Source organism: Caballeronia sp. LZ062 (assembly GCF_031450785.1).
GTDB lineage: Bacteria > Pseudomonadota > Gammaproteobacteria > Burkholderiales > Burkholderiaceae > Caballeronia.
The window spans coordinates 284822-400164 of the sequence record NZ_JARTWB010000002.1; the positions used below are offsets into that span (position 1 = coordinate 284822).

The 115343-nt window shown below is 63.6% G+C and carries 102 protein-coding genes (2 of these 102 running past the window's edge); 50 read left to right on the forward strand and 52 right to left on the reverse strand.

Features of this window, described 5'->3' with window-relative positions:
• Both murJ and P9239_RS07400 read left to right on the forward strand, forming a co-directional pair.
• Positions 1-1193, forward strand: the 3' portion of a protein-coding gene (gene murJ, locus P9239_RS07395) for a murein biosynthesis integral membrane protein MurJ (protein WP_309749860.1). It extends 358 nt beyond the left edge of the window; 1193 of the gene's 1551 nt are visible here — the last part of the coding sequence; its start codon lies off the left edge, out of view; it ends in the stop codon at positions 1191-1193.
• The gene (locus P9239_RS07400; RefSeq protein WP_309749861.1) at positions 1193-2038 is read left to right on the forward strand and encodes a SirB1 family protein; all 846 of its coding nucleotides are present in this window, start codon (positions 1193-1195) and stop codon (positions 2036-2038) included. The genes murJ and P9239_RS07400 overlap by 1 nt, the downstream gene beginning before the upstream one ends.
• Positions 2039-2058: 20 nt before the next feature.
• Here P9239_RS07400 and P9239_RS07405 read toward each other — a convergent pair whose 3' ends face one another.
• The 5 genes from P9239_RS07405 to lpxK form a co-directional block, all read right to left on the reverse strand.
• Positions 2059-2817, reverse strand: a complete 759-nt coding sequence (locus tag P9239_RS07405; RefSeq protein ID WP_309749862.1) for a 3-hydroxyacyl-CoA dehydrogenase — start codon at positions 2815-2817, stop codon at positions 2059-2061.
• A 121-nt stretch (positions 2818-2938) separates the two neighbouring features.
• Positions 2939-3604, reverse strand: a complete 666-nt coding sequence (adk, locus tag P9239_RS07410) for an adenylate kinase (RefSeq protein WP_309749863.1) — start codon at positions 3602-3604, stop codon at positions 2939-2941.
• Positions 3605-3885: 281 nt separating this feature from the next.
• The gene (gene kdsB / locus P9239_RS07415; RefSeq protein ID WP_309749864.1) at positions 3886-4677 is read right to left on the reverse strand and encodes a 3-deoxy-manno-octulosonate cytidylyltransferase; all 792 of its coding nucleotides are present in this window, start codon (positions 4675-4677) and stop codon (positions 3886-3888) included.
• Positions 4678-4687: 10 nt separating this feature from the next.
• Entirely contained in the window at positions 4688-4894 is a 207-nt protein-coding gene (locus P9239_RS07420; RefSeq protein ID WP_309749865.1) for a Trm112 family protein, read from the reverse strand.
• Positions 4875-5891, reverse strand: a complete 1017-nt coding sequence (gene lpxK / locus P9239_RS07425; RefSeq protein ID WP_309749866.1) for a tetraacyldisaccharide 4'-kinase — start codon at positions 5889-5891, stop codon at positions 4875-4877. The genes P9239_RS07420 and lpxK overlap by 20 nt, the downstream gene beginning before the upstream one ends.
• Before the next feature lie 490 nt (positions 5892-6381).
• On the opposite strand from lpxK, the gene xseA reads away from it, so the two are divergent.
• The 3 genes from xseA (at position 6382) to P9239_RS07440 (ending at position 9580) form a co-directional block, all read left to right on the forward strand.
• Positions 6382-7749 (forward strand): exodeoxyribonuclease VII large subunit, encoded by a 1368-nt coding sequence (xseA, locus tag P9239_RS07430; RefSeq protein ID WP_309749867.1) that lies wholly within the window; start codon positions 6382-6384, stop codon positions 7747-7749.
• A 218-nt stretch (positions 7750-7967) separates the two neighbouring features.
• Complete coding sequence (locus P9239_RS07435) at positions 7968-8549, forward strand: superoxide dismutase (protein ID WP_175944843.1); 582 nt, start codon at positions 7968-7970, stop codon at positions 8547-8549.
• Between the two features lie 263 nt (positions 8550-8812).
• Positions 8813-9580: a hypothetical protein gene (locus P9239_RS07440; protein ID WP_309749868.1), complete on the forward strand. Its 768-nt coding sequence runs from the start codon at positions 8813-8815 to the stop codon at positions 9578-9580.
• 283 nt (positions 9581-9863) lie between these two features.
• On the opposite strand, the gene P9239_RS07445 is transcribed toward P9239_RS07440, so the two are convergent.
• From P9239_RS07445 to P9239_RS07475, 7 genes are all read right to left on the reverse strand, one after another.
• A complete protein-coding gene (locus P9239_RS07445) occupies positions 9864-11177 on the reverse strand; it encodes a glycosyltransferase family 87 protein (RefSeq protein WP_309749869.1) in 1314 nt (437 codons plus the stop codon).
• A gap of 55 nt (positions 11178-11232) precedes the next feature.
• Positions 11233-11595, reverse strand: a complete 363-nt coding sequence (locus tag P9239_RS07450) for a ligand-binding protein SH3 (RefSeq protein WP_309749870.1) — start codon at positions 11593-11595, stop codon at positions 11233-11235.
• Between the two features lie 22 nt (positions 11596-11617).
• Positions 11618-13039: a UbiA family prenyltransferase gene (locus P9239_RS07455; protein WP_309749871.1), complete on the reverse strand. Its 1422-nt coding sequence runs from the start codon at positions 13037-13039 to the stop codon at positions 11618-11620.
• Between the two features lie 281 nt (positions 13040-13320).
• Complete coding sequence (locus P9239_RS07460) at positions 13321-14595, reverse strand: EAL domain-containing protein (protein ID WP_309749872.1); 1275 nt, start codon at positions 14593-14595, stop codon at positions 13321-13323.
• Between the two features lie 224 nt (positions 14596-14819).
• Positions 14820-16253, reverse strand: coding sequence for a multidrug transporter subunit MdtD (mdtD, locus tag P9239_RS07465; RefSeq protein ID WP_309749873.1), 1434 nt, complete (start codon positions 16251-16253; stop codon positions 14820-14822).
• A 14-nt stretch (positions 16254-16267) separates the two neighbouring features.
• Positions 16268-17014, reverse strand: a complete 747-nt coding sequence (locus P9239_RS07470; RefSeq protein WP_309749874.1) for a GntR family transcriptional regulator — start codon at positions 17012-17014, stop codon at positions 16268-16270.
• A gap of 112 nt (positions 17015-17126) precedes the next feature.
• Complete coding sequence (locus P9239_RS07475) at positions 17127-18347, reverse strand: MFS transporter (RefSeq protein ID WP_309749876.1); 1221 nt, start codon at positions 18345-18347, stop codon at positions 17127-17129.
• A 337-nt stretch (positions 18348-18684) separates the two neighbouring features.
• Between P9239_RS07475 and xdhA the strand changes: the two genes are divergently transcribed.
• The 3 genes from xdhA to xdhC are packed head-to-tail and all read left to right on the forward strand — an operon-like array spanning position 18685 to position 23081.
• Positions 18685-20199, forward strand: a complete 1515-nt coding sequence (gene xdhA / locus P9239_RS07480; protein ID WP_309749877.1) for a xanthine dehydrogenase small subunit — start codon at positions 18685-18687, stop codon at positions 20197-20199.
• A 12-nt stretch (positions 20200-20211) separates the two neighbouring features.
• The gene (xdhB, locus tag P9239_RS07485) at positions 20212-22575 is read left to right on the forward strand and encodes a xanthine dehydrogenase molybdopterin binding subunit (RefSeq protein WP_309749878.1); all 2364 of its coding nucleotides are present in this window, start codon (positions 20212-20214) and stop codon (positions 22573-22575) included.
• Positions 22575-23081: a xanthine dehydrogenase accessory protein XdhC gene (gene xdhC / locus P9239_RS07490; protein WP_309753929.1), complete on the forward strand. Its 507-nt coding sequence runs from the start codon at positions 22575-22577 to the stop codon at positions 23079-23081. The genes xdhB and xdhC overlap by 1 nt, the downstream gene beginning before the upstream one ends.
• A 7-nt stretch (positions 23082-23088) precedes the next feature.
• On the opposite strand, the gene P9239_RS07495 is transcribed toward xdhC, so the two are convergent.
• The 4 genes from P9239_RS07495 to P9239_RS07510 form a co-directional block, all read right to left on the reverse strand.
• Entirely contained in the window at positions 23089-24006 is a 918-nt protein-coding gene (locus P9239_RS07495; RefSeq protein ID WP_309749879.1) for an AraC family transcriptional regulator, read from the reverse strand.
• Positions 24007-24018: 12 nt separating this feature from the next.
• Positions 24019-24987 carry a LysR family transcriptional regulator gene (locus P9239_RS07500; protein WP_309749880.1) on the reverse strand — a complete coding sequence of 323 codons (969 nt, stop codon included), beginning with the start codon at positions 24985-24987 and terminating at the stop codon, positions 24019-24021.
• 177 nt (positions 24988-25164) lie between these two features.
• The gene (locus P9239_RS07505) at positions 25165-25845 is read right to left on the reverse strand and encodes a 2-hydroxychromene-2-carboxylate isomerase (RefSeq protein ID WP_309749881.1); all 681 of its coding nucleotides are present in this window, start codon (positions 25843-25845) and stop codon (positions 25165-25167) included.
• A 182-nt stretch (positions 25846-26027) separates the two neighbouring features.
• Positions 26028-27464 (reverse strand): TAXI family TRAP transporter solute-binding subunit, encoded by a 1437-nt coding sequence (locus P9239_RS07510; protein ID WP_309749882.1) that lies wholly within the window; start codon positions 27462-27464, stop codon positions 26028-26030.
• Between the two features lie 530 nt (positions 27465-27994).
• Here P9239_RS07510 and P9239_RS07515 point away from each other — a divergent pair.
• Positions 27995-28369: a BON domain-containing protein gene (locus tag P9239_RS07515; RefSeq protein WP_309749883.1), complete on the forward strand. Its 375-nt coding sequence runs from the start codon at positions 27995-27997 to the stop codon at positions 28367-28369.
• Positions 28370-28794: 425 nt separating this feature from the next.
• Here P9239_RS07515 and P9239_RS07520 read toward each other — a convergent pair whose 3' ends face one another.
• Entirely contained in the window at positions 28795-29565 is a 771-nt protein-coding gene (locus P9239_RS07520) for a DUF2242 domain-containing protein (RefSeq protein ID WP_309749884.1), read from the reverse strand.
• Positions 29566-29777: 212 nt separating this feature from the next.
• The gene (locus P9239_RS07525; RefSeq protein ID WP_309749885.1) at positions 29778-30095 is read right to left on the reverse strand and encodes a DUF4148 domain-containing protein; all 318 of its coding nucleotides are present in this window, start codon (positions 30093-30095) and stop codon (positions 29778-29780) included.
• Positions 30096-30571: 476 nt separating this feature from the next.
• Here P9239_RS07525 and P9239_RS07530 point away from each other — a divergent pair, with 476 nt between their 5' ends.
• Entirely contained in the window at positions 30572-32206 is a 1635-nt protein-coding gene (locus tag P9239_RS07530; protein WP_309749886.1) for a hypothetical protein, read from the forward strand.
• A 146-nt stretch (positions 32207-32352) separates the two neighbouring features.
• Here P9239_RS07530 and P9239_RS07535 read toward each other — a convergent pair whose 3' ends face one another.
• The 3 genes from P9239_RS07535 to P9239_RS07545 all read right to left on the reverse strand — a co-directional run bounded on the left by P9239_RS07535 (position 32353) and on the right by P9239_RS07545 (position 34707).
• Positions 32353-33405, reverse strand: a complete 1053-nt coding sequence (locus P9239_RS07535; RefSeq protein WP_309749887.1) for a PHB depolymerase family esterase — start codon at positions 33403-33405, stop codon at positions 32353-32355.
• Between the two features lie 40 nt (positions 33406-33445).
• Positions 33446-33868, reverse strand: coding sequence for a CopG family transcriptional regulator (locus P9239_RS07540; protein WP_309749888.1), 423 nt, complete (start codon positions 33866-33868; stop codon positions 33446-33448).
• A gap of 131 nt (positions 33869-33999) precedes the next feature.
• Positions 34000-34707 carry an SDR family oxidoreductase gene (locus tag P9239_RS07545; RefSeq protein WP_309749889.1) on the reverse strand — a complete coding sequence of 236 codons (708 nt, stop codon included), beginning with the start codon at positions 34705-34707 and terminating at the stop codon, positions 34000-34002.
• A 107-nt stretch (positions 34708-34814) separates the two neighbouring features.
• On the opposite strand from P9239_RS07545, the gene P9239_RS07550 reads away from it, so the two are divergent.
• Positions 34815-35711: a LysR family transcriptional regulator gene (locus P9239_RS07550; protein ID WP_309749890.1), complete on the forward strand. Its 897-nt coding sequence runs from the start codon at positions 34815-34817 to the stop codon at positions 35709-35711.
• Between the two features lie 96 nt (positions 35712-35807).
• Here the strand turns inward: P9239_RS07550 and P9239_RS07555 are convergent, their stop codons facing one another.
• From P9239_RS07555 to P9239_RS07605, 11 genes are all read right to left on the reverse strand, one after another.
• Positions 35808-36656: an IclR family transcriptional regulator gene (locus P9239_RS07555; RefSeq protein ID WP_309749891.1), complete on the reverse strand. Its 849-nt coding sequence runs from the start codon at positions 36654-36656 to the stop codon at positions 35808-35810.
• 56 nt (positions 36657-36712) lie between these two features.
• Positions 36713-38266 carry an AMP-binding protein gene (locus P9239_RS07560; protein ID WP_309749892.1) on the reverse strand — a complete coding sequence of 518 codons (1554 nt, stop codon included), beginning with the start codon at positions 38264-38266 and terminating at the stop codon, positions 36713-36715.
• 45 nt (positions 38267-38311) lie between these two features.
• Positions 38312-40093 (reverse strand): ABC transporter permease subunit, encoded by a 1782-nt coding sequence (locus P9239_RS07565; RefSeq protein WP_309749893.1) that lies wholly within the window; start codon positions 40091-40093, stop codon positions 38312-38314.
• Positions 40094-40102: 9 nt separating this feature from the next.
• Positions 40103-41164, reverse strand: coding sequence for an ABC transporter ATP-binding protein (locus P9239_RS07570; protein ID WP_309749894.1), 1062 nt, complete (start codon positions 41162-41164; stop codon positions 40103-40105).
• A gap of 10 nt (positions 41165-41174) precedes the next feature.
• A complete protein-coding gene (locus tag P9239_RS07575) occupies positions 41175-42236 on the reverse strand; it encodes an ABC transporter substrate-binding protein (RefSeq protein ID WP_309749895.1) in 1062 nt (353 codons plus the stop codon).
• Positions 42237-42288: 52 nt separating this feature from the next.
• Positions 42289-43050 carry an enoyl-CoA hydratase/isomerase family protein gene (locus tag P9239_RS07580; protein WP_309749896.1) on the reverse strand — a complete coding sequence of 254 codons (762 nt, stop codon included), beginning with the start codon at positions 43048-43050 and terminating at the stop codon, positions 42289-42291.
• A gap of 205 nt (positions 43051-43255) precedes the next feature.
• A complete protein-coding gene (locus tag P9239_RS07585) occupies positions 43256-43540 on the reverse strand; it encodes a DUF3253 domain-containing protein (protein WP_309749897.1) in 285 nt (94 codons plus the stop codon).
• A 275-nt stretch (positions 43541-43815) separates the two neighbouring features.
• Complete coding sequence (locus tag P9239_RS07590; protein WP_309749898.1) at positions 43816-44658, reverse strand: class I SAM-dependent methyltransferase; 843 nt, start codon at positions 44656-44658, stop codon at positions 43816-43818.
• 404 nt (positions 44659-45062) lie between these two features.
• Positions 45063-46334 carry an ATP-binding protein gene (locus P9239_RS07595; protein ID WP_309749899.1) on the reverse strand — a complete coding sequence of 424 codons (1272 nt, stop codon included), beginning with the start codon at positions 46332-46334 and terminating at the stop codon, positions 45063-45065.
• 7 nt (positions 46335-46341) lie between these two features.
• A complete protein-coding gene (locus P9239_RS07600) occupies positions 46342-47082 on the reverse strand; it encodes a response regulator (protein WP_309749900.1) in 741 nt (246 codons plus the stop codon).
• Between the two features lie 95 nt (positions 47083-47177).
• Complete coding sequence (locus tag P9239_RS07605) at positions 47178-47684, reverse strand: hypothetical protein (RefSeq protein WP_309749901.1); 507 nt, start codon at positions 47682-47684, stop codon at positions 47178-47180.
• On the opposite strand from P9239_RS07605, the gene P9239_RS07610 reads away from it, so the two are divergent.
• The 3 genes from P9239_RS07610 (at position 47683) to P9239_RS07620 (ending at position 50963) form a co-directional block, all read left to right on the forward strand.
• Positions 47683-47916 carry a hypothetical protein gene (locus P9239_RS07610; protein ID WP_309749902.1) on the forward strand — a complete coding sequence of 78 codons (234 nt, stop codon included), beginning with the start codon at positions 47683-47685 and terminating at the stop codon, positions 47914-47916. The genes P9239_RS07605 and P9239_RS07610 overlap by 2 nt on opposite strands.
• A 609-nt stretch (positions 47917-48525) precedes the next feature.
• Positions 48526-50679 (forward strand): secretin N-terminal domain-containing protein, encoded by a 2154-nt coding sequence (locus tag P9239_RS07615; RefSeq protein WP_309749903.1) that lies wholly within the window; start codon positions 48526-48528, stop codon positions 50677-50679.
• Positions 50676-50963 (forward strand): hypothetical protein, encoded by a 288-nt coding sequence (locus P9239_RS07620; protein ID WP_309749904.1) that lies wholly within the window; start codon positions 50676-50678, stop codon positions 50961-50963. Before P9239_RS07615 ends, P9239_RS07620 begins: the two co-directional genes overlap by 4 nt.
• Here the strand turns inward: P9239_RS07620 and P9239_RS07625 are convergent.
• A complete protein-coding gene (locus P9239_RS07625; RefSeq protein WP_309749905.1) occupies positions 50954-52456 on the reverse strand; it encodes an MmgE/PrpD family protein in 1503 nt (500 codons plus the stop codon). The two genes, P9239_RS07620 and P9239_RS07625, sit on opposite strands and share 10 nt — an antisense overlap.
• 525 nt (positions 52457-52981) lie before the next feature.
• Here P9239_RS07625 and P9239_RS07630 point away from each other — a divergent pair.
• The 9 genes from P9239_RS07630 to P9239_RS07670 all read left to right on the forward strand — a co-directional run bounded on the left by P9239_RS07630 (position 52982) and on the right by P9239_RS07670 (position 61863).
• A complete protein-coding gene (locus P9239_RS07630; protein WP_309749906.1) occupies positions 52982-54232 on the forward strand; it encodes an FAD-dependent monooxygenase in 1251 nt (416 codons plus the stop codon).
• A gap of 10 nt (positions 54233-54242) precedes the next feature.
• A complete protein-coding gene (locus tag P9239_RS07635; protein WP_309749907.1) occupies positions 54243-55124 on the forward strand; it encodes a fumarylacetoacetate hydrolase family protein in 882 nt (293 codons plus the stop codon).
• A gap of 33 nt (positions 55125-55157) precedes the next feature.
• Positions 55158-55955, forward strand: coding sequence for an alpha/beta fold hydrolase (locus P9239_RS07640; protein ID WP_309749908.1), 798 nt, complete (start codon positions 55158-55160; stop codon positions 55953-55955).
• Positions 55956-55965: 10 nt separating this feature from the next.
• On the forward strand, positions 55966-56655 hold the full coding sequence (locus P9239_RS07645; RefSeq protein WP_309749909.1) for a class II aldolase/adducin family protein: 690 nt from the start codon (positions 55966-55968) through the stop codon (positions 56653-56655).
• Positions 56656-56718: 63 nt separating this feature from the next.
• A complete protein-coding gene (locus P9239_RS07650) occupies positions 56719-57552 on the forward strand; it encodes a substrate-binding domain-containing protein (protein ID WP_309749910.1) in 834 nt (277 codons plus the stop codon).
• A gap of 18 nt (positions 57553-57570) precedes the next feature.
• Positions 57571-58455, forward strand: coding sequence for a VOC family protein (locus P9239_RS07655; RefSeq protein WP_309749911.1), 885 nt, complete (start codon positions 57571-57573; stop codon positions 58453-58455).
• The gene (locus tag P9239_RS07660) at positions 58452-59261 is read left to right on the forward strand and encodes a class II aldolase/adducin family protein (protein ID WP_309749912.1); all 810 of its coding nucleotides are present in this window, start codon (positions 58452-58454) and stop codon (positions 59259-59261) included. The genes P9239_RS07655 and P9239_RS07660 overlap by 4 nt, the downstream gene beginning before the upstream one ends.
• 14 nt (positions 59262-59275) lie before the next feature.
• Positions 59276-60466, forward strand: a complete 1191-nt coding sequence (prpF, locus tag P9239_RS07665; RefSeq protein ID WP_309749913.1) for a 2-methylaconitate cis-trans isomerase PrpF — start codon at positions 59276-59278, stop codon at positions 60464-60466.
• Between the two features lie 182 nt (positions 60467-60648).
• Positions 60649-61863 (forward strand): porin, encoded by a 1215-nt coding sequence (locus P9239_RS07670; protein WP_309749914.1) that lies wholly within the window; start codon positions 60649-60651, stop codon positions 61861-61863.
• A 37-nt stretch (positions 61864-61900) separates the two neighbouring features.
• Here the strand turns inward: P9239_RS07670 and P9239_RS07675 are convergent, their stop codons facing one another.
• On the reverse strand, positions 61901-62755 hold the full coding sequence (locus P9239_RS07675) for a LysR substrate-binding domain-containing protein (RefSeq protein WP_309749915.1): 855 nt from the start codon (positions 62753-62755) through the stop codon (positions 61901-61903).
• A 164-nt stretch (positions 62756-62919) separates the two neighbouring features.
• Here P9239_RS07675 and P9239_RS07680 point away from each other — a divergent pair, with 164 nt between their 5' ends.
• The 8 genes from P9239_RS07680 (at position 62920) to groL (ending at position 72703) form a co-directional block, all read left to right on the forward strand.
• Positions 62920-64137, forward strand: coding sequence for an FAD-dependent monooxygenase (locus P9239_RS07680; protein ID WP_309749916.1), 1218 nt, complete (start codon positions 62920-62922; stop codon positions 64135-64137).
• Positions 64138-64159: 22 nt separating this feature from the next.
• Positions 64160-65029, forward strand: a complete 870-nt coding sequence (locus P9239_RS07685; protein WP_309749917.1) for an isocitrate lyase/PEP mutase family protein — start codon at positions 64160-64162, stop codon at positions 65027-65029.
• Positions 65030-65228: 199 nt separating this feature from the next.
• Positions 65229-66569 carry an MFS transporter gene (locus tag P9239_RS07690; RefSeq protein WP_309749918.1) on the forward strand — a complete coding sequence of 447 codons (1341 nt, stop codon included), beginning with the start codon at positions 65229-65231 and terminating at the stop codon, positions 66567-66569.
• Between the two features lie 5 nt (positions 66570-66574).
• Positions 66575-67360 carry a substrate-binding domain-containing protein gene (locus tag P9239_RS07695; protein ID WP_309753930.1) on the forward strand — a complete coding sequence of 262 codons (786 nt, stop codon included), beginning with the start codon at positions 66575-66577 and terminating at the stop codon, positions 67358-67360.
• A gap of 87 nt (positions 67361-67447) precedes the next feature.
• On the forward strand, positions 67448-67750 hold the full coding sequence (locus P9239_RS07700; protein ID WP_404980064.1) for a hypothetical protein: 303 nt from the start codon (positions 67448-67450) through the stop codon (positions 67748-67750).
• Positions 67751-68572: 822 nt separating this feature from the next.
• Positions 68573-69496 (forward strand): hypothetical protein, encoded by a 924-nt coding sequence (locus P9239_RS07705; RefSeq protein WP_309749919.1) that lies wholly within the window; start codon positions 68573-68575, stop codon positions 69494-69496.
• Positions 69497-70691: 1195 nt separating this feature from the next.
• Positions 70692-70985, forward strand: coding sequence for a co-chaperone GroES (groES, locus tag P9239_RS07710; protein ID WP_159836846.1), 294 nt, complete (start codon positions 70692-70694; stop codon positions 70983-70985).
• Between the two features lie 77 nt (positions 70986-71062).
• Positions 71063-72703 carry a chaperonin GroEL gene (gene groL / locus P9239_RS07715; RefSeq protein ID WP_244847121.1) on the forward strand — a complete coding sequence of 547 codons (1641 nt, stop codon included), beginning with the start codon at positions 71063-71065 and terminating at the stop codon, positions 72701-72703.
• 104 nt (positions 72704-72807) lie between these two features.
• Here groL and P9239_RS07720 read toward each other — a convergent pair whose 3' ends face one another.
• The 3 genes from P9239_RS07720 to P9239_RS07730 all read right to left on the reverse strand — a co-directional run bounded on the left by P9239_RS07720 (position 72808) and on the right by P9239_RS07730 (position 75009).
• Positions 72808-73236, reverse strand: coding sequence for a hypothetical protein (locus P9239_RS07720; protein ID WP_404980063.1), 429 nt, complete (start codon positions 73234-73236; stop codon positions 72808-72810).
• Between the two features lie 43 nt (positions 73237-73279).
• A complete protein-coding gene (locus tag P9239_RS07725; protein ID WP_309749920.1) occupies positions 73280-74062 on the reverse strand; it encodes a DUF72 domain-containing protein in 783 nt (260 codons plus the stop codon).
• A 71-nt stretch (positions 74063-74133) separates the two neighbouring features.
• Positions 74134-75009 (reverse strand): hydroxymethylpyrimidine/phosphomethylpyrimidine kinase, encoded by an 876-nt coding sequence (locus tag P9239_RS07730; RefSeq protein ID WP_309753933.1) that lies wholly within the window; start codon positions 75007-75009, stop codon positions 74134-74136.
• A gap of 271 nt (positions 75010-75280) precedes the next feature.
• On the opposite strand from P9239_RS07730, the gene P9239_RS07735 reads away from it, so the two are divergent.
• Positions 75281-75451 carry a rubredoxin gene (locus P9239_RS07735; protein ID WP_025527884.1) on the forward strand — a complete coding sequence of 57 codons (171 nt, stop codon included), beginning with the start codon at positions 75281-75283 and terminating at the stop codon, positions 75449-75451.
• A 277-nt stretch (positions 75452-75728) separates the two neighbouring features.
• Positions 75729-77123: a hypothetical protein gene (locus P9239_RS07740; RefSeq protein ID WP_309749921.1), complete on the forward strand. Its 1395-nt coding sequence runs from the start codon at positions 75729-75731 to the stop codon at positions 77121-77123.
• On the opposite strand, the gene P9239_RS07745 is transcribed toward P9239_RS07740, so the two are convergent.
• A complete protein-coding gene (locus tag P9239_RS07745) occupies positions 77113-78615 on the reverse strand; it encodes a deoxyribodipyrimidine photo-lyase (protein ID WP_309749922.1) in 1503 nt (500 codons plus the stop codon). The two genes, P9239_RS07740 and P9239_RS07745, sit on opposite strands and share 11 nt — an antisense overlap.
• 30 nt (positions 78616-78645) lie before the next feature.
• Here P9239_RS07745 and P9239_RS07750 point away from each other — a divergent pair, with 30 nt between their 5' ends.
• From P9239_RS07750 to P9239_RS07775, 6 genes are read left to right on the forward strand one after another with little or no spacing between them, the layout of a single operon-like run.
• Positions 78646-79224, forward strand: coding sequence for a YqgE/AlgH family protein (locus tag P9239_RS07750; RefSeq protein ID WP_309749923.1), 579 nt, complete (start codon positions 78646-78648; stop codon positions 79222-79224).
• Entirely contained in the window at positions 79221-79667 is a 447-nt protein-coding gene (gene ruvX, locus P9239_RS07755) for a Holliday junction resolvase RuvX (RefSeq protein ID WP_309749924.1), read from the forward strand. Before P9239_RS07750 ends, ruvX begins: the two co-directional genes overlap by 4 nt.
• On the forward strand, positions 79654-80169 hold the full coding sequence (pyrR, locus tag P9239_RS07760) for a bifunctional pyr operon transcriptional regulator/uracil phosphoribosyltransferase PyrR (protein ID WP_309749925.1): 516 nt from the start codon (positions 79654-79656) through the stop codon (positions 80167-80169). Before ruvX ends, pyrR begins: the two co-directional genes overlap by 14 nt.
• 58 nt (positions 80170-80227) lie before the next feature.
• Entirely contained in the window at positions 80228-81265 is a 1038-nt protein-coding gene (locus P9239_RS07765; protein ID WP_309749926.1) for an aspartate carbamoyltransferase catalytic subunit, read from the forward strand.
• A gap of 10 nt (positions 81266-81275) precedes the next feature.
• Positions 81276-82553 carry a dihydroorotase gene (locus P9239_RS07770; RefSeq protein ID WP_309749927.1) on the forward strand — a complete coding sequence of 426 codons (1278 nt, stop codon included), beginning with the start codon at positions 81276-81278 and terminating at the stop codon, positions 82551-82553.
• Between the two features lie 3 nt (positions 82554-82556).
• Entirely contained in the window at positions 82557-83360 is an 804-nt protein-coding gene (locus P9239_RS07775) for a lysophospholipid acyltransferase family protein (RefSeq protein ID WP_309749928.1), read from the forward strand.
• On the opposite strand, the gene P9239_RS07780 is transcribed toward P9239_RS07775, so the two are convergent.
• Positions 83329-84183, reverse strand: coding sequence for a symmetrical bis(5'-nucleosyl)-tetraphosphatase (locus P9239_RS07780; protein ID WP_309749929.1), 855 nt, complete (start codon positions 84181-84183; stop codon positions 83329-83331). The genes P9239_RS07775 and P9239_RS07780 overlap by 32 nt on opposite strands.
• Before the next feature lie 320 nt (positions 84184-84503).
• Between P9239_RS07780 and rfbB the strand changes: the two genes are divergently transcribed.
• From rfbB to P9239_RS07805, 5 genes are read left to right on the forward strand one after another with little or no spacing between them, the layout of a single operon-like run.
• Positions 84504-85565: a dTDP-glucose 4,6-dehydratase gene (gene rfbB / locus P9239_RS07785; RefSeq protein WP_309753934.1), complete on the forward strand. Its 1062-nt coding sequence runs from the start codon at positions 84504-84506 to the stop codon at positions 85563-85565.
• 10 nt (positions 85566-85575) lie between these two features.
• Positions 85576-86469 carry a glucose-1-phosphate thymidylyltransferase RfbA gene (gene rfbA, locus P9239_RS07790; RefSeq protein ID WP_309749930.1) on the forward strand — a complete coding sequence of 298 codons (894 nt, stop codon included), beginning with the start codon at positions 85576-85578 and terminating at the stop codon, positions 86467-86469.
• The gene (gene rfbC, locus P9239_RS07795) at positions 86454-87005 is read left to right on the forward strand and encodes a dTDP-4-dehydrorhamnose 3,5-epimerase (RefSeq protein WP_309749931.1); all 552 of its coding nucleotides are present in this window, start codon (positions 86454-86456) and stop codon (positions 87003-87005) included. Before rfbA ends, rfbC begins: the two co-directional genes overlap by 16 nt.
• A 28-nt stretch (positions 87006-87033) precedes the next feature.
• On the forward strand, positions 87034-87933 hold the full coding sequence (gene rfbD, locus P9239_RS07800) for a dTDP-4-dehydrorhamnose reductase (RefSeq protein WP_309749932.1): 900 nt from the start codon (positions 87034-87036) through the stop codon (positions 87931-87933).
• Positions 87924-88889 carry a glycosyltransferase family 2 protein gene (locus tag P9239_RS07805; RefSeq protein WP_309753935.1) on the forward strand — a complete coding sequence of 322 codons (966 nt, stop codon included), beginning with the start codon at positions 87924-87926 and terminating at the stop codon, positions 88887-88889. Before rfbD ends, P9239_RS07805 begins: the two co-directional genes overlap by 10 nt.
• Here the strand turns inward: P9239_RS07805 and P9239_RS07810 are convergent, their stop codons facing one another.
• Positions 88890-91073: a glycosyltransferase gene (locus P9239_RS07810; RefSeq protein WP_309749933.1), complete on the reverse strand. Its 2184-nt coding sequence runs from the start codon at positions 91071-91073 to the stop codon at positions 88890-88892.
• A gap of 331 nt (positions 91074-91404) precedes the next feature.
• Here P9239_RS07810 and P9239_RS07815 point away from each other — a divergent pair, with 331 nt between their 5' ends.
• Genes P9239_RS07815 through P9239_RS07835 form a run of 5 tightly spaced genes read left to right on the forward strand, consistent with a single transcriptional unit; the run spans position 91405 to position 99462 of the window.
• On the forward strand, positions 91405-92223 hold the full coding sequence (locus P9239_RS07815; protein ID WP_309749934.1) for an ABC transporter permease: 819 nt from the start codon (positions 91405-91407) through the stop codon (positions 92221-92223).
• A gap of 3 nt (positions 92224-92226) precedes the next feature.
• Positions 92227-92940, forward strand: coding sequence for an ABC transporter ATP-binding protein (locus P9239_RS07820; protein WP_309749935.1), 714 nt, complete (start codon positions 92227-92229; stop codon positions 92938-92940).
• A gap of 36 nt (positions 92941-92976) precedes the next feature.
• On the forward strand, positions 92977-95142 hold the full coding sequence (locus P9239_RS07825; RefSeq protein ID WP_309749936.1) for a glycosyltransferase: 2166 nt from the start codon (positions 92977-92979) through the stop codon (positions 95140-95142).
• Between the two features lie 47 nt (positions 95143-95189).
• Positions 95190-97241, forward strand: a complete 2052-nt coding sequence (locus tag P9239_RS07830) for a class I SAM-dependent methyltransferase (protein ID WP_309749937.1) — start codon at positions 95190-95192, stop codon at positions 97239-97241.
• Between the two features lie 10 nt (positions 97242-97251).
• Entirely contained in the window at positions 97252-99462 is a 2211-nt protein-coding gene (locus P9239_RS07835) for a glycosyltransferase (protein ID WP_309749938.1), read from the forward strand.
• Between the two features lie 84 nt (positions 99463-99546).
• On the opposite strand, the gene P9239_RS07840 is transcribed toward P9239_RS07835, so the two are convergent.
• The 10 genes from P9239_RS07840 to P9239_RS07885 all read right to left on the reverse strand — a co-directional run bounded on the left by P9239_RS07840 (position 99547) and on the right by P9239_RS07885 (position 112335).
• Positions 99547-101529: a glycosyltransferase gene (locus tag P9239_RS07840; RefSeq protein WP_309749939.1), complete on the reverse strand. Its 1983-nt coding sequence runs from the start codon at positions 101527-101529 to the stop codon at positions 99547-99549.
• A 1-nt stretch (position 101530) separates the two neighbouring features.
• Complete coding sequence (locus P9239_RS07845; RefSeq protein ID WP_309749940.1) at positions 101531-102799, reverse strand: methyltransferase domain-containing protein; 1269 nt, start codon at positions 102797-102799, stop codon at positions 101531-101533.
• Positions 102800-102838: 39 nt separating this feature from the next.
• The gene (locus P9239_RS07850) at positions 102839-103213 is read right to left on the reverse strand and encodes a GtrA family protein (protein WP_309749941.1); all 375 of its coding nucleotides are present in this window, start codon (positions 103211-103213) and stop codon (positions 102839-102841) included.
• A 1-nt stretch (position 103214) separates the two neighbouring features.
• Positions 103215-106187 carry a hypothetical protein gene (locus tag P9239_RS07855; protein ID WP_309749942.1) on the reverse strand — a complete coding sequence of 991 codons (2973 nt, stop codon included), beginning with the start codon at positions 106185-106187 and terminating at the stop codon, positions 103215-103217.
• A gap of 41 nt (positions 106188-106228) precedes the next feature.
• Positions 106229-106966, reverse strand: coding sequence for a glycosyltransferase family 2 protein (locus tag P9239_RS07860; protein ID WP_309749943.1), 738 nt, complete (start codon positions 106964-106966; stop codon positions 106229-106231).
• A 2-nt stretch (positions 106967-106968) separates the two neighbouring features.
• Entirely contained in the window at positions 106969-107367 is a 399-nt protein-coding gene (locus tag P9239_RS07865; protein WP_309749944.1) for a capsular biosynthesis protein, read from the reverse strand.
• A 10-nt stretch (positions 107368-107377) separates the two neighbouring features.
• On the reverse strand, positions 107378-108853 hold the full coding sequence (locus P9239_RS07870; RefSeq protein ID WP_309749945.1) for a capsular biosynthesis protein: 1476 nt from the start codon (positions 108851-108853) through the stop codon (positions 107378-107380).
• Positions 108850-109764 (reverse strand): lysylphosphatidylglycerol synthase domain-containing protein, encoded by a 915-nt coding sequence (locus P9239_RS07875; protein WP_309749946.1) that lies wholly within the window; start codon positions 109762-109764, stop codon positions 108850-108852. The genes P9239_RS07870 and P9239_RS07875 overlap by 4 nt, the downstream gene beginning before the upstream one ends.
• An 11-nt stretch (positions 109765-109775) precedes the next feature.
• Entirely contained in the window at positions 109776-110594 is an 819-nt protein-coding gene (locus P9239_RS07880) for a glycosyltransferase family 2 protein (RefSeq protein WP_309749947.1), read from the reverse strand.
• A 301-nt stretch (positions 110595-110895) separates the two neighbouring features.
• Positions 110896-112335: a hypothetical protein gene (locus P9239_RS07885; RefSeq protein ID WP_309749948.1), complete on the reverse strand. Its 1440-nt coding sequence runs from the start codon at positions 112333-112335 to the stop codon at positions 110896-110898.
• A 373-nt stretch (positions 112336-112708) separates the two neighbouring features.
• Between P9239_RS07885 and P9239_RS07890 the strand changes: the two genes are divergently transcribed.
• Positions 112709-113872 carry an acyltransferase gene (locus tag P9239_RS07890; RefSeq protein WP_309749949.1) on the forward strand — a complete coding sequence of 388 codons (1164 nt, stop codon included), beginning with the start codon at positions 112709-112711 and terminating at the stop codon, positions 113870-113872.
• On the opposite strand, the gene P9239_RS07895 is transcribed toward P9239_RS07890, so the two are convergent.
• Positions 113866-114798 (reverse strand): glycosyltransferase, encoded by a 933-nt coding sequence (locus P9239_RS07895; protein WP_309749950.1) that lies wholly within the window; start codon positions 114796-114798, stop codon positions 113866-113868. The two genes, P9239_RS07890 and P9239_RS07895, sit on opposite strands and share 7 nt — an antisense overlap.
• 67 nt (positions 114799-114865) lie before the next feature.
• Positions 114866-115343: the 3' end of a WavE lipopolysaccharide synthesis family protein gene (locus tag P9239_RS07900; RefSeq protein ID WP_309749951.1), read on the reverse strand. The gene runs 551 nt beyond the window's last position; 478 of the gene's 1029 nt are visible here — the last part of the coding sequence; the start codon falls outside the window, past its right edge — the gene reads right to left on this strand; the stop codon is at positions 114866-114868.

The window sequence follows — 115343 nt, forward strand, 5'->3', positions numbered from 1 at the left end:
ACGGCGCGGCGTACGGCCTCGCCGTGCAGATGACGCGGATCATGTTCCCGTACATCATCTTCATTTCGATGACCACGCTCGCCTCGGGCGTGCTCAACACGTACAAGCAGTTCTCGCTGCCCGCGTTCGCCCCGGTGCTGCTGAATGTGGCGTTCATTTTCGCGGCGGTGTTCGTCGCGCCGCACATGAAAGTGCCGGTGTACGCGCTCGCCTACGCGGTGATCGCGGGCGGCCTGCTGCAATTTCTCGTGCAACTGCCCGGCCTCAAGAAGATCGACATGATGCCGGCCATCGGCCTGAACTTCCGGCGCGCGCTGGCGCATCCCGGTGTCAAGCGCGTGCTCGCGAAGATGGTGCCCGCCACTTTCGCGGTGTCGGTCGGGCAGCTGAGCCTCATCATCAATACGAATATCGCGTCGAATATCGGGCAGGGCGCGGTGTCGTGGATCAATTACGCCGACCGGCTCATGGAATTCCCGACCGCACTGCTCGGCGCGGCGCTCGGCACGATCCTGCTGCCGAGCCTGTCGAAAGCGCACGTCGACGCGAACGCCGACGAGTACTCGGCGCTCCTCGACTGGGGCTTGCGCATCACGTTCCTGCTGGCCGCGCCCAGCGCGGTCGCGCTCTTCTTCTTCGCGGAGCCGCTCACCGCGACGCTCTTTCACTACGGCAAGTTCGACGGCCATTCGGTCGTGATGGTCGGCCGCGCGTTGTCGGCATACGGCATCGGGCTCGTCGGGCTGATTCTCATCAAGATTCTCGCGCCCGGTTTTTATGCGAAGCAGGACATCAAGACGCCGGTGAAGATCGCCGTCGGCGTGCTGATCATGACGCAGGTGAGCAATTACATCTTCGTGCCGATTTTCTCGCACGCGGGCCTGACGCTTTCCATCGGACTGGGCGCGCTCGCGAATGCGCTGCTGCTTTTCATCGGATTGCGCCGTCGCGGGATTTATCAGCCGTCGCCGGGCTGGACGCGCTTTTTCGTGCAGCTTGTCGGCGCGTGCCTCGTGCTCGCCGGCGCGATGCACTGGGTGTCCGCCAATTTCGACTGGATTGCCATGCGCGCGACACCCTTCGCACGAATCATGCTGCTCGGAGCTAGCCTGGTTGTGTTCGCGGGACTGTATTTCGGTATGCTTTCCGCAATGGGCTTCAAATACGCTTACTTCAAGAGACGAGCGCATTGATGACGACAACGCGAATCCTCGACTACTTCTCTTCGCTGATGGCCGACGACGAGAGCCTTCCGCTCACGGAGGCCGCGCTGTCGCTGGCGCAGGACGCCTATCCGGACGTCGACATGCAGTCGGTGCTCGCGGAACTGGACGAGCTTGTCGTGCGCGCCCGCCGCCGTATGCCCGAGGACGCCGATGTCAAACAGCGGGTCGAGGCGCTCAATCGCTATTTCTTCCGCGAACTGGGGTTTTCCAGCAACCTCAACGACTATTACGACCCGGACAACAGTTATCTGAACGCGGTGCTGCGCCGTCGGCGCGGCATTCCGATTTCGCTTGCCGTCATTTATCTGGAAATGGCCGAGCAGCTCGGCTTGCCGGTGCAGGGCGTGTCGTTTCCGGGGCATTTCCTGTTGCGCGTCGCGACGCCCGGCAGCGATCTCATGCTCGATCCTACGACCGGCCAGTCGCTCTCCGAAGCGCAGATGGTCGAAATGCTGGAGCCGTATGTGCAGCGCGTCGGCGAGTCGATTGGCAGTGCGTTGCGCGTGCTGTTGCAGCCCGCGACGCGCCGCGAGATCGTCGCGCGAATGCTGCGCAATCTCAAGAGCATCTATCTTCAGACGGAGCGTTGGCAGCGTTTGCTTGCCGTGCAGCAGCGGTTGGTGATCGCGTTGCCGGACAGTATCGAGGAAGTGCGAGACCGCGGTTTCGCCTACGCGCGGCTCGACTATTTGCGCCCCGCGCTCGAAGACCTCGAACGCTATCTGGAAGACCGCCCGGACGCGGACGACGCCACCGTCGTCGAGTCCGAGCTGCACGATCTGCGGCTGCGCACGCAGGAGAACGGCGACTGAGCGTAATCTGAGCCGCGCGCTTACTTCGGCTGCATGCGGATCGCGCCGTCGAGGCGGATCACTTCGCCGTTGAGCATCGGGTTGTCGAAAATCTGTTTCACGAGCATCGCGAATTCATCCGGCTTGCCGAAGCGCGATGGAAACGGAACCATCGCGCCGAGCGCCGTCTGCACGTCGGGCGGCATGCCGAGCAGCATCGGCGTTTCGAAGATGCCCGGCGCAATTGTCATCACGCGAATGCCGCTGCGCGCGAGATCGCGTGCGATCGGCAGCGTCATGCCCGCGACGCCGCTTTTCGACGCCGCATACGCCGCCTGTCCGATCTGCCCGTCGTAAGCCGCCACCGACGCCGTGTTCACGATCACGCCGCGTTCGCCCGCGCCGTTCGGCTCGTTCTTCGACATCACGTTGGCCGCGAGCCGGATCATGTTGAACGTGCCGATCAGATTCACCGCGACGACCTTGCTGAAGAGATCGAGCGGGTGAGGGCCGTCGCGTCCGACCGTCTTCGATGCCGGCGCGATGCCCGCGCAGTTCACCAGGCCGCGCAACGTGCCGAGCGCCGTCGCGGCATCGACGGCGCGTTGTCCGTCCTCTTCACGACTCACGTCGCAATTCACGAACACGCCGGACAGTTCGCGCGCAAGCGCTTCGCCCGCGGCTTCGTTCATGTCGGCGATCACGGGCTTGCCGCCATTGCCCGCGACGGTTCGCGCGGTGGCCGCGCCGAGACCGGACGCGCCGCCGGTGATCAACACGACGTTGTCTTTCATCTCCATGTGTCTTCTCCTTGTAGTGTGGCCCTGGCGGGCGACGCGTCGATTGTAGCCAACGCCATGCTGCGCGCACGCGAAAAAAAAACCCGCTCGTTCGGAGCGGGTTTCTTAGGTGATCGGCTGCTTACTTCAGCGCATCGAACACGCGGTCGCGGATCTCATCGACCGTGCCGAGGCCTGAAATGCGGCGGTATTCCGGCGCCTTCAGCCCGTCTTCCGTCGCCCCGGAGTTCGCCCAGTCGTTGTAATAGGCGATGAGCGGCTTCGTCTGCGCTTCGTACACCTCGAGGCGCTTGCGCACGGTCTCTTCCTTGTCGTCCTCGCGCTGGATCAGCGGCTCGCCCGTCAGGTCGTCGAGCATGTCCTTCTTCGGCGGATTGAACGCGATGTGATACGTGCGGCCCGACGGCGCATGCACGCGACGCCCGCTCATGCGGGTGATGATCTCATTGAACGGCACGTCAATTTCCAGCACATAGTCGATCACGACGCCCGCGCTCTTCATGGCTTCGGCTTGCGGAATGGTGCGCGGAAAGCCGTCGAACAGATAGCCGTTGGTGCAGTCGCTCTCCAGCAGCCGCTCCTTGACGAGATTGATGATGAGCAGGTCCGGCACGAGTTCGCCTGCATCCATATAGCGTTTCGCTTCGACGCCGAGCGGCGAGCCGGCCTTCACGGCGGCGCGCAGCATGTCGCCGGTGGAGATCTGCGGAATGCCGAACTTCTCCTTGATGAAGTTTGCCTGGGTGCCCTTGCCCGCGCCGGGTGCGCCCAACAGGATCAAACGCATGGTGATATCTCCGAATCGTCTAAAAACCGCTCGCGAGGTTCTGACATCCGGCGGCGACGCTCGGGCGGCGTCGACGACAGGCGGCGCGGCCGATTCGACAGGCAGCGCGGCACCCGCGGACAGCGGCGCAACGTTGAGCGTGGCGCTGACCGGAAGGCTCGCGCAATCGCTTGATTATGCCACGCCTCATTACGATCGCGGCCCTAATAGCGATTATGGAAACCGCTAAGACGCCCGTGGCGCGGGCGTCCGGCGGGGTTTACACCGGTTGCGCGACGCTTTCAGTTCGCGCGTGCGAAGAGCGCCTGGACACGCGCGAGATCGGCGGGCGTATCGACGCCGGGCGGCGGCGCGTCTTGTGCGACGAGCACCGCGATGCGTTCGCCGTGCCACAGCGCGCGCAGTTGCTCCAGCGCCTCGGCGGCTTCGATGGGCGCTTGCGCCAGCGTAGGAAAGTCGCGCAGAAACTTCGCGCGATAGGCGTAGAGACCGATATGCCGCAGCACGTTTTCCGGCACGGCGGGCAGCGCGGACAGCGCGGCGACATCGGGCCAGTGCGGCTGCCACGCGTCGCGCGACCAGGGAATCGGCGCGCGCGAGAAGTACAGCGCGACGCTTTTCGCATCCAGCGCGACCTTCACGACATTCGGATTGAAGACGTCAGCGGGATCGTGAATCGGATGCGCAGCCGTGGCGATCGCGCATTCGCCGTGCGCGGCCAGATGCGCGGCGACATCGCGCACGAGTTGTGGATCGATCAGCGGTTCGTCGCCCTGCACATTCACGACGATGGTCTCGTCGCTCCAGTTCAGGCGCGTGGCGACTTCGGCGAGGCGGTCAGTGCCGGTCGGATGATCGCTGCGCGTGAGCATCACTTCGATGCCGTGATCGCGCGCCGCTTCGACGACGAGGTCCGAGTCCGTCGCGACGAGCACGTGGCTCGCGCCGGATTCGCGCGCCCGCTCGGCGACGCGCACGACCATCGGTTTGCCGCCGAGATCGGCGAGCGGCTTGTTCGGCAGCCGCGTGGACGCGAGCCGCGCGGGAATGACAGCGATGAACGGCACGGACATGACGATGACTTCAGGCGTCGCCGACAGGCTTCAACGGCTCGACGGGCGTGCCTTCGACCGTCTGGCGCGCTTCGTCGACGAGCATCACGGGAATGCCGTCGCGAATGGGATACGCGAGCTTGTCCGCGCTGCAGACGAGTTCCTGCGCCGCGCGGTCGTAGTTGAGCGGGCCCTTGCAGATCGGGCAGACGAGGATTTCAAGCAGACGTGCGTCCACGGAGTTTCTCCACAACGAGAGCGATGAGGCGAGGGCTGAGCACGGCTTGCACGGGAACGACCCAGATGCGCGCGTCGCGCCAGGCCCCGAATTTTACTGCATCCTTTTCGGTGATCAGGATCGCATCCGCCTGAACCGAGGCGAACGGATTCTCGCTGTACGCGTAGTGGTCGGGAAAAGCGCGCGTCGTGGGCGCGATGCCCGCCGCGCGCAGCGTCGCGAAAAAACGCTCCGGCGATCCGATGCCGGCCGCAGCGGCCACTTTCTCGCCGGCGAACTGCGCAAGCGGGCGGCGCACCGAGGGATCGTCGAGCAGCCACGCGTCGCCGGGTTCGAGGTCGAGCGCGAACGTATTCGGCCACGGCGGCAGCGTGCGATCGTAGGGACTGTTGATGAGCGTGGCATCGCGATGACGCGACATCGGCTCGCGCAAGGGACCCGCGGGTAGCAGAAAGCCGTTGCCGCCGAGCCGGTCGTCGAACACGACGAGTTCGAACACACGCGCCAGGCGATAGTGCTGCAGGCCGTCGTCGCTCACGAGCACGTCCACGTTCGGATGCGCGTTCAGGAGCGCGCGCGCGGCGGCCACGCGGTCCGGGCACACGAACACCGGCGCATGAGTGCGGCGCGCGATCAAGAGCGGCTCGTCGCCGACCTGGCTCGCGATGCTTGCGGGTGTGACGCTCGTCGGCTCGGCGACCTTCGCGCCGTATCCGCGGGAGACGACGCCCGGCTGGAAACCCGCCGCCCGCAGCGCCTCGACGAGCGCGATCACGGTCGGCGTCTTGCCGGTGCCGCCGACGGTCACGTTGCCGACGACGACCACCGGCACGCCGGCATCGACGCGCTTCATCCAGCCCACGTCGAAAAGCGCGCGGCGCGTCGCGGCGATCGCGCCGAAGACGCACGCGAAGGGCGTGAGCGCCCACGCGACCGCGCCGCGCCGGCGCCATTCGCGGGCAAGAAAGTTCTCGATCGGCGGCTTGAAGTCAGACATGAATCGCCTTCGCGCGGACGGCATTCAATGCGCAGCAACGCGGGAACGATGTCGGGTACGGCAGGGCGCGCAACGGCAACTCCTTCGATTTCGGTCTCGTTGAACGGTTGGACCGGCGGTGCGCGTTCCAAGGTCCGCGAATGGGACGGCGAACGAAGCGAGCCGGTGCACGACCCGGCACTCTAGCGCGCGAACGCGCTCTTCGCCAGTCGAGGCGCCCGCGCGCGAACGTCACTCAAACTGTGGATAACTCTGTGAAGAACTTGCCGTTCAAAAAGGCGAAATCCGCTTCAGGAAAGAGTTGCTTCGGGAAATGCGGCGGATTCCCGCGCAAACGTTCGTGAAATCAATGACTTGCTACGAACTCATGGGCTTCCGGCGGGCGTTCGAACGCGGCATCGGTAAGTTCTTCTGTGTGGACACTTGCTACACTGGCGAGGCCTTTGCAGGCGGGCCACGCCGGCCGACGCTTCTCTCATCCATTGCAACCATGACTCCCGATTCCCTGCCGACGCCAGGCGGCGATGCCGTCATCCCCGTTTCCGTGTTGAACCGTGCCATCGGCACGATGCTGGAGCGGTCCTTTCCGCTCGTCTGGGTGTCGGGCGAAGTGTCGAACTTCACGCGCGCTGCCAGCGGCCACTGGTACTTTTCGATCAAGGACGCGAACGCGCAGATGCGCTGCGTGATGTTCCGAAGCCGCGCGCAGTACGCCGAGTTCGTGCCGCGCGAAGGCGACAAGATCGAAGTGCGCGCGCTCGTCACCATGTACGAGCCGCGCGGCGAATTGCAGATGAGCGTGGAGGCGGTGCGGCGCACCGGGCAAGGGCGCCTGTACGAAGCGTTTCTGCGGCTCAAGGCGCAACTCGAAAGCGAAGGCCTCTTCGCCGCCGAGCGCAAGCGCGCGCTGCCGACACATCCGCGCGGCATCGGCATCGTCACGTCGTTGCAGGCCGCCGCGTTGCGCGACGTGCTGACGACGCTCGCGCGCCGCGCGCCGCACGTGCCCGTGATCGTTTATCCGGGCCCGGTGCAGGGCACGGGCGCGGGCGCGAAGCTCGCCGCGATGGTGGAAGCGGCGAACGCGCGGCGCGAAGTCGATGTGCTGATCGTGTGCCGAGGCGGCGGGTCGATCGAAGACTTGTGGGCGTTCAACGAAGAGGTGCTCGCCCGGGCGATCGCCGCGAGCGAACTGCCGGTGGTGAGCGGCGTCGGCCACGAGACGGACTTCACCATCGCCGATTTCGCCGCCGATGTCCGCGCGCCGACGCCGACCGGCGCTGCCGAACTCGTGAGTCCGCAGCGCGTGCTGTTGCTGCGCGAGCTGGATCATCGTCACGCGGCGCTCGCGCGTGGATTCGGACGGTCGATGGAACGGCGCGCGCAGCAGCTCGACTGGCTTGCCCGCAGGCTCGTGAGTCCCGTCGAGCGGCTTGCGCGGCAGCGGGTGCATCTGCGGCAACTCGCGAGCCGTTTCGCAACAGCGGGCGCGCGGCCCGTGCGCGATGCGCGCGCTCACTTCGCACTCGTGCAGTATCGCTGGCAGCGCAGGCGGCCGGACGTCGCCGCGCAAACCGAGCACGTGCTGCGGCTCGCAGAGCGCATGAAGCGCGCGAACGAGCGTCGCCGGGAGCGCGAGAAGGCGTCTGTGTCGGAACTCGCGGCGCGCTTGCAAGTGCTCAGTCCGCAACGCACGCTGGAACGCGGTTATGCCGCGCTCATCGACACGCAAACGGGCCGCGCACTGCGTGCGCCGAACGCGCTCAAGCCGAAGCGCGCGCTCACAGTTCACCTCGCGCAAGGCTCGGCGGACGTCCTTCTTGCCGACGTACAGCCGCGTCTGTCCGATGAATTCTGACGAATTTCGACGTGTCGCGCGCGGCTCGCACGGCGTAATTTCGACGTGGCGCGAAGCGCCGTCGCGAGCACTTTTTACGCCGCTTTCGGCGATATGAAAGCGATCTTCCTCATAAAGGCAGGCGGTTTGCGGGGTTATCCCAACTCGCCTACAATCCATTGCTCCACTGCTTCACTCCTCACAGTCCCACAATTCACATAGAAAGGAAGCTCGCAATCATGGAACATACGCTCCCGCCGCTGCCGTTCGACAAGAACGCGCTCGCTCCGCACATGTCGGAAGAAACGCTCGAGTTTCACTATGGCAAGCACCACCAGACTTATGTGACCAAGCTCAACGAGCTGATCAAGGGCACTGAATTCGAGAACATGCAACTCGAAGAGATCGTGAAGAAGTCGTCGGGCGGCGTATTCAACAACGCGGCTCAGACGTGGAACCACACGTTCTTCTGGAACAGCCTGTCGCCGAACGGCGGCGGCGCTCCGACCGGCGCGCTGGCCGACGCCATCAATGCGAAGTACGGCTCGTTCGACAAGTTCAAGGAAGAGTTCGCGAAGGTCGCCGTGGGCACGTTCGGCTCGGGCTGGACGTGGCTCGTGAAGAAGACCGACGGTTCGCTCGACATCGTGTCGACGAGCAACGCCGCGACGCCGCTGACCACCGACAGCAAGCCGCTCGTCACGCTGGACGTGTGGGAGCACGCTTACTACATCGACTACCGCAATGCGCGCCCGAAGTTCATCGAGGCATTCTGGAACATCGTGAACTGGGACTTCGCATCGAAGAATTTCGGCGCGTAAATGGATGATGGGTTGTCGCCGAGGTGACAACCGGCTGTGCCGGACAACGAGGTCCGGTCAGCGTTCCGAAGATGAAGCCCTCCGTGCGAGGGCTTTTTCTTTTGACTCAGGAGATACGACGCGCTGCGCGAAGCAATGGTGAGCGCGGCATGGACGCTTCTCAGGCGCGGCCGATTAAAGTTTCACTGCGCTGTTCCGTTATTTCATTGTCGGCATCCGTCAAGAGCGGCGGCCCGTGCTCACCCGAAGACAATGAACTCGCCATGAAACTCGCATCGAAATTCTGCCTGCTCGCTCTGCCCATCCTCGCCGCATGCGGCGGCGGCGGAGATGACAAGACCTGTGTGTCGGATCTCAGCAATCTGACGAAGTCCTGCGTTGCCAAAACCTCTCACGCATTGCCCGAAGGCCTCTGGTACGGTTCTGCGGATTCGTCGCAGTCGTTGGCGGCGCAGACCATCGTGCTGGAAACCGGGCAGTACTACAGTATCTATACGCAAAGCGGCTCGTTCGTCTGGATGATCGAGGGCGTCATGACGGCCACCGACGGCGCGTTCACGGATTCCGCGACGGTCGGCTTCCACAACCTCGGCGCGATCCGCGCGGGCACGCTGACGGGCAATTTCACGGCGAAGAGCGCGCTTTCCGCTACGACGAGTCTCTACGTCAGCCCTGACACGACCGCCACCAGCTTCAACGGCAACTACAACACGACCTACGACACGCCGCTCGCCCTGAGCGACGTCGCGCGTACGTGGACGAGCGGAACGGGCGCGAATCCGATTTCGACGATTACCTTCTCCGCCGACGGCACGGCGAACGGCACGCAGAGCGCCTGCACGTTCACCGGCACTTTCAAGCCGCGCGCGACCGGCAAGCATCTGCTCGACGGCACGCTGAATTTCAGCGGCGCGTTGTGCGGTCTCAACAATGTCTCGATGCCCGTCGAAGCGACGGTCGTGAATGGCTTGCTCACCGTAGTCGGGGTGACGCCGCAGCGTGACCAGGCGTTTTATCTGTCGGCGCAGTAAAGCCGGTGTCCGGCGTGACTCGCTCGGACAGAGTCTGGGCTGAACGAAACGCCATCTTGCGAATGCCAGGAAGGCCGCCGCAAGCGGCCCTTTCTGATTCTCTGGAAGATGGACGCCGCGACGCCTTGCGACAATGAGCCTTTCATGCGTTCATCCGCGTCCGCCCGATAAAATAGTGGTCTTTTCCTGCACCACCGCATCACCATGAAACGCTTCGCTGCTCTTTGCGTCGCCGCGTGGACTTCCGCCGCGCTGCTCTATGTCGGACGCCATTCGGCCGCGCTCATCGTGCTGTCGGGCGTGCTCGCGCTGGCGGCGTTCGATCTTCTGCGTCCGGAATCGAACGAGAGCGCGTGACGCCGCCGGTCGCGAAGTATCGCGCGACGAGCAGCGCGTACAGCAGCCATACCGCGACCGTATAGCTCGCGCCGCGCGACGCGAAGGCCATCACCGCAATCGCGAAGCTGGCGATCATCAGTTCGACTCGCGGCGCGACGAGCGATAGCCGCGTGCCGGGCCGCTCTAACGCCGTGCCGAACAGAATTCCGACCGGAATCAGCGCGACGACGAGGTGCACCGGTTCGAGCATCGGCGAGGCGACGAGCATCGTCATCGTGGCGAGCGCGAAGTCGATGCGGCGGTCCGCATGGCGCCGCACGACCAGCACCACGCCGAGCGTGCAGACGCAGAGCGCCGTCGCGATCCATACCGCGCCCAGCAGCGTCTGCGATACGCTCATGCCCACGCTTTCCATGACCGTTTGCAGGCCGCCGCGCAGCGCGACGTTGATCGGCGCGCCGCCGAGCATGAGGTTCTGCGTATTGAGCCGCGGCATGTCGGATACGACGTAGTGCCAGATTGCATGGAAGCCGAGCGCCCATGCCGTGATGGCCGTCAGCACGACCGACGTGACGAAGGTGACAAGCGCAGTGCGCCATTCGCGCCGCAATAGCAACAGGCCCGCGATGGCGACCGGCGTCACTTTCAGTGCGATGGCCGCGCCGAGGAACACGCCCGCTATCGCGCGGTTGCCGCGGTCGATGAAAAAGAACGTCGCCGTAAGCAGGAAAAACAGCAACTGGTTCGACTGGCCCCAGTAGACATCGTCGAAGAACGGGCGACTGAGCAACGCCAGCGCCACGATCAGCAGCACGACGCCGCGATCCGCGCCTCTAAACGCGAGCTTTGCGACCATCGCGACGCCGAGCGCGAAAAGCGTCAACGATCCGCCGACCCACACGGCCTTCGCGGCAAGCGGCGAGAGCGTGCCGAGCGGGGAAAACAGCCACGCGAATTGCGGCGGATACGCATAAAACACGTCCATGCCGGTCTCGCGTGCTCCGATGGAGCGCATGAACGCGACAAGCCCTTCGTGGTCGTAGAGCACCGTCGCATCCGCCGGATGACGCAGCACGGTCGTGAACGCGTAGAGGTAATAGTTGAAGTCGCTGAACGCATTCGCGGGGTCGGCGCGGAACTGCGCATAGACGTGCGGTATGCGCGCCGCGATCATCGCTAACGCAACGACGATCAACGCCGTCGAAATCGCGCCCAGACCCGGCGCGGACTTGCCCGCGGCAGCCCGTGAAATCAGCATGACAGTATCCCCGATACGACTCTTTTCCGACTCTTTTATTTGACTATTCGCGCGCTCAGGCGGTAGCCGGAGCGGGCGCGTAAAGCAGCAGCACACTCGCGATCAACAGCGTCGCGCCGGCGAGCGTGCGCAGCGACATCGCTTCGCCGAGCACGACGCCGAACAGCATGATCTCGAGTATCGTCACCGCGACCATCAGCGGATAGGCGACGCTCAGTTCGACACGCCGCAGCGCGAGCGCATACAGCACGAAGCCCGCGCCGTATGCGCCGATGGCTCCGAGCCGGTAGAGAAGCGCGCGCGGCTCCATGCCGAAGACGAGCGCGTGGCCGCTCGCGGGCAGTGTGCCCGCCAGACGCAGCAAGATACTCGCGAGCGCACTGCACGTGCCGCTCAGGATAAGCGTGATGTATTGCATGAAGCTCGGATGAGGTTGAAGGCTAGATCGCCACGACGATGGTGGCGACACATAGACAGATGACAAGCAGGCTCAGGCGGTTCTTGATCGCGTAGACGATCGGGTCGTCGTGCATCTCGCCGCGAAACGCGAGCATCCACACGCGGCTCACCCAGTACAGCAAAAGCCCGAAGAGCACCCACAGCGCGTGCGGATGCCGATACAGTAGCCGCACGTCCGACGAGTTCAGATAGAGCGCCAGCACCAACACGGCGACATAGCCCGAGGCGGTGCCGAACGAGCGCAGAATGCCCAGATCCTGCGTGACGTAGCCACGCCCCGCCGCCGACACCTTGCCGTCGCGCAAGAGGGCGTCGAGTTCCGTGTAACGCTTGACCATCGCGAGGCTCAGGAAAATGAGCACGGAGAACATGATGAGCCAGTCGGACAGCAGGATATCGGCCGCCGCGCCGCCCGCGACGATGCGCGAGGTATAGAGCGCGGCGAGGGTGAAGACATCGACCAGCATCATGCGCTTGAGCTTGAACGAATACGCGAGCGTCACGATGAAATAGCCGCCGAGCACGAGTTGGAAGTTGGGCGCGAGTCGCGCGGCGAGCGCGGCGGATGCGACGAGCAGCGTCAACGTGAGCGCCATGCCGAAGGTCAGCGGCAGTTGACCCGACGCGAATGGCCGGTTGCGCTTCTTCGCATGACGACGGTCCGAGTCGAGATCGAGCATGTCGTTGAGCAGATACACCGCCGAGGCGCAGAAGCTGAACGAGAAGAACGCGAGGGTTTCGTCGAGCAGCATCGCCGGATCGGTGAAGCGGTGCGACGCGAGCAGCGGCACGAAGATCAGCAGGTTCTTGACCCACTGATACACGCGCATTTCCTTCAGCGTCAGGCGAACGAGCGAACGCTTTTCTTCGAAGAAAACGATGGTCTTGTTCACCTTCTCCGCCGCCGCCGCAATGTGCCGGTTGCCGACGACGATCGCTTGCCGCGACGCTTTCCAGACTGGCACGTCGGCGAGTGCGTTGCCGCAGTAATCAAAACCGTGCGCGCCGAATTCTTTCGTGAGCGCGCCGGCTTTGTGACTCCCCTTGAGATTGCGCGCATGGTCGCTCGCGAGCACGCCCGTGAAGATGCCGAAGTGCGTGGCGATTTGTTCTGCGAAGCGTTTGTTCGACGCGGTGCAAAGATAGAGTTCGCGGCCCGAGAGACGCTGCTCGCGCAGATATTCGACGAAACGCGCGTTATAGGGCAGCACCGACACGTCGATGGCTACGCGCTCGGCGATCTGCGCTTTCATATACGCTTTGCCGCGCAGCAGCCAGACGATGCAGTACAGCACATAGACGGGATTTTTCTTGACGAGCACGAGGAACGATTCGACCAGCAGATCGGTGGCAGTCAGCGTGCCGTCCAGATCGACGCACAGGGGAACGCTAGCTTCGGCCATGATTTCCTCGTTGCGATCATTCGTCGTGAGATTCGGGCGAGCGCCGCCGAACCGTTTGCTTAGAGAATAACGAGGGCTGTTTTTGTTGCTCTGTGCGTTAGGGCACTCGTGTCGCGAGCCCGAGACAGTACGGTATCCGTTTGCGGCGGCTTTGTGAATTGTTTGGGACCGCTAGCTTTCGCGCGCGAAAGCCAGGTACGCTAAGTAAGCCCGAGTGTAAGCCCGAATGAAAAAAGCCTTCCGCGAGGAAGGCTCTTCAGGTTTCACTTTCAGTTCGGCGTTCAGCGGCGCTTCGGCACGCCTTCCCAATTGATGTCGACGCACAGCACTTGAAGCCCATAAGGCGTTTGCGCCGCGATGGAAGCCGTCACGCACAGATGCGCCTCGTTGATCGACAGATACGGCGCGGTCAGATGCACGCGGCCCGGCGACCGCAGCGCCTCGATGAAATAGGGTCGCCGTTCCCAGCTCGCGCCTTCCGAATGCAGCAGCGGGCTAAAGCGCTTCGCGCGCTGCGATGTGCGCACGACAGGCACCACGTTGTCGCCGATCTGCCGGCCCGCGTGGTCCAGCAAAAAGCAGCGCGCGGTATCGGCGAGTTGCAGCAGTTCGCTCGTGGCGGCGGCGAGCGTTTCGCCTTCCATCAGCTTGACGGCCGCGCGTTCCAGTCCGCTCACGTAGGGTTCGAGCCGCGCGGCCTGCGCACGTTCGCGCGCCGCGACCCGTTCGCGCGATGCCGCCGAAAGCGCGTCCATGGCGCTGGCCGCGACTTCACTGTGTACGGCTTCGACGCTCGGCTGCGCGAAGTACGCGCCCTGCACGAAGTCGACGTTGCATTCCAGCGCAATCAGCGCGTCGCGTTCCGTGGCGAGGCCGCCCATCAGCACCAGTTGGCCGGATTCGTGCAGCAGCGACACGAGCCGCGGCAACACGCGTTCGATATGCGAATGCTCGGTCGCCTGCTGAAGAATGCAGCGGTCGAGCGAGACAATATCCGGCCGCAATTGCCACACGCGGTCGATGTTCGAATGCTTGACGCCGAAACCGTCGAGCGCGATCAGGAAGCCCGACTTGCGCAGGGAATCGACGATCTCGCTGAATCGCGTCGTCTCGCCGCCCGCCTGCTCGGGCACTTCGAGCACCACGCGCTGCGGCGGCAGGCCAATGTCCTTGAGCGCGGCGAGCAGCGCGTCGCCGTAGCTCGTGTCCATGAGCGCGGCGGGATGCAAGCTCAGAAAGAGCCATTCGTCGTGGCTGTCGAACGCATTGAAGTTGCCTAGATGCAGCGATTCGGCGAGCCGGCCCAGTTCCAGCAGATCGCCGCGCCGCGCCGCCTGCGTGAAGACCTCGTGCGACGGTACATGACGATGCGTCTCGTCGCGAGCACGCAGCGAGGCGTGATAGCCGATGGCTCGCCGATGCGACACCGAAAACACCGGCTGGAACACGCTGAACACGGTGTATTCGCCATACAGAACGGTGCGACGCGAGCCGTCGTCGCCGGCAACGGGGCGCGGCGGCTGAAAGCGGGGAGGGTCGAGATCAACCATGCTCATGGTCTAAACGGGCGTCAATCGGCTTTATGAGATAGCGGCAGTTTACAAGATCGGCGTCCGATCGTTCGAGCAAGAAGCGTGCGAATCCAGCATCGGCGCGGTTTTCGCGGCCTTCGCCGCGTATTCGTCCGCCTATTGCAAGTGAGCATCGCAACGGGCGTCGCGTCGCGGTGCCTCGCGCACCGCTCAGGTGCGGCGCACGTCCGGATGGTGAATGCCGCCGCTCAGTTCGCTTCCGACGGATCGGGCTTCTTGCGCGCCCCGCGCACTTCCGGCGCAAGCTGTCCGAAGATCCACGCGGTCGCCGCCGTGATGACGCCCACACATAGAAAGGTAGCGTGGAACGCCGGCAGCGTATTGCTTTCGGTGACGCGCGGCAGAAGTCCGGTGAACGTCGAGAGAATCGCGCCCGCGACGGTCACGCCGAGACTCATCGACAGCATCTGCACCAGCGAAAACAGGCTGTTGCCGCTGCTCGCGCCGCCCGTGCCGAGGTCTTTGAGCGTGAGCGTGTTCATCGCGGTGAACTGCATGGAGTTGACGGCGCCGAACGCGGCCAGTTGCACGAGCCGCAGCCACAGCGGCTGATGCGCGCTCACGAGCGCGAAACTCGCCATCATCAGGCCGACGAGCACGGTGTTCGTCACCAGCACGCGCCGATAGCCGACGCGCTCGATCAGCCGCGTGACGAGCCGCTTGCTCGCCATGCCGGCGGCGGCGACGGGCAGCATCATCATGCCCGCCTGAAACGCCGTGTAGCCGAGGCTCACTTGCAGCAAGAGCGGAATGAGGTACGGCATCGCGCCGCTGCCGATGCGCGCGAACAGGTTGCCGAGGAGGCCGACGCTGAACGTGTGGATCTTGAAAAGATCGAGAGAGAAGATGGGTTGCGCGGCGCGCGTGGCGTGCAGCCCGTAAGCGACGAAGCAGCCGACGCTCAGAATCAGCAGCACGAGCACGATGGCGTGCTGGAGGCCGAGATCGGCGAGACCGTCGAGCGAAATCGTCAGCGCCACCATGCCGACCGCGAGCAGCAGATAGCCCGCAAGATCGAAACGCGCGGTCGCCGGATTGCGGCTGTCGGGCATATACAGATTCGTCGCGATGCAGCCGATCACGCCGACCGGCACGTTGATCAGGAAGATCCAGTGCCACGACGCGATCTCCACGAGCCAGCCGCCGAGCGTCGGACCGATGAGCGGCCCGATCAGGCCGGGAATCGCGACGAACGCGAGCGCGGAGAGATAGCGTTCCGCCGGAAACACGCGCAGCACGGCGAGCCGGCCGACCGGCAGCAGCATCGCGCCGCCCACGCCTTGCACGACGCGAAACGCGACCAGCCCGGTGAGCGACTGCGCGTTCGCGCACAGCAGCGAGCCGATGGTGAAGACGAGGATCGCGCTGAAGAAGACGCGCCGCGTGCCGAGCTTGTCCGCGAGCCAGCCGGAGACCGGGATCATCATCGCCATGGTGAGCGAGTAGGCGATCACGACGCCCTGCATGCGCAGCGGCGCTTCGCCGAGGCTTCGCGCCATGGCGGGCAGCGCGGTGTTGACGATCGTCGAATCGAGCGTCTGCATGAAGAAGCCCGTGGCGACGAGCCACAGCATGATGGAGAGCGATCGGTCGTTCGGCTGGACTGTGGCGGTGTCGGTCATGGCGGGCGACGTCGTTATTTACGCAGTTCCGCGACGAAGTCGTAGTAGTCGTTGCGGCAGTAGGTATCGGTCAGCTCGATCGCGCGCTGATCCGCCGTGTAGCCGACGCGCGTGATGAGCAGAAGCGCGTCGTGGGGCGCAATGCCCATTTGTTCAGCAATCTCCGGACTCGCGTTCACGGCGCGAAAGTGCTGAAGCGCGCGCACGATGGCGAGGCCGCGCGTGTCGAGATAGCTGTAAAGCGAATCGCCGATAGCGAGCGGATCGGGAATCAGCGCGGCAGGAAACGTGGAGTTTTCGACGGCCATTACGGTGTCGTCGGCAAGGCGCAGGCGCTTCAGGCGCGCGACGGCGGCGGCGGGCGAGAGGCCGAGCTGAATCACTTCTTCGCGATTGGCCGGCTCGATGGTGCGCGAAAGCCACTTCGAACTCGGCTGAAAACCGCGCCGGCGCAGCATTTCGGAGAAGCTCGACAGACGCGAAAGCGGGTCTTCGTAGCGCGGCCGGATGAAGCTGCCCGCGCCTTGTTCGCGCCGAATCAGCCCTTGCTCGACCAGCAGCGCGATGGCCTTTCTCGACGTGATCCGCGAGACGCCCAACGCGTCGGACAGCACGCGCTCCGAGGGCAGCGCTTCGCCGGCGTTCCAGCGGTTGTCGTGAATGGCGGCGGCGAGCTTGCGGGCGAGTTGGAGATAGAGCGGAGTGTCGCTGTCCGGGTCCGGGCGCAGGTCGCGCCAGCGGTCTTCCGTGGTCGAGTTCATAAATCGGACGCTGTGGGGCCAAGCGGCGATTTTAAGACAAAGAGCGGGCGAAATTTCCGGCGTTTGCCTGCTCTTTCGGAGAATCGGACCGAGCGATTCGCCAATCCTCCGTTCACGCAGTTGCCGGCCCGCCGACGCCGCGCCCCGCGCGCATGTAGAGCGCGATGGACAACGCCACCGCCGACGCTGCCGCCAGCGCCGCGAACAGGAACACCGAGCCGTAGCCGAATTCGCCCGCGACGTAACCCGCGAGCGGCCCGGTCAGACCGAGCGACAAATCGAGAAACACCGAGTACGCGGAGAGCGCCGCGCCGCGGCTCGCGGGCGGCACGAGTCCGACGGCTTCCACGCCGAGCGCCGGAAACACGAGGGCGAAGCCGCATCCGGTCAACGCCGCGCCCGCCAGCGCGAAGGTCGGTTCGGCGGAGAGCCACAGCATCAGCAGGCCCGCGCATTCGAGCGCGAACGACACGATGGCCACGCGAAAGCCGCCGTAGACCTTGATCGTATTGGCGAACAAGAGGCGCGCGCCGACGAACGTCGTGCCGAACACCGTAAGCGAAAGCGCCGCGTTGGGCCAGTGATGCGCGGCATAGAAAAGGGTGATGAACGTCGCGATCGACCCGAAGCCCGCCGAACCGAGCGCGAGGCCGAGGCCATGCGGCAGCACGCGGAAGAACACGCTGCGATACGACATGCGCTCGCCGTGAACGACGGGCACGCTCGCCATGCGCGTCGCGAGCCAGTAGCCGATGCCGCCGAGCGCGATCACGATGAAGCCGAGCGACGCGAAGCCGAGCGAATGGTCGATGGCCACGCCGAGCGGCGCGCCGATCGCAAGCGCGCCGTAAGTGGCGATGCCGTTCCACGAAATCACCTTCGCGTTGTGCGCGACGCCTACGCGCCCGATGCCCCACGTGATCGACCCGGTGCCGACCCAGCTTTCACCGAAGCCGAGCACGAGCCGCGCGATCACGAGCAGCACGAGGCTCACCGCGTGCCATTGCGCAGCGAGCGCCGAGCACAGCAGCAGCACGCCGCTCGCGGCGCAGGCGGCGAGCCCGTACAGCACCGTTTTCTTGGGGCCGAGGGTGTCGGCGGTGCGGCCCGCGAGCGGCCGCGACAGCAGCGTGGCGAAGTACTGGACGCTGATCGCCGCGCCCGCCATCACCGAGCCGTAGCCCAGATCCGTGTGCACGAAACCCGGCAGCACCGCGAGCGGAATGCCGATCGTCAGGTAGCAGAGGAACGTGTACAGCACGACCGACACGATCCGGAGAGTGACGGCAAAATCGCCTTGCGGCGCGGCGGCGGTGCGGGGCTGGGTGGACATAGGGAAAGTGCTGACTTGAATTCGGCGCGAAGGCGTGATTCTCCCATATGTTGCGGCGCAACGTCGCATTCGTTTTTAACCGGCTAGTCCAAATCGGTCGCCGGAACGGTCGTGCCGGATGGCTCGACGCCTTGTCGCATAAGGGTTCTCCGACTTATCGCAGGGCGAATATGTCGCTCATGCAATGTCCGCTATGGGTTCTGCATTTTGGCGGTGATAGCTTTCCAACCATCGAGGCGGCCGGACTATTCCGAAAATGACCAGCCGACCTCTCCGCCACCGGCTGCGCACCCCGCGCAACCAGCAAGAAGCCATGAAGCCCCGCGAGACATTCGTCATGACCCAGCCGATTCGCTTTTATCACCGCAACGCGATCCGCGAAGTGAGCGGCGCGTCGCCCACGCGCACCGTCCTTCAATATCTGCGTGAAGACGCGCGCTGCACCGGCACCAAGGAAGGCTGCGCGGAAGGCGACTGCGGCGCGTGCACGGTCGTCGTCGGGGAGCCGGACGGCGCGGGCGGCGTCGCGTTCAAGGCGGTCAACGCGTGCGTGCAGTTCCTGCCGACGCTCGATGGCCGCGCGCTCTTCACCGTCGAAGACCTGCGCCAGCCCGACGGCTCGCTGCATCCGGTGCAGCAGGCGCTCGTCGATTGCCACGGATCGCAGTGCGGCTTCTGCACGCCGGGCTTCGCCATGTCGATGTTCGCGCTCTACGAGAAGCACGGTCACGCGACCACCGGCTGCGCGCACCGCACGATGCCTTCGCGCGAGGAAATCAGCAACGCGCTGACCGGCAACCTGTGCCGCTGCACGGGCTACCGGCCGATCATCGACGCGGCCGAGCGCATGTTCGATCACGCGCCGCTTGCGCCCGTCGATGTGCAGTCGCTCGCGCGTACTTTGGGCACGCTGGCCCGCGACGACACCTTCCACTACGAGCACGCCGGCCGCCAGTTCGACGCGCCGCGCACGGTCGAAGCGCTCGCGAAGATCAAGGCCGAGAAGCCGGACGCGCGGATTCTCGCGGGCAGCACGGATGTCGGCCTGTGGGTGACGAAGCAATTGCGCGATATCGGCGACATCGTTTATGTCGGGCAGATCGATGCGTTCAAGCGCGTCGAGACGACCGACGAGTGGATCGAGATCGGCGCGGGCGTGAGCGTCGAGCGCGCGTATGCGGAACTCGCGAAGACGTATCCGGAGCTCGAAGAGATGTGGCAGCGGTTCGCGTCGCTGCCGATCCGCAACGCCGGCACGCTCGGCGGCAACGTGGCGAACGGCTCGCCCATCGGCGATTCGATGCCGGGGCTCATCGCGCTGAACGCGCGCGTCGTGCTGGCGAGCATCGACGGCACGCGGGAAATCCCGCTCGAAGACCTGTACCTCGCGTATCAGAAGAAGGACATGGCCGAGCACGAATTCGTCGCGGCGGTGCGCGTGCCGACGCGCACGGGCGCACGCGCGAATCTGCGCTTCCGGACCTACAAGCTGTCCAAACGCTTCGACTCCGACATCTCCGCCGTGTGCGCCGCGTTCGCGTATATCGCGGACGGCGACGTGATCCGCGAGCCGCGCATCGCGTTCGGCGGCATGGCCGCGACGCCCAAGCGCGCCGCCCGCGCCGAAGCCGCGCTCGCCGATGCGCACTGGCACGAAGCCACGGCGCAGGCCGCGATGCGCGCGCTCGGCGAGGACTACGCGCCGCTCACCGACATGCGCGCGAGCAGCAGCTATCGGCTGGAGACGGCGAAGAGCCTGCTGTACCGCTTCTGGCTGGAGACGCGCCCGCACAATCCGCTGGCGAAATCGAAGCTGGATGTGCGCGCGATCGAACTCGTCGAAGCGAAATAAGGACACACGAACATGAATCAGCAAGCCGAAGCCTTTCTCGCCGACGCGCAGTCTCTCGTCAACGATGCCGACGCGTTCAGGCAAGTCCACGTCTCGCGGCCGCATGAATCCGCGCATCTGCATGTGAGCGGCCGCGCGAGCTACACCGACGACATTCCGCCCGTCGCGGGCACGCTGCACGCCGCGCTTGGCCTGAGCCCGAAGGCGCACGCGAAGATCGTGTCGATGAACTTCGACGCGGTGCGCGCGACGCCGGGCGTCGTCGCCGTCTTCACCGCCGACGACATTCCCGGCGTGAACGACTGCGGCCCGATCATCCACGACGATCCGATTCTCGCGCCGGGCGTCGTGCAGTACGTCGGCCAGCCGATGTTCATCGTGGTCGCGACGTCGCACGACACGGCGCGGCTCGCGGCGCGGCGCGCGTCGATCGAATTCGAAGACTTGCCCGCCGTGCTCACCGCCGAAGAGGCGCGCCGCGCCGAATCGTACGTGCTCAATCCGCTGAAGCTCGCGCGCGGCGATGCAGACGGCGCGATGTCGAAGGCCGCGCACCACGAACGCGGCGCGATGAAGCTCGGCGGCCAGGAGCAGTTCTATCTCGAAGGCCAGATTGCGTATGCCGTGCCGAAAGACGACGACGGCATGCACGTCTACTGTTCGACGCAGCATCCGACGGAAATGCAGCATCTCGTCGCGCACGTGCTCGGCGTGCATTCGCACAACGTGCTCGTCGAATGCCGGCGCATGGGCGGCGGATTCGGCGGCAAGGAATCGCAGTCGGGCATCTTCGCGTGCTGCGCGTCGCTCGCCGCGTGGAAGCTGTTGTGTCCGGTGAAGCTGCGCCCCGACCGCGACGACGACATGATGATTACCGGCAAGCGTCACGACTTCGTGTACGACTTCGAAGTCGGCTACGACAACGAAGGCGTGATCGAAGGCGTCGCCGTCGACATGACCTCGCGCTGCGGTTTTTCCGCCGATCTTTCCGGCCCGGTGATGACGCGCGCCGTCTGCCACTTCGACAACGCGTACTGGCTGCCGAACGTCGCGATCGAAGGCTATTGCGGCAAGACCAACACGCAGTCGAACACCGCGTTTCGCGGCTTCGGCGGGCCGCAGGGCGCGTTCGCGATCGAATACATCATGGACAACATCGCGCGTTCGGTGGGCCGCGATCCGCTCGATGTCCGCATCGCGAATCTGTACGGCAAGACCGAGAACAACCGCACGCCGTATGGCCAGACGGTCGAGGACAACGTGCTGCACGAGCTCATCGGCGAACTGTCCGCGACGAGCGACTATCGCCGCCGCCGCGAAGCCGTGCGCGAGTTCAACGCGAACAACGAGATTCTGAAGAAGGGACTCGCGCTGACGCCCGTGAAGTTCGGCATCGCGTTCAATGTCACGCATTTCAATCAGGCGGGCGCGCTCGTCCACATTTATACCGATGGCTCGATTCTCGTGAACCACGGCGGCACGGAAATGGGCCAGGGCCTGAACACGAAGGTGGCGCAGGTCGTCGCGCATGAACTCGGCATCGACTTCGGCCGCGTGCGCGTGACGGCGACGGACACGAGCAAGGTCGCCAATACGTCGGCGACGGCGGCATCGACCGGAACCGATCTCAACGGCAAGGCCGCGCAGGACGCCGCGCGTCAATTGCGCGAGCGGCTCGCGACGTTCGCGGCGGAGAAGTTCGGCGCGGGCGCGGTGCTGGCGGCGAGCGTGCGCTTTGCTAACGACCGCGTGATTGTCGGCGACGACGCGATTCCGTTCGGCGAAGTCGTCGCGAAAGCGTATCTCGCGCGCGTGCAACTGTGGTCCGACGGCTTTTACGCGACGCCCAAGCTCTACTGGGATCAGGCGACGATGCAGGGCCGCCCGTTCTATTACTACTCCTACGGCGCGGCCGTCTCGGAAGTGGTGATCGACACGCTCACCGGCGAAATGCGCGTGCTGCGCGCGGATGCACTGCATGACGTGGGCGCGTCGCTGAATCCGGCGCTCGACATCGGGCAAGTGGAAGGCGCGTTCGTGCAGGGCATGGGCTGGCTCACGACGGAAGAACTCTGGTGGAACAAGGACGGCAAGCTGATGACGCACGCGCCGTCCACCTACAAGATTCCGACGGTCAACGACATGCCCGCCGATTTTCGCGTGTCGCTCTTCAAGAATCGCAACGCGGAGGACAGCATTCATCGCTCGAAGGCCGTGGGCGAGCCACCGCTGCTGCTGCCGTTCTCGGTGTTTTTCGCGATCCGCGATGCGGTGTCGGCGGTCGGCGATCACAAGGTGAATCCGCCGCTGAACGCGCCCGCGACGTCCGAAGAGATTCTGCGTGCGGTCAACGCAGTGAGGAGCGCGCGGTCATGATGCTGCACGTCGTCGTGTTCGGCGCGGGCCACGTCGGCCATGCGCTCGTGAAGGTGCTGGGCGCGCTGCCGTGCGTCGTCCAATGGGTCGATGCGCGCGACGAGCTTTTTCCGGACGAAGTGCCCGCGAACGTGCAGATCGAAGCGACGGATCTGCCGGACGCGATCGTCGATGAAGCGCCCGCCGGGGCGTATTTCATCGTGATGACGCACGATCATTCGCTCGACTTCGCGCTTACGCAGCGCATCATGCGACGCGACGACTTCGCGTATTTCGGGCTGATCGGCTCGAAGACGAAGCGCGTGAAGTTCGAGCGGCGATTGATGGAACGCGGCTTGGCTGCTGAACGGCTCGTCGAGATGACGTGCCCGATTGGGGTCGAAGGTATCGTGGATAAAGCGCCGGCGTCGATTGCGCTGGCGGTGGCGGCGGAGGTGTTGCGGGTGCGGGAAGGGCGGGCGCGGTCGAATGTTTCGGTGCCGGGCGCGAAACGCGTGATCGCTTAAGCGCCTCTTACGCCCCCAACCCCCGCTCCGCCCGAAACCTTCCCGGCGCGACGCCATACACTTCTTTGAACCGCTTGCTGAACGCCGCTTCCGACTGATAGCCGACGTCCGCCGCCACATCCGCGATGCTCTTCTTGGTGTGGGTGAGCATGGTGCTCGCGAGTTGCATCCGGACATGTCCCAACAGCGCGAGCGGCGAGCTTTCCGAATGCGCCGAGAACGCGCGCATGAACGTGGCGCGCGACATCGCCGCTTCCTTCGCGAGCATTTCGAGCGTCCACGGATCGGCGGGGCGTTCGAGCATTGCGATCACCGATGCGCCCAGTCGCCGGTTCGAAAGCAGCCCCAGCACGCCCGAAAGCGACGGCTGCTCGGCAAGCCACGCTCGCAGGACCATTGTGAACAGCGCGGTCGAGAGCGCCGCGACAATCGACGGCGCGCCGAGCTGCGCTTCCTCCGCTTCGCGACGCATCGCCGCGACGAGCGGGCCCAGATACGGCGCCGACGCGCGCGTGAACGACACATGCACCGCGTCGGGCAACACGTCGATCAAAAGCGCGCGCGGAGCATAGGTGAAGCGTCCGCACAGCAAGTCCACCGCCGGCTGCGCTTCGCCGCAATTGCTGCGCACCGTGACCGCGCCGTTGTCGCGCGCTTGCAGGTCGCCGGGGCGTGCGTCGCCATCGGCCACGTGAAGCACGTGTGCATCGCCACGCGGCAGGAGCAGGATATCGCCCGCTTTCAAGTCGATGGCCGCGCGGCCTTCGCGTGACACCGTGCACGCGCCGTCCAGCACGACGTGATAGGCGGCCTCACCGGCCGGCGCCGGCGCGTGATCCACTTCCAGCGGGCCGCGCAAAAGACAACGCAAATCGAGCGCGCCGGAAAGCTGCGCGAGTTGAATCAACCGGTCGAGAGCGTCCATGCGTTGAGCCCGTTATTTGGCGACGGCCGCGGCGAAGTCACGCACCGGCGCGGTCTTTCGGCCGATGAGCGAGTCGGATACGCGCGACATCAGCGCGCACAGCCACGCCACATCGGTCGATTGATCCGACTGCGGCTGCGACAGCCGATAGCACTTGATGCGCGGAAACGGCACCGGCGAATCCAGCACGGCGAGCGGCAGCATCGCCGCATAGTGCTGCGCGAAGCGGCGCGGCGCGGTGAAGATGAGGTCGGACTGCAACAGCACCTGCGGCACGAGACCAAAATACGGGATCGTCGTGACAATTCTCCGGCGAATGCCCGCCCGCGCGAGCCCGATATCGATCGGATGACGCTTCGCGCCGCTGTACGGCGTGGGCGCGAGATGCGCGGCGAGCGCGTAGCGTTCGACGGTCAGCGGCTCGCGCGCGAGCGGGTGATCCGCGCGCATCAGGCAGACGAACACATCGGAGAAGAGGTCCTGCCGCTCGAAGCGCGGCTCGGGCTTCGTCCAGTTCGCGACCATCAGGTCGATCTCGCCTTCGTCGAGCGCGCGTTCGTGATCGCGCATCGGGTTCAGCGATTCGATTTCGAGGCGCGCATTGGGCGCGGCGTCGCGAAACGCGGCGACGAGCGTCGGCATGAAGAAGTCGTTCAGATAGTCCGGCGCGGCGAGCCGGAACGTGCGGCGCGAACTCGCGGGGTCGAAATCGCCGTGCGGCGTCGCGACGAACTCCACTTCGCGCAGCGCGCGTTGCGCGGGCGCGAGCAGCGTCTCGCCGTATTCGGTCGGCACCATGCCCTGCTTGCCGCGCACGAGAATCGGATCGTTCAGGATTTCGCGCAGGCGGCGCAGCGCGGTGCTGATGGCCGGCTGCGTCTGGTTCAGGCGTTGCGCGGTCTGCGTGACGCTGCGCTCGAGGAGCAGCGTGCGCAGAACACGAATGAGCCAGATGTCGAGGGAATCGGCGGGTTCGTTCATGGGCTTTGCGTGGGACCGGAGGCCTGAGCGCCGCGTCCGGTGAGGCGGGCAACGGTCGAGAAGAGACGGCGCGTGCGCCGCCCCCAACCGAAGTTAAACCCGTTCCGATTTTTCACGCCATAGCGCACGCCCTATGCGCGGCATAGGCGGGCGTCGCTCGCCGTTCGGCCGTCCGATTCAGCCGCCGATTTCCGCCGTGTCGTCCGGATCGGCTTCGGGGCGCGCCATCGGCAGCGTGCTGATGCGCTTGACCTCGGCCGCTTCGAGCCAGTTCGGAGAGCGGGCGACGTACAGCACCATCGGCAGCGTGTCTTCGCCCCAGAAGATCTGGTCGTTCACGACGAAAGTCGGCACGCCGAACACGCCCATCGCGACGGCGCGGTCGTTGTTGTCGCGCAGCTTCGCCTTGAGATCCTCGTCGTCGATGCGCGATTCCGCTTCCGGCATGCCCACTTGCTCACACAGCGCGCGAAAGCCTTCGGGCGACGACGGATCGCGCCCTTCGCGCCAGATGAAGCGGAAAATGTCGCGCACCACGGTGATGTCGCTGTCGGCCAGCACGGCAAGGCGCAGCGCTTTCACCGGATCGAACGGATGCGCGGGCGGCATGCGAAACGGAATGCCGAGCTGTTCCGCGCGAAAGAGCGCGTGGCGATACGTGAACACCCGCTTCGTCGGAATGGTGGCCGCGTGCGGCTGCTTCCAGCGGTCGAGGAGCTTGAGCAACTGCACCGGCACGAATTCGAACGGCATGTCCGGCCATTTGTCGTGCTGCTCGAGGAGCAGATACGAAAACGGCGAGATGAAATCGAAGAAAAAGTACGGGCGACCGTCTGCGGTCGAAAGCGGGGCACTCATTTCGTTTCTCCTTTTGGCGCGCTCGCGCTGGCCTCGTCGTTCGCTAAGCTCGCTTGGCTTCCTTCCGGTTGCCGCGGCGCTTGCGCGGTCCGGCTTTCGCCGGCTGGCGCCGTGTCCTGCATCCGGTGCGGCGAACGTGCGCCGCGTGTTCCGACCGCTTATCGCAATCGAATCATTCGATATTACGTGTTGCGCTGCTCCGTGTCTGCACGCGACGCGGCCGCATCCCGCAAAGGCGCTTGCGCGCTCGCGCCCGCCTCGGCCGCGAGCCGTTCGCGCACGAATCCGATGTGCTCGCGCAACACGTAGAACTGGTCTGCGAACGCGAGCGGCATCTTCATCCGGTTGACCGCCGATTCGATCGCGTCGATGCGGTCGAGCAGGGCGTCGCGCTGCGCGGTGTCGGGGCCGCTGATCGCTTCCCGTTCGATTGCAATCAGCGCGCCATACCAGCGATAGATGCGCGACTTGACGCGCCAGCGATACAGCCCCGGCACGAGCCGCAGCGCCGGAATCAGCACCACGACGAGCGGCACGAGCACGACGAGCACGCGATCCGCGAGACTCGCGATCCAGAACGGCAAAACGCGGTACAGAAAACTCTTGCCGGACTTGTAATAACGCTCGGCGTTGTCGCTGATGCGGAAGTCGTGCGCGAGCGGCGCGGGAAATTCGTTCGCGCGCTGCAACACGTTCGCGCGGCTGTGGACTTCGCGCGCGGCCTCGATCAGCAGGTCCGACAGCGCGGGATGCAGGCTGTCGCGCGCGACGAGTTCCGCCGTCGGGGCGATCATGTGGACCGGACGCGGCGGCAGGTTGTTGGCGAAGTCGAATGCGCCCATCGGCAATTCGATTTCCGTGAGGTAGGGGAAGCGCCGCGCGTAGGCGTCGGCCTGAGCGAAGTCCATGAAGCGCACGCCCGGCGTGCGCAAGAGCTTTGCCATGGTCGGCGGCTGCGCGGAATCGCCTGCGAGGAAGGCGGCGTCGATTTGGCCGTTTTCGAGCGCCTTGGCCGCGGCGTCGCCCGAAAGCGGCAGCAGCGATGTGTCGCCGCCCGGCTCGATGCCGTTCGCTTTCAGGAGCGTCAGCGCGAGCGCGCGGGCGCCGCTGCCTTCCGCGCCGACGGCGAGCCGTTTGCCCTTGAACTCGGACAGCCGCGAAACCACCGCGCCGCGATAAAACACGGCGAGCGGCACATACGCGACACTGCCGAGCGATTCGAGATCGTCGGGCGCCGTGCCCGGCGGAGTCATGCCGCTCTGCACGAAACCGACGTCGACGCCGGAATCCGGCTTCGTGAGGCGGTTGAGGTTGTCGAGCGAGCCCTGCGTTTCCAGCACGTTGAGCGTCACGCGGTTGCGCGCGAGAATCGCCTTGTACTTTTGCGCGCTGTTCCAGAAGGTACTGCCCTTCGGCCCGGCCGCGATGGTGAGCGTGCTGGGCGGCGCGGGCTGAATCAGCCGGATCGCGAGGTAAAGCGCGGCGATCGCCACGATGAGAATCGGGCCGAACGTGAGCGCCAGGTCGCGCCACGACACGGCGACGAACCGCGCGACGATCCTCGGTTGCGGCCTGCGTCGGGAGCGTTCCTTCGGGGAATTGCCATCTGCTTGAGTCATCGGGGTGCGATCTGTCAACTTCGTGGCCGAAGCTTACCCGAACGCGCGGTGCGAATAGCTCGCGGACGGTGACGTCGCCTCGCAGCGTCGACTGCGCGATGCGTGTGACACGCGTATGTAGGCGTTTGCAGGCGCTCGGCGTCGCTTAAATGCTTTGCGCTAATGGCCGCGCTGGGCTAAATTGACGTTCGCCGCCGCGCGGCAAGGACTTCGCGTCCGAAACCCGTTATTTGGGTTGTTTTGACAGGCGCCGCGAACGCGCCGTGCGGCAGGACAACACATAAACGAGCCGACGGGTCTTTCTGCCCGATCAACGGCCGAGTTCGTTTCTTCGCCAGCCTCTCGCAGCATTGCATGACAGCATCCGCGGCACGTGCGCCGGCGGTTGTCGGCCCGTTCGGGCTGCCGGCCGCACGGCCACGGGCATGCGCGGTGCCGTACGCCTTGAGCTGGACGACCGTCCAGCTTGAAGTGCAAACGAGCGAAGCAGCAACTGTGCGAAGTCAACAAGCGAAACAAAAGGAGAAACCATGAAAGTTGTCGATATGTTGAAGGCGCTGGGCGTCGTGGTGTGCGTGGCGGTCGCGTCGAGCGCCTATGCGCAGTCGAGCGATGCGGCGGCGACCACCAGTACCGAATCCGCCGCGCCGACCAAGGCGCAAAAGTCCGCGACCAAGAAGACGGATCGCAAGCTCGGCTACGCCGTGCGCCGCGCGCTGTCGAAGGCGCAGGGCTTCGATGTGTCGAATGTGTACGTCCGCGCACGCGGCGGCGCGGTCACGCTGACCGGCACCGTGCCGGAAGGCGCGCAGATCTCGCAGGCCGAAGAAGTGGCGAAGGGCGTTTCGGGCGTGCAGTCGGTATCGAACAAGCTCACGCTGAGCCCGCAGAACGGCGGGAAGTAAGCGGCAGGCCCCAGCCGGTTCAGGCGAGGCACGCGAACGGGCTCCGGCTTAGGCCGGAGCCCGTTTTGTTTTGCGGGGGCAAATGGTCGTCGCGTTGCGTGCGGCGGTTCGCGGTGTGCCGCTTGGCGCCGATGCATCGGGCGTCGCCGGTTGGATGTCCGAGTCGGGCGCATTCGTTGTGGCGTCTTCGACACCGCCGACGCGCCGCGTCATAACGGTGCGCCGGGCGATGCACTTCGCGCCACGCTTTGCTTCGGTTGCGGCCGTGGACCAGTGCGGCACCGCCGTCGCCGTGCACGCGGTAATGTCGCGCGACGCCATACGTTATCGGTTGTGCCGCGCTCTTGCGGGCGGCTGTGCCTGCGAAGCCGGCGAGGCTCGCTTCGGCCGCCGTGGGGCCGTTAGTCCGCCGACTCAGCGTCCGATCAATGCAACACCGCCGACGCCGCCACTGGCGCGGACGCCGTCACCGCATTGGCAGCGGCCTGCGCCTCCTGCTTCGAGGCGGCGGCGGCCTCCGGCGTCTGGATTGCGGTCGCGGCTGCGGCGGGCGCCTGCACGACGATAGGCGTGGGCGTCAGCTCTGGCGAAGCGACGATCAGCGAGGGCGCGAGCGGCTTGCTCTCGACTTCATCGGACGCAATGGGCGAACTGCGCGGCACCGTCGAGAGATAGTGGCCCATCAAGCCGAAGAAGCGGTCATAGAACTTGCCGGCCGGCACGGTCTCGCTGGAAATCTTGACCATCGCGTCGCTATTCGAGCGGATCGGCAGCGAAAGCGAGCCGAGCACGCTCAGGCCGACGCTCGCGGACGTATCGCTCTTTTTGAGGGCATAGCCGTCCTGTACCGCGTTCACGTAGGCAATGCTCTGGTTCATCGCGTTCTCGCCGGGCGTGCAGACGACGTGGAACGAGACGACCACGTGCGTCTCGGCGGACGGCTGGAAGTTTTTGGTGGCATCGACGCTGTCGGCCTGCGCCATCGTCGTCAGAAAGCCCTGCGACAGCAGCGCGCGGCGTGCCGCCTCGCAGGTTTCCTTGACGGTGGCGTCGAAGTTATGCGCGTAGGGGCTCGCGCCGGTGTTGAAAAGCTCCTGCTGATAGCTGGGCGTGGTGGCGGCGCGGCCGCCGCAGGCAGCAAGCGCGAGAAGACCCAGGGAAACGAAAGCAAGGCGCAACGACGACGGGATAAGCATGGCAGGCGGCAAGGCGAAATGTGTGACAACGCGGACACAGATTGTAGTGCGGTCTGAGCCTCCGGTGAAAAATAGGAATCCGAAAACGTCGAATAATCCGAGGCTTACAGTGAGATGACCATTCGAAAGGCGTTCGCAGTCATGCCTCGACAGGCGGTTGCGAATGCAAAAAAGCCCGGCACGGGCCGGGCTTCGCTTGCAGAAACTGCCGCTTACGGGCGATTGAAATCGACCGGATTGACGTCGATCACCGCGCGATTGGCGCGGCCCGACGCTGACGCGCCCTCGGCCGAGCCGCCGAACGAGCTGGCCGCGACGCCTTGCGTAGCGTTGAGGCGAGCCTCGGCGGCCTGAATGTTGGCCGGGTAGGTGGTTTGATCGCTGGCGGGGTTGTAGCCTGCGCGCTGCAACTCAACCAGCTGGGCCTTCACTTCGGCGCGGGTCAGCGCGCCGTTCTCGTCCGCATGGGCGAACGCCGGAGCGGCAAGCGCGGAAGCGATGACAATAGCGGGAACGATGGACTTGAACATGATGAACCTCCGAATCTCGATTGAGCGGAACGTCGCAGGAGGCTGGAAATCGGCACTGCTTCGTCGTTGAAAAGCAGTGTAGTTCCCCTGGACATAGGTATAAACCCTAGTTCGGCCAAGTCACTTTTGATGAATCAGCATTAATCGGCTCTATCGATTGTTCGGACTCGATTGGCGTGTCCGGTCGGCCGAGCGCGGCGATCTCGGCAACTGCGCCCGCCGAACCTTGCATATTTTTTTTCGCACTTTGCGCGTAGTATCGTCGTGGAGCGAGTGGTGCCGGATTGCGCCTAATGTCCGATCAATAGCCGCTGCACGTGCTTAGTGATGCAGATTGAAGCCCGTCGGGTTCATCTCCGACGTTCGATCCACGCAGCTTCAGCAATGAGAACTTCGCCCATGACGACGTTCGATCTCATCTCACCGCCCGGCGACCACGCGCGGACCGCCAGCGGCCTGTCCGTCGAGCAAAGTCTATGAACGCCCCCGTCGATCGCTCCGCACGGCCGAGTGCGAATGTCGAGCCGGCGTCCGCAAGCGCACCGCTATCGCACGTCGGTCCGCAGGCCGGTCCGCTCGCCGCCATACTGCCGCGCGTGCTTTTCATCGTGACCGTCTTGTATGGCGGAGCGTTGTTCTGGATCGCGCCGCGTCCGCCGCTTGCCGACTTGCCGCAACACGCGGGGCAGGTCATGTTGCTGCGCGACCTGCTGGAACACGCGTCGCCGTGGCAGAACCTCGTGCAGCTCAATCTGCTGACGCCGTATCTCATCGGCTACGGCCTCGCACTACCGCTCACGTATCTGATGCCCGTCGCCGCCGCGCTCAAGTGCCTGATGACGCTCGCGTACTTCGGGTTCGTGGCGTCGTGCGTCGGCTTTCGGCGGCATCTGCATGGCGATGCGCGGCTCGACTGGCTCTTCGTGCCGGGATGCTTCGGCTTCGCCTTCGAATGGGGTTTCTATACGTTCCTGGTCGCGGCGCCGCTCGGCATCTTGTTCATCTGGCTCACGTACGGTTACGCGACGGCGTTGTCGGTGAAGAAGGGGCTTGCGATCGCCGTTGCCGGCACCGTGCTGTTCTTCTGTCACGGGCTCGTGTTTCTCTTTGCGTGCGCGATAGGCGTCGGCTTCGTGCTCTTCAAGCAAAGGCCGCTCGCGCGCGGGGTGACGGCGCTCGCGCCGTTCGTGCCGCTCGGGCTGCTGTGCATCGCCTATGTGCTGCGCAGCCGCGCGACCGATCCGCTGCTGGGCCAGACGGTGCCTGACATCGTCGTGTTCAAGTGGGGCTGGAACCTGCACCGCGTGCTTTCGCTGCCGGTCTATGTGTGGGGCATGAGCAAGAGCGCGGCCGTATATCTGCCGCTCGTCGCGTTGATGTTCGCCGCGCCGTGGCTGTGGCGCGACAGGATCAATGCGGATCGCGCGGTGATCGTGCCGATGCTCGCCGTGACATTGGTCTGGTTCGTCGTGCCGGACGCCGCGCTCAAGACCGGCTTCCTGTATCACAGGTTTGCGCTGTTTCTGCTGCCCGCGTATGCGCTGATGTTTTGCGCGACGCAGCGATTAGCGAGCGGCAATCGCGCGCCGTCGTCGGTTTCCGCTTGGGACAAGGCGCGAGGCGTCGGTGTGCAAGCGGCGATCATCGCGGGATGCTGGATCTTTCTGACGGACCAGGCCGTCCGGCTGCATCGCTTCGCCGCCGAAAATGCGCCGCTCGACACCTTGCTCGCGCGCGCGGAGCCGGGTCAACGCGCGCTGAATCTCGTGTTCGACCGCGAGAGTCCGGCGTACGGCAGCCTCTCTGCCTATATGCATCAGGCGCTGTGGTACCAGGCGGAAAAGCACGGATTCGTGGATTTCAACTTTGCGACCTTCGTGCCGCAGATCGTGCGCTTCCGGCCGGGCATGCTGCCTTTGCAGCCACCGGCGATCGAAGGCGATCCTAGGCGCTTCGAGTGGACGAAGGATAACGGTCGCCAATATCGATACTTCTTCGTGCACAAGGTCGGCGCCTTGCCGGCGAGCTTCTTCGCCAACAAGGAATGCGATGTGGTTCTGGTGACGCAAGAGGGGGAATGGTCGCTTTATGAGCGGCGTAATTGTCGGTGAGGCGTGGGTCTGCTTGCGCCGCGCCGGTGCGCACGACTTCGCGTAGGTATTCGCATCGACGACGCCACCAGACGGCGGGCACCGAAGGCGCGAAGCCGTGAGCTCGCATCGCGCGCCGTGCGGAAAGACCGGCTTTGCTGGCGCGCTCAGTCCTTCGGATGCGCAAGAAAAAAACGCAACATCTCGGCGCTGGCGTCAGGCCCGCTCGGGTCGGTGTAAGTTCCGCGCGGGCTGCCGCCGGACCACGCGTGCGGTGCGCCGTGAAGCGTCCATAGCTCCGCGCGCACGCCATCGGGCGAAACGAAATGCTCGATCGTGTGCTCGCGCGCACCCGCGACGCGCCGTCCCGGACCGCTCGGATGCATCCCCTCGACGAGTCTGCGCGCGTTGGCGTAATGCACCGTGGCGTCGGCATCGCCGTGGAACACGATCAGCGGACAACGCGCCGCGCCCGACGATGCAGGCTTTCCTTCGCCGCCGCGCATGAGCGCGAGTGCGGACGGCAGATCGTGCGCGCGCCCCGCAGGAAGACCCGAGTGAACGCCCGCCGCCGCATAAAGATCGGGATAGCGTTGCGCCATGATCGCGGCCATTGCGCCGCCTGCCGACAATCCTGCGACGTAAACGCGCCTGGCGTCCACGTTGTGCGTCGCCATGATGTCGCGCGTGATGCCCGCGATGAGCGACGGCTCGCCCGTATCGCGCTGCTGGTCCGACGGCTTAAACCAGTTCCAGCATTTCGATGCATTCGCGCCTTGCGGCTGAACCGGATACGCGACGATGCACTGCTGCGTCTCGGCGAGCGCGTTCATCCGCGTGCCGGCGGCGAAATCGTCGGCGTTCTGCGTGCAGCCGTGCAGCATCACGACGAGCGGCAGCGGTTCATCGCGATAACCGCTCGGCACATACAGCTTGTACTCGCGCTGACCGGCGGCATTCGCGTAGCGGCGCGTGCTGAAATGCCCGCGATCTTCCACGTCGGCCTCGGGCGTTGCGCGAGGCGCGCGAGCGGGGGCCGTGAAGCGTTCCGTGAGGCCTGAGAGCCCGCTGCCGCGCGTTCCATGCGTAGCGGGTTCTGCGTGAGAGGGCTCGCCGCGCATCGCGCGCTTGACGACCTCCGTGGCGGCGTCGCTGCTGCCGTTCTGAAAGAGCTGAAAAGCCTCTTTCATCGAGTCGAGAAAACCTTCGTTCAGTTTCATGTCTTTTCCGATGTCGAAATCCGAGCCGGTCGAGCCGGCATCAGCGGATTCGATCTGCAAGCGCCGCCTTGACGGCGGGCGTTGCGTGAAGGGCACCTCGAATCAAAATGGATTCGATGGTGGCGAGTGCGAGTTCGGGCGAGACGTCGGCGGCGATGCTGGCGAGGCCCAGCACCTGAATCTTCAGCCGTTCGTTGGCCGCGCGTACCGCTTCGAGGTCCTGTTTCGAGAAGTACTGAAGCCCCAGCACGAGCGCACGCCGGGTCGCCGTTTCCCTGACGACGGACGCGTGCACCGCGAGCTGGTTGCGGATCGCCGTGCGGATCAAGTCGGTGCGGTTTGAGTAGAAGCCTTCTTCGACGAGCAGATCGATCTGGCCCAAGTCCACGGGGCCCAGGTTGATCGTGATCTTCTCGGTGTCGCCGGCTTTCGGGCGGGAAGTGTCTGGGAGTTGAGTCGCCATGCGCTAAAAATCCATCCTGTTGCCATCCATATGGATGGTTATAGGCTGGTTTCAATGGCGAGTCAATCGAAAGCGGAGGAGCGGCGGGGTGTCTGGCGCGAAAAGGGCGCCCGTTCGGCGCCCCAAAAAGGTCAACGACCGGCGATAAGGCCGCCATCGACGTGAAGGATCTCGCCCGTCGTAAAGGCGGCGTCCTCGAGATACAGCACTCCCCGGACGATATCCTCCACCTCGCCGAGCTTGTTCATGGGATGAAAGGCGGCCAGCTTCTCCACCATGGCCGGATCGTGCATCGGCGTGCGGATGACGCCCGGCGCCACGGCGTTCACGCGAATGCCGCGCGCGGCGTACTCGATCGCCATGCTCTTGGTCGCGGCGTTCATCCCGCCCTTCGTCAACATGGCGATGAAGGCGGGCGAGCGCGAACTGGCGAATTCCGCCGTCGACGCCGTGATCTGGACGACATGGCCGCTGCCCTGCTCGAGCATTACCGGTATGACTCGCTGGGTGGTAAAGAAAAAGCCGTCGAGGTTGGTCTTCACCTTGAGCCGGTAATCTTCTTCGGTATATTCGGTGAACGGCTTGCCGATGAAGATGCCCGCGTTGTTCACCAGCGTATCGATGCGGCCGAATCGGTCGAGAGCTGCCGCGACCAGACGCTTGCCCGTCTCGGGGTCGCCGATGTCGCCCGCGACGGTCACGAGGTCCGGATCGGCTGAAGGCTGAATCGAGCGCGACGTGGCGACAACGCCGTAGCCTCGGGCGCGGAAACCGTTGACGATGCCTTCGCCGATGCCCTGCGAAGCGCCGGTGACAATGGCTACTTTCTTCTGGCTCATGCTGTTTCTCCTGGCTGTTGAGTGAACCCGGATGCCGTTGACATCTCGCGGTATGGACAGCAGGTTATCGCTGGACTCGAGCAAAGAGGAGCCGCTATCCTCGCGCAATGACTGATAAAAAACGCACAGAACTCGACTGGCAGGACATGCGGATCTTTCTGGCGCTGGGGCGCTATCGGAGCCTCTCTGCTGCGGCCCGCGCGCTGCGGGTCAATCATGCGACCGTCGCGCGCCGCGTCCAGTCTCTCGAGGAGAGCGTCGGTCAGAAGCTCGTCGAGCGCCGGCCGGAAGGCTATGTGCTGACACCTGCGGGAAACCGTGCCTTGCAGGTTGCAGCAGAGATGGAGACCGCGGCGCAGACAATGAAGCATGCGCAGGCAAGCGATGGCGAGCTCAGTGTCCGGGGCCTGGTGCGCATAAATGCACCGCCCGCGCTATGTCAGGGTTTTCTCCTCGCCCGCCTCACGCAGATCACCGAGTCGTATCCCGGTATCGACATCGATGTTGCGACGAATCTTCGTTCCGTCAGTCTCGATCGTCACAAAGCGGATATCGCCGTGCGCGTAGGGCGCCTCGTCGACGCGGACCTTATCGCGAAGTCACTCGGTCGCATGGCGTTCGGCTTCTATGGCGCGACGGCGCAGTGCGAACGGGCCGAACGCGGAGAGGCACCCGTGTTCGTGAGTTTCAACGAGGAAAGCGCCGACATGCCGGGCACGGACTGGCTGACACAGCATTTCCCTCACTCGCGCGTTTCCTTTCGTGCCGAGAATCACATCTTGCAGGCGATCGCGGCGCGAGACGGTGCGGGTCTGGCGTTGCTTCCGCATTATCTGGCTCGGGGTCTGCCAGGACTCAGGCTGTGCGAGTTAGGACCGTTGCCTCCGCCGCGCGACATGTGGCTGCTCATACGCAGGCAGGACCGGAACGTGCCGACCATACGCGCGGTGATGCAGCACTTGGTCGAAGCATTCGAGGAGAGCGCAACGCTTTTCGACGCTTGAAGTTTCGGCGCGTTGGTGCGGCGGTCTTCGGGGGCCAGTCGGCACGGAATGGCGTGCGGTTCGGGCGGAACGCGTTCGCCACCCGCCACACCTTCCCTAATCGATCCGTCTGCGCGTCGAAATGGCCGAGGCCGTCGAGATGACGAGATCGGCGACGCGGCGTTCATCGCGGTCCGCCTTCCACCGCGAGCGCGCCACGGCGATGTTCACCGCGCCAATGCCGCGTCCGTGCGCGTTGGTGATCGCCGCAGCCGTCGAGATGTCGCTCACGAAGTATTCGTCCTCCGTGTGCGCGTAGCCCTGCTTGCGGATCTGCGTGATGCGCTCCTTGATCTTGCGCGGCTGATGCACCGTCGATGCCGTGTACTGCACGAGATTCGAGCGCGACAGAATATCGTCGATATCGCCGTCGTCGAGAGTCGCGAGAATGGCGAGGCCCGGCGCGGTGCAATAAGCCGGCAAGCGCGAGCCGGTGATCACATGCGCGTTGAACACGTTGCGGCTCACGATGCGCAAAACGAAGACAATATCCGTGTCGTCGAGCACGGTGAGGTTCGTCGCCTCTTCGGTCTCCGAGCCGAGTTGCTGAAGATAAGGCGTCGCGCGGCTCACGAGCTGATTGGACGTCAGATAGTGGTAAGTGAAGTCGAGCAGGCGCGGCGACAGCTCGTACTTGCGGCTGTCCGGGTCCTTGAAGAGATAGCCGAGCGCGCTGAGCGTATAGGTAAAGCGCTGCGTGGCGCTCATATCGAAGCCCGTCAGCGACGCGATCTCCGACAGCGACAGTTGCCGCTTGGTGCCGTCGAAGGCCGTGAGCACTTTCATCGCCTTTTCGACGGACTGCACATAGAGCGAAGATGCGCTCGGGTCCGCCGAATCACCGCCCGCCTTCTTTGCGGGCACTCGGCGCCTGCGCGTGGCTGTGGTCCTCGAATCGTCGCTCATCGCTCTCATGTCGTTCTGTGTGGATGGCGAATTATCACATGGCGCCATCCCGCTATCTATGCGCGATAGTCGGCTCGCTCGGCCGCGAGCCGGTCCCATGCATCGTCTACGTGACGGGGCAAAAGGTGCTTGCGGATGCGTTCGCTGGCCGTCATTTCGAAGCCCGGCACCGCGCGGTAATAGCGCGGCAACTGAAAACTCGCAAGCCGTTCGCGCGCCCACGCGTGCAGCGTTTCCCATTCGACGGGCGCATCCTTGAACTGCACGTTGAGCAGGATGTCCTGCTCGCCGATAGCCGATGCCACGCCGATCGCCGCGCTCGCGCGCACCGCCGGATGCGTGGCGAAGATGCGTTCGATCTCCCACGCCGATACGTTTTCGCCGCGCACGCGCATGCTGTCCGTCTGCCGGCCGATGAAGAACAGATCGCCATCGGCGTCGCGACGCGCGCGGTCGCCCGTATGCAGCTTGCCGTTGCGCAGCGCGGCGCGAGTCGCATCGGGATTCTTCAGGTAGGCCGGCAGGAACGTGCCTTCCACCTTGCTCGACAGCACGATCTCACCGGCTTCGCCCGGCTTCGCAGGCAGGCCGTTTTCGTCGAGCAGTTCGACCTCGAGCCACGGCAGTGCGCGGCCGATCGAACCCGGCTTGCCCGTCACGTTCAGCGTCGCGAAGCTCGCGCATTCGGTCATGCCGTAGCACTCGCGCAGACGCACGCCGAGGCGCGACTGAACCGCTTCCCACGCCGATGCGCTCACGCCCGCGCCCCACGCGACGCGCAACGTATGCGCCGCCGGCTGCGCGGATTCGGGCAGCCGCATGAGAATGTCGAGCACGCCGCCGAGGTAATGCAGCTGCGTCGCGCCCGCGCGCTCGACCTGCGGCCAGAAGCGCGAAGCGGAAAAGCGCGGCACTGCGTGCAGCGTGACGGCTTCGAGAAACGGCAGCAGCAGCATCTGCGCGCCGCCGATATGGCACAGCGGTTCCCATAGGAACAGCCGGTCGCCCGCGCGCACATCGGCTACACGCAACGCGGCCTCGCTCGCAATGCGCATCATGCGATGCGTGAAGATCACGCCTTTGGGCGCGCCCGTGGTGCCCGACGTGTAGATGATGCACAGCGGGTCGTCCACGGCGATGGCGGGCGTCGCGAAGGCATCGTTCGTATCGCCCGGATCGAACGCCGGCAAGTGCGTGCGACGCGCGTGGCCGCAGTCGATCAGCGCGGTCGCCGCATCGAATTCGTCGTCGATGACGAAGAGCTTGGGCTCGGCGTGCTGCACCAGATATTCAAGGCCCGCCGCACGCAGCTTCGTGTTCACCGGAACCCAGACGAGGCCGCTCAGCACGAGCGCGTAGATCAGGTGGATATGCTCGGCGCTGTTGCCGAGCATTACCGCGACGCGGTCGCCCGCGACGAGACCGGCATCCGCGAACCAGCGCTGCAATTGCGCAATGCGCCGCGACGCTTCCCCGCACGTAATGGCGTGTTCGTCGAAGTGGACGACGGTGCGCTCGGGCGCGGCGCGCAAGCCTGCGGCGAGCAGCGGCGCGCAGTCGAGTTCGTCGTCTGCGTGGCGATGAGCGAAGTATTCGGAGTATCGATGCATGTCTGAAGCAGGTCGGGAGCAGGTCGAAAGCAGGCCGGGAGCAAATCAGCGCGCGCGGCGCTTGAGCCACGAGGAAACCGCGACCACCAGCGCGATCAGCACGATGAGCGTGGTCGAGACCGCCGCCAGCGTCGGCGTGACGGCGAGTTGGATGTCGTCCCACATTTGCTTGGGCAGCGTCGAGTTGATGCCGCCGCTCACGAAGATGGCGATGGTGAGATCGTCGAAGGAGACGAGGAACGCGAACAGGAATGCGGCTGTGACGCTCGCCATTAGAAGCGGCAGCACGATCGACGTGATGCGGCGCAAGGGCGATGCGCCCATCACGCGCGCGGCGTCGTCGAGCCGCCAGTCGAAACGCTGGAAGCCCGCCGCGAGCGTGACGACCACATAGGGAATGGCGAGCACCGTGTGACCGATCACGAGGCCGAGGTTGGTGCCCGTCAGCCCGAAACGTCCGAACAGGTACAGAAGGCCGACTGCCACGACGATGCGCGGCACGATCAGCGGCGCGACCAGCAGCGCGAATACCGGCTTGCTCGCGCGGCGCGGCATGCGCGTCATCGCGAGCGTCGCGCCGAAGCCGAGAAGAAGCGACAGCAGCGCGGTGCCGAGACCGACTTCGAACGAGCGCACGATGGCGCTGTGCCACACGGGCGATTCGAGAAAGGTGCCGAACCATCGTGTGCTCACGAGCTTCGGCGGAAACGCGATGTAGTCGCTCTTCGTGAACGCATACGGAATGACCGACAGCACCGGCAAGACCAGCACGGCCATGACGACGCACGTGTAAAGCCCGAGCGGGCTCGCCGCGCGTGCGGTCGTATCCGCGTGCACTTTGCGACGCATCATGAAGGGCGCGAAGAAGCGGCCTGCCGCGATGAGCAAGCGAAGCCTGAAGCCTGCCGCACGGGAGCCGCGCGAACGCTCGGTGACTTCACCCGCAAGCGATGTCAGCCCGACCATGCGGTCATAGACGAAGAAGATGACGATGGAACAGACGAGCAACACGGTCGAAAGCGCGCCGGCGAACTTCATGTCGAAGAGTTCGAGCACGGACGAAATCACCAGTTGCGCGATCATCGTTTCTTTCGGCGAGCCGAGCAGCGCCGGCACGATGAAAAAGCCGAGGCTCGAGATGAACACGAGCAAGCCCGCCGCCGCCACGCCCGGCGACGAGAGCGGCAAAAACACGGTGAAGAAGCTCGTGGTGCGATCCGCGCCGAGCGTTTCGGCCGCCTGCGCGAGGCGCTCGTCGATGCCGCGCATGACCGGAAGCATGGTCATCACGGCGAGCGGCAGCATCGAATGCACCATGCCGATGAGTACGCCCGTCAACGATGGAATGGTGCCGCTCGTCTCGTGCACGAGACCGAGCGACAGCGCGATGGTCGAGAGCACGCCGGTCTTCGACAGCAGCAGCATCCACGCGTAGGTCTTGACGAGATAGCTGGTCCAGAACGGCAGCATGATCCACAGCAGCCAGCGTTCGCGCACGCGCTCCGACAGACGGCTCAACATGTAGGCCACCGGATAGCCGAGCAGGATGGACAGCGCCGCGGTCATGAACGAAATGCCGAACGTGATGCCTAGCACCTTCGCATAGACCGGCGTGCGCGCGATGCGCTCGAACTGCGCTAAGCCGATTTGCCCATCGGCGCTCACGAGGCCGCCTTGCAGAATCTCGCCCACCGGCACGACGAAAAACACCAGCAAGAAAAGGAGCGTCGGCAGAATCGGCAGGATGCGCAGCGTGCGCGCGATCCACACCGAACGCCCGCGCCGCGATGCCTCGTTCTCGCGTTGCGCATGCAGTGCAAGGGTCATGGCATGTCCTCAGGCGTTCAGAAGCGTCGTGCGATACGGGTCCCACACGAGGCCCACGCGATCGCCGATGCGCGGGCTCACGCTGCGCTCGCAGCGCACCGTGAGCGCGCTGCCGTCGTTCATCTCGAGCTGCACGCGCGTGTCGCTGCCGAAGAACACGACCTCGGCGATGGTGCCGTCGACAAAGCCGCTTTGCGGTTCGACGAGACGCGGCGCCTCGGGGCGCACCAGCAAGGTGTGACGCGCGGCGGGCCTGATCGACGCCCCGAGCGGCAACGGAATGCGCCCGCCCGCCGCGAGCAGGATCGGCTCGCCGCCGCTGCCGCGCGCTTCGTCGAGCGCGCCTTCGAGCAGGTTCGAGTGTCCGATGAAGCCCGCCGCGAAACGCGTGGCGGGACGGTCGTAAAGATCGGCGGGCGTACCCACTTGTTCCACGCGCGCCTGGTTCATGAGGCAAATGCGGTCGGAGAGGGTAAGCGCTTCGTCCTGATCGTGCGTGACATAGACGAAGGTCGCGCCGAGTTCTTTGTGCAGGCGGCGTATTTCCGCCTGCATGTGCTCGCGCAGCTTCTTGTCGAGCGCGCCGAGCGGTTCGTCGAGCAGGATCACTGACGGCCGATAGGCGAAGCAGCGTGCCAGCGCGATGCGTTGCTGCTGTCCGCCCGACAGTTCCTTCGGAAAGCGCTTCGCGTATTCGGTCATGCGCACCATGGCGAGCGATTCGTCGACGGCCGTGCGCACTTCGTCGCGCGATTTGCGGCGCATACGCAGACCGTAGGCGACGTTGTCCCACACGCTCATGTGCGGGAAGAGCGCATAGCTCTGGAACACCATGCCGATGCCGCGCTTGCCCGGCTCCATGTGCGTCACGTCGCGCCCGTCGATCTCGATGCGTCCCGCGCTCGGCGCGACGAGACCCGAGATCATCTGCAACAACGTGGTCTTGCCCGAACCCGAGGGACCGAGCAGCGTGAGGAACTCGCCCGCCTGCACGGCGAGGTCTGTCGGTTCCAGCGCCGTCGTGTCGCCGTAGCGCTTCGCAATGCCGATCGCCTCGAGTTTCGAGCTCATCGTCCGCTCCTCAGGAAATGATCCACGAATTGAATCGTTCGGTGACTTTCTGCCGGTTCGCCTCCCACCATTGCGGACTCGGCAGCTTCATGTCCTTGATGTTGTCCGGCGCGGTGGGCAAGAGCGCCGCGCGGTCTTTGCCGATGGTGTCGAACGCGCGCTTGTTGGTCGGCCCGTAGGCGAGCGTGCGCGTGAGCAGCGCCTGGCGCTTCGCGTCGGCGCAAAAGCGCACGAACTGCTTGGCCGCATCGGCGCGCGGCGTGCCCTTCGGAATGCCCCAGCCTTCGATCGAATAGAGTCCCTGATTCCATACGATCGTGACCGGCGCGCCCGCGTCCTTCGCGGCTTGCGCGCGGCCGTTCCACGCCGAGATCATGTCGACGTCGCCGCTCTGGATCGCCTGCATCGCCTGTGCGCCGGAAGTCCACCAGATGTCGATGTGCGGCTTGATCTTGTCGAGGCTCTTGAAGGCGCGGTCCACATCGAGCGGATAGAGCTTGTCGAGGGGCACGCCGTCGGCGAGCAGCGCCTGTTCGAGCGTGTCGAGCGGGCTGCGGCGCAGGCAGCGGCGGCCCGGAAACTTCTTGACGTCCCAGAAGTCCGCCCATGACTTCGGGCCGTTGTCCTTGAACTTGTCGGCGCGGTATGCGAGCACCGTCGAATAGACGTCGACGCCGAGCCAGTTCGGCGTGATGGCCTCCGGCATGATGTCCGGAAAGTCGCCCGGTTTGAGTCCGATGGGTTCCAGCAGACCCTTCGATTCCAGATACGGAATGTCGGCGGACAGCGTGAGCGTGGTCACATCCCACACGTAGTTCTTCGTCTGCACCATCGCCGCGAACTGCGCGACCGGCTGCGATTCTCGCGCGACGCTCACGACCTTGATGCCGGTGGCTTTTTCGAACGGATCGTAGAACGCCTCGCGATAAGCCGTGGTGTACGGGCCGCCCGGGTCCGACACCACGATCTGCTTGCTTTCTGCGCGCGCGGCAAGCGGCATTGCGCCGGCGAGGGCGAGGGCGCCCGCGCCGTGGAGAACGCGGCGGCGCGTCGGGTTGAAGTCTTGCGTCATGTTCAGGTCTCCCGCACTGGGATTGAGAGGAACGGCCCGCTTTCAGCCCGATTTACTTCGCGCGCTTTTTGAAGAACTCTTCCATCATGCGTGCCGGCTCACCGGATTCGTACGCTTCGCGCTGAATGCGCATACCGGCTTCGATGCAGTCGATAAAGCCGGGCTCCGTCATTTCGCGAAAGCGCTGCTTGTCGAGACGCATGGCGACCGGCGGTTTGGCGGCAAGCTCGGTGGCGATCTCCAGCGCCTTCTCAAACACCTTCTCCTCCGGCACGAGGTGATGAATCAGGCCGATGCGATGGCACTCTTCCGCGTCCATCAGACGCCCCGTCAGCGTGAGTTCGATGGTCCGCGACATGCCGAGCATCGCGTTCATGATCCACGGACCCGTGGTGCTGGCGATGCCCGCGTTGATTTCCGGCTGTCCCATGCGCACGCCCGGGTGCCCGACACGAATGTCGCCCAGCAGCGTCACCTGGAACGCGGAGCCTGCGGCGGTGCCGTTGAGCGCCATGACGAGCGGCTTCTTCAGGCCGCGCAGCGCGGCGTAATAGCGTTGCCATTCCTTCACCCATTCCACGGCGCGCTCGCCGTCGAAGTCGTGCGCTTCGGACAGATCCTGTCCCGCCGAGAACGCGCGATTGCCCGCGCCGGTCATGATGATCGCGGCGACTTCGTCGTCGTCGTTGTAGCGATCGAGCGCGTCGATGATCTTGTTGCGCATCGGCGTCGTCCAGGCATTGAGGCGCTCCGGGCGATTCAGCGTGATGACCGCTACGCGGCCGTGACTCGAGAACAGAACGTCGTCATCCATGGTTATCGCATCGCAATAGTTGATGGTGTAATGCAATATAGGCTCATCAAAAATCGGATGCAAGCGGGTTTACGAGGTCAATCGCGGAACGCCGCGGGCTGTCGCGCGCAGGCTTGCTCGCAGGCGGATCGAGGCGTGAGAACGGTGCGCCGAGAAAAATCTGCGACGACCGGCGTGGTCGCGGTTCGGCCAAGTGCGCGGCAATTCAGCGCTGAAAGCCCGTTGGAAATTTCGTTCCGCGCCGCAAGCGGATCGGGCCTCGCGGCAATCGATGCGGATCTAGCGTCTCGCCGCGCTGGGTGATCGCGATGATGCGCTCGCCCGCCAGACGGGCGGCAACCTGCCTGACCGATGGCATCAACGAGCGCCAGGCCTGTTCCTCGTCGAACAGCGCGCGTGCGACGTCCGACGGGCAAATGGAGGCGGATTCGGCGCGCTGCCCGAGCAGCGTCAAGATGCGACGTTCGATGTCAAGGTCTGATACGGTCATCGCAGATGTGTGGTTAGCTTCCGAAGGACGAAGCGCTTAGTACTTCCGCGGCTCGGGGCGGCGGTTGAGCTAGCCGCAATTCAACGCTCCGCTTGAACATGGCCTTAAGCCAGCGTGACTATCACGCCAACTTCTAACAGGCTGGACGCCAACAACAGTCGGCAACATGCGTCGCCCGAATGCGCCAAAAGCGTGCGTTGAACCGCCAGTAGAACGCTGACGGCGCTTGCACATGAAAAGCGATGCGCTTCCCCGACCGCTCGACATCGAACGCGTCATGTCTGGACGTGAAGCATGCGCTTGGCGCGCCTGAACCGCTTGCGTAGATGGAATGCGAAGTCCGCGTGATAGATCATCAGATAGTCCACGAGGCGGCGCCTGATGGTGGAATCAGACGACACGTAGCGCTGAAAGACGAGGACTTCGTCCCGCGACACAGCGTAGCTCTTGGCGTAAAACATCTCGAGGAACTCGCTTTGCATCAGCAGTTCCCGATACATGGCGCCAAACGGACGACGGCACATGTACGCCTTGTTATGACCGTAAGCAAATGGCACGAACTCGCTTTGCTGGTTCGCTAGATAGGAGAACACGCCCATGCTGACCTCCGGCCAGGCGTGCCGGAAGATATCGTCGATTGCGATGACGCCGTCGTCCCTGAGGACTGCCTGGGCGAGCATGAGATCGTTCACGACCGTCTCCACATCATGTCCGCCGTCGATATGGAAGAAGCGGGCGAGACCCACCTTCTCGAGGATATCGTCGGGCTTGACCAGTGTCGACAAGCGCTCGTCGATGCAGATAGCGTCGGCCGCAAGGCCGAAAGACTTGAGATTCGCGAGGAACGCTTCCTTGTCACCGCGGCCGGAACTGTCGCGGTTGAGGTCTTGTCGGGCGAAGATGTCGATGGCGTAGCAACGACGTCCCTCATTGCTCAGCGCAAGTGGAATGAACGACCTGCCGTGATGGATGCCGATTTCGACGATGGAGCCGTCAATGCCTCTGTCTACTTGCGCCTCCAGCACTTCCTTGAAGATTTCTCCGTCGCACCGGGGCAACCAGCCTGCCACCTCGCGGCTGCGCGTGCGGATGTATTCCTCGAGTTTTCTGTTCGCCATGATTGCCCCCGGAGTGTGTTGCGGAGAAGCGCCAGGCTCTTCGTGCGTGGACACGCGATGTTCGAGATTGATAGTAGGAAGCGCCTTGCGCCGCGTCAACGGCGCTTTTCGGGCAGGGCCGCGGATGCAAACGTCTAACGTAAATAGCGTGGAGCGCGCGGGACAGGATAAGGTTCGCAGCTGAACTGAACGGGCGGCAACAAGTGGAGCGCGGCCCGCGTCGGCCGCCATGACGACGACTGGGAGTCGGCGCGCTAGGAGAGCGACAACAGCTGTAGGTGAATCTCTGAAATCTGCCACTCCCCGAACGATCCTTCGATGGTGCGGGGCGCGGTCACCATCGGTGACACCGTCTGTTTGCGAGCCGTCCGACGTCCTTCCGGCTGCTGCGCCTGTGCCGAGGCTTACTTGGCTGCGCTTACCGGAAGCATAAGCTGCACGCGAAAGCCGCCGCCCGGCTCGTTGCCGATCTCGCAGGTACCGCCATGCTCACGTGTCAGTCGCGACACGATCGCAAGCCCAAGTCCGCTATGTCCCTGACTGCCGCGCGCCGGATCCAGCCTGACGAAGGGTTTCATCGCCGCAGCAAGCTGGCCTTCGGGAATGCCTGCGCCGTGGTCGTGCACCGAGATGTGCCAGTGACTTCCCTGGAGCGCCGTCGCTATTTCGATCGGCGGCGCGCCATGCTCTAACGCGTTGTCGACGAGGTTCGTCACGACGCGATCCAGCATGCCGGCAGGCAGCGTGAACGCGGGACCCGCGCGCAGGTCCAGCGAAAACGGGCGTTCTTCATCGGGATCATGAGACGCGGGAAACTGCTCGCGAAGAAACGCATCGACGCCGACCGGTTCGCGTTTCTCCACGGGCTGGCCGGCAAATTCGAGGAATTGCTGGACGACGTTGGATAGCGAGTCGATGTCGCGAAGCAACTCGCCGCGCTCGGTGTCGCACGCGAGAAGCGTGGCGCGCAACTTGAGCCGAGTAAGCGGCGCTCTGAGATCATGCCCGAGCCCAGCAAGCATGACCGCCTGATTGTCGTCCGCTTCGTTGAGCCGCCGCATCATGTCGTTGAACGCGCCGATAAGCTCGCGGACTTCCTGCGGTCCTCGCCTCGGCTCGGCCGGCGGACGTCCTCCTGATCCGAAAGCGCGGGCCGTGCGTGCGAGTCCCGATAACGGGCGTTGCATCTGCCATGCGACAAGCACGGACAGAACGATCGCCGCTGCCAGCAACGATAAGGTCTCGAGAATATGTCGCGGCGGCGGCGGCGTGTCCATCGGCACGACCAGCCAAGAAGACTTTCCCGGAAACCGGACCCAAAGATGAGGTGGTCGATTGTCATCGAACGCCATTGCGGTGCCGGGCGGTAATGCTGCGCTGAGTTCTCTGATCAGGTCTCTCAATGGCGGTGCGTTCGATTGATGCAGCTTCACATGCGTCGGATCGACTTCGGCCGAAACGGATCGAACGCGCATGGCCGGCGCGAGCTCTTTACCGCTTACGGTCTCGCCGTTTGCCGCGTGCAACGCAAGCACGAGTCCTTGAGCGAAACCGTGCATTTGCTGGCGCGGTCTCTCACCGGCCATTATCCAGAACCAGCAGAATTGCATGCCTACGAGAACCACGATAGACAAGATGGTCATCCTGCCGAACAACGAGTTGAGCGGATTCTTCATGCGAGCGTCACGCCGGGTCAGGCTTTGCCGCGTCAGCGTCAGCGTCAGCGTCAGCATCGGGCACGAAGACAAAGCCTTTGCCGCGCAGCGTCTGAATGTATTTCGGGCTCGATGGATCGCTCTCGATGATGCGGCGCAAACGCCAGATGGGAACGTCCAGGCCGCGATCTTGAAAGCTCACTGCATCGCGATGCACGAGGTCATGAATGAGAACTCTCGGCAGCACTTTATAGGGGTGGTTGACGAAGACCTTGAGCAAGGCGAATTCGCTATCGCGCAGTGAGATTTGCCTTCCTTCGCGGCTCAACATGCGAGTTGCAAAGTCGAGCTCGAAAGGTCCGAAGCAAAACCGCGCGCGTACTTCGGGTGCGCTTGTCTGCGCCGGACCTCTGCGGCGCAGCACCGCTTCAATGCGCGCGAGTAATTCCCCCGGATCGAAGGGCTTGACCAGATAGTCGTCGGCGCCCAGCGAGAGCCCGGCTATGCGATCGGGAACCGCTCCGCGTCCCGTGACGAAGATCACCGGGATGTCGTCGCCCGAGGCACGAAGCGCCTTGAGAGCCGAGAGCCCGTCCGTGTCGGGCATCATGATGTCGAGCACGATGACCGATGGACGCTCGCTCTCGAGCCGTCGTTGAAGGTTCTTTGCGTCATGCAAGACGGATACTTCGAACCCGTTTGCTTGCATGAAGCGGCGTAAGAGATCGCGTACCACGGCGTCGTCATCGACGATAAGAACGTGAGGCATCGTTAAGTTGACAGGGCGGAGCGCGGCAGGCAGCTTGCCCTTAGTGATTTCGGAACAAGGTCCGATGATACGCCGGGTGCCGCCCGCGATACCGCTTAAGCGGAGGTGCTGACGAACATGCCTCGTGCGCCTGCGCCGCCGCTTTGCAGATTGCTCGCCAGCGTCGTCAGGAAGGTCTGAAGCGTGGCTGTAGCCGTGCTCGACGTGCCGCTGCTATCCGTGGAGCCACCGAGCGCCGTGATCAGATTCTGGAAGTCGCTCGACAACGTGCTGGTGCTGGTCGAATTGCTCGTTGAATCGCCGGTGCTGCTAGCTGTCGTCGTCGCGCTGGTGCTCGACGTGCTGCCCGATGTGAGCGATTGCGCGAGGCTCTCGATCGCCGAGGCGAGATCGTTGCCATAACCCTGCGCCTGAGGCGGCGGCGGAGGAGGCGGCGGAGCCGAGTTGGCCGCAGATGAAGCAGCGGTACTCGTCGTTGCGCTCGTGCTGCCATCGGCGGTATCGCTCGAAGCTGTCGTGGTGTTGCTGGCGCTGCTGCCATCGCGCGGCGGCATGGGAGGCGCCCCGTTCTGACTGCCGAGCGTCTGGAACAGATCGCCCATGAATTGCTGGAGCGCGGACGCGGCCGAGTCCGACGAACTCGTCGATGACGTGCTGCTGGTCGAAGCAGTGGTCGACGATGTAGAGCTTGCATCAGTCGATGACGTGTTCGAGTTCGACGTGATGCCGAGTTGTGCGAGCGCCGCGGCGATGGCGGCGGCGAGCGGGTTGGTGCTCGAGTCCGCGCTCGACGACGAGTCGACGCTGCTCTGCGACACACTCTTCTTCGAGTAGCTCGTTTGCCAGATCTGTGCACTGGACGTGGCACCGGACAACGACGAGATTGACATACATATCCTCCAGGTTTTTCGGCGAATCCGTTCGCTAGACGTGGGCTAACGTTGAAGCCCGAGCGATATAACGGCTGTGATGCTTGCGCCTTGACGGAATGCGGCGTGCGTTTGCCTTACCAAAACTTTCTCTGGCGGACTTGCCAGCGGCCTTAGCTGTTAATGTTCGGCCGGATAGATGATCGACGCGTCTCAACTCCGGCCTTCTGACCTCGCAGGGCGCCGGGGTCTTTCGCCGACGGACTAAGAAGCACCTCAGTCCGTCGGCGCTTTTATTCGCCACCGCGCTATGCAGCCGTCGAGACAATCGTCGCTTGCGCGAAGCAGCCGACTATACGTCTAGCGGGCTGTCTTCACGATTCAAAACCGACGCCTCGTCCCTAACCGATTCTTACCGGCCGGATCAGGACGCATCCGCGCCTTGTATAGTGCGCAGCGCCTGCGCTTTCGTCATATGACCGAAGCGCGGTCCATTCTCCGCTGGACTGCTTCTATTTCACTAGCAAGCAGCTTCCATTTCACTAGCCATCGCGAAACAGCGGAACACTCGCTAATGCAAACGATTGTCCCTCGGAGTCCATCACGATTCGAAACCAGCTATGTACGGCTGCATCTATTGCTTCACATAGTGATGCGCGCCGCGCTGGTGGTCGGCACAGCGTTTCTCGCAATGTATTGCCACCGGTCCTTCGCGGCAGTGACGATGAACTTCTCTCACGCCGACATCGCGGAAGTTGCGCGCGCCATCGGACTCGCGACTTCGAAGACGATCATCGTGGACCCACGTGTGAAGGGCCAATTAGACCTGGTGTCCGAACGCCCGGTCTCGGAAGAAGAAGCGCTAAAAACGCTGCAGTCCGCGCTGCGAATGCAAGGCTTTTCACTGTTGCAGGACCACGGCGTGCTCAAGATCGTGCCGGAAGCAGATGCGAAGCTTCAGGGCGTTCCCACCTACGTTGGCAACAGCCCGCGTGCGCAAGGGGATCAAGTTGTCACGCAGGTGTTCCAGCTTCATCGCGAATCCGCCAACAATCTCATTCCGACTCTAAGGCCGCTCATCTCTCCGAACAACTCGGTTACCGCGAATCCGAGCAACAACACGCTTATCGTCACGGACTATGCGGATAATCTGAAGAGGATCGCGGCAATCATCGCGGGTATCGAAGCGGCTTCGAGCCCGCATATATCGGTCATTCAGCTCAACTACGCCGACGCGACCGCCGTATCGCAAGAGGCCCAGAAGCTGCTGGATTTGAACGGCATCGGCAATACGGACCCCACTCAGAAGGTCGTGGTCGCGCCGGACGTCAGAAGCAACACCGTAGTGCTTCGTGCAAGCGGCGGGGCGCGTCTGGACGAAGCAGAGTCTCTCGTCGTGAAGCTCGATACGCCGACGAAGGCGCCAGGCAATATCCATATCGTCAGTTTGCGGAACGCGGATGCCACCGATGTGGCGAAGACGCTGCGAAGAATTCTGGGGCAATCGAGCGGCAGCGATTCGCAGTCCAGCGTGGCGAACAGCGGCAATTCACAAAGCTCGTCAGGGTTGCCAAGCAGTAACGGGACCTTGCCGCCGTTGCCGAGCGGCGCGGATTCCGCCTCGTCGGTCAGTGCGGCGTCGTCTTCATCGAGCAGTCCTTTCGGCAATGGCAATTCAACGCAGTCGCGTGCGAGTGAAGATAAAGACGATAAAGGGACGGGCGAAATCGTTGCGGACGTCTCGACGAACTCACTCATCATCACGGCGCCCGAGCCGGTGTTCAGAAACCTCAGCACGGTTATCGCGCGGCTCGATCAGCGCAAAGTGCAGGTGTATATCGAATCGCTGATTATGGAAGTGTCATCCGACAAAGAAGGGGAATTCGGCATCGAGTGGCTGACTACCGCGGGCTTGCAGTCGGTCGCTGCCACTACCACGAACGTCGGCCTCGTAGCCGGGTTTGGCAACATCCTGGGTACGAAAGGCCTCTTCCGCGCGCTCCAGTCGAACTCGGACGTCAATGTCCTGTCGACGCCGAGTCTCATTACACTCGACAACCACGAGGCGCGCATCCTCGTAGGTACCAACGTGCCGATCGAGTCCGGGTCCTACTCGACGAATACCACGAGTTCATCGTCAGTATCCGCGTTCAACACATATGACCGGAAGGACGTGGGCGTCATGTTGAATGTGAAGCCGCAGATCAATCAGGGCGGAACGATCACGCTGCAGGTCTATCAGGAAGATTCAAGCGTCGAGAGCGGCACCGCGGATCAGGCCGGCGGTTACAGCATAGACAAGAGATCGCTGCAGACATCGATCCTCGCCGATGACGGTCAGATAGTCGTGCTCGGAGGGCTGATCAGCGACAACTACACCGACGGCAACAGCAGAATTCCGTGGGTGTCGAAAATCCCCGTCCTCGGTGCATTGTTCAGGCACGAGACGAAAAGCCGTAAGAAGACGAACCTGCTGATTTTCCTTCGGCCGGTCATCGTGCGCGACGCATCCATGCTTCAGGCTATCGCGGCGGACCGGTACGGTTATATGCAAGCGCGATCCGCGACTTATAGAAGCGACAACTGGCTGGAGAAGGACGACACAGTGCCGGCATTGCCGTCCCTGCAGTCAAGCGAGCGAGGAGCGGATGCACCTCTGATCGACCTCACTCACGCGCGGCAAGCAGCGGTGATCTCACCTGCGGATAGTCCGGCGCCTGCGCGTTGAGCATCTCTCGTGAGCAACTTGCCGGCGCCGCTAATCGATCCGCCACCCGCGACGAACAGACCGCCGATGGGGACTTCTGCCTCCACATCGACTGCGGCGACACCCTGGCTGACGGAACGTCTTCGGCCAGTTTAGTCGGTCGATGCAGTGTCTACCTTGCTTGCGGTGTTGGCGTTCGCGGCGCGCTTCTGTCGAGCGGCGCAACGGGCAAGGACGTCGATTCGCGCGGCCTGCGGCGGCTCGAACGCGAAGCCGCCGCGAGCGCCGCGGGCACCTATCGCTGAACTGCCGCGAGCGCGATATCTGCCGCGCTGTCGAGCTGCTCGACATGCCAGCACTTGTCGATCAACGCGCGGGTCTGATCGGCGGGCAGAATGCCGTCCGCGAGATCGAAGAACTTTTTCTCGAGTTGCGCATCGGTCATCGGCACTTCGGTGCTGCCGATGGCGTGCTGAATGAACTTGTGCAGCTTGCGGCCGTCCATCAGCGTGATGGTCATGTCTACCTGCTCGGGCTTGATTGCCGGATCGACGATGGCATTCACCTTCTCGCGCAGAGCAACGGTTTGCGGGTCGCGTACCTTGGCATCGCTGAACTGCTTTTCACCTGCTGCGCCGTCGATAATCGCGATCGCCACCGCGTGATAGATGCTGAACTTGCCTTCGAGCCCGATCGTCGGCGTCTTCTTTCCGGTCAGTTCGATGACGAGCGGATGCACGCGCAAATCGATTCGCTCGATCTGATCGGCGCTCAGATGGTTTTCGTTGCGAAGCTGAATGGCCGCATCGAGCGCGGGATGGATCACGATGCCGCATGCGAAGGGCTTGTACGTGTTGAGCGTCGATTCCCAGTGCGTACCGAGACCGTCGGTGATCTCGCGGTAATCCTGCTTCGTGCTGATGGTGTTCGCCCAGCCGCGTTTCGCCTCGATCATGCCCTCGGAACTCGTGTAGTCCTTGCCCGCAAGGATCGCCGCGAACATGCCGTTGGCGGCCGCACGGCCCGGGTTGAAGCTCTTGTTCATCGAGCCGAACGATTCGCGCAAACCGACCGGCTGCGACGCCGCCAGCCCCAGCGCCCAGACCGTCTGCTGCACGCTCAGGCCCATCAGTTTCGACATCGCGGCGGCGGAGCCGAAGACGCCGCATGTGCCCGTGATGTGCCAGCCCACATCGTAATGATTCGGGTACACCGCATTGCCGATTCGCAATTCCGTCTCGACGCCGAGCACCAGCGCGTTGAGGAAATCCTTACCCGTCACTGGCCGATATTGCGCGTAGGCGAGAATCGCGGACGCCACGGGACCGGCCGGATGGATGATGGTTTTCAGATGCGTGTCGTCGAAATCGAAAATATGGCTGCTCACACCGTTGATGAACGCCGTGTTCATGATGTCCAAGCGCTCGGTGCGGCCGAGCAGGTTGGCTTGCGGCGGACCTGAGAACGGCGAGAGCGCCGCTACTGCGCGATCGACGGTTTCATCGTGCGACCCGCCAACAGCAACGCCGACCCAGTTCATCAGCGTTCGCACGCCTTCCCGGCGCACATTCGCCGGCAAGTCTTGATAGGCCGTGCGATGGATGAATTCGGCGAGGATACGCGTGACTTTCGGCGGTTGCACGGTGCCTTTGGCGGTGGCCGAGGGCGGGGAAGCGAGCGGAGAGGCACTCGACGCGGCATCTTTGCCCTGCGCGAGCGCGCCTGTTCCCGCGGTCGCCGAGGCCAGCGCGCCCGCCGCGCCCGCCTTCAGGAAGTATCGCCGATCGAATGCTGTCATGAAGTTCGTCTCCTTGTTTGTTTGAATGGGTAGTCGTGCGGACCTGCCGCGCTTTATGCCGGCACGAGCTGCGCGTGAGGTCGCGAGCATCGGCCTGAGCCGTATCACCGATGGCGACGCTACCATGACCTTAACCTGCGTGCTGCGCGTCAAGAACGGCAGCGTGCTTCGGCTACAGCGAGGCTTTCATTAGCGTTGTAAGGTGGAACATGGCGGTGCGGTGAGACTGCGCATTCCCTGTTCCATGCTGCGTAGAAGGACGTTCCCGCCTGAACGACCGTGGCCGGGCGCGTCTGCCGCGACGGGCTGAAGAGGTGGTCTCGTCGAAAGCTTACGGGTTAACCTCATATAACTTTCGTATCGTCTACAGCGTCGCCAAGCATAAGCGACGCTAATGCATTTTTGCGAAATGCTGGATTGTTTGTGCTCTGCCTGGTCCCGTATAGTTGACTTCAAGTTAAGCGGTTGCCGAGGGAGGTCTGCTCTGGCGACACGAACACAATGAATCAGGAGACACGCATGGTCATGAAGTGCCGAATCGCCATCGTCGGAGGAGGACTTGCCGGTGCTGCGACGTTGAACGCGCTGCACACCTTCGGCATCGAGGCGGAACTGTTCGAGGCGGCGCCCGCGCTGGGCGAGATCGGTGCCGCGGTGAGTTGCAGCCCGCAAGCGGTGAAGGCGCTGTGGGGCCTGGGTGCAAAGGGCCGTATCGATGCGGTGGGTCATCGCTCGCCGGGCGAATACACGCGCAATATGCAGTCGGGGGAATTCCTTCAATTTCGCGATCGCTTCAAGCTGGCCGAGAAGTGGGGCGCACCTTACTACTCGTTTCATCGCGCGGACTTGCTGGACGCGCTCGCCGCGGGGCTGGATCAGTCGCACATTCATCTTGGACATCGACTCGCATGGGTCAATGAGCGCAGTGATGCGGTCGAGCTCGTGTTCGAGAACGGCACCCGCGTCGAGGCCGAATATGTGATCGGCGCTGACGGCGTGAAGTCGGTGCTGCGTCAGGCGCTCTATGGCGACGACAACCCGACCTATACGGGGCAGATGGCGTGGCGTGCGCTGCTCGATGCGAGCATCGTGCCGGACTGGATTCTCGAGCCGAGCGGTCAGACCGAATGGGTCGGCCCGGGCGCGCATGTGCGGGCGTACTACATCCGGCAGAAGAAGCTGGTCAATATCGTGACGCAGCAGGACACGGCCGAGTGGGTCGAAGAGAGCTGGAACAAGCAGGGCGATCCGGACGAAATGCGCGCGAGCTTCGAGAACCCCGAGCCGCGTTTGAAAGAACTGCTGGGCTTGGTCACGAAGTGCATGAAGTGGGGTCTGTTTGCGCGGCCGATCAATGACAACTGGGGCCGTGGGCGCATTCAGCTGATCGGCGATGCGGCACACGCAATGGTGCCGAACGCGGGACAAGGCGCGTGTCAGGCGTTCGAGGATGCGTACATCCTCGGGCGCTGGCTGAGTGCAAGCGCCGATCCGATTCAGGCGTTCAACGAATTCCGCCGGGTGCGCATCCCGCGCGTGCATGGCGTGCAGCGCCTGTCGCTGGCGAACCTGCGCTTCAAACACATGAAGGACAGTCAGGCGCAAAAGGAAGCGATTGTCACGGGCAAGGGCAGCGTGCACGGCACGAACGACTGGCTCTATGGCTTTGACCCGACGACCGACTGGAACAAGACGCCCGTCGTGGCCGAACAGTATGCCGACGCGCCTGCGGGCCCGGACTCCGCAAAGGACGCATCGCCCGCGACCACTCATTGAGAGCATAACGATGAAGATCTGCCGCTATAACGAAGGCCTTCCCGGACTTATCGAGGGCGAGAACATCTACCCGCTCGCCGACGCACTGGTCACGGCCGGCGCAACCCGTGTCAACGCCACCATGACCGAAGTGGTCGATGCACTCGCGAATCACCCGTCGGCGCGCGATGCAATCGCCGCCGCGCGTCGCGCTCATGCTGTGCCGCTCGCTCAGGCGAAGCTGCTCGCGCCGATCGACAACCCGCCCGCCATCTGGGCCGGGGCCGCGAATTATCGCTCGCATCAGGCGGAAATGACGGACCGCGTCGGTGCTTACGACCGCTCGCAGTTCTCCGCCGACGACCTGATGGCGGAAGTGTTTCTCAAGCCGTCATCGTCTATCGTCGGGCCCAACGGCACGGTGATCCTGCCGAAGATCGCGAAGCACGTGGACTTCGAATGCGAACTGTGCGTTGTCATCGGCCGCACCGCGAAGAACGTATCGGCGGAGCAAGCCCTCGACTACGTGTATGGCTATACGCTGTGCTGGGACATCAGCATTCGTGATCCGTGGGGCCGGCGTCACAACACGCGCAATATCCGCAAGGGCTTCGATACTTTCTGCGGCGTGGGCCCGTGGTTCGTGACGCGCGATGAAATCAGCGAGCCGCAGGACTTGCGCATCAATGTCGAGCAGAACGGCCGCACGGTGATGCGGGCGCATACGAAGGACATGATCAACGGCGTGCGCGATCTGATCCGTTTCCTGTCGAGCGTCACGACGCTCAAGCCCGGCACGCTCATCACGACCGGAACGCCCGCCGGCGTGTCGCAGCTTTTCGACGGCGACCGGCTGAAAGGCACGATCGACGGCATCGGCTCCATGGAGCTCGACGTCGCAGCCGACAAGTGATCGCCCCGCATCTCGACACATAACGGATGACCCATGCTTCTGCCGCTGAATCAACGCACCATCAGCTACGACATCGTCGGTCCCGAGACGGGTCCTGTGGTCGTGTTCTCGCACTCGCTCGCCGCCGATCTGGGTCTTTGGGCAGAGCAGGTGCCCGCGCTGCTCGCCGCGGGGTATCGCGTGCTGCGCACGGACCTGCGCGGACACGGCGGCAGTACGCCGACGCCTGCGCCGTACACCATCGATCTGCTGGCCGACGACGTCATCGACGTGCTCGACGCGTTGCGTATCGAACGCGCGCATTTCGTCGGGCTGTCTATCGGCGGAATGATCGGTCAGTCGCTGGGCTTGCGTCATGCGCCGCGGTTCGAGTCGCTGATGCTGTGCGATACGCAGTCGGAATCGCCGCCCGATGCCGCGACGTTCTGGGGACCGATGATCGAGTCGATCACGCAGGCGAACTCCCTAGAACCTATCGCTGACCGCACCATGCAGCGTTGGCTGACCGAGGACTACAAACGAGCGCATCCCGTCCGCTGGAAGCAGATTCGCGATACGGTCGCCGGTTGTACGCCGACTGGTTACATCGGCTGTGCGGGCGCCATCGGCAACTTCAATTTCACCGACCGCCTCGGCACCGTGAAGACGCCGGTGCTGGTCGCATGCGGTACGCAAGACCCGCGCGCGACGCCGGCCGAGAGCCGTCGAATTGCGAGCCTCTTTGCGAATGGAAACTACGCCGAGTTCGACGGCGCCAAGCACGTCCCGAACGTCGAACAGCCGGAGAAGTTCAACAGCGTGCTGCTGCAGTGGCTCGCAGCGCACGCATGAGGGCAGACTCATGAGCGAACTGATGACGAAGACACTGAAGGCGTGGCGGTTCCTGTATCGCCGCGGCTTTATCGAGGGCTTCGGTCACATCAGCGTGCGACTGCCGGACCAGCGCTTCATGATTACGCGCCATTCGCTCGGTATGAACGCGACGCCCGAAGACTTCGTGGTCATGGACTTCGAAGGACGCAAGCTGGAGGGCGCGGGTGATCCGCCGGGCGAGTATCCGATCCACCTCGAAGTTCTGGCTGCACGACCCGACGTGAATTCGGTCATTCACTATCACGGCATGTATTCGACGTCGTTCACGACGAGCGGTCAGCGGCTGCGCCCCATCCACCTGATGGGCACGCTGTTTCACGACGGTATTCCGGTCTATCACGACCCGCGTCTCGTGAGTGATCGCAAGCGCGGCGCGACGCTGGCGCAGGCTCTCGGCTCTCACCGCGCGGTGTTGATGTGCGCACACGGGGCAACGATTACTGGCGCGAGTGTGGAAGAGGCGGTCGCTAGTGCGTTCCTCTTCGAAGAGAACGCGCATCGCGCCTGCATCAGCGCGACGCTCGGCACGCCGCAATGGATCGATGACGAAACCGCTGCCGATGCCGGCGCCGAGTTGATCCAGACGCGCGGTCCCTTCCGTCGCGTGTGGGCGCTAGTCGAAGCAGAAGACGAGGACGAGCAAAAGCGCAAGGGCTGATTTCATCGGGTGGTGGTCGCCCGAACGCTTATCGTCAACAAGTATCATTAACAGTACTAAATTATGAGTGACAAGGCCGATTCTTTTTGTGTCATGACCTCCGGGGTCTTCACCGCTGCGTATCTCGCGCTGGTTCCTCTTCTGGAAGCCATGACAGGCAAAGGGATCGTGACATTGACGACCTCGATCGGCACGGGCGAGACCTCGATCCCGAGCCGCCTCGCACGCTCGGAGCCGGTGGACCTGGTGATCGTGGCGGAGCCGAACATGCAGCGTTTCGTGCAGCAGGGTTACATTCTGGCGGATACGCGCACGCTGATTGCGAAGTCATCGGTAGCCATTGCCGTACGTGAAGGCGAGCCGCCGCCCGATGCCAGCTGCGCGGACGCGCTTAGACGCACGCTTCTTCGGGCCAGGACCATTGCCTACTCCGCAAGCGAGAGCGGCAAGTATCTCACCACGCAGTTGTATCAGCGGCTGGGCATTCATGAGCAGTGCTTACCGAAGAGCGTCTTCGTCGGAAACGGCGAGCGAACCGGCGCGGTCGTCGCGCGCGGCGAAGCGGATATCGCCTTCCAGCAGATCAGCGAACTTCGGCCGGTGAAAGGTATCGCGCATATCACACCGATCCCGCCGGAGTTGCAAGCGACTGTGTGGGTCGCTGCGGGCGTGCCTGTTTGGAGCCGGAACGTCGAGCTGGCGCGTTCCGTGGTCCGGTTTCTTGGATCGGCCGATGCAGCGGCGGCAATCGAACAAAGCGGCCTCGAACTCGTTGGATGCGTACCGGATGCGGTGCCATACTCGAGTCCTGAGGCGGCAATCGCGCCGGCGGAAGCCGTCAACGTCGACCTTGCGGTGGACTTGACGACCTCTATCCCGAAGCCGGCGGTACTTTAATTCATTCGGAGACACAGCATGCATTTGCGCAGCGTTGAACTGGAGATGCCGGATCGCGCGACGGCGGTCGAATTTCTCAAGAGCCCATGGGGCATGACGGAAGTCGGCACGCGTGGCGATACGACTTATCTACGCGGCACGGCAGGCCAGCACTACTCGGTCGCCATCATCGAGCGGCCGGCGCGCGCGTTACGGTCCGCTACCATCGTCGGCACCCGTGATGAGATCGAGACCGTGTACGAGCGGGCCGGGAAGGCAGGCTTGCGACGCGGGCCGTGGATCGAAGAATTTCACGAGCCGGGTCACGGTGCTGGCTTCTACGTCGCGGGACTCGAGGGCGAGCCGTTCCGCTTCGTTGCCGAGGCCGAGCCCGCACCGGCGGCGCTTTCCAACGAGCGCGCGAATCCCATCCGCATAGCGCACGTCGTGTTCAATACTCGCGACCGGGCTGCGGCATCGCGCACGCTCACTGAGGTCTTCGGCTTCAAACTGAGCGATAGCACGCGTTTCATGGACTTTCTACGTTGTGACGACCTGCATCATGTGATTGCGTATGCAGATTCGAAGCAGCCTACGCTCAATCACATCGCCTTCGAAATGAAAGATACGGATGCCGTGCTGCGTGGCATGGGACGACTCAAGGATGCCGGCTGTGGCACCGTCTGGGGACCGGGTCGTCACGGTCCGGGAGACAACGTATTCGCCTATTTCGTGGGACCGTTCGGCGCGTGCATCGAATACACCGCTGAAATCATGCGCGTCGACGACGACTACGTGACGGGGACGCCGGACACCTGGCAGTTCCCCAACGGTCGAAACGATCAGTGGGGCATCTTTAGTCGTGACGTCGAGGCAATGGCTGCGTCGGGCGATACGTTCCCTTACGCGTCAGTCGCGGCATGAACGCTCGTTTGCTCGCAGGAGTCGCGCTCATGCTGACCGCCGCGCACGCCTTCTCGCAGGACCGAGACGCGGATGACGCCCGCATTGCGGACGTCGTCACGGGGAGTCACATCCTCGCGAACGAAGGCATTCTGGACAGCTTCGGACACGTCAGCACGCGTTCCGCGAAGAACCCAAATCATATGTTCATGCCGCGCGCGATGCCGCCGGCGCTCGTCTCGCGCGCGGATATCGTCGAAGTAGATATCAGCAAAGACTGCAGCGCGGTGGATTCGAATGCGCCACGGTTGAATGGCGAACGCTTCATTCACTGCCGCGTCTATGCAGCGAATCCCGACGTGCAGTCGGTCATTCACTCGCATGATCTCGCGGTGATTCCCTTTGGTATCGCCAACGTGCCCCTGCGTCCGGTCGTGGCGCAGGCCGGATTCCTGCCGCCAGAGACGCCCCTGTTCGAAGTCCGCGATGCTTACCCGCCCGACGCGACGAAGCGTGGCGTGCAGGTGACGAACGCGCGGCTCGGAGATGCGCTCGCGAGCAAGCTCGGCAAGAAGCCCGCGATATTGATGGCGCGTCACGGCGAGACCGTGGTGGGCACATCGGTGCGCGAAGCGACCGTGCGCGCGCTCTACATTCATATCGACGCAGAGGCGCAGTTGGCGGGCATGCAACTCAACCCGGACATCACGCCGCTCGACGGGCCGGAACTCGCCGTCAATGCGACAGAAAACTTCGACAGCGACCGGCCGTGGCAAAACTACCTTTCGCGTCTTCACCGAGTGCAACACGAACAGCAGGTCCATTGAACAAAGGCATTGCGATGACTACGACCGCACCTCAGATCAAAGTTCCCGCCACCTATATGCGCGGCGGCACGAGCAAAGGCACCTTCTTCCGCCTCGAAGACCTGCCTGCATCGTGCCAGCAAGCAGGGCCGGCTCGTGACCGCTTCATGTTGCGCGTAGTGGGAAGCCCCGATCCCTACGGCAAGCAGATCGACGGCATGGGCGGCGCTACGTCCAGCACGAGCAAGTGCGTGATCCTTGCAAACAGCACGCGGCCTGACCATGACGTCGACTACTACTTCGGGCAGGTCGCAATCGACGCAGCGCTCGTCGACTGGTCGGGAAACTGCGGCAACCTCTCCGCAGCCGTCGGCGCATTCGCGCTGCACGCCGGGTTTGTCGACGCCGCACGCGTGCCGAGAAACGGCGTATGTGTCGTGCGCATCTGGCAGGCGAACATCAGCAAAACGATCATCGCGCATGTGCCCGTGACGGCGGGTCAGGTGCAGGAGACGGGTAACTTCGAACTGGACGGCGTCACCTTTCCCGCTGCCGAGATCATGCTCGAATTCATGGATCCTGCCGACGAAGGCGAGGACGGCGGCGCGATGTTTCCCACGGGCCACGTGGTGGACGATCTCGACGTACCCGGCATCGGCACGCTCAAGGCGACGATGATCAACTCCGGCATCCCGACCATCTTCGTCAACGCCAGCGACATCGGTTTGACGGGTACCGAGTTGCAAGACGACATCAACGGCGATGTCTCGCGTCTCGCGCAGTTCGAAGCCATCCGCATTGCGGGAGCGCTTCGCATGGGGCTCATCAAGACGCCCGAGGAGGCGGTGAAGCGTCAGCATACGCCCAAGATCGCGTTCGTCTCGCCGGCGGCGGATTACGTCGCATCGAGCGGAAAGGCTGTTCACGCGAGCGAATTCGATCTGCTTGTGCGCGCGGTGTCGATGGGCAAACTGCACCACGCGATGATGGGCACGGCGTCCGTCGCGATTGCGACTGCCGCGGCCGTACCCGGTACGCTCGTCAATCTCGCGGCGGGCGGCGGAATGCGTGAGGCGGTGCGTTTCGGGCATCCGTCGGGCACCTTGCGTGTCGGTGCCCAGGCCGAGCGGGTGAACGGTCAGTGGACCGTGACCAAGGCCGCGATGAGTCGCAGCGCGCGCATCCTGATGGAAGGCTTCGTGCGGGTGCCAGGCGACAGCTTCTAAACGAGCGTCTGACCGGGCCGTTGACGAGCATACGAAGCACGTGCGTCTGGTTGCGTCCGGTCGGATATTCCTCTTTCCACGACCGCCGTGCAGTAAGGAGAACGAAATTAGTAAAGGAACGAGTTGACACAAGAATGCTGGAATCTCATTCAGCGCAACCATGCCATCCATGGAGGAGATAAATGAAAAAGCAGACAATGGCCGTCGCAGCACTAGCGGGGATCGTTGCGAACGGGGCGTCGGCGCAGACCAGCGTCACGTTGTACGGACTCATCGACACGGGTATTCAATATCAAAGCAGTTCGACCTCGCTCGGTTCGACGTCGGGCGGGCGCTCTGTCGTCAAGATGTCGAACGGCGTGTGGCAAGGCAGTCGCTTCGGACTGACGGGCAAGGAGGACATTGGCGGTGGCACGCAGGTCATCTTCACCCTCGAATCCAGCTTCAATTCAGGGACCGGTGCGGCCGTGCCGACCAACGGCATGTTCGGCCGCCGCTCCTTCGTGGGTCTTACGAATCCCGCCTACGGCACGGTGACGATCGGGCGACAGTACACGTCGTATTACACGCTGCTTGTGCCGTATAGCCCGATCAATTGGCTGACGGGCTATGCAGGCGCGCATCCCGGCGATATCGATTCAATGGACTCCAGCTACCGCGCGAACAACTCGGTGCTGTATGTCTCGCCGTCGTTTCACGGGCTGACGGTGAGTGGCTACTATGCGCTCGGAGGCGTGCCTGGCGCGTTCAACCGCGGTTCGACCTGGAGCGCGGCGGCACAGTACCTGAACGGACCGTTCGGGATCGCGGCGGCGTTCTTGCGCATCAACAACTCGACGTTGGGCGGCGGCGCCTGGGGTGCGGATTCGACGACGAGCAGCGGCGGCTCTCAGCCGGGCGTGTCGGCGCTGACGTATGGATATCGCAACAATCAGGCGCAACAGCGCATGGCCGTGGCGGGCGGATGGCAGTTCTCGCCCGCGTTCGATATCTCGCTGTCGTATTCGAACGTACAGTACATTCCGGGCGTGAATTCGGGCTTCCGCGACGAAGCGATCTTCAACACAGGCGGGGCGGTGCTGCACTGGAAACCGCGTATCGAATGGGACCTGGCGGCGGGCTACGCCTACACGCGCGCAACTGAAGCGAACGGAGTGAAGAGCCCGGCGCATTACAGCCAGTTCAACTTGATGCAGTACTACAACTTGTCCAAGCGCACCGGGCTTTATCTGCTCGAAGCGTATCAACGCGCAAGCGGACAGACCTACGCGCTCAGTGCGAACGGAGTGGGTAGCATCATCGGCGCAACGGCCAATGTGGGCGATGGCATGAACAGCACGCCGTCGTCATCAGGAAGCCAGTTCGTCGGAATCGCCGGCATTATTCATCGCTTCTGATGAGGCAGGGCAAGGCGCTATCCGAGCGCCTTCTCCACTACAGCCGCAGCGTCCCGAGAGAATCGAAGAGACGGCGCGCAGCCGTGTTCGGCGACTGGCCGAGGTAGAGGTTATAAGACACGTCCGGAAGACGCGGGAGCCCTTCGGCTTCGCCCAGCACGCGGAAATCCGGGCCCATCATCTCGACAGAGCGCGCAGTCACGCCGAGGCCCGCTCGCACAGCCGCGCGAATGCCCGTCAGCGTCGGGGACGAGTAACTCACACGCCACGGCGTCTTCGCACGCTCGAGATGCTCAACCGCGATGCGTCGAAAGAGGCTCGGCTCATCTGCGGTAATCAGGTCCAGTGGCGAGCCGGGGTCGTAGTTATAGTCGGCGGCGCAAATCCAGACGGTCGGCGACGTGCGCAGCGTGATGCGCCGATGCTCCGGGTATTCCCGCGGCGAAATGGTCATGTCGATCTCGCCGCGCTTCATGGCCTGCATCAAGAAAGGGCTGCGGCCGACGTGGATGGTCATTCGCAAGCTCGGAAAGGCTTTCGAAAACCGTTGCAGGAGACTCGGAAGCATTGAATCCGCTACGTCTTCCGGCGCGCCGATACGCACTTCGCCGGTCAACACCGAGCCTGTGATTGCGGCGCACGCTTCATCGTTTAGAGCCAGCATGCGTCGAGAATATTCGAGGAGCTTGAGGCCCTCGGCGGTCAGACGCTTCGCGCGCCCTTGCTTCAGAAATAGTGTCTTTCCCAGTTGCGCTTCGAGCTTTTGCATCTGTTGCGTGACTGCGGATTGTGTTCGATGCACTGATTCCGCCGCCGCCGAGAATGATTCGCGCTCGACGATGGCCACGAAGGTACGCAACAGTTCGAGGTCGAGATTGACTATTACCGCCATGTTTCCACCCGCAAAGTTTCATAAGCCGAGCTAATGCATTCTAACGAAATGCTGGATTGTTTGTGCTCTGCCTGGTCCCGTATAGTTGACTTCAAGTTAAGCGGTTGCCGAGGGAGGTCTGCTCTGGCGACACGAACACAATGAATCAGGAGACACGCATGGTCATGAAGTGCCGAATCGCCATCGTCGGAGGAGGACTTGCCGGTGCTGCGACGTTGAACGCGCTGCACACCTTCGGCATCGAGGCGGAACTGTTCGAGGCGGCGCCCGCGCTGGGCGAGATCGGTGCCGCGGTGAGTTGCAGCCCGCAAGCGGTGAAGGCGCTGTGGGGCCTGGGTGCAAAGGGCCGTATCGATGCGGTGGGTCATCGCTCGCCGGGCGAATACACGCGCAATATGCAGTCGGGGGAATTCCTTCAATTTCGCGATCGCTTCAAGCTGGCCGAGAAGTGGGGCGCACCTTACTACTCGTTTCATCGCGCGGACTTGCTGGACGCGCTCGCCGCGGGGCTGGATCAGTCGCACATTCATCTTGGACATCGACTCGCATGGGTCAATGAGCGCAGTGATGCGGTCGAGCTCGTGTTCGAGAACGGCACCCGCGTCGAGGCCGAATATGTGATCGGCGCTGACGGCGTGAAGTCGGTGCTGCGTCAGGCGCTCTATGGCGACGACAACCCGACCTATACGGGGCAGATGGCGTGGCGTGCGCTGCTCGATGCGAGCATCGTGCCGGACTGGATTCTCGAGCCGAGCGGTCAGACCGAATGGGTCGGCCCGGGCGCGCATGTGCGGGCGTACTACATCCGGCAGAAGAAGCTGGTCAATATCGTGACGCAGCAGGACACGGCCGAGTGGGTCGAAGAGAGCTGGAACAAGCAGGGCGATCCGGACGAAATGCGTGCGAGCTTCGAGAACCCCGAGCCGCGTTTGAAAGAATTGCTGGGCTTGGTCACGAAGTGCATGAAGTGGGGTTTGTTTGCGCGGCCGATCAATGACAACTGGGGCCGTGGGCGCATTCAGTTGATCGGCGATGCGGCACACGCAATGGTGCCGAACGCGGGACAAGGCGCGTGTCAGGCGTTCGAGGATGCGTACATCCTCGGGCGCTGGCTGAGTGCAAGCGCCGATCCGATTCAGGCGTTCAACGAATTCCGCCGGGTGCGCATTCCGCGTGTGCATGGGGTGCAGCGTCTGTCGCTGGCGAACCTGCGCTTCAAGCACATGAAGGACAGTCAAGCGCAAAAGGAAGCCATCGTCACGGGCAAGGGCAGCGTGCACGGCACGAACGACTGGCTCTATGGCTTTGACCCGACGACCGACTGGAACAAGACGCCCGTCGTGGCCGAACAGTATGCCGACGCGCCTGCAACGGCTGCCTGAAGGGAATCAGACAGACATGGATATGAGCACCGTATCGACCCGTCAACGACTGAAGGCACTCGTAGAAGCTCGCCGCGGAGCCATCGTGCCGGGCGCGTTCAACGCGCTGTCGGCGCGTGTCATCGAGGACCTCGGCTATGAAGCTGTCTACGTGACGGGGGCGGGCGTGACGAATATGTACTTCGGCATGCCGGACCAGGGGTTCATGGGCCTCGCCGACATAGCGGATCACACGGCCCGTATCAGAGATGCGGTGACGCTGCCCCTCATCGTCGATGCCGATACCGGTTTCGGCAACGCGCTCAACGTCGCGCATACCGTGCGGACGCTGGAACGTGCCGGCGCGGACTGCATCCAGTTCGAAGACCAGGTCGCGCCGAAACGTTGCGGCCATTTTTCCGGCAAGGACGTCATCTCGACTGATGAAGCCGTGAACAAGATCCGCGCTGCTGTCGATGCACGTCAGGACGAGAACCTGCTGATCATGGCACGTACGGACGCGGCGGCGACGCACGGCTTCGAAGCCGCCATCGAGCGCGCGCAACTGTTCGCGGATGCGGGCGCCGACATCCTGTTCGTCGAGGCCGTGACGCAGCCCGACGAGGTGCGTGCATTGCCGTCGCGCCTCGCGAAGCCCCAACTGATGAACATGGTCATAGGCGGAAAGACACCCATCTTCAGCGCGGAGCAGTTGGGTGAACTCGGCTACGGCATCGTTCTTTATGCGAATGCTGCGCTTCAGGGCGCGGTAATGGGCATGCAGAAGGCGCTCGGCGTGCTGCGCAACGAAAAGCAGTTGCTCGAATCAAGCGGCCTTGTGACGACTTTCGCCGAACGACAACGTCTCGTCGGCAAGCCCGAGTGGGATGCGTTGGAACGACGCTACGCCTGAACTCATCGAGCGGCCTTCATACACACCATAAAAGCGGAAGACTCATTCCGTTGTCAATCAGCTTGAGACTGCGTCTTCGCTAAGGCGAGACGTCAAGGAGACAGAAATGGCAGATATGGCCCAGAGTCGGACCGATATTGCGGGCGCCGGCGTAGAGGCTGCGCGAGCGTCATCGTCGACATTGGCTGGGGTCAGGAGGATGACCTACACTGAATTTCTCGACGATTGCCCAATGACGGGCTTTCTATGGACGCTGCTCCTAGGCTGCGTGCTCGCCCAGATACTGGACGGCTTTGATTTTCAGACGACGTCGTTCGCGCTGCCGCTCATCATCAAGGAGTTTGCGATCAGTCCCGCGCAGGCTGGATTGATCGGCTCGGTGACCAACATCGGCCTGCTGCTGGGCGCTTTGTTGTTTGCTCCGCTCGCCGACCGCATCGGCCGTCGACCTATCTTCCAGTGGGCGCTTTTCGCCTATGCATTCGGCACGCTGTTGAGCGCCATCGCGCCGACATATGGCGTGCTTCTGTTGGCTCGCTTCATCACAGGCCTTGGTATCGCCGCCGAATTTCCCGTCGCGTTTTCGCTTCTCGCCGAGTATTCGCCGAAGCGGCTGCGGCATATCTTCGTCGGGTCGGGCGCAATCGGCTATTCGTTCGGATGGTTCGTGTGCGCGGTCGTGGCGACCATCGTCGTGCCGACCTTCGGATGGCGCGCCTTGTTCTGGATCGGAGTCACGCCTGCGCTCATGATCGTTTATGTGCGCCGCTATATTCCCGAGTCGATCCGCTTTCTGCTTCAGCAAGGGCGCACGGCGGAAGCGGCTGCCGTCGCGAGAAAGATCGCGGACGATGCAGGGTATGGCGCCATCGAACTGGTCGCCCCCGATTCGACCGCCGAAGTCCGTCCCAACGTTGGCCAGCAGTTCTCGGCGCTGCGCTTATCCGCACTCGCCATCATCGTGCTCGGGCTCTTTCAACTGGCGAACAATATTCAGGTCGTGGGCTTCGGTACATGGCTTCCGTCGATCTTCTTGCGGCAAGGCTTCACGCTCACGAAGAGCTTCACCTTCACGATGATCGTGTTGGCCGTGACGCCGCTGGGCCAGATCTTCGGCATGTGGCTGCAGGACAAGATGCCGCGAAAGTGGGCCATGCTCCTGCTCTCCGGCGCCAGCGCGGTGTGCTTCTTCGGCTTCGGCCTCTCGTTCGAGTACAAGTGGCCCATCGAGATCATCGTAGCCTGCGACGTGGGTTATCAGTTCTTCTCCGGCGGCGTGGTCCCGATCTTCTATACGTTGACCTCTGAACTCTTTCCGACGAAGTGTCGCGCGTTGGCCTCGGGCCTGGTCATCGCGGCTGCGCGTCTCGGGTCGATCTCGGGTCCGTACATTCTCGGGCTATTCCTTACCTTCGGCACGGTCATCCATCAGATCATCTACTACTTCACGATGCCACTCGTCGCCGCTGCGGTCATCCTGGTGCTGACCGTGAAGGTGGATTCGCGACAGAAGACGCTCGAAGAGGTTACGGAAAAATGATGACGATGACGCTTGCCCGCTATGTCAGATTGGTATTCGTCCCTGCGGCGGCATGTGCAACGATCACCGCATTCTCCGCTCACGCAGCCGAACTGGACGTTATGACGTCCGGAGGCTTCACGGCTGCCTATCAGGCACTCGGGCCTGAATTCACCCGCGAGACCGGCAATACGTTGCACACGATTCTCGGCCCTTCGATGGGACAGTCTCCCGAGGCCATTCCGAACCGGCTTGCGCGCGGCGAATCGGCCGACGTCGTCATCATGGTGGGCTACGCGCTCGATGGCCTTATAAAAGACGGCAAGGTCATGTCCGGCTCTCGCGTCGAGCTTGCCGACTCGCGCATCGGCATGGTCGTGAAGGCGGGCGCTCGCAAGCCGGACATTTCGACCGTCGACGCATTGCGGCAGACGCTCTTCAACGCTAAGTCGATTGCCTATTCCGACAGTGCGAGCGGCGTGTACATCAAGAACGAGATGTTCAGGAAACTGGGCATCGAAGAACGAGTCGCGCCGAAGGCGCATATGATTCCGCGCATTCCGGTGGCATCGGTGGTGGCGAACGGGGACTATGAGGTCGGCTTCCAGCAAGTCGCTGAGTTGCTGCCAGTCGCCGGCGTCGAGTTCGTCGGCAAGGTGCCGGAGGACGTGCAATCGGTCACGCGCTATGCGGCTGGCATCCCTGTCGGGGCGAAGCATCCTGAAGAGGCGCGAGACTTGCTGCGATTTCTTGCTTCGTCGGCCGCGCAAGCAACGGTGCGCAAGACCGGCCTCGATTCCGTCAAGCCTTAGACGCAAAGCGTTGATCGCAAGACAATGGCGGCGATTACCCGCCATATACTCGTACAAACACGTTCCCCCAACGACTGAGGAGTCATCGTGAAATTCAAGGCCGCAAACGTCGTCCTCTCATTCATCGTGGCTACTACGACTGCTTTCGTCGCCCCGCTCTCGCACGCGCAAGGTTCCGGTGCAACCGCTACCGACAGTACTCAAGCCGCACCGACCACCAAAGCGCAAAGGAAGGCAGCGCGAAAAGAGGCGCGCGCAAAGAAGAACGCGGAACTCAAGAAGCTGGAAGACGCGGGATACAACCCGGCAAGGGCTAACGACACGGACTATCCGCAGGACGTTCAGCGTGCGCAGAAGAAGGCAGGCGTAGGCGCGGGTGCGAGTCAATAAGGGAACAGCGAAGCCGCCGTTAGCGCGAGCACCGCGATGGGGCCGTCGCGGGGGAAAAGGTAGCCGTCAGTAGATGCGTCAGCCGTTCGGCGCACGACTCATGGGAAGGGCGGCTTAGATCCCGGTAGAACGCTGATGTCGCGATGGGGCGGGCCCGTACGTCGCCGGTTCACACGCCGCTTGCGAACATCAGCGGCAGGATGAGGGCTTGCCTCGATGCCCCATGCGCGGCGGCGACGATCGCCAGAAGCCGACAGAATGGACGCCACCGGTGCCCGTCACGAGCTTGATCGGTCCACGGAGCGGTTTCGATGGAACCGAGCGTATCCCGGAGCCGAACTTCGACGTGAGCGCCGGCGCACGAATCATCGACGCGCCGTCCGCGCAGCAGCCTCGGCAGGGAGCGGTTGCATGCAATCCTGCAATCACTCATCAGCGAGTCGCAGCGAACCGCTTCGCTCTGAGGGCGTCGACCTTACCGTCTGCTGATAGTCGAAGAGCCGACATTTCACTTAGGAACGTGACCGTCGCTTGCGCGCGCGAACGCGCGTTGACGAATGGCATCGGGCATCGAAGCGAGAATGGCAGCTTTCCGGCGGTGAGTTCGGGAAGCTGACTACCGCATCCCGACCTCAACTGGTCATTGGGCTTCTCGGTGGGCTACTTTTTTGAAACAGCGGTTTGCGCCGGGTAGAGACGTCATACAGTAGCTCGCTGCCTACTTAACACTACTGTTTTTCCCGTCTGTCACCTATATTTAAGCGCGGTCCTTCATGGCTTGGATGGCTGTCGCCACGGTCGTCATCATTGGAGCGGAAGATCATGCGCTTTTTTGCAAGGCGGCGCGTCCTGCCAACGTCAACAACCGCGACACTGATTCTTCTTTTACCGACGGCTACGTACAACGTGTGTAGCTATGGCTGCGACCTTCGTCGAGTCGCCAAGGCACTTACACAAAAGAGCAATGGCATGTTTGATTTCCGAGCGTTTGGCGATTGGGCCGGCACCGGAAAACTCGCGCGCGTTAGCGGCGCGCCAATGATCGTTAGAAGGTGGCCGCTACGGGAGTCTTTCAGTATCGAAGAGCATGCGACGAAGTCTAATGCAGAGCAGATAGCGGCTGTCGAAACCTATATAAGCATCGAAGACGCGGTTGCACAGGTCCAAGAGTTCGTAAAGCAGAATGATTCGCTCGCCGCTGCATTCGGGCGCTCCGTGGACGACGTCATTATCATCGCAATCGGTTCGGAAACTGTTGTCTCAGAGGACGGCGAGAATGAGTTCCAGGGCGACATCAGTCTTGATGCGTATTCTGCCCTCTGCCTGCCGGTAAGGCAAAAAGGCTCTGACGGATTCCTGGAGATTGGGAGTAGTGAAAATCTAACCGCAGGCGAGAAGGTTTGCTTTGTATCTCTTCGCAGGCTGGCCTTGGTCTTTCCAGAGATTGTGTTTACGGACAAGCCTGTTCGTGCAAGGTCCATAGCGGCGCGGTATATCACTTCTAACACTATGGCGTTCGTTCTTGGCTGCCTTTTCACTGAATCCCTGAGTCATCACAACACGACAGGCTGCATTAATGAAACAGCCTGGACAGGGGGGCGAGCGAGACAGTTATTTCGCCGAAGGGGTGTGCCAATTTTGTGCGCGACACTTTTCCACAGACTGTCGTCCACTCAATTCGACGCGGAGTGCAGGGAGTATTCTCTCCAGCGTCAGTGCCTGCTTGAGCACATCGAGGCGTTTTGACGAAATGGTGTCCAGCGACGAACGTTTTAGTTATTGGATTCAATTCGCGGCGACAACAATAGCGATCCAACTCATATGCGCATGGATTTTTGCAATCGTTTTTGGGAACGATTTCGACATCAAGCTAGTTCATTTGGCCTCGGGAAAAGATGGGATCTTGATACCGTTCCACTGGCTAACCGCGGCCGTTGTTGCCGTTGCTCTTGCTGCCACCGCTGCCCTGGCATACCGTCGATGGGACGTTAAGCAAAGTATCCCTTGACGTTGACTAACGACAATCGCGAATCCATCGATTACCGCACGTTCGCGGACATAGTCTGTTACCGCCCAGCCTGAGCGCTGAACGAGCGATGCTATTGGAAGCCCACCCGATTGCCGCCCTGAGAAGCAACCAGTCGCCCGTCACCAGCGAGCAAAGCAACGGACAAACGCGGCTTCTGGCCGAGCTAGGTCAAACGGTGAAAACGCAAGTTGCCGGCCGTCGCTCGGATCGCGATCTGCGCAAGCCCACCCGTTGCAGCCTTTCAGGGCAGCGCGAACCGCGTTGCCGTTGCCGAGGTACATCCGCCAATGCGGGCGGTTGCCCTTCGCGCCACACCGCCCCAACTCAGTTGCGAGCCACGAAGGCCGGAGAGTGATCCGGGCCGATTTTACTGAACTGATAGGAGCCACGGTACTGGTCAGCCGCTCGCCGTTGCGCGTGATTTCGCATAGATCTTGCCGAATCGGCCGAGCGACCAACTCAAGCGCGGGACCCTTTTGTGAAAAGGATAGCGGCCCACACCTCGCGCCCTCCGTCCGCCTGCTAGTTTAGCGAGACGCGCGTACCGGTTACCCGGGTATACCCTGCCATCGATCGGTGCCCCCGGACGTTTGCGCGGAAGCCGCTAAGACTGCGGCATCGATTGCCGCGCGTTCGCGGGTGAATTGCAAGCTAGTCCCAAAGTCCTTATCTGCTGAAGGAACTCGCGCGGCTGACGGATTGAATGCTCGCTACGAGTCCAGAGTCGAGTGAACAAAGTTCCAAGAACCTCGATGAGCGAGCAATACCGCCTGCCCTCCTTGAAATTGTCAAATCCGGTCCATATAATTGGCACTCACTGCACGAGAGTGCTAACAAGATTTCCGTCCGGCGGGCTCGGCCCAAAGGACGGGCTATCCCGCGTTTTCAGTCTCATTCAAGAGAGGAGTGTGTATGAACCTTCGTCCTTTGCACGATCGCGTCATCGTCAAACGTCTGGACCAGGAAACCAAGACCGCATCGGGCATCGTGATCCCGGAAGCAGCGGCAGAAAAGCCGGATCAAGGTGAAGTCCTGGCCGTCGGCCCGGGCAAGCGCGATGACAAGGGCACGCAAAACGCCCTCGACGTGAAGGTGGGCGACCGCGTGCTCTTCGGCAAATACGCCGGCCAGACCGTCAAGGTCGACGGGCAGGAACTGCTCGTCATGCGCGAAGAAGACATCATGGCCGTTCTGGTCAACAAGTAAGCATTCTTCCTGTAAGCCGGACTTCGCGCCTGAAGGGCAGCGAGCCGGCACACTGAATCGAATCAAGGAGTCTGGATATGGCAGCTAAAGAAGTCACTTTCGGCGATTCCGCACGCGCCAAGATGGTCGAAGGCGTGAACATTCTGGCCAACGCGGTCAAGGTCACGCTGGGTCCGAAGGGCCGCAATGTCGTGCTCGAGCGTTCGTTCGGCGGCCCGACGGTCACCAAGGACGGTGTCTCGGTCGCGAAGGAAATCGAACTCAAGGACAAGCTCCAGAACATGGGCGCGCAAATGGTCAAGGAAGTTGCTTCCAAGACCAGCGACAACGCAGGTGACGGCACCACGACCGCTACCGTGCTCGCACAGTCCATCGTTCGCGAAGGCATGAAGTATGTCGCATCGGGCATGAACCCGATGGACCTGAAGCGCGGCATCGACAAGGCCGTTGCTGCAGCAATCGAAGAACTGCGCAAGATCAGCAAGCCCTGCACGACGAACAAGGAAATCGCGCAAGTCGGCTCGATCTCGGCGAACAGCGACACGTCCATCGGCGAGCGCATCGCTGAAGCCATGGACAAGGTCGGCAAGGAAGGCGTGATCACCGTCGAAGACGGCAAGTCGCTGCAAGACGAACTGGACGTCGTGGAAGGCATGCAGTTCGACCGCGGCTACCTGTCGCCGTACTTCATCAACAACCCGGACAAGCAAGTCGCCGTTCTGGAAAACCCGTTCGTGCTGCTGCACGACAAGAAGGTTTCCAACATCCGCGATCTGCTGCCGGTGCTGGAACAAGTCGCGAAGGCCGGCCGTCCGCTCTTGATCATCGCTGAAGACGTCGAAGGCGAAGCGCTCGCAACGCTCGTCGTCAACAACATCCGCGGCATCCTGAAGACCGTCGCTGTCAAGGCTCCGGGCTTCGGCGACCGTCGCAAGGCCATGCTGGAAGACATCGCGATCCTGACCGGCGGTCAAGTCATCGCGGAAGAAACCGGCCTGACGCTGGAAAAGGCGACGCTGCAAGAGCTGGGTCAAGCCAAGCGCATCGAAGTGGGCAAGGAAAACACGACGATCATCGACGGCGCTGGCGAAGCCGTGAACATCGAAGCTCGCGTGAAGCAAGTACGCAAGCAGATCGAAGAAGCGACGTCGGACTACGACCGTGAAAAGCTGCAAGAGCGCGTGGCCAAGCTGGCCGGCGGCGTGGCAGTCATCAAGGTCGGCGCTGCGACCGAAGTCGAAATGAAGGAAAAGAAGGCACGTGTCGAAGACGCTCTGCACGCAACGCGCGCAGCGGTGGAAGAAGGCATCGTGGCTGGCGGCGGCGTCGCGCTGATCCGTGCTCGCCGTGCAATCGACGGCCTGAAGGGCGCGAACGCCGATCAGGACGCAGGTATCAAGATCGTCCTGCGTGCGATGGAAGAGCCGCTGCGCCAGATCGTCACGAACGGCGGCGAAGAAGCCTCCGTCGTGGTGGCGGCTGTTGCTCAAGGTTCGGGCAACTACGGCTACAACGCGGCAACCGGCGAGTACGGTGACCTGGTGGAAGCCGGTGTCGTCGACCCGACGAAGGTGACGCGCACGGCGCTGCAAAACGCGGCTTCGGTGGCAGGCCTGCTGCTGACGACCGACGCAGCCGTTGCCGAACTGCCGAAGGAAGACGCTCCGATGCCTGGCGGCATGCCCGGCGGCATGGGCGGCATGGGCATGGACATGTAAGACGGCTTCGGCCCGACTACATCGGTGCGGGTCTCGCAAGGGGCTTGCACCGTGCCAAAGAAAAAACCTGCAGCGATGCAGGTTTTTTTTCGCCCATCGAAAAGCTATTTGTTCATCTCGTCGCGCAGCTTTTGGGCGGCGGCTTTGTAGTCGTAGGTCGGGTAAAACTCCGTGTGATATCCGCCCCAGGCCGTGGTTTCGATCGCGCGATTTACCTCTCGCAGCCTGTCCGCGGGCACGCGCAGGGTCACGACCTGGCCGATGCCCATCACCACATACCACGACACCACTTCCACGCCCGGCGGCGGAAACGTCTTGAAGTAGCCTTGTTCCTTCAACTGCTGATTGATCTTCGGCAGCGGCTTGGACTCGTCGTGCTTGAGGAAGATGGTCAGCAGGAACGTGCCGTCGCCCGCAGGCGTGGCCGGTGGCGGCGATGCGTCCTGCGCATGGACGGGCAGCGCCGCCGAGACAATCGTGGCGAGCATCGTGGCTCGGATCAGGCGGGCGAAGCGTCGTGCCGGCGTGTGCATCAGCGAATCTCCTTCGGGACCAGCGAGTGGAAGCGGAAAGGCGCTACGCCTTCCGATGATGAAGGTGCAGGCGCTCCATGACATGCAGCGCGTTGGGCTGCGCGTGGCCGAGCGTCGTGTTGTCGAAGACGCACCACACCTCGGGCGTCTTCTTCGCGCGGGCTTGCAGCGTGCGCGCCAGATCGTCGAGATAGGGGAAGTCGTAGGAAGACTTGTAAAGCTCAGGCGAGCCGTGCAGCCGCACATAAACGAGCGACGTATCCGCGCGATGCTTGATCTCGCAGTCGTCGGGGATCGGGTCGGCGTCCACATACGCGATGTGATGCGCTTTCAGAAGCGCCGCCGCCTCCTTGGTGAACCAGCTCGGATTGCGCGCCTCGCAGGCTACGGGCAGCTTCGTGCGCTCGCGCAGCGCCTTGAAGAAGGCATCGGCCACGTCGTGCTCGAACGCGAGGCTCGGCGGCAGTTGCGCGAGCCAGCAGCCGAGCTTGTCGCCCAATTTGCCGGCGGCGGCCAGAAATTCGTCAATGAGTGTGTCGGTCTCGGCGAGTCGCGCGTCGTGCGTGATCGCCTTGGGCAGCTTGACCGAAAAGCGGAACGAGTCGGGCACGCTCTGCGCCCACTTCTCGTAAGTTTGTTCGCGATGCGGCTTATAGAAGCTCGAATTGATCTCGACGCACGGCAGCACGCGTGCGTAGCGTTCCAGATGCGTGCCTTCGTCGGGGAAGCTCGACTGGACCGAGCTCGATAGCGCCCAACCCGCGCAGCCGACGCGGATGGCGCCTTGCGGGCCGGGCTTGTGCAGATGGGGCAATCGATACGGCATGCGCTCGCAAAGCCTCCCTTGGTTGGTCTCCGAACTCCGTTCGTGTCGCCTCGTTCACTGCATAACGACTTCTAATGCCGGGCTTCTCCGGGCAATCCCGCCGAGTCGTCCGGTAACGACGCCGCGTCAGTTTCGTCCTCCGCATCGTTCGAACGCGCCCAGAAAAAGCGGTCCGGCAGATACGCGCCCATGCCGGGACGAAACGCGGCGCGCGCTGCCTGGAACACGTATTCCTGCGCCTCGCGCGCGGCCTCGGCAGGCTCCTGACCGTTCGCGAGCAGCGCGGCAACCGCGGCGCCAAGCGTGTCGGTGAGCCCCATCACACGATTCAACCCGCGATCCCACAAGTCCTGCCGCACCTGACCCTCTTCGCTATACAGCGTGTTCACGTGCCGATGCGTGCCCGTTTCCATCGCCAGCACGTACTCGCAACCCTGCGCGAGAATGTGCGAGATGGCGGAATCGAGCGTCGGCGCTTCGGCGTCGCTGTCCGGCTGCGCGAGCTGCAAAAGCGTGGCGTGATCGGCGATCAGCATGGTCGTCTGCGGCACGAGCAAATCGGCGAGCGATTCGCGCAACTCGTCGGCGGAGAGCACGTGCTCGTCGTCGAGCGTGAAGTCCGGCGCGAGAATCAGCGGAACGTCGTCATAGTCGGATACCACTTCGGCGATCGCCGAGACCACTTCGGCCCGCGTGGCCGCGCCGATCTTGAACGCGGCGACCGGCATGTCCTCTAGCAACATGCGCGCCTGCGCAGCGACGGCGTCGGGGTCGAGTCCGTTGACTTCGTCGCAGGACGCCGAGTCGCGCACGGCGTAACCGGTGAGAACCGTTGCGCCGTGGCAGCCCATGCTGGCTAGCGTCAGCAAGTCGGCTTGCAAGCCGGCGCCGCCCGTGGGGTCCGAGAGCCCGAATGTGAGAACGATCGGTGGAGAGTCGCCGGTCATGGCAAAAGCGGACATTTTTGGTTTGATTGTCACGAGTGAGACGATACAGTCGCAGCGATACGCGCAAAAGTCACGCACGCCGCCCGGATACGGTTCGATTATGCGGCCTATTGCCGCCCGCCTGCGGCCTTTGCGTAGCTTTTTGCGAGTGGTGCCGCGCGCATCCCGCTATGTGGCGATGCGCGCCAGGCCGGCGCCTTGCTAGGCATCCATCCGGCAACACGGTACCATCATGGCCTAATTTCAATCGACCAATCGACGCGGCATAAGTATGGAATACAGAAGCTGGATGTGCCTGATCTGCGGCTGGATCTACGACGAGGAGGCGGGATTGCCAGAAGAAGGCATCGCGCCGGGCACTCGTTGGGAGGACGTTCCGATCAACTGGACCTGTCCCGAATGCGGAGCCCGCAAGGAAGATTTTGAGATGGTCCAGATCTGATCCGCACGCTCTGCCGCGCCGCATGGCTCACGCCATGCGGCGCGTGTTTTTTGCGGCCCGCGTTTCCATGCACGCGTTGCAGGAAAATCTGCTCGCGCGCGCCGCGGCGAACCGGGGCGGAACATTCGGTTCCCGCCCGCGCTCGTTAAGGCATACGCTTGGAGCACGACAGGCTGTCGGCGGCCATCCGCCGCCTGCCGCCGCTTGTCGCTGATGCAGTTCAACCGCGCGTCGAGGCGGCGTCGCCACGCGCGTTTCTGGCTTGTGAGCGCCCGTTATGACATCACGTCCCGATCTACCCGTTCCGATCGAAGCCTTGCCGAACCCGCGCGGCGGCTCTGTCCGGCTTGCCGAAATGGCGCTCACGGACGCCCAGCACGCATTTGCCCGTCAGGGAGAGACGGCGCCCGCGCTCAAGCGCGCCATTGCCGCGCTGCATTCGGCGGGATGGCTGCCCGCGCAACGCTTCGCCGAGGCGCTCGCGCTCGTCACGCCGCTCGGCGACGATTCCGAGGCCACGCACGACCGCATCGCGCTTGCGATGTCCGCGTTCTGTGCCGCCGTCGAACGCCATAACCTGCGCGAGCTGTCCTGTTCGACCGAACTTTTCGACCACTATCGCGGGCTTCACGCGCTTCTGGCCGCGCACACGCGCATCGCGCCCGTTTCCTACGACGACCTCGCGCTCGCCGGCCGCGCCATTGCGCCGTCGACGTTGCGGGGCGTCGCGCCGGAACGGCTCGCGCGGGTGCGCGCACACTATGAGGCGTCGCTGCTCGCGTTGCTGCGCGCGCCTGCCGATCAGCCGCAAGCCGCCATCGACGAGACTTTTTCGCGCCTCGACGCGTGTCTCGCCGAACTCGCCGGCCCCGATCCGTACGATTTCTGGCGGCTCGCGTCGTCCACGGTGCGGGCATTGCGCGAGCGGGCCGGCCGCCATGCCGATGTCTCCGCCTACGCGGACGCGAAACGCCTTTACGCGCGCTTCAACCTGGTGCTCGCCGATCAGGCGCACGCGTCCACGTTTGCGCCGCGTTCGCTCGTGCGCGCGACGCTCGCGCTCTTGTGGCGCGACTTCGCGCTCTACGGCGCAACGCCCGAGGACGCCGAACACGTCGATGTGTTGCGCGACTACGGTTTGACCGTGGCGTGGCACGTGGCGGCGACGCCCGCGTCGGAGGCCGCGTGGGAGCAGAGCGCGGCGCAGGCGAGCGAAGAAAGCACGCGCGAGGCCGTCACGCGTGACCTGGGCGTGCTGCGCGTGAACGCGGCGGCTTACGAAGACTTTTTGCAAAGCGCGGAGGCGTCGATCGAAGGGCTTGTCGAGCGTGGCACGCAGGCGAGCGAGACGGGCACCGTCGATGCCGCCGCCGCGCTGCATGCGGCGAACGCGTCGCATCGGCTGGGCGCGGCGGCGTGCGCGCTCGGGCTCGGGCACGTCGCGCTGCTCGCGGATACGCTCGGCCTCGCGTGGCGGCGCGTCGCGCATCAGGGCGAAGGCGCCGATCAGCGCGACGCCCGCGGCCTCGACGCCTCGATTCCCGAACGCGCCGCGCAAATGCTGCGTTCGATGCTGCATCAGGCGGCGGCCGGCATTGCGCCGTCGGAAGGCCGCGCCTCGATTGCCGCGCTTACCGCAATGATCGAGCGCCCTTCGGCGGTTACTCGATAGCGTCGTCGTCTGCGTCGGCAGGCGGCACGCTTTTGGAAGGCCCGCGCACGACGTCGTAGCGCAGCAGCGTGCGCTTGCGCGCGGCGTCGTGATCGACGATAGGCGCCGGATAGTCCGCGCCGAGCGCGACCTTCGCCGCCTTCAGCGCGTCGGGTTTCGCGAGCCAGGGCGCGTGAATGTCGCGGTCGGACAGCGCCGCCAGCTCGGGCACATAGTGGCGGATGAACTTGCCGGCCGCATCGAATTTCTGCGACTGCGTGACCGGGTTGAAGATGCGGAAGTAGGGCTGCGCGTCGCAACCGCTGGAGGCCGCCCACTGCCATCCGCCGTTATTCGACGAAAGCTCGAAGTCGTTCAGCTGCGCCTCGAAATACGCCTCGCCGCGCCGCCAGTCGATACCGAGGTCCTTCGTCAGAAAACTGGCCGTCACCATGCGCAGCCGGTTGTGCATGTAGCCGGATGTGTTGAGCTGGCGCATCGCGGCGTCCACGAGCGGATAGCCGGTTTGCCCGGCGCACCACGCGGCGAAATCTGCATCGGCGGCTTCGCCCGTTTCCCACTCGATGCGGTCGTATTCCGGCTTGAACGCGCGATGATCGCCCGGCATCCCTACACGCGGAAAATGGTGCAGCACGGCGAAATAGAAGTCGCGCCAGATTAGCTCGGACAGCCACGTCTGCGCGCCGCGGTCGCCGTGGCGCTGCGCGTCGTGCGCCACGCGGGCGAGCGCGCGTATCGACACCGTGCCGTGCCGCAGGTGCACGCCCATGTAGCTCGGGCCTTTGACCGCCGGAAAGTCGCGCGTGCGGTCGTAATCGGCCATACGGTCGCGGAATTCGTCGAAGAGCGCATACGCGCCCACCGTGCCGGCGGGGAACGCGGGGCCGTGCGCGTCGGCGAAACCGAGCGCGGCAAGCGTCGGTATGCCCGTGTCCGCCTGCGCGGGCGGCTTGCCGAGCGCGTGTAGATGGTCTTCGGACGCATACGGCTGCAACGCGTCGGGCGTCAGCGTTTCGAGCCACTTGCGCTTGTACGGCGTGAAGACGGTGTACGGCCTGGCGCTGCCGGTCAGCACCTCGTCGCGGTCGAAGATCGCCTGATCCTTGAAATCGAAGAACGCGATGTCCGCGCTCGCGAGCTTGTGCGCGACCGCTTCGTCGCGGGCCTTTGCGGACGGCTCGTAGTCGCGGTTCACGAACACGGCGTTCGCCCCGCATTCACGGGCGAGCGCGGGAATCGCGTCGAGCGGCGTGCCGTGCCGCGCGAGCAGCGCGCCGCCGGCCGCCCGGAACGTGCGATCCAGTTCGATCACGCTCGCATGAATGAACGGCAAGCGACGATCGTTTCGCGCCAGCGGATCGAGGATTTCGCGGTCGAAAACGAACGCGCACAGCACGCGGCGGCACCGTGTAAGCGCATGATAGAGTGCAGCATTGTCTGCCGCGCGCAGGTCCCGCCGAAACCAGACGAGCCCCACATCGAAGTCGGCCATCTCGCAGCGCCTTTGTTAAAATCCTGAATTATGTCCAAGACTTCCGATCGCATCAATTTGACGAACCAGTTCCTGATCGCCATGCCGTCCATGGTCGATCCGACGTTTTCCGGAACGGTGGTCTACCTTTGCGATCACACCGATCGCGGTGCGCTGGGACTCGTCATCAACAGGCCGACCGACATCGACCTGCAATCGCTTTTCAACCGCATCGACCTCAAGCTCGAGATCGAGCCGCTCGTTCATTTGCCCGTGTATTTCGGCGGTCCCGTGCAGACCGAGCGCGGCTTCGTCCTGCACGAAGCGGGCGAGGGCGAAGCGTACAGCTCGTCCATGAGCGTGCCGGGCGGGCTTGCCATGACCACGTCGAAGGACGTGCTCGAAGCGGTCGCGAGCGGCAAGGGCCCCGAGCGCTTCCTGCTGACGCTCGGCCATGCGGGCTGGGGCGCGGGACAACTGGAAGAAGAAATCTCGAAGAACGGCTGGCTCACGGTAGAAGCCGATTCGCGCATCATTTTCGATGTGCCCGCCGAAGACCGTCTTGAAGCGGCGCTGTCGCTGCTTGGCGTGTCGCGCTCCATGCTTTCCGGCGAAGCAGGGCACGCATGAGCCGCGAAGCCACGCTGCTGGCATTCGATTATGGCGAAAAGCGCATCGGTGTCGCCGTCGGCAATACGTTGACGCGTAACGCGCGGGCGCTCGCCGTGCTGGAAAACCGCGACCGCGACTATCGCTTTCGGGAAGTCGGCAAGCTCTTGCAAGAGTGGAAGCCGGATGCCGTGGTCGTCGGCATGCCGATGCATCCGGATGGCACGCCGCACGAAATGACCGCGCTCGCGAAACGCTTCGGCAATCAGGTGAACGGCCGTTTCAATGTGCCGGTGCAGTGGGTGGACGAGCGCTATTCGTCCGTCGACGCAAAAGCCGATCTGCGCGAACGCGGCGTGCGTCCGAATGCGCGTGGCCGCTTCGACGGCATCGACGCCGAAGCCGCCCGCGTCATCCTTCAACAATATCTCGACGGACTTCCGGACGATCATGAGTTCCATTGACGCAGAGGCGCTTTATCGCGCGCTCGTCGAACAGATTCGCGCGGCGTACGGCGCGTCGCTCGCGGCGAAAGACGGCGTGGCGCTCGCGGGCATCTACAGTGGCGGCGCGTGGCTGGCCGAGCGGCTCGCGAAAGACCTGGCCGCGCCGCATTTCGGCGTGGTCAACGTGGCGCTGCATCGCGACGACTACGCGAAAAAGGGCCTGCACAGTCAGGCGAGCCCGACTTCGCTGCCGTTCGCAGTCGAAGGCCGCCGCATTCTTTTGATCGACGACGTGCTCTCCACCGGCCGCACCGTGCGCGCGGCGATCAACGAGCTTTACGATTACGGCCGTCCCGCGGCCATCGACTTTGCCGTGCTCGCCGACCGCGGCGGACGCGAGATGCCGATCGCGGCGCGCTTCACCGGCGGCATGGTGGACGTCGCAGCAAACGAAGACCTCGTGCTCGCGCGCCGCGACGACGGCACGTTCGGCTTCACGACCGAACCGCGCACGCACTGACGCCAGCTACGCACGCCGCGCCTCATCAGCCTCATCCCAAAGAAACGCCTGGATCACCATGAACACCGCCACGCAGAGCGCAGCCGAACCGGGCGCGCAGCAAGCTGACAAGACCAGCGACACCTTTCGCTACGGCTTTCTCAAAGGCAACCCGCAGCTCACCAAAAACGGCGAGCTGAAGCACTTGCTGACCATCGAGGGTTTGCCGCGCGCCATCGTCACGCATATTCTCGATACCGCCGAGCAGTTCGTGAGCGTCACGGACCGCGAAGTGAAGAAGGTGCCGCTTCTGCGCGGCAAGTCGGTGTTCAATCTCTTCTTCGAGAACTCGACGCGCACGCGCACCACGTTCGAAATCGCGGCGAAGCGTCTCTCGGCGGACGTGCTGAATCTGAACATCAACGCGTCGTCAACGAGCAAAGGCGAGTCGCTGCTCGACACCATCAACAATCTCTCCGCGATGCACGCCGACATGTTCGTCGTGCGTCATGCGTCGAGCGGCGCGCCGTATCTGATCGCCGAGCACTGCGCGCCGCACGTGCACGTGATCAACGCGGGCGATGGCCGTCACGCGCATCCGACGCAGGGCCTGCTCGACATGTACACCATTCGCCACTACAAGCGCGACTTCACGAAGCTGCGCGTGGCGATTGTCGGCGACATTCTGCATTCGCGCGTCGCACGCTCGGACATTCATGCGCTCACGACGTTGGGCGTGCCCGAAGTGCGCGCCATCGGGCCGCGCACGCTCTTGCCGAGCAACCTCGACCAGATGGGCGTGCACGTCTACCACAACCTCGACGAAGGTCTGAAGGGCGTGGACGTCATCATCATGCTGCGGCTGCAGAACGAGCGCATGAGCGGCGCGCTTTTGCCGTCCGCGCAGGAATATTTCAAGAGCTGGGGCCTTACGCCCGAGCGGCTTGCGCTCGCCGCGCCGGATGCCATCGTGATGCATCCCGGCCCGATGAACCGCGGCGTGGAAATCGATTCGCAAGTGGCCGACGGGCCGCAGTCGGTCATCCTGAATCAGGTGACCTTCGGCATCGCCGTGCGCATGGCGGTGATGGGCATTGTGGCCGGCAACAGCGACTAATCAGAACGACATGAAGATCCAGATTCAAGGCGGCACGATCATCGATCCGGCCGCCGGCACCGAAACGCGTAACGACGTTTTCATCGCGGCGGGACGCATTGTCGCCATCGGCGAGGCGCCTGCCGATTTCAGCGCGGCCAAGGTCATCGACGCCAACGGTTTGCACATCGCGCCGGGCTTCGTCGATTTGTCGGCGCGCCTGCGCGAGCCGGGCTTCGAGCACAAGGCGACGCTCGAATCCGAAATGGCCGCCGCGATGGCGGGCGGCGTGACGAGCCTCGTCTGCCCGCCCGACACCGATCCGACGCTCGACGAGCCGGGCCTCGTCGAAATGCTCAAGTTTCGCGCGCAGAAGCTGCATCAGGCGCATGTGTATCCGCTCGGCGCGCTGACCGTCGGGCTGAAGGGCGAGAGCATCACCGAGATGGTGGAGCTGACGGAGGCCGGCTGCATCGGTTTTTCGCAGGCGGACAACCCGATTGTGGATACGCGCACGCTGCTGCGCGCGCTGCAATACGCGACGACCTACGGCTACACCGTTTGGCTGCGCCCGCAGGACGCGTTCATGGCGAAGGGCGGCGTGGCGGCGAGCGGCGCGGTGGCGTCGCGCCTCGGGCTGTCGGGCGTGCCCGTGTCGGCGGAAACCATCGCGTTGCATACCATTTTCGAACTGATGCGCGTGACGGGCGCGCGCGTGCATCTGTCGCATGTGTCGTCGGCGGCGGGCGTGGCGCTCGTGCGGGCGGCCAAAGCCGAAGGGCTCGCCGTGACGTGCGACGTCACGATCAACCACGTGCATTTGACGGATGTGGACATCGGCTACTTCGATTCGCAATTCCGCCTCGATCCACCGCTGCGCCAGCAACGCGACCGCGAAGCGATTCGCGCGGGCCTGGACGACGGCACCATCGACGCGATCTGCTCGGACCACACGCCGCTCGACGACGACGAGAAGCTGCTGCCTTTCGCCGAAGCGACGCCGGGCGCGACCGGCCTGGAACTGCTGCTCTCGCTGACGGTGAAGTGGGCGCGTGAGGCGAACGTGCCGCTCGCGAAGGCGCTCGCGCGCATCACGTCCGCGCCGGCCGATGTGCTGAAGCTGCCGGCGGGACGCATCGCCGTGGGCGCGCTCGCGGACATCTGCCTGTTTGACGCCGGTGCTTCCTGGCGCGTCGATCCGCGCAAGCTGAAGAGCCAAGGCCGCAATTCGCCGTTTTTGGGCTACGAGTTGCCGGCTCGCGTGCGCGCGACGATCGTCGGCGGGCATCTCGCCTACGAAAGCCGCTGATCGATGACGCCGATGTTGCGCAAGCTGCGCCTCGCTCTCCATCTGCTGCACGGCGCATGGATCGTGGCGCGGCGCTTTCCCCACGCGACCGCGAGCGAACGCATGTCGATGAACCGCGCGTGGTCGCTCGAGATGCTGCGGCTTGCGGGCATGAAGCTCGTCGTGCATAACGACGAAGCGCGGCTCGATGCAGGCGTGCTGGTCGTCGGCAATCATGTGTCCTGGATCGATATCTACGTGATCAACGCGTGGCGGCCGACGCCGTTCGTATCGAAAGCCGAGATTCGCCAGTGGCCGGTGGTCGGCTGGCTCGCGCAACAGCTTGGCACGGTGTTCGTGCAGCGCGAGAAGCGCAGCGACGCGAAGCGCATCATGCACGAACTGGCGGACCGGCTCGTCGCGGGCGAGATAATGTGCGTGTTCCCCGAAGGCACCACGAGCGACGGTGTTTCGCTGCTGCCGTTTCACGCGAACATGTTTCAGGCGGCGGTGTCGGCGTCGTGTCCCGTGCAGCCCATCTGCCTCATGTACGAGGACGCGCGCGGCGTGCAGACGACGGCGCCAGCGTATATCGGCGACATGTCGCTTAGCGATTCGCTCGATGCGCTCTTGCGCGGCGGGCCGATCACCGCGCATCTCTACGTGTGCGATCCGCTCGCGCCGGGCGCTGACAGGCGGCTGCTCGCAAGCGAGGCGCAAGCGGCGGTTCAGGCGGCGCTGGAGCGGATGCGCGGTGCGCCGGCGGTCGTCATGGAAGCGCCGGTAGCCCCGCCGATCACTTCTTCATCGCGCAACTCACCTGCGTGACGACGCGCTGCGCGGGGTCTTTGGTCAGCCGCACCGCCGAGAGTTTGTTGCCCCACACGCAGCCGGAATCGAGGCAGAGCACGTCGTCGCGGATCATCAGGCCGAGCGCAGCCCAGTGGCCGAAAACGATGGTCGCGTCCCGCGTGCGGCGGTCCGGCACGTCGAACCACGGCAGGTAGCCGGGCGGCGCGGTGGCCGGCCCGCCGTTGCTGGCGAACTCCATCGCGCCTTCGGCCGTGCAAAAGCGGATGCGCGTGAGCGCGTTGTAGATCACGCGCAGGCGGTCGATGCCCTTGAGCGAGTCGTCCCAGCGATGCGGCTCGTTGCCGTACAACTGCGCGAGCGTTTCCTTCCAGTCCGGCGCGCGCAACGCGGTTTCGAGTTCGTGCGCGACTTCGAGCGTCATCGTCACGTCCCATTGCGGCAAGACGCCCGCGTGAACCATCAGCGCGCCGTCCTCGAAATGCGCGACGGGCTTGTGCCGCACCCATTCGATAAGATCGGCCGAATCCGGCGCGGCCAGAATGTCGTCGAGCGTGTCGCCTTTCTTGGGCTTGCGCAGGCCCGCCGCGACGGAGAGTAAGTTCAGATCGTGATTACCGAGCACCACCGTCGCGCGATCCCCCAGCGCGATCACTTCGCGCAACGTTTCTAGCGACTTCGGGCCGCGATTGATGAGGTCGCCCGCGAACCATAGCGGCGTGTCGGCATCGGGCGCGGCTTTCTTCAGCAACCGATGGAACGGATCGCAGCAGCCCTGGAGATCGCCGAAGACGAGCGGGGCGGACGAGACGGCGAGGCTTGCGGATAGGGCGTCAGTCATTGATCGATTCGGAGTTGCGACGCGGTTCGTGATCTCGCGCGCCGGAAGCACGTTGAATGCAGTTCGACAAATTATGCCGGTGATTAAAAAAACGCGATGCCGGCATCTGTCGTTCAGTGCCGCTGCAACGGTAAATGACTAGCTGTATCAAGTTGTTAGACGCGTAGTTTTTGCAAGGCATGGCTTTATAATCTTCGGCTGATCAAAACAGAACCGCGCGCCTCGCGTCCAATGCATCGTGGCGTCCGGTTCAGCAATATTTTCCACAGACTGACTGAGCGCGTTTTGGCGGCGTGCAAAAGAGCAGGCAAAGGGTGTCTATGATCCTCGTGACGGGCGGTGCCGGTTTCATCGGCGCGAATTTTGTTCTGGACTGGCTGAAAGGCTCCGACGAGCCCGTGCTCAACGTCGACAAGCTGACGTACGCCGGCAATCTCGGCACGCTGAAATCGCTGAAGGACGACGCCCGACACGTGTTCGCGCGTGCCGACATCTGCGACCGCGCCGCCATCGACCAACTGCTGGCCAGCCATAAGCCGCGCGCCATTCTGCACTTCGCCGCGGAAAGCCACGTGGATCGTTCCATTCACGGTCCGGCCGATTTCGTGCAGACGAACGTCGTCGGCACCTTCACATTGCTGGAAGCCGCGCGCATGTACTGGAGCACGCTTCCCGAAGCGCAGAAGCAGGCGTTCCGGTTCCTGCACGTTTCGACGGACGAAGTCTTCGGCTCGCTCTCCGCGACCGACCCGCAGTTCTCCGAAACCACGCCCTACGCGCCGAACAGCCCGTATTCCGCCACCAAGGCCGGCTCGGACCATCTGGTCCGCGCGTATCACCACACCTACGGCCTGCCGGTTCTGACGACGAATTGTTCGAACAACTACGGTCCGTACCAGTTTCCCGAAAAGCTGATTCCGTTGATGATCGCAAACGCGCTCGCCGGCAAGCCGCTGCCTGTGTACGGCGACGGGCAGAATGTGCGCGACTGGCTCTACGTCGGCGACCATTGCGCCGCGATTCGCGAAGTGCTGGCCAACGGCAAGCCTGGCGAGACGTATAACGTCGGCGGCTGGAACGAGAAGAAGAATCTTCAAGTCGTGCATACGCTGTGCGATCTGCTGGACGAAAAGAAGCCGAAGGCGAGCGGTTCGTACCGCGATCAGATCACGTACGTGACGGATCGTCCCGGACATGACCGCCGTTACGCCATCGACGCGCGCAAGCTCGAACGAGAACTCGGCTGGAAGCCGGCGGAGACGTTCGAGACGGGCCTCGCGAAGACCGTTCAGTGGTATCTCGACAACCAGGAATGGGCCGACGAAGTGGCTTCGGGCGAATACCGGAAGTGGGTCGAGACCAACTACGCGCAGCGGGCGTAAGGAGCAGGGCATGGCGCGCAAAGGCATTATTCTCGCCGGCGGGTCCGGCACGCGGCTTTATCCGATCACCCATGCGGTTTCGAAGCAGCTGCTGCCCGTGTACGACAAGCCGATGATCTACTATCCGCTGTCCACGCTGATGATCGCGGGCATTCGTGACGTTCTCGTCATTTCGACGCCGCAAGACACGCCGCGTTTCGAGTCGATGCTCGGCGACGGCAGCCAGTGGGGCATGAACATCCAGTATGCAGTTCAGCCGTCCCCGGACGGGCTTGCCCAGGCGTTCATCATCGGCAAGGCGTTCGTGGGCAACGACCCTTCGGCGCTCATTCTCGGCGACAACATCTTCTACGGGCACGATCTCGCGAAGCAGCTCGCGAGCGCCGACGCGCGTACCGACTGCGCCACCGTGTTCGCGTATCACGTGCATGACCCTGAGCGTTACGGCGTCGTGGAGTTCGACCAGAGCTTTCGCGCGCTGTCGATCGAAGAGAAGCCTGCAAAGCCGCGTTCCAATTACGCGGTGACGGGTCTGTATTTCTACGACAACCAGGTGTGCGACATCGCTGCGGACATCAAACCCTCCGCGCGCGGCGAACTCGAAATCACCGATGTCAACTCGCGCTACCTTCAAGAGCAGAAGCTGAACGTGGAGATCATGGGGCGCGGATACGCGTGGCTCGACACGGGCACGCACGACTCGCTGATCGAAGCGGCGACGTTCATCGCGACGCTGCAGAGACGGCAGGGACTGGTTGTGGCTTGCCCCGAAGAAATCGCGTATCGCAAGCAATGGATCGACGACGAGCAACTGCTTGCGTTGGCAAAGCCGCTCTCGAAGAACGCGTACGGTCAATATCTGCTCAATCTTCCGAAGGACCAAGTCGCATGGCCATCCAGGTAACCGCTACCGCGCTGCCAGAAGTCAAGATCATCGAGCCGAAAGTTTTCGGCGATGCGCGCGGCTTCTTCTACGAGAGCTTCAACGCGCGGGATTTCGCCGAGCACGTGCAAGCGGGCGTCGATTTCGTGCAGGACAACCACTCGCGTTCGGCAAAAGGCGTGCTGCGCGGGCTGCACTATCAGATCGAGCATGCACAGGGCAAGCTCGTGCGCGTGGTCGAAGGCGAAGTGTTCGACGTGGCCGTCGACATCCGCAAGAGCTCGCCGAACTTTGGCAAGTGGGTCGGCGTGACGCTGTCGGAGGACAATCATCGGCAGCTGTGGGTGCCGCCGGGCTTCGCGCACGGGTTCGTCGTGCTGTCGGAGACGGCGCAATTTCTCTACAAGACGACGGACTACTGGTTTCAGGCGCACGAGCGCAGCATCGTGTGGAACGATCCAGACATCGGCATCGAATGGCCGATTGACTTCGAGCCCGTTCTCGCGGCCAAGGACGCGGCGGGCAAGGGCCTCGCGCAAGCCGAAGTCTTCGCCTGAAAATGCGCCCGGCGCAACTGGACATCTCATGACGCAAGCAGTCAATCGCACCATTCTCGTCACTGGCGTCAACGGACAAGTCGGTTTCGAATTGCGTCGCGCGCTGCAGGGTTTCGGCCGCATCGTCGCCGCAGACCGCGACGCGCTCGATCTGGCCAGTCCCGCGAGCATTCGCGCCTGTATCGACTCCGTGCGGCCGGACGTGATCGTCAACCCCGCCGCCTATACAGCAGTCGACAAGGCCGAATCCGAGCCGGAGGCAGCGCGGGCAATCAACGCGGAGGCGCCCGCGGTGCTTGCCGAAGAAGCGAAGCGGCTCGGTGCGCTTTTGGTTCACTATTCGACCGATTACGTCTTCGATGGCACGAAGCCCGAAGCCTACTGCGAGTCCGACGAGACGAACCCGCAGAACGTCTACGGCGCGACCAAGCTGGCGGGCGAAGGGGCCGTCACCGCTTCCGGTGCGGCGCATCTGATCTTCCGGACGAGTTGGGTGTACGGCCAGCGGGGCCGCAATTTCCTGCTGACAATGCTGAAGCTCGCGCGCGAACGTGAGGAGTTACGCATCGTCGCCGATCAGTGGGGCGCGCCGACATGGTCTGCCACGATTGCGGCACTGACGGCATCGATCATCGCGCAGGGCATCGGCAGCCGGCTTGCGTGGTCCGAATGGGCGCGGGAGAAGGGCGGTCTGTATCACCTGACTGCGCGCGACTCCACGTCGTGGGCAGGATTCGCGCAAGCGATTTTCGAGGAGTCGGGGCTCGCGACGCCGCCCCGAGTCGTTCCCATCCCGTCTTCCGAGTACCCGACGCCCGCGCGCCGGCCGGCCAATTCGCGGCTGGACGGCGCCCGGCTGACGCGTGCTTTCGGACTGGTGCCGCCGGACTGGCGCGAGGCGCTGCGCCTTTGCCTGGCATCCAATTGAAAGCGCCGTCGAACGTCTCGCGGCTCGCCGATCCGCGTCTCGCGCAGCTTGGCGCCGTCGTCGTGTTCTACAACCCGGACGCCGGTTGTATCGAGCGGGCGAATCGGCTTGCGCAATGGTGCCGCTGCGTCGTCGTGGACAACACGCCGGGGCGCGAAGCCAGCGAGCGCATCAGCGCGCAGCTCGACGCGTCGATCGTCTACTTGCCGAATCACGAGAACCTCGGCATTGCCACGGCGCTGAACCAGGGTATCGAATCGCTGATTGCGGACGGCTTCAGGCTGGCCATGCTGTTCGACCAGGATAGCGATTCCACGCTCGAACTGATCACCGGACTGGCGGACGTCGCGCAAGCGGCCAACAAGCGCGGCGAACCCGTCGCGCTCGTCGGACCAGCCTATGAAGATGCGCGTCTGCGCGGGCTCGCCCCGTTTGTCCGCTTCGGCTATTTCCGTCTGGAACGCGTGATGCCGCACGGCGACGTACCGATCGACGTGGACTTTCTCATCACGTCCGGCTCGTGCGTGAACCTTGCGTATTGGCGCGACATCGGCCCGATGGACGACTCGCTTTTCATCGATTTCGTCGATACCGAATGGTGTATGCGCGCGAAGTCGCGCGGATTTCGCGTGCTCGGCGTGCCCTGGATAGGTATGCGTCACGAACTGGGCGACGAACCGATCCGCGCGTTCGGCCGCAATTACCCGATGCACAGCGCGGTGCGCCACTACTACCTATTCAGGAACGCCGTGGCGTTGCTCAAGCGCGGTTACGTGCCGTGCACGTGGAAGTCGACCGAGCTTATCAAGCTGCCGGTGCGCATCGTGATCTACGCGTGCTTCACGCCGGATGGCGCGACGCACGTGAAGATGGCGTGTCGCGGCCTCTGGCACGGTATGGTCGGACGCATGGGACCGCTGACCGGCCGGTCGACGCGGCGCAAAGGCACCGCGTAGTCAGTCGAACTGTCCGATGCGCGGTTCGTCTGCGAGCGCGAACGGGCGCTTCGACGTATCGAGCGAAAGGTTGGGATTCCACGCCGGATCGCATAGAAGCGAGTCGCCCCAGCGGCTCTCCATCAGCCTAACTTCGCGCTGGAATCGCTGGAACTTCTCGGGCGCCATGTCTGATCCGCGCGTCGCCGATTCGTGATGGTAAAGCTCCGCGTGGGGCGTCCACACATTGCGATAGCCGGCGTTGCGCACGCGGATGCAAAAGTCCACGTCGTTGAACGCGACGGCGAAATCTTCGTCCAGTCCGCCGACTTCTTCATAGATCGACTTCCGAATGACGAGACACGCGGCAGTTACGACGGAAAGATTTTGCGTGGCGACGGCGCGGCCGAAATAGCCGAACAGCCCGCGCCGCATCTTGTAATGCATATGGCCGGCCACGCCGCCGAGGCCGAGCACGACGCCGCCATGCTGCAGCGTGTCGTTCGGATACCAGAGGCACGCGCCCACTGCGCCGTTGCCGGGCTGCGCGGCGATCGACACCATTTCCTCGAGCCAGTCCGGCGTGATGACTTCGATGTCGTTGTTCAGCAGGCACACGAACTCGCCGTTCGCGAGGGTCACCGCCGCATTATTCAATGCCGAGAAGTTGAACGGGCGGTCATCGCGCACGACGCGCACGTTGGGCCGCGACCGCAGCACGTCGAAGTAGGCGAGCGTTTCGGGTTGCACGCTGCCGTTGTCGACGACGATGATCTCGAAGTTCGGATACGTGCTTTTCGCGAAGACGCTTTCGATGCACTGGCGCAGCAGTGCAACGCCGTCGCGCGTCGGAATGACGATCGACACGAGCGGAGCCGGCGTCGGCACGGCGTAGCGCACGCGCATGATGCCGACGTCGCTCGCGAGCTGCGTGACCGTGCCCGCTACCCCCGTTCGCGCCAAGTGTTCCTCCACCGAGCGGATGCCGGCCGCGAGCGCATAGGGCTTCTCGGTTCCGGAGCCTGCAGTGCTTCCCGGCACGATCCGCCAGTGATACAGGACGTGCGGAATGTGGTGCACTGCCGCGTGACCCGCAATCGTCACGCACCGTAGCGCCAGGTCGTGGTCCTGGCTGCCTTCGAAGCCTTTGCGGAAGCCGCCCGCCTGCCGCACGAGCGCGGTTTCGTAGACGCCGAGATGCGAGAACAGATTCTGTACAAGGGAAAGCTCGGGATTCCAGTCGCTCTTCAAGTACGGCTCGGTGCGCTGGCCTTCCGGCGTGAGCTTGTCCTCGTCGCTGTAGAAGAGGCGTGCGGACGCATGTGCGTTGATCGCCTGCACGACCATCAGAAGCGCGTGCTCAGGAAGCAGGTCGTCGTGATCGAGCAAGGCGACGTATTCGCCGCTTGCCAGCGCAAGCGCGCTGTTGCTCGCTTCCGAGATGTGGCCGTTTTGTTCGCGCAGCGAGAGCTTGATGCGCGCATCGCTCGACGCGTATTCGCGAAGCGTGGCGATGACTTCCGGGCGCGTGGAAGCATCGTCGGCGATGCAGAGTTCCCAATGCGGATAAATCTGCGCCTGCACCGATTCGATCATCGCGCGAAGCAACGTGACGTCGCTGTTGTACGTCGGCACGAGAACGGAGATGAGCGGTTGTTTCGCGAGTGCCGATAGCTTGTCGCGCAGCAGGGCGCGCTTTGCGTCATCGATGGTGTCGTGACGTTCGATCCAGCGCTGATACGCGGCGGCATCGTCGGCGAAGGACTCGCTCGCGAGGATACGCCGGCTGCGGCGCAGGATACCGTCCACCCCTTCCTTCCGAAAGATGGCGTAGTAATGCGAGAGCGCAGGCCCCACGCCGCCTCGCATGCGAACGTGCCTTGCCAGGGATTGCCATGTGCGGTCGGCCTGGCGCGCGCGCACCGACGCCGAGCGCAGCGGCGCGGTGACACGCCAGGAAAGGGAGACTCGCAGCGCGGTAAGTTCGCCTTCGAGGAACTCGATGGTCTTTTTCTGCTCTTGCACCTTCGCCTCGGCGGCAACGCTTGCGCGTTCGCTCGCGGCGAGCGCGGCTCGCAATTCTGCGATGGCCGCTTCCAATTCCGCGATGCGCCGTGCGGGCGTGGCGGAGACAGGCGCTGCACCGTACGTGCTTTCGCTCTCTTGCGTCGACGACAAGGCGTCGCGCGGGGTTCGTTCAGTCATTGACGGTGAAAAGCGGCGTTCGTCTGCGATCGCCGCGCCATGCTCGGGCGGATCGGTGATTATACCGGACCGGTTCTTGCGCTCGGGAGGCGCGGCACAAGCGTGCGGCTGCCGACGCGGCTTGTCCGCCTGCGTTGGAACTTCGAGGCCGCCGCCATTACAATACGGCCTCGACATCCGGTCGAAATTCCGCCGGCGGACCGTCGGGCGCAGCCGCGCGTCCCCTCGCGTCCGGCACGAAAGACCGTACTCGCTGCGTGCGGATCGCGCGCTACGGCCACCACGGCGCACCGCTGAAACCGATTCAGCAATGAAAGGATCAAATCTTACGATGCAACGAAAAATTTCGGTGCGAGGCGGCGAAACAAGAGTCGTCCTTGCCGGGCGCGACGCGCTTGACGGTCTGCACGCCCATCCGATTTGGTCGACGCTCGCTTGGCAGGACATCCGCCAACGCTACCGGCGCTCCTTCCTCGGCCCGTTCTGGATCACGCTGACGATGGTCGTGACCATAGCGGGCATGGGTCCCTTATACGGCGCGCTGTTAAATATCAGCACGGAGGAGTTCGTCCCTTACCTCGCGCTCGGCATCATCACATGGGGACTCATTTCCACGCTCATCCTCGATGGGTGCATGGTCTTCATCGGCGCGGACAGCATTGTGCGATCGGTGCGTCTGCCTATCACCCTGCACGTATTCCGCACCGTGTACCGGAACGTGCTGTTCTTCGCTCACAATATTCTGGCCTACGTGCCAGTGATGATTTTTCTCAAGATTGCGCCGCGCCTCGAATGGCTAATGGCCATCCCAGGACTGATCATCATCGTGCTTGCGGCCGTGCCGCTCTGCATGATTCTCGGCATCTTCTGCGCGCGGTTTCGCGACATGCAGCCGATCGTCGGAAGCGTCGTGCAGCTCGCTTTCTTTCTGACTCCGATCTTCTGGAAGCCCACGGCGCTCGGGCACCGCGCCTATGTGGCGGACTATAACCCGCTCTACATGTTCGTCGAACTCGTGCGTGCACCGATGTACGGCGCGGGGCTCGATCCAAGAATCTATACCGGCGCCTGCCTCACGACGCTCGTCCTCTACGCGATCGCCATTCCGCTTTTTGTTCGCTTTCGCTCTCGCATCGCGTTCTGGATCTAGTCCATGGCATTTCTCAAACTGAATCATTGCAGCCTGAACCTGCCGGTCTACGGTGCGGGAAACCGCTCGCTCAAACAGATGATGCTCTCCGCCGCGACAGGCGGACGCATTGCCGCCGACAGCCGTAAGCTGACCGTGGTCGAGGCGCTCCGGGACGTCAGTCTCGAGGTCGCGGCGGGGGACCGCGTGGGTCTCGTCGGTCATAACGGCGCCGGCAAGACGACGCTGCTGCGCCTTCTCGCAGGCATCTATGAGCCGAGCACCGGGTCGTTTCTCTCGGAAGGACGTGTGACGAGCCTGCTCGATCTGACGCTCGGGCTCGACTACGAAGCGACCGGATACGAGAACATCGTGTTGCGCGGGCTGATCCTCGGCGCCTCGAAGGCCGAGATGCTGCGACTCACACCGCAGATCGCGGAATTCTCGGAACTCGGCAATTACCTCAATATGCCGGTGCGAACCTACTCGAGCGGTATGGTCCTGCGCCTCGCGTTCGCGATCGTCACGAGCGTACATGCCGACATTCTTCTCATGGACGAATGGCTGAGCGTCGGCGACGCCAGTTTCGTGCAGAAGGCGGAGACGCATATGAAGGAGTTCGTCGGCAAGGCCGACATCCTCGTGCTCGCCTCGCACAACGCGCAGATCATCGAAGATCTCTGCAACGTGATCGTCGAGCTGGAGCATGGAACGGTAAAGAATGTGCGGCGGGTTTGATCCGCGCGGTCTGATCGTCGAGGGTTCGGGAGCCTTATGCCGGGGATGAAGGTTTTCGTCACGCGCGAGCTTTTCCCGTTCACACCGGGCGGCATCGGCCGCGTGATCGCGAACATACTCGACTCGGCTGCAGTTGCCGGGGACGAACGTCCGGCTGTCGTCTATCTCGGCGACCCGTTGGATACGGCGCGTTTCGCCGCGCGCTTTCCGGGCGTGCTGCTCGTCGATGCGTCGCCGCAAACCTATGCACTACGCGAAGACGGCTTTCGCTATCCGCAGGCCGAGCACTACACGACACATGCTCTGCACGCGGACTCGGTTCGCGTCATGCAGGTGCTCAAACGCCTCGAGCGCGCCGAAGGTCCTCTGCATTACGTCGAATTTCCCGACTGGGGAGGCTCGGCTTTCGCGTCGGCGCAAGAAAAGCGCCTCGGACTCGCTTTTCAGGAAGCGACGCTCGCGGTCCGCCTGCACACGTCCGACAGCATGCTGAGCGCGACGGAAAGCAAGCCCGTCGACGCCGCGTCCCTCGCGCTGTACGACCTCGAGCGCAAGGCGCTGGCGGACTGCGATGTGGTCATCGGCCAGGTCGACGCGACGGCGCGCGCAATGCAGTCGTTCTTCGATTTTGACGATAGCGAGTGGCTTCCGCGGCTCATCATCGATGCGCCGCCCGTCCTGCTCGATCACGGTGCGCCCGCATCGTCATCGATCACGCCCGGCCCCGAGACGCCGATCCTGTTCTCGTCGAAGATCCAGCGCATCAAGCGGCCCGACGTGTTCGTTCGCGGCTGCTGCGACTTTCTTCGCGACACGCCGGCTTATCGCGGAACCGTGCATTTGATGGCGATGGCGCCCGACGGCGCCTACCTCGACGAGATCAAACGGCTCGTTCCGCCCGAACTGGCCGCGCGATTCGCGTTCGACACACACGCAGACAGCGCCACGCGGCATGCGCTTATTCAGGACTCGGTCTGCGTTTTTCCGGGAACGTTCGAGTCGTTTTGTCTCGCGGCTTACGAGGCGTCGATGTCGGGCGCGCTCTGTGTCCTCAACGCGGCGAACCCCGCCTTCTCCGATGCGTCGCCCTGGCGCGACGGCGTCGATTGCACGAAATTCGATGGCACGCCGGCGGGCCTGTGCAGTGCGCTGAAGCGTGTGTTCGACGCTGGCTCCTCGCTCGCGGTGGTCCGCGCGACGGCGCGAAACGCTCTGCCGCAAGCGTCGAAGGGCGTAAGCGGGGCGCGCGTCGAAGGCGATACGTCGCCGCTCGCGAGTGTGCTGATTCCGCATCACAACCTGGGCGCATACCTCGCGCAGACCGTGGACAATGCGCTCGCCGCGCGCTATCCGAACATCGAGGTCGTCGTCGTCGATGACGCATCGACCGATCCGCACAGCCGCGAAGCCGTCGCCGAACTCGCGCGGCGGAACGATCCGCGCGTGCGCGTCGTCGAATCGCCGCTCAATCGCGGGCTCGCTGCGACGCGCAATCTCGCGCTCGCCCACGCGCGCGGTGAATATGCGCTGACGCTCGACGCCGACGATCTGATCGACCCGGCGTTCATCGCGATCGCCGTGGGCGCGCTGGCGCGGCATCCGGCAATATCCTTCGTTGTCCCTCAGACCGCGTACTTCGATGACGCTCCCGACGCCGATCCGGCCAATGCGCCGTGGACGCAATGCCTGACCTTTGTCGGAGAAGCGCGGGCGTCGGGATTCTTCCTCAACCGCTTCTCGACCGCGTGCATCATGGGACGCGTGCAGGCGTTCCGCTCGCTCGGATACAACGAGTCGTTGAGCGCCTATGAAGACTGGGACCTGTACCTGCGCGCCGTGATGTCGCGAACGCGCTTCGTCGTGACGAATGCCGTGCACTTCTACTACCGGCGGCGGCAGTCTTCGATGATTCACGGCGAGGCCGCGATGCAGCGTCTCGCTCTTTACTATCACGACATCCTGCGCGACAAGACCATCACGGTAGGCCGCAACGTCCTGCCGATGTATCTGCTGGAAGCGGGCAGCGGCGCAGGGCGGGGCGAGTCGCCCGACCATCTGCGCGCCCGTCTGGCTGCTTATGAGCAAAGCGTGGTGGTGCAGGCCGCACTCGCGTTGCGGGCGCAGGCAGACCGCCTTCCGCGCTGGATGACCGCGGCTCTAAGACGAATCGTCAGGCTCCTACGTGGGCGGCGCGGCGCTTAGGCTAAGCTGTAGGCATTCTTTTTGGTCGGAAACACATGGAAAAGGGTATGTCAGGGGTGAATCACGACTACTGGCAAGGCCAGGTCGGCGCTGCCTATCGTCGCCAGCAGGAAGGGCGAACAGCGCTTGGCAACGCCAACTATCGGGAACAGGAAGCGTGGGTCGCCGCTCACCTGAAAGAACGTAGCGAACGTCTCGGCAGACCGGTGGAAGTACTGGACTTCGGGTGCGGCTTCGGCCGCATGGCGCGTGCGCTCGCGCCGTTGCCGTTCGTCGCCTATCACGGATACGACTTCTCTGCGGAGATGACGCGCGAACTCCTGGACGATCCGCCCGCCGGTTTCGATGCCTCGCATGCAGTGCGCGTGGCGCCGAGCGCGCCGGAGGCGTTCGGGGGGCGCCGCTTCGACATCGTGTTCACGGTGTCCGTGCTGATTCACAACGCGCAGGAAGATGCCAGCCGGCTCATTTCCGACATGGCGTCGCTGCTCAAGCCGGACGGGTATCTGCTCCTCATCGAAAACCAGATGGTTCCCTTCGAACTGAAGGAGAACAACTGGCACGCCGGCTGTTGGCTTCATGACTACGTGGGCGACTTGGCGCGGGCTTATGACATCGACGTGTTTCATGGTCAGATTCCGGATCACGACGTCTACCTGGTTCGCCCGAGCGGCACACACGGCCGCAACGTGCGGATCATCGACCGCGAAGGCGTAGCGCGGCCGCTCGCCGACGACGAACGCCTGCGCCTGAGTCTGCCGCGTCTGCGCGTCGCCCTCAAAGGGCTCGAGAGCGAACTGGAGCATCGCGACGTCGCATCGGTGGAAGGGCAACTTCACGATGTCGCGGAGCAAAGCGAAATGCAGTCGCGCGTCATCGCGGAGCAGCGCAGGCAGATCGAGGAGCAGCAAAAGCTCATCACCGCCCTTTCGGGCGAGCGCGACACGCTGGCACGCGCGCAGCGAATGCGCATGCGTCTGCAGCGCACGCTGATGCAGGCACACGCCGAAGCGCCGCTCGCACCCGATGCCGTCGAAGCCGGCGACGACTCTGCGCAAAAGAGCTTCGAGCGTGCCTTCCCGCATGCAACCTCATTCGAATGGCAGGCGATCCGCGACACCATGTACGCGAATGCCGACGAACGCTTCGCATGCGTGTGCCACATCTTCCATGAAGACTGGGTCGGCATGCGCTCGGCGGTCGGCGCGCTTCCCGGATGGAAGCTGTCCATCCCGTCCGCGAACCCGATTCCGATCCCGGAGATCGAGCGGATCATCGCGCTGCTCGAAGAGCATGGCGTCCGGAAGCTCGTGCTGCACGGCATCTCCGATCCGATGTACGGGCTGTCGCGTGCACTCGCCAGCACGGGCTTCGACCAGCAATACCTGGTCTGGCACGGCACCACGACACAGTGGGTGTGGGACGACGAGCGTCGCTTCGCGCATCGCGCCATTCAGATGGCGCGAGACGGCGAGGTGCGCCGCTTCAGCGCGATCCGTCGCGGGCTGGGACCGATCGTCGGCGAACGCAACTTCGCGCCGCAACTGGTGAACATGCCGCCGCGCTTCGCAAGCCGCAACATAGCCGGCCGCACGGTACGCCATGAACGCTGCCATGCGCTCGCGCCGTCGTGGAACGACCTGCGCAAGAACCTCGCGACCAACGTGCTCGCCGCCCAATGCGTGGATCGCGTGGAGAAAGTCCATGTCGTCGCCAAGAACTTCGACTTGCCGAAATGGCTCGCGCCGAAGGTCACGAAGGCCGCATACCGCGACCATACGAGCATGCTCGAGATGATGGCGTCGATGGACATCGTGCTCAACGTCACGACCATCGACTGCCATCCGATGGTGGACCTCGAGTCGATGTCGGTCGGGACCCCGTGCGTGCGCGGGCCGCTGTTCCTCGACGGGCTGGAGGACCACGCCTATGTGCGCCTGACGGCGGTCGACAATCCCATGAGCGTCGACGACGTGCGGCGGCGCATCGACGAGGTGCTGAGCGTCGGCGCGAGCGAGTTGCAAGACGTCATGTCGGACTATCGCGGCGCCTTGCTCGAACTGTCGCGCGCGCGGTACCTGGAATTCCTTGAGATTTGATTTAGGCCCCATGAGAGTATTCGTCACCACAGAGCTGTATCCGTTCACCCATGGCGGGATCGGGCGATCCATCTCGAACATGATCTCTACTTCGACCGAGGCGGAGCTGGACGACACGGCTGTCGTCTGGGTCGGAGAACAGCTGGACGCGGCACGCTTCGCCGCGCTGTATCCGCGCGTCAGGCTCGTCGTGGCGTCGCCGGAAAACTATCGCCTCGCAGACAACGACGGAACGACCTATCCCCCGGCGTGGGCGTTCACCGATTCCGAATGGCACTGGCTCTCGGTCAGGGCGATGCAGGGATTGCGCCGGCTCGCCGATGAAGTGCCGCGCATCGAATACGTGGAGTTTCCGGACTGGGGCGGCCTAGGTTTCGCGAGCATTCAGGAAAAGCTGCTGGGCACGGCGTTCCAGGACACGGTGCTGGCGGTCAGGCTTCATACGGCGGATAGTTTGCTGCTGGATGTCGACAACCGGCCGGCGAACCGGCAGGGCCTCGTGGTGTTCGACCTCGAGCGCAAGGCATTGGCTGATTGCGATCTGGTCGTCGCGCAATTGCCCGAGGTGGCACGCGCCATCCAGACCTTCTTCGCTTTCCCCGATGAGCAGTGGTTCCCGCGCCTGTGCCAGCATGCCTCGCCGGTGCTGCTGGACAGCGGCAAGGTCGCGGCGCGTTCTATCGAGCCTTCGCTCGACACGCACATCGTGTTTTCGTCGAAGATCCAGCATCTGAAGCGGCCGGAAATGTTCGTGCGCGGATGCTGCGGATTTCTCCGGGCGTCTCCGGACTATCGCGGCTCCATCGTGTTCGCGGCCCACACGACGGACGAAGTCTATCTGGAGCGCATCCGGCGCATGATTCCGGCGGATCTCAGGCAGCGTTTCACGTTTCACGCCGCGCTGAGCGCCGCCGAGCGAGAGGCGATCGTTTCGCGTTCCGTGTGCGTGACGTCGTCCTCCTTCGAGTCGTTTTGTCTGTCGGCCTACGAAGCGTCGCTATCCGGCGGGATCTGCGTGCTCAACAATGCTAACCCCGCGTTCGGTGACGGCTCCCCGTGGATAGACGGCGTCAACTGCGTCAAATTCGACGGAACGGCTGCCGGTCTCGCCCGCTCGCTGGGCCGGGCGGTGACGGGCGGCGCACGCGAGGTGGTGCGCCTGCCCGTCACGCCCGCGCCGTGGACGATCGCGCCCGAGCGGCGGCGCGGCAACGCGGCCGCGCGCCCGGCCGATGCCACAGGCGCGGAGGGCGAGCGCAATCCGCTCGTCTCGGTCGTCGTGCCGCACTTCAATCTCGGAAGCTATCTGCTGCGCACCATCGACTCCATTCTGGCTTCGACCTACGCCAACGTAGAGATCGTGGTCGTGGACGATTGCTCGACCGACAGCCTCAGCCGGCTGACCGTCGAGCGTCTGGAAGGCGTGGACGAGCGCCTGCGGATCGTGCGCAACGAGATGAACCTTGGTCTTGCGGCCACGCGCAACGTCGCGTTGACGCATGTGCGCGGCGAGTATGTGCTGACGCTCGATGCCGACGACCTGATCGGTCCCGGATTCATCGAGCTTGCGGTGCGGGCTTTGATGCGTCGCCCCGACTACGACTTCGTCGTGCCGCAGACCGGGTTCTTTCACGACGCCGAGGAAGGACGCATCGGCCAGCGCGTCGGCTTTGCCGACTACGCCGTGTTCTATGGCGAAGCGCGTGCAGTGGGCATGCTGGAGAACCGCTTCTCGACGGCGACCTGCGTGGCGCGTACCCGCGTGCTGCGCGAACTCGGCTACCGGGAGGAACTCGAGGCCTACGAGGACTGGGACATCTATATGCGCGCGGTGATGCTCGGCAAGCGTTTCATCGTGACGAACGGCATCCACTTTTTCTATCGCCGGCGCAGCGAGTCGATGTTCCATTCCAAGGAACGCCTCGCGCGCCATCGCGCGCTCTATCACGATCTTTTGCGCAAGAAGGCGTTGTCGCTGGGTCAGTCGCGTCTGCCGCTGTACGCCATGGAAGGCGCCATTCCCGCCGTGGCCGACACCGGCAGTCTGCAAGAGGAACTCGACGCGGCGCGTGCGCGGATTGCGTACTTCGAGCGAAGCCGCGCGGTGTTCCTCGCACTGCGGTTGCAGCAGAAGTTGCGGCACGGCGCGCCTTGGGCGTTGGCGCTGATGCTGAAGGCAGCCAAGGCCGCCCGGGCAGTGAAGCGACGCCTGAGGGCCTGACGGCGCGCATCGACTGCCGCCGGAACACGCGCGCCGAAGCGTCGGCGCGCGTGCGCTTTCCGAGCGCTTTCCCAGCGGTTTCCTTTAACGCAGCTTGCCGGCCCGCTCCAGGACGCCGCGAAAGAACTCGCGATACGCTTGCGTGCGCACGCTCCAGTCCCAGCTACGGATGCTCTGAAGGTTCTCGTCAGACAGTTCCTTGAGCCGGTGCCGGTCGACGGTGAGCTTCTCGATGGCTTCGGCGAGGCATTCGGCCGACCGTTCCTTCAGGATGAACTCCTGCTGGCGCGGCCCGAGTGCTTCGGACACGATGCCCACATTGGTCGAAATCACCGGTACGCCGCACGCCATGGCTTCGAGAACCGGATTGGGCGTTCCCTCGGCTTCCGAGCAGCAGATCAGCAAGTCGAGCGAGTTGTAATAAGCCGGCATCTGGCTGTGCGGGATATGCCGCACCTGCCGGTCCGCGAAGTGCTCCTGGAACTTCACGCCTCTCGCGCGCAGCATGTCGAGCGCCGGTCTGAGGATCGTGTGAAAGCCTTTCGGATCGCGCGGCGCGCCGTCGGCCCCGGCCGAGCCCCACGCGCTGTTGCCCGACCAGCCGATCCGAAGCTCATGCGCGCTTGCGTCGCTGAAGCGCGCGAGATTCACCGGCTCGAACCGCGTCAGATCGACGCCGTCGGGCGTCTCGCCGCGCGGCTTCGGATAGTGCGGAATGTTCTCGTAGATGCGCTTGAGGATGTTGGAACTGACCGTGTATCCGCTCGCCAGATGGTACATGGGCGCACGATCCCGCGTCTCTTCATCGCTCAGGAACAGGTGGTCGTAGACCGTGAAGGTGATCGGACGCGGCGTGACCAGCCGCTCGACGAACGGCGTCCAGCCCCCGCACAGTCGCTCGACGTAAGGGCGTCCCCAATCGAGGTCGAGATGGTGGAGCGGTTCGCGCCAGAACATGTGCACGAGGTCGTGGCCCTTCGTCATCTCCAGCACCAGCACCGGATTTCCGATGTCCTTCAGCGTGATCATGTCGAACTCGAACTCGTCCGACACATAGCGCATGATCTGGCGCGCGATGTTGGCGAGCGCCCATGTTCCCGTATCGACCATTAGCGCGATGCGCGGTCGCCGCGCGCTGTTCTTCGTACTCGCGGGCGCAGTTGGCGCCGGCATTGGCGCCGTGACCGGCTGGGCAACGAAGGGCGCGCGCAGATGATGCTTGCTGTCGAAGTGCGCTGCAGCGACCAGAAGACGCTCCGCGCCGACCAGCGCCTGCGTCGGCCGGTTTTCGGCAAGCCGCAGGCCAGGTGCGTCGCTCATGCCGATTTTTCGGCCCTGCTGGAACAGGCGCAGCGACAGGTCGGTGTCTTCCAGCCCTCCCGCCAGCGTTTCGTCGTATCCGCCCATTTCCAGGAGCGACGATACCTTCATGAACATGACCGGCCCGGAAAGCAGCGTGACGAGATATCCGCCGTGGGTGTGCGGCCTCGCCGAACTCAGCACTTCGCTTGCGATTTCCAGCCGGCCCGGCGCGATTCGGGGAACCAGGTAGCCGATACCGGTCGAGCCGGTTGGCGTGGTGTCGTCGGCGGCGGACATCACGAGGAAATGGCACCCCAGGCTTGCGATGTCGCGCTGCGTGTGCGCGAGGAAGTCGCGGGTAATGCCCACGCCCGGCTCGACGAACATGATCCACTCGGTTCGCGCAAGGCGCGCCGTTGCGTTCAGGCGAGCAGCACGATTCGACTCTGTTCCGGCCGCTTCGACGCGCGCCTTCAACGGCGCGGTTTCGAGAAACGTTTGCGTGGCGGGCAGAGCGGCTGCGTCGGCCACGATCAGCAGTTCGCCCGCGAAGTGAGGCAGATGTTGCGCGAGCGCCTTACAGAAAGCGAGCGCCTGCGCGTCGTCACCATTGCTCAGAAGCGCGACGGTGAGCCGCACGCCCTGGTCGCCGATATTCGCGCCGTCGGCTGTGCCTGCGTCGTGAGCGAGGAATTCATGGAGACGGTGCCCGAGGAAGGCACGCGTCTCCAGTTCGAGCTGCAACGGCGATACGGAGTCGTTCATTTTATCGGCGCTCCTTCGCAAGCATGGCGCCGATGAGGCGAAGAACGGGCTTCGGCACGACCCGGCGAATCGCGAGCCATATGCGAACGATGCGCCAGGGAACCGCTGCGAGCCGCTGATGCGCTTCCTGCAGTTGATGGTCGCGCGCCGCAATGGTCTGCGAGAGCGCGGCCCCCGCGTGTTCGCGTGCCTCAATGGCTTCCTGCAGGATCCGGTTCTGCTCCTCGTGACGCGCGATGGCGTCCCATACGAGCTGGTTTTCGGCCTTTGCGGCGCGCACGGCGACGCGTAGTGCTTCGTTGTCGTGCTCGCAGAAGTGGAGGCGCGCTTCGAGCTGTGCGCGCGAATCCTCGGCGACTTCGAGCTGCTGCTGCAGCTGCGCGCGTGAATTCTCGGCGACTTCGAGGCTCGCGCGAAACTGCGCGACCATATTTGCGCGAGTCTGCTCGGGGCGAAGCCGCCCGCCCCAAACGGCATCGCCGGGGAACAGCTCCTGCCGGCCCATGTCCATCGACACCGGATATCCCGCGAACAGCGCAGCGCCGATCTTCGCCGGTCCCCACACGCCGACGTAGTAGGACGTCTGGTCAGGAACCGGCGCCACGTCTTCCTGCATCGGCACGAAGATTCCTGGTGCGAGGTCCACATACTTGAGCATGCGGTCCTGCGTGTCGTCATGCCGCGCCACGCCGAGCGCGCCGGCCTCGTCGAACATGCCGAAACCCACGGCCAGCGTGCCGAGATGCCACGACGCGGCGGGGCCCAGCACGTCTTCGGCGATCTGCTGGAACTCTTCGCGCGTGAACCTGTGCTTGTGGTACGGATTCGTGCCGCCGTCCTTGAAGTACCAGTGATCGTTGGGCGCCGAGATGATGATCGTCGCGTTCGGGGCCGCCACGGCTTTCAGGTTGACGAGAAATGCCCGCGGATCGTCGAGATGCTCGATCGTCTCGAGCGACACGATCAGATCAAAACGCTTGTCGCCGACGATGGCTTGCAGCGATTCAGCCGGAGCGGCATGGTACGACACAGCCGGATCGACGAACCGCGCTTGTGCACGGCGCACCGCATCCTCGGAAACGTCGATGCCGAGCACCGATGCCGCGCCCCACTGGCGCATGAGCCACGAGCCGTAGCCCTCGCCACATGCGATGTCCAGAACATTGGCGTCCTTGCATGCCTCGCGCGCCGACAGATATCGCGCCATGTGAATCGACGCTTCAAGTGCACTGTAGGGCGCAGTACGCTCGAACAGGGAAAGCCGCTCCATGTGAATGTTCCTCGTGTGGACCGCACGGGCCGAAGGCTGCTAGCGCAGTCTCAGGCGACCCGTTGTGATGAATGACATGAACTGAAAATTGCAATAGAAGGTGAACGGCGTGACCAGAATCTTCGACACGATCGGCGCGAGACCGAAGCGGTGCGTCAGCAAATCGATGGCAAACGACGCCGCCAGAATCGCGATAGCCTGATAGACGACATAGCAGAGCAGCTTTCCGAGCAGATAGTGCTCGTGATACTGAAAGACGCGGCGCACGGAGACGAAAAAGACGAACAGCACGGCGGCCGTCGCGCTCGCTGTGTTCGCCATCCAGACGGGTGCCTTGAGCGCCGTCAGCGCGCCGAAGAGACAGAAATCGATCAACCATCCGAGTCCCGAGACGAGACCGAAACGCATGAGCATGCTAGGCGACTCCTGATGGCCGGGCTGGCCGGCTCACCGATTCCCCGCGCCAGCCTGCCATCAGGAACGGAAGGCAGAAGCCGATCAACTGGAGATCGTAAAGGTAGAGAAAGACGGACGCGGGCGCGAACAGGAAGAACACGCCCACCCGCGCCACGGTTCCGGCGGCGATCAACGCGCAGGGCGGATAGCGCCGGAAGCACGCGAGCGCGATGAGACACAGCGCGAGTTGTGGCAGATGCGTGGCGATCGTGGCTGTCCAGTGCCGCAGGGCCATCGCGGCCTGCGGCCACAGGTGGTTGGACGGGAAGAAGCCGTAAAGCCAACGGAATTTCGGAATGGGGCCGTGCGGATCCACCAAGTGGTCGTAGAACGACTGGCCTTCGAAATCCGCCGCGTTCATCTGCATGCCGCCGACTGCGCCGCCGTAGCCGAGATTCGAAGCGAGCGTCGCAAGCCGCAGCTTCACGAACAACGCGGGGTTGTGCAGTGCTAGCCGCAGGAAGGTGCCGCGTAGGTCTTTCAGCGCGGCGTCGGTCGGCGGCGGGCGCTTCGACGCGGTCTGATGCCAATAGACGATGTTGTAGGGCGACCAGTGAGCGAGGCCGTAATCGACGTCGATCAGACGGTCGAGCACCGTGCGCGTGTGCGCGGCGGTGTCTGGCGGCAGGCTGTCCTGACCGAACTTCAACATGCCCGTCACCGGGTTGATCAGTGCGGTGGTGCCGTACAAGCGCTTCTCCGCAGCGAGCGCCGCACGGTCCGGAAAGAGGGCGCGTTCCATGAGCGGCGTGATCGCGAACCACACGGCGAGCGCCGCGGCCAACATGCCGAGCCGCGGCAGGCGGCGGCCGCTGCAGAGGAAGCAGGCGCCGGCGAACAGGATGACGAGCGTCGGAAGATTGTCGATCCGCAGCAGGACGGCGACGGCGCCGTTGACGATGAGCCACGCCACGCCGACGCATCGTTGAGCGGGGGCCCACGCGTTCCAGCTTCGCAGCATCCAGTAGACGCCGATGGCAAACGCGGCCATGACCGGGCCGTTCATCGCGTCCCGCAGTTGAATGGCGCTCGCGAACGGAATGATGGACAGCGGCAGCCAGCCCAGACACAGCACGACGAGCAACGCGCGCGCGCTGCGGTTGCGGGAATCGAGGCCGGCGGCGAGCGCCGTCAGCAGCAGCACGGTCGTGCCCGCGACGCCGATCGCCGTGACGAGTTGCGGACCTTGCAGGAGCAGAAGTGCGCCCATCAGCAGCGGATAGCCGACGCCGTACCAGGTGTCGTAATATCCGGCGCCATACGCGGTGTAGGGCATCGTGCCGTCCCAGCCGACCACGGCGGGCCAGGTGATGAGCGCGGCGAGCGCCATCCAGCCGACGATGCCCACCGTCCCGAGCACGACCGCGAGCGACCTGCCGCTTCTCGCGAGGCCGAACAGGCGCTTCGCGACTCCGAACGCGAGCGCGATCAGCAGGACGATGAACGAGGCGGCCGCCGCTGAAAACAGCCTGATTGCCAGATCCATCCGGGTCGCGGTGCGCTCAACCGGCACGACGCGGAATGCGTCGCCGCCCGCCGACGGCAGGGCATAGGCCCGCAAAGGCGCGCCGAAGGACACGCGAAATATCGAATGCGCGCCGTGGCCGGTGTCGCCCTGCATCTTCACGCCCACGATGTGCCACGAAAACGCAACGCCGTCGGGCAGAGTCACGAACGAGCGGCTTACGGAGACGCGCACGCCCGTTTCGTCGCGCGTCACGAGCACGAAGACGTGATTCGATCCGGTCGTGGGAACCGCCACCGTATGCCGATGCCCACTTGCGTCCGTCACGAAAAGGGCTGGCGCTCCGCTCGCGATCAGCTCATAGAGCGTGCTGTGGCCGGCCACGATGGGCTTTACGCGGTCGCTTGTGACTTGCGCCGTGAGTTCGGCCAGTCCGCCATGGGCGCTCCTCGTCGCGCCGTCGCCATCCGCTTCTGCCAGCGGAATGGAGAGCAGCGCCGCGTTCTCCGCAATAAGCGACCATCGGCTGCCCGGCGAGGCGGCCACGTCGACGCGCGTCGGCTGGCTCGGCTCGACCGGCGCGTCCAGTTCCGGAACGAAGCCGTGACCGGCGTCGAGCGAGATCTTCGTGATCGGCACGTCGGCATCGAACGCGACGGCTTCCAGCGGTCCGGCGTGCGAGCTGTCGCGCAGTACGTAAAGCGTGACGCACCCGGCGAGCAGTGCGACAGCGAGACTGCACGCCCACGCCGTCGGCAGCGTGCGCAGAAAGTGCGCGAAGAGCGAGAAGGCCAGCATCAGCGACAACGCGAACATGGCCCATAGCATCTTGTCCTTCCAAGACAGCGATGGCTTCGGCAACGCAACCGTCGTTTCGCCCGCCACGGCCGAATAGAGGTCGAGCGTCTCTTCCTTGTCGCCGATGGCGACCCGCGCAATGCCGGACCATCCGTGATGCGTCAGGACGAGCGTCGCGCCATCGCCCCACGCGCCATCCCAGACGAGCGTCCCCGGCTGATTGCGATAGGACACGTAGCCCGGTCCGCGCGCCTCCCACGTGTCCGCCGGACCGGACCAGTGGCCGCTCGCGCCGTGCGCGCCCGGCTCCAGTCTGACCCAGATCTCGGAACCGGCCGAAGCGGCGTTTTTTTGCCCCGTCGCCATGATGCTGACCGACGGAAAGTGCCGCGCCACGGGCGGCAGAATCGAAGCGACGCATGCAGCCCCGACGATGATCGCCAGAAGATCGAGGCGACGCACCGAGCGCAGTCCGTTTCGAACGAAGAGCCCGGCCGAGACGCCCGCGCCGAGCGCGATGGGAACGGTGAACCACGCCACGCGCGAGACGCCGTGCGCCCTGAGAAAGAGGGCGACGGCGAGCGCCGAAATGAGCGCCGCAAACAGTCCGGCAACCACGGGACGCACGGGCGGACGCATACCGCGCCGATGACTGGAGGTGCTGCTCAAAGGACGAATCCGTAGAAATGAACGTCGACGCATGCCGCTCGTCAGAGCGACGGGGGAACGGCTCGCAGGAAGGCTTCCACTTCCGCAGGCGTGCCGAGCGGAATCACCGCATCCTCGGGAACTTCGTGCAGATAGACGGGGTGCCCGTTGGCGATCAGCTCGTTGTACAGCGGCGCGATGTACTTTTCGCCCTTTTCCATGCGCGAGCTGTCGCTGTAGTAGCGTTCGTAAGCAGAACGATACAGCGCGAACGAAGAGAACCAGTAGAGGCCGACGGTGGCGTGCGGCGAGATGCGCACTTTTTCGCGCAGCTCGGATACGCGCCCTGTCGAATCCGCCGCGGCGAAACTCCAGCCGTCGCCCTTGCCCGGAAAGCACGGCACCCAGCCGTCTCCGCGCACTGCGCTGGCCGGCAGCGCGTCGGGGTGGACGAACGTGTCGATGTTGTAGACGAGCATCGGCTGCGCAGGATCGGCAATCGCTTCCTGGGCGAGAATCGCCGTCGTGGCCTGGCCGTCGGTCAGATGATCAATCTCGATCACGCTGCGCTCGGCAATGCCGAGCCGTTGCGCTTCGGACTCGATGAACTCGCGTGCCTGGTCTTCCGCCCGGACGATGAAGACGAACCGCGCGCCCGCCTCGACGAAGCTCCTCAAGCTCAGCATGGACCAGGTGAAGAGCGTCTTGCCGTGCGCTTCGATCCGATACTTCGGCACGGTATAGCCGACGTCCCGGAACCGCTTGCCGAGCCCGCCCATCGTCACGATCACGTTGGTCATGTTCATTCTCCGCCCGGCTCGTCGCCGACCAGTTCGAGGATTTCGCTGTATGACAGCTTCAGGAATTCGTCGGGGCGGATCGCTTTGTCATCGACGTAGAAGCCGCCTCGGCCGGGCCACGGCTTGCCGAGATGCAGTTCGTCATAGGGCACCTGATGCTTCTCCAGCCATTCCATCAGCAGCTTGCCGGTATTGGCGACGATGCGGCCCACGTTGCCGTCGTACGTGTTCATGTTGCGCGCGGTGTAGAGAATGACGTAGAAGCCTTGCTCGCGATACCGCGCCAGTTGCTCCATCATTTCCGGGAACGGCAGCAGGTCGGCGTAAGACTCGTTCTTCGCCTTCTTTGGGCAAAGCGTGCCGTCGATGTCGAGCACGATACATTTCTGTTTGTGTAGCACGTTGTCTTCCTCAAAATTCGCGTTCGACTTCATCGAGGATTCCCGCCGCGTTCACGAGGAAGGCGACCACCTTCTTGGGAACGTCGATGTGCAGCGGCGCCATGCTGATGAAGAGCGATGCCTCGTAAAGCCGCGCGAGCACGGGATCGAAGCCGTTCTGGACGAGCTTGCGTCTGAACGCGACGGCGGCCCACGGCTTCGGCGCGGCATCGATCAGAACGCGCACTTTCAGATCGGCATCGACTTCGAGCCGGAACAGTCCGTAGTTGATGAAGTCGTAGTTCCCCACGACCGAGTGCGACAGCTTCGCGATGTCGTAGTACGGGTTGACGTACAGCTCGTCTTCCGTCGCCGCGCCTTTGGCGTCGATGAAGCGCATCAGGCCGGTGGTCTTGCTGTACAGGATGTTGGAGAAGCAGAGGTCTCCATGGCCGATGCACAGGCTCTTCTCGATGTCCGCCGGCCTCGCGCGATCCAGCAGTGCGAAGTAGCGTGCGACGAGCGTCCGGACGCCGCCGAATGTGGCGCGCGCATAGGGCTCGATGGCGGCGTAGGCCGGCAGCGCCTCCAGTTGTTCGATGCGCGCGAGCAGCTTCGAACGATACGCCTCGTTGCGCGCACGCTCGGCCACGTCGCGCGGCACGCTGCGTGTCGGGCGCGAGCGAACGAAAAACAGCACCTTGTCCAGAAAGCGTTCGAGATGGGTTTCGTCCAGCGAGCCGTGGATCCACTGCAGCGCCATGTCGGGAACGAAGAGCCGTTCCATCTTGTAGCTCGCGCCCTCGGCTTCCTGCCGGAAATCGTACGGCTGCACGAAGAACATCTGCATCGACGGCGGCAGCAGATGATAGAAGTCGTGTTCGCGCCTGAGCTTCGCGCCGTCGGTCGAACGCTTGAGCAGCACGAAGTCGTTGACCGTCTGCACCGAATTGAAGAACCGCGCGTCGAAGTTGCTGGTCAGATAGTCGGTGAAGCGCAGCGGATCGCGCAGATCGATCATGCGCGCGTCGTCGGGCACGGGCTGAAGCTGATCGGCCACCTCGCGCAGAAACGACTCGGCCGACTCGCCGGCCGCGATGCTGTGCAGAAGCGCCTTCGCCATGTCGTCGACGAGCGCCATCATGTAGGGCGCGCGCGGATCGAACGTGGCGCTGTCGCTCGTCACGCGCAGGTTGTTGCGCGTGAGCCCGAGCTTTTGCAGGAAGAGCGACGCCTCCGTTTCCGCGCAACCGAATGCGATCCATGCGGGAACGTAGACGATGATCTGCCGGCCGGAGCCCGCGAGCGGCGGCTGAATGAGCGAATCGGGATGCGCGAGCGTCTCGATATCGACGAAATTGAATCCCGCCTGATCGGCGAGATCCGACATCCAGCGTTCCAGCGAACGCTTGCGGTAATAGACATCCGAGAATCGCTCGATACCCAGCAGATTGGAGACATCGCTCGGCGGCGGCTGGGTGTTGTCGTAGAGCAGTATCTTCCTCACCGGATCCATCCTTTGCGCGGCGACGCGGACCGCCGCCATTTGTGAAACAGGCACAACGCGACGAGCCCGGGGACGGACAGCACGAGGATCTTCCACTGGTCCAGTATCGAGGCGAGCGCATCGGCTGAAGCCTGATGGCCCGGGCGATGCACGATGATATCGGCGAACTGGCTCACGAGGCGCACGAAGGGCGTCCAGCTCCGTACGTCTTGCATCAGCAGCCCGAGCGCCATTACTTCGAAGCCCCAAATGAAGAGTGTGACGAGGCTGAGCGTGAGGATGCGGCCATGCAGAAGAGGCCGCGCCATCTGCGAGAAGTTGTTGATGGCTTCGAGGATCTTCAGGATGCGTACCGCCTTGCGGTCGCGATACGTGCGCATCACGTGCAGGTTCAGCGTGGCGAGTTGCTCGGGCAGCACGAAGAAGAAGCACACGGTTGCCAGGACGAACACGCAGATCAGCCACAGAACCGGCGCGATCGGGCCCGGCTCGACTTCACCCCGCGTCATCAGCACCAGAATGATGGCGCCCACGGCGATCAGGTCGAAGACGCGCTCGACCCACACGATGACGAGTCCTCGCGCATAGTTGCCCGATTGTTGCCAGGCGATCTCGTTGATGCGCGCGAGTTCGCCGAGCTTGAAGGGAATGAGCGCGGAACAGGCGCCGGTGTAGATATAAAGTCCGAGAAGCCGCCGCAAGCGGATGCTGCCGAGCAGCAGGCCGAGCCGCAACATGCGGGCGACATGCGCCAGCACATAGAGCAGGATGGGCCAGAGCAGAGTGCTCGCCGGTGTCGCGAAGAGCTTCGGTCCGCCGAGCGGCAGCCAGAAAGCGACCGAGCCGACGAAGAGCGCCGCCGACGAGACGAAACACCAGAAGGAGAGTTGCCCGATCTTCAGGTCGCGCATGACTCTAGCCCCTACGACTGTACGGGAACGCCGTTGTCGAACACGGTCTCGAAGCGGTAGGCATCCGCTGCCCGATGCGTGTGACTGCCTTCGAGGAACCGGCGGCGGCGGAACACGAAGGTGGCGAGCAACTGCAACACCTGCATGGATTGCCGGGCGAGCTTGACGTTCGAGATCTGGTCGTCTTCCCGCCAGCTGATCGGGAAGAACCGGATCTTCCAGCGACGGTAAACCGTCGCCAGAATCATGTAGTAGTTGAAGGTGAGGTTATCGGCGAAACCGTGATAGCGCAGGTCGCGCACCGCGCCGACGCGATACATGTTGAGCCCTGAGCCGAGGTCGTAGAGGCGCTTGCCCGCCGCGGCGGAGAACAGCAGATTGAACACTTCGTTGCCGAACGTGCGGAAGGCGGAGTAGTTTTCGAGTTGGGAGCCGGGCATGAAGCGCGCGCCGAGCAGGCAGTCCACCCCGCGATGCTCGCCCGCCTGAATGTGCGGAACGAGATCCGCGATGCTGCCCTGATCGTCACCGTGCAGCACGACGACATAGTCGTGACCCGCACGCGCCGCATAGGCGAATGCGCTCTTGTGCGACCCGCCCAGACCGAGGTTGTCGACGTTGCGCACGACACGCACCGGAAGCTGCAGGTTTTTCGCGGCGGCGATGGCGGCATCGACCGTGTTGTCCGGGCTGCGGTTGTCGACGACGATGACTTCGCTGAAGAGAGCCTCGTTGCCCTGAAGCTGCGCCAACACGCGGCCGATTTGACGTTCGCAGTTGTAGGCGGGAATGAAGACGAGGATACGTTCGGTACGGGTTCGGGATGCCATCGTGCTCGTTTTGATGCTGACGCGGGATCGGTCGTGCCATCGGCGGGGCTTGCCAACACGATCGGGCCGGCTGCCGACAACTGTTGATAAATGTGGCAGTTTAACCTATCGACTCCTTAAAACCGGCTTCGCGCAGTGGGCCGCGCGCAACGAATCGAGCATTTGTTTGTCTTGAGCCGCCACATGAATGCACCGATTCACTGCAGCGCGCGGTCGGCGGCGCCGCCGGTCGGATCCATGCCTGGCGTGCCGGACGGCTCACCGTCAAGAGGCGAGGCTGCGACGCGAACCGTCGCCCGACTTATCTGCGCTGATCCGGCCCGGACGGAAGGATGCCTCCGAGCGCGTCGTGCGGCCTTGCGCACCGGCCGCTGCTTGCAAGCTCGACAAGGAACGATGTCGGCACCTGCATCTGCCAGTAGCTGCCGTCCGCGAGCTTCGGATAGGTGTCGACACTCGTGAGCGACCGGCTCGGAGCGCCGCTGCCGGATGATGTCAGACGATCCGCGCTGTCGCATAGCGACGCTTGAAAAGTGCCATGCTCGCGCCATTGGGTGGCCGGGCGATGCAACTCGACGACGCGATGATTCACGAGCGGCGCGATCAACACGAGCACGAGCCAGAACGACGCCGTCCTGCGCCATGCCCGGGGCGTGCGGGCGAGCATGGCCACCGTGACGAGCACGGCGCATGTCCCCAGCACATTGAGGCCATAGAAATATCGGTCCGGGAAGGTGGCGCGGTAGCTGCCCGAAAGGAGACTCGTGAAGCCGATTCGCATGACGATCGTAGCCGCGGCGTACACGACGAAGCTGCCGACGAGAAGCGAGACGATTCGCCGGTCTGCCGGCGTGCTGTGCCGCAGCCGAACGAGCAGAGCGATCAGGCTGCCGAACACGCCGAGGCACAGAACGATGACGACCGTGTCGTTGAGATGCCGGTAGACGAGCGAGACCAGCGGAAACAGCAACGTTCGCGCAAGGGCGAATTCCACGAAGCCCGCCGGAACCCAAGGAAGATTCGCGCCCCCCTTGCTCGTGATGGAGGCCACTTGCAGTGCGGCGGCATTGGCCGCGATGACGGCGAGCAAGGTCCAGCCCTGCCATGGCAAGCGAATCCGGAGGCGCTGGCGGTCGCGGCTGCACAGCGCGGCGACCGCGACGGCATTGATTGCTATCGACACCGGGAACGTCCATCCCGCGATGAGCGCGACCAGCAACGCAACGATCGATGTCCGCGCCGACGCCATGTCCGAGAGCATCGCTGCAAGCAGGAACGCCTGAAGCACGGGAAAGACGAAGCCCATGTTCAGCGCGCGTCCGAAGATCTCGTTGCCGTCGTTGCCGACGGGCATCAGCAGCAGCGCGAGCCACATGCCGACCCGGATCAGCAGGGGCAATCGACGGCGAAGCGACAGCAGCACCGCGCACGCGCAGATGGCCAGAAACGCGTTGCACACAATGAACAGCGCAAGGGGCAAGCGAAGCAGTCCACCGGGCAGCAGCTTGCATAACCAAAGGGCGCACTGATCCAGCAGCACCACGCCGAAGATAGGAAACTCGCGGCCGTGAAAGGCCGTCTGCATGAAACCGTTCGCAAGGATCTGACCGGACCAGACGCCGTCCTCCGCGTAAACCGTTGGAAATGTCAGCGGGTCCAGATTGCGGAGCGCCAGCAGGCCGAAGCTCGCAATGAATACGGCGATGACCAGCGTCCACGGGGTCGAATTTCGTTCTCGCACTTCAGACGGCATTTGTCCTTTCAGGCTTTGATGGCTTGCGCGGCCGTGCGCGGTCCGTTGTCATCCGGGGCGGGCGGCGCGTTTCCCCGAGTCGGCAGATCGTAACATTCGGTATAGGCACCGGCGCGATGGAATCCCGAATGGTCGACAAGACTGGCAGGACGCTTCGGGCATTGAGACGCGCGCTCGTCGCTCGTCCGCTGTGTCACTATGCTGACGTGGGTGGGCCGGGCATTTGCTTCGATTCCGGGAGCCGTATCGACGATTGGATTGAGCGCGCTAAAAAAGGCCAGCCCTGCGCTTACGTGCGAATTGGAACGCAAAGCGCGAATACGTCATCTCGCCATAGCCGTCCGGATAGCATGAGAACAAAATGAGATCACCGAACGAAAAGAAATATTGGAGCCGTCTTGACCACCTTCGGTTCTTTGCCGCGTTGCTGGTCATGCTCGCTCACATGTGGGCGTATGCAGGGGGTCCTTTTTCGCCGCATAGCACGGGCTTCCTGGTATCGGTGATTCAGGAAGGTCATATTGGCGTCGGCTTATTTCTCGTTCTCACAGGCTACCTTTTCACGTCCATTGCGCTGGACAATCAAGGGACGATCCTCTATTGGCGTTTCGTCAAAAATCGCGCGTTACGCATTTTTCCTCTGCTGACGGTCATGTTCTTCGTGCTGCTGTGCGTGGGGAAATTGCAGGTCAGCGGCGACACCGTCCTTAATCTGCTTCTGCTCCAGTTGAATGTCGGAGACGAGATGAGCGGCTTCGGACAGAAGCTGTTTCCGGTGGGTGCGTGGTGGACGACTTCGGTCGAGTTTCAGTTCTACCTGATATTTCCTTTTATTCTCCTGTTCTTTCGAAAATCCGGTCCGCAGTATCTGGTGGGGCTGATATCGGTGTTCATCTTGATTCGCCTATGCATCTTCGGAATCAAGGGAGACGCGTATTGGCTCGAGTACCATTCCATCGTCGGGAGGATGGACGAGTTTCTGATAGGAATGCTCGCGGCGTGGCTGCACCGAACTTATCGGTCACGGGTCGATCGTCTCTCGCTGCTGCTGCTCGCCGGCTCATTGGCGCTCATACCTGCCTACTGTTTCTGGTACCGGGATGTTCCGTTGATCGATGTCGTTTTCAGCTTCACGCTGGAAGGGATAATTTTTGCTGCGTTGATTATCGGCTACCAATCGCCGATGCTGCCTATTCCTCGAATCGTGGACCGTATATTGGCGAAAGGCGGCGAACTTACCTTTTCTATTTATTTGCTGCATACCCCCATTGCGGATGCGCTCTTTCGCTCCGGAATGCTGCCGCATATAAGTCGGTCGGCGACCGTCACCACGATGGTTTATGCGTTCGTCATTCTGTTGCCGATCACGCTGCTGGTCAGTAAGCTGACGTTCTCGTATATCGAGAAGCCGTTCATGGATCTGCGCGTCGCGTATTTCAAAAAGCCGCAAATCGAGCCGGCCTTGCGCGACGAACACCTGTCGGCAGAGGCCGAGAAAGTGGAATCGGCGTCGCCGCTTCAATAACCGGTCGTGCGCACGGTCGTACCGTCGGCCGCCTCTGTCGATGCATGGATCTCACCCAGCCTTCGGCGATGTCCGTCCACCAGCGCCCGAATGAGCATCCCCACGCTCTTCACTTGCCACGGGTGGCTCGAGATCAACCACAACGCAACGCCGACCGCGGATGCCCGAAGCGCCGCGAGTAGCGGCCAACGCGCATACTGGCTCGATACGGCAATGCGGTTTCGCACGTTGTAGTAGTGCCGTGGCCCGAAGGCATGGTTGCGCAGCCGCGCGCCGACTTCCCGCAAATGATCGATGCGGCTCTCGGGAATTAGCCAGACGGAGAAGCCGACTGCCTTCAGCCGCAGCGAGAATTCCGTATCGTCATAGGCGACGAAGTAATCCGCGCGTGGCAGTCCCGCTGCCCAGACCGCGCGCGCATCGGCGAGAAAGCCCACGAAGGAGCCGGTGTCGATACGAACCGCGAACTCTTTGTATGCCGAAGCAGCAACGGTGCGCTCCCGGCCGAACAGGCTGTCGAAGTAGCGGCGATGCTGTAGCGCGACTGCGCCGAATTCATCGACCGATGGACAAAGCGCGCCGACGTCGGCGGGCAGCGAGGCTCTCGCCGCCACGAGACGTTGCAGCGCGTCGCGGTGCGGGACGGCGTCGTCATCGAGCAGCCAGACCCAGTCGGCGCCCCGCGCAAGCGCTTGCTGAAGACCACGGGCGAAGCCGCCCGCGCCGCCGATGTTGTAATCGCTGCGCAATGCCGTGACGTCGAGCCTCGTCTTCAACAAGTCGCGCGTTGCTTCGTCGCTTGCATTGTCGAAGACGATGATCTCGTCGGGGCGCAAGCTCTGTTCAGTCAATGCGTCGAGCACCCGTTCGAGCAGAGCGGGGCGATCACGCGTGACGACGACGGCAGCAATCTTCATGGTGTGCATGGCTTTGTTGAGCAAAGACGGACGGCGTCTCCCGCAAGCCGTCGCCGTGCGATCGCGGCACTCGTCGTCATTGCAGTCGGCCTAACAGCAGCACGGCTGCGCGTCGCAAAGGAAATCCGCGTTGCGTCGAAAACATCAACCGATGCAATGGCCGGCTCGCCCGGAATCCCGCTCGCGCGGCGCTCTTCAGCTTCCGGCGACGGTCGATGAGCCGCCGCATCGCATCGTTGCTGCTGTCGTCCAGCGGGCTGCTGCCGGACATAGCCAGCCAGTCCAGATACATCAAGGTATTGATCCGCTGAAACAGCGAAGCACCGACCCATTCGTACTTGCGCATCCGCAGTCCGATCTGCCACGGGTCCAGAATCAAAGTCTCGTTCACGATGAATCGCTCGAACGACGCGAGCACGTCCGGGTTTCCATCGTTCAGCAATTGCGGCACCACATAGCCGTGCTGCGAGGCGTAGTGCATGCACAGGTGCTGCTCGACAGCGAAGCGCGCGCGGAAGTTGCGCTCGAAGAATGTCGAGCCTGCGATGTGACGC

Bases quoted from the DNA above. Each gene is read 5' to 3' on its own strand.
- P9239_RS07670 (WP_309749914.1), top strand. From the start codon at position 60,649: ATGAAAAAGCAGACAATGGCCGTCGCAGCACTAGCGGGGATCGTTGCG.
- groL (WP_244847121.1), top strand. From the start codon at position 71,063: ATGGCAGCTAAAGAAGTCACTTTCGGCGATTCCGCACGCGCCAAGATG.
- P9239_RS07640 (WP_309749908.1), top strand. From the start codon at position 55,158: ATGCTTCTGCCGCTGAATCAACGCACCATCAGCTACGACATCGTCGGT.
- P9239_RS07680 (WP_309749916.1), top strand. From the start codon at position 62,920: ATGAAGTGCCGAATCGCCATCGTCGGAGGAGGACTTGCCGGTGCTGCG.
- P9239_RS07590 (WP_309749898.1), bottom strand. From the start codon at position 44,658: ATGGCGAACAGAAAACTCGAGGAATACATCCGCACGCGCAGCCGCGAG.
- xseA (WP_309749867.1), top strand. From the start codon at position 6,382: ATGACTCCCGATTCCCTGCCGACGCCAGGCGGCGATGCCGTCATCCCC.
- rfbC (WP_309749931.1), top strand. From the start codon at position 86,454: ATGGCCATCCAGGTAACCGCTACCGCGCTGCCAGAAGTCAAGATCATC.
- ruvX (WP_309749924.1), top strand. From the start codon at position 79,221: ATGAGCCGCGAAGCCACGCTGCTGGCATTCGATTATGGCGAAAAGCGC.
- P9239_RS07720 (WP_404980063.1), bottom strand. From the start codon at position 73,236: ATGCACACGCCGGCACGACGCTTCGCCCGCCTGATCCGAGCCACGATG.
- P9239_RS07835 (WP_309749938.1), top strand. From the start codon at position 97,252: ATGAGAGTATTCGTCACCACAGAGCTGTATCCGTTCACCCATGGCGGG.
- P9239_RS07675 (WP_309749915.1), bottom strand. From the start codon at position 62,755: ATGGCGGTAATAGTCAATCTCGACCTCGAACTGTTGCGTACCTTCGTG.
- P9239_RS07775 (WP_309749928.1), top strand. From the start codon at position 82,557: ATGACGCCGATGTTGCGCAAGCTGCGCCTCGCTCTCCATCTGCTGCAC.
- P9239_RS07460 (WP_309749872.1), bottom strand. From the start codon at position 14,595: ATGAGCATGGTTGATCTCGACCCTCCCCGCTTTCAGCCGCCGCGCCCC.
- P9239_RS07545 (WP_309749889.1), bottom strand. From the start codon at position 34,707: ATGAGCCAGAAGAAAGTAGCCATTGTCACCGGCGCTTCGCAGGGCATC.
- P9239_RS07530 (WP_309749886.1), top strand. From the start codon at position 30,572: ATGAACGCCCCCGTCGATCGCTCCGCACGGCCGAGTGCGAATGTCGAG.
- P9239_RS07840 (WP_309749939.1), bottom strand. From the start codon at position 101,529: ATGAACGACTCCGTATCGCCGTTGCAGCTCGAACTGGAGACGCGTGCC.
- P9239_RS07810 (WP_309749933.1), bottom strand. From the start codon at position 91,073: ATGACTGAACGAACCCCGCGCGACGCCTTGTCGTCGACGCAAGAGAGC.
- P9239_RS07740 (WP_309749921.1), top strand. From the start codon at position 75,729: ATGACATCACGTCCCGATCTACCCGTTCCGATCGAAGCCTTGCCGAAC.
- P9239_RS07625 (WP_309749905.1), bottom strand. From the start codon at position 52,456: ATGACAGCATTCGATCGGCGATACTTCCTGAAGGCGGGCGCGGCGGGC.
- P9239_RS07630 (WP_309749906.1), top strand. From the start codon at position 52,982: ATGAAGTGCCGAATCGCCATCGTCGGAGGAGGACTTGCCGGTGCTGCG.
- P9239_RS07585 (WP_309749897.1), bottom strand. From the start codon at position 43,540: ATGACCGTATCAGACCTTGACATCGAACGTCGCATCTTGACGCTGCTC.
- P9239_RS07570 (WP_309749894.1), bottom strand. From the start codon at position 41,164: ATGAGCTCGAAACTCGAGGCGATCGGCATTGCGAAGCGCTACGGCGAC.
- P9239_RS07635 (WP_309749907.1), top strand. From the start codon at position 54,243: ATGAAGATCTGCCGCTATAACGAAGGCCTTCCCGGACTTATCGAGGGC.
- P9239_RS07695 (WP_309753930.1), top strand. From the start codon at position 66,575: ATGACGCTTGCCCGCTATGTCAGATTGGTATTCGTCCCTGCGGCGGCA.
- xdhB (WP_309749878.1), top strand. From the start codon at position 20,212: ATGAATCAGCAAGCCGAAGCCTTTCTCGCCGACGCGCAGTCTCTCGTC.
- kdsB (WP_309749864.1), bottom strand. From the start codon at position 4,677: ATGTCCGTGCCGTTCATCGCTGTCATTCCCGCGCGGCTCGCGTCCACG.
- P9239_RS07435 (WP_175944843.1), top strand. From the start codon at position 7,968: ATGGAACATACGCTCCCGCCGCTGCCGTTCGACAAGAACGCGCTCGCT.
- P9239_RS07555 (WP_309749891.1), bottom strand. From the start codon at position 36,656: ATGAGCGACGATTCGAGGACCACAGCCACGCGCAGGCGCCGAGTGCCC.
- P9239_RS07770 (WP_309749927.1), top strand. From the start codon at position 81,276: ATGAAGATCCAGATTCAAGGCGGCACGATCATCGATCCGGCCGCCGGC.
- pyrR (WP_309749925.1), top strand. From the start codon at position 79,654: ATGAGTTCCATTGACGCAGAGGCGCTTTATCGCGCGCTCGTCGAACAG.
- P9239_RS07830 (WP_309749937.1), top strand. From the start codon at position 95,190: ATGTCAGGGGTGAATCACGACTACTGGCAAGGCCAGGTCGGCGCTGCC.
- P9239_RS07575 (WP_309749895.1), bottom strand. From the start codon at position 42,236: ATGACGCAAGACTTCAACCCGACGCGCCGCCGCGTTCTCCACGGCGCG.
- P9239_RS07645 (WP_309749909.1), top strand. From the start codon at position 55,966: ATGAGCGAACTGATGACGAAGACACTGAAGGCGTGGCGGTTCCTGTAT.
- P9239_RS07405 (WP_309749862.1), bottom strand. From the start codon at position 2,817: ATGGAGATGAAAGACAACGTCGTGTTGATCACCGGCGGCGCGTCCGGT.
- P9239_RS07815 (WP_309749934.1), top strand. From the start codon at position 91,405: ATGCAACGAAAAATTTCGGTGCGAGGCGGCGAAACAAGAGTCGTCCTT.
- P9239_RS07850 (WP_309749941.1), bottom strand. From the start codon at position 103,213: ATGCTCATGCGTTTCGGTCTCGTCTCGGGACTCGGATGGTTGATCGAT.
- P9239_RS07560 (WP_309749892.1), bottom strand. From the start codon at position 38,266: ATGCATCGATACTCCGAATACTTCGCTCATCGCCACGCAGACGACGAA.
- P9239_RS07690 (WP_309749918.1), top strand. From the start codon at position 65,229: ATGACCTACACTGAATTTCTCGACGATTGCCCAATGACGGGCTTTCTA.
- P9239_RS07725 (WP_309749920.1), bottom strand. From the start codon at position 74,062: ATGCCGTATCGATTGCCCCATCTGCACAAGCCCGGCCCGCAAGGCGCC.
- rfbB (WP_309753934.1), top strand. From the start codon at position 84,504: ATGATCCTCGTGACGGGCGGTGCCGGTTTCATCGGCGCGAATTTTGTT.
- P9239_RS07880 (WP_309749947.1), bottom strand. From the start codon at position 110,594: ATGGCATCCCGAACCCGTACCGAACGTATCCTCGTCTTCATTCCCGCC.
- P9239_RS07455 (WP_309749871.1), bottom strand. From the start codon at position 13,039: ATGGCCGAAGCTAGCGTTCCCCTGTGCGTCGATCTGGACGGCACGCTG.
- P9239_RS07510 (WP_309749882.1), bottom strand. From the start codon at position 27,464: ATGACTCAAGCAGATGGCAATTCCCCGAAGGAACGCTCCCGACGCAGG.
- adk (WP_309749863.1), bottom strand. From the start codon at position 3,604: ATGCGTTTGATCCTGTTGGGCGCACCCGGCGCGGGCAAGGGCACCCAG.
- P9239_RS07525 (WP_309749885.1), bottom strand. From the start codon at position 30,095: ATGTTCAAGTCCATCGTTCCCGCTATTGTCATCGCTTCCGCGCTTGCC.
- lpxK (WP_309749866.1), bottom strand. From the start codon at position 5,891: ATGTCTGACTTCAAGCCGCCGATCGAGAACTTTCTTGCCCGCGAATGG.
- rfbD (WP_309749932.1), top strand. From the start codon at position 87,034: ATGACGCAAGCAGTCAATCGCACCATTCTCGTCACTGGCGTCAACGGA.
- P9239_RS07475 (WP_309749876.1), bottom strand. From the start codon at position 18,347: ATGTCCACCCAGCCCCGCACCGCCGCCGCGCCGCAAGGCGATTTTGCC.
- P9239_RS07765 (WP_309749926.1), top strand. From the start codon at position 80,228: ATGAACACCGCCACGCAGAGCGCAGCCGAACCGGGCGCGCAGCAAGCT.
- P9239_RS07580 (WP_309749896.1), bottom strand. From the start codon at position 43,050: ATGGATGACGACGTTCTGTTCTCGAGTCACGGCCGCGTAGCGGTCATC.
- P9239_RS07500 (WP_309749880.1), bottom strand. From the start codon at position 24,987: ATGAACGAACCCGCCGATTCCCTCGACATCTGGCTCATTCGTGTTCTG.
- P9239_RS07685 (WP_309749917.1), top strand. From the start codon at position 64,160: ATGAGCACCGTATCGACCCGTCAACGACTGAAGGCACTCGTAGAAGCT.
- P9239_RS07615 (WP_309749903.1), top strand. From the start codon at position 48,526: ATGCAAACGATTGTCCCTCGGAGTCCATCACGATTCGAAACCAGCTAT.
- P9239_RS07735 (WP_025527884.1), top strand. From the start codon at position 75,281: ATGGAATACAGAAGCTGGATGTGCCTGATCTGCGGCTGGATCTACGAC.
- P9239_RS07470 (WP_309749874.1), bottom strand. From the start codon at position 17,014: ATGAACTCGACCACGGAAGACCGCTGGCGCGACCTGCGCCCGGACCCG.
- P9239_RS07895 (WP_309749950.1), bottom strand. From the start codon at position 114,798: ATGCACACCATGAAGATTGCTGCCGTCGTCGTCACGCGTGATCGCCCC.
- P9239_RS07820 (WP_309749935.1), top strand. From the start codon at position 92,227: ATGGCATTTCTCAAACTGAATCATTGCAGCCTGAACCTGCCGGTCTAC.
- P9239_RS07650 (WP_309749910.1), top strand. From the start codon at position 56,719: ATGAGTGACAAGGCCGATTCTTTTTGTGTCATGACCTCCGGGGTCTTC.
- P9239_RS07705 (WP_309749919.1), top strand. From the start codon at position 68,573: ATGCGCTTTTTTGCAAGGCGGCGCGTCCTGCCAACGTCAACAACCGCG.
- P9239_RS07550 (WP_309749890.1), top strand. From the start codon at position 34,815: ATGACTGATAAAAAACGCACAGAACTCGACTGGCAGGACATGCGGATC.
- P9239_RS07605 (WP_309749901.1), bottom strand. From the start codon at position 47,684: ATGGGCGATCTGTTCCAGACGCTCGGCAGTCAGAACGGGGCGCCTCCC.
- P9239_RS07565 (WP_309749893.1), bottom strand. From the start codon at position 40,093: ATGACCCTTGCACTGCATGCGCAACGCGAGAACGAGGCATCGCGGCGC.
- P9239_RS07445 (WP_309749869.1), bottom strand. From the start codon at position 11,177: ATGCTGATTTCACGGGCTGCCGCGGGCAAGTCCGCGCCGGGTCTGGGC.
- P9239_RS07745 (WP_309749922.1), bottom strand. From the start codon at position 78,615: ATGGCCGACTTCGATGTGGGGCTCGTCTGGTTTCGGCGGGACCTGCGC.
- P9239_RS07450 (WP_309749870.1), bottom strand. From the start codon at position 11,595: ATGCAATACATCACGCTTATCCTGAGCGGCACGTGCAGTGCGCTCGCG.
- P9239_RS07400 (WP_309749861.1), top strand. From the start codon at position 1,193: ATGACGACAACGCGAATCCTCGACTACTTCTCTTCGCTGATGGCCGAC.
- P9239_RS07600 (WP_309749900.1), bottom strand. From the start codon at position 47,082: ATGCCTCACGTTCTTATCGTCGATGACGACGCCGTGGTACGCGATCTC.
- prpF (WP_309749913.1), top strand. From the start codon at position 59,276: ATGACTACGACCGCACCTCAGATCAAAGTTCCCGCCACCTATATGCGC.
- P9239_RS07440 (WP_309749868.1), top strand. From the start codon at position 8,813: ATGAAACTCGCATCGAAATTCTGCCTGCTCGCTCTGCCCATCCTCGCC.
- P9239_RS07750 (WP_309749923.1), top strand. From the start codon at position 78,646: ATGTCCAAGACTTCCGATCGCATCAATTTGACGAACCAGTTCCTGATC.
- P9239_RS07875 (WP_309749946.1), bottom strand. From the start codon at position 109,764: ATGCGCGACCTGAAGATCGGGCAACTCTCCTTCTGGTGTTTCGTCTCG.
- P9239_RS07520 (WP_309749884.1), bottom strand. From the start codon at position 29,565: ATGCTTATCCCGTCGTCGTTGCGCCTTGCTTTCGTTTCCCTGGGTCTT.
- xdhC (WP_309753929.1), top strand. From the start codon at position 22,575: ATGCTGCACGTCGTCGTGTTCGGCGCGGGCCACGTCGGCCATGCGCTC.
- P9239_RS07780 (WP_309749929.1), bottom strand. From the start codon at position 84,183: ATGACTGACGCCCTATCCGCAAGCCTCGCCGTCTCGTCCGCCCCGCTC.
- P9239_RS07890 (WP_309749949.1), top strand. From the start codon at position 112,709: ATGAGATCACCGAACGAAAAGAAATATTGGAGCCGTCTTGACCACCTT.
- xdhA (WP_309749877.1), top strand. From the start codon at position 18,685: ATGACCCAGCCGATTCGCTTTTATCACCGCAACGCGATCCGCGAAGTG.
- P9239_RS07495 (WP_309749879.1), bottom strand. From the start codon at position 24,006: ATGGACGCTCTCGACCGGTTGATTCAACTCGCGCAGCTTTCCGGCGCG.
- P9239_RS07515 (WP_309749883.1), top strand. From the start codon at position 27,995: ATGAAAGTTGTCGATATGTTGAAGGCGCTGGGCGTCGTGGTGTGCGTG.
- P9239_RS07730 (WP_309753933.1), bottom strand. From the start codon at position 75,009: ATGACCGGCGACTCTCCACCGATCGTTCTCACATTCGGGCTCTCGGAC.
- P9239_RS07845 (WP_309749940.1), bottom strand. From the start codon at position 102,799: ATGGAGCGGCTTTCCCTGTTCGAGCGTACTGCGCCCTACAGTGCACTT.
- P9239_RS07595 (WP_309749899.1), bottom strand. From the start codon at position 46,334: ATGAAGAATCCGCTCAACTCGTTGTTCGGCAGGATGACCATCTTGTCT.
- P9239_RS07860 (WP_309749943.1), bottom strand. From the start codon at position 106,966: ATGACCAACGTGATCGTGACGATGGGCGGGCTCGGCAAGCGGTTCCGG.
- rfbA (WP_309749930.1), top strand. From the start codon at position 85,576: ATGGCGCGCAAAGGCATTATTCTCGCCGGCGGGTCCGGCACGCGGCTT.
- P9239_RS07505 (WP_309749881.1), bottom strand. From the start codon at position 25,845: ATGAGTGCCCCGCTTTCGACCGCAGACGGTCGCCCGTACTTTTTCTTC.
- mdtD (WP_309749873.1), bottom strand. From the start codon at position 16,253: ATGACCGACACCGCCACAGTCCAGCCGAACGACCGATCGCTCTCCATC.
- groES (WP_159836846.1), top strand. From the start codon at position 70,692: ATGAACCTTCGTCCTTTGCACGATCGCGTCATCGTCAAACGTCTGGAC.
- P9239_RS07660 (WP_309749912.1), top strand. From the start codon at position 58,452: ATGAACGCTCGTTTGCTCGCAGGAGTCGCGCTCATGCTGACCGCCGCG.
- P9239_RS07540 (WP_309749888.1), bottom strand. From the start codon at position 33,868: ATGGCGACTCAACTCCCAGACACTTCCCGCCCGAAAGCCGGCGACACC.
- P9239_RS07610 (WP_309749902.1), top strand. From the start codon at position 47,683: ATGAATTGCTGGAGCGCGGACGCGGCCGAGTCCGACGAACTCGTCGAT.
- P9239_RS07655 (WP_309749911.1), top strand. From the start codon at position 57,571: ATGCATTTGCGCAGCGTTGAACTGGAGATGCCGGATCGCGCGACGGCG.
- P9239_RS07535 (WP_309749887.1), bottom strand. From the start codon at position 33,405: ATGAAACTGAACGAAGGTTTTCTCGACTCGATGAAAGAGGCTTTTCAG.
- P9239_RS07825 (WP_309749936.1), top strand. From the start codon at position 92,977: ATGCCGGGGATGAAGGTTTTCGTCACGCGCGAGCTTTTCCCGTTCACA.